The 109,721-nt window shown below is 62.0% G+C and carries 119 protein-coding genes, 5 tRNA genes and 2 pseudogenes (2 of these 126 only partly in view); 79 read left to right on the top strand and 47 right to left on the bottom strand.

Annotated features, from left to right (window positions below):
• The 5 genes from DV532_RS19115 to DV532_RS19095 form a co-directional block, all read right to left on the bottom strand.
• On the bottom strand, window positions 1-783 hold the 5' portion of the coding sequence (locus tag DV532_RS19115; RefSeq protein WP_056804454.1) for a virulence factor family protein. It extends 510 nt beyond the left edge of the window; 783 of the gene's 1,293 nt are visible here — the first part of the coding sequence; the start codon lies at window positions 781-783; the stop codon falls past the left edge of the window.
• The gene (gene mprF / locus DV532_RS19110; protein WP_056804457.1) at window positions 783-3,425 is read right to left on the bottom strand and encodes a bifunctional lysylphosphatidylglycerol flippase/synthetase MprF; all 2,643 of its coding nucleotides are present in this window, start codon (window positions 3,423-3,425) and stop codon (window positions 783-785) included. The genes DV532_RS19115 and mprF overlap by 1 nt, the downstream gene beginning before the upstream one ends.
• A 258-nt stretch (window positions 3,426-3,683) precedes the next feature.
• Window positions 3,684-3,760, bottom strand: a tRNA-Met gene (locus DV532_RS19105).
• 135 nt (window positions 3,761-3,895) lie between these two features.
• Window positions 3,896-3,972, bottom strand: a tRNA-Met gene (locus DV532_RS19100).
• A gap of 134 nt (window positions 3,973-4,106) precedes the next feature.
• Window positions 4,107-4,183 (bottom strand) — tRNA-Met (locus DV532_RS19095).
• A 221-nt stretch (window positions 4,184-4,404) separates the two neighbouring features.
• Here DV532_RS19095 and dinB point away from each other — a divergent pair.
• A complete protein-coding gene (dinB, locus tag DV532_RS19090; protein ID WP_162241142.1) occupies window positions 4,405-5,463 on the top strand; it encodes a DNA polymerase IV in 1,059 nt (352 codons plus the stop codon).
• Window positions 5,464-5,490: 27 nt separating this feature from the next.
• On the opposite strand, the gene DV532_RS19085 is transcribed toward dinB, so the two are convergent.
• The 3 genes from DV532_RS19085 to DV532_RS19075 all read right to left on the bottom strand — a co-directional run bounded on the left by DV532_RS19085 (window position 5,491) and on the right by DV532_RS19075 (window position 9,624).
• Window positions 5,491-6,444: a hypothetical protein gene (locus tag DV532_RS19085; protein ID WP_056804464.1), complete on the bottom strand. Its 954-nt coding sequence runs from the start codon at window positions 6,442-6,444 to the stop codon at window positions 5,491-5,493.
• Window positions 6,445-6,464: 20 nt separating this feature from the next.
• Window positions 6,465-8,180, bottom strand: a complete 1,716-nt coding sequence (locus tag DV532_RS19080; protein ID WP_056804467.1) for a proline--tRNA ligase — start codon at window positions 8,178-8,180, stop codon at window positions 6,465-6,467.
• Window positions 8,181-8,340: 160 nt separating this feature from the next.
• The gene (locus tag DV532_RS19075; RefSeq protein WP_056804470.1) at window positions 8,341-9,624 is read right to left on the bottom strand and encodes an OprD family porin; all 1,284 of its coding nucleotides are present in this window, start codon (window positions 9,622-9,624) and stop codon (window positions 8,341-8,343) included.
• Window positions 9,625-10,315: 691 nt separating this feature from the next.
• On the opposite strand from DV532_RS19075, the gene DV532_RS19070 reads away from it, so the two are divergent.
• A complete protein-coding gene (locus DV532_RS19070) occupies window positions 10,316-10,735 on the top strand; it encodes an HIT domain-containing protein (protein ID WP_056804472.1) in 420 nt (139 codons plus the stop codon).
• 1 nt (window position 10,736) lies between these two features.
• On the top strand, window positions 10,737-10,943 hold the full coding sequence (locus tag DV532_RS19065) for a SlyX family protein (RefSeq protein ID WP_056804475.1): 207 nt from the start codon (window positions 10,737-10,739) through the stop codon (window positions 10,941-10,943).
• Between the two features lie 86 nt (window positions 10,944-11,029).
• On the opposite strand, the gene DV532_RS31080 is transcribed toward DV532_RS19065, so the two are convergent.
• Window positions 11,030-11,623: a cold-shock protein gene (locus tag DV532_RS31080; RefSeq protein ID WP_056804478.1), complete on the bottom strand. Its 594-nt coding sequence runs from the start codon at window positions 11,621-11,623 to the stop codon at window positions 11,030-11,032.
• Window positions 11,624-11,983: 360 nt separating this feature from the next.
• On the opposite strand from DV532_RS31080, the gene DV532_RS19055 reads away from it, so the two are divergent.
• The 17 genes from DV532_RS19055 to DV532_RS18975 all read left to right on the top strand — a co-directional run bounded on the left by DV532_RS19055 (window position 11,984) and on the right by DV532_RS18975 (window position 24,927).
• The gene (locus tag DV532_RS19055) at window positions 11,984-12,313 is read left to right on the top strand and encodes a ribbon-helix-helix domain-containing protein (protein WP_056804481.1); all 330 of its coding nucleotides are present in this window, start codon (window positions 11,984-11,986) and stop codon (window positions 12,311-12,313) included.
• A gap of 92 nt (window positions 12,314-12,405) precedes the next feature.
• Window positions 12,406-12,627, top strand: coding sequence for an FmdB family zinc ribbon protein (locus tag DV532_RS19050; RefSeq protein ID WP_003254776.1), 222 nt, complete (start codon window positions 12,406-12,408; stop codon window positions 12,625-12,627).
• A 93-nt stretch (window positions 12,628-12,720) separates the two neighbouring features.
• Window positions 12,721-14,496 carry an aspartate--tRNA ligase gene (gene aspS / locus DV532_RS19045; RefSeq protein WP_056804486.1) on the top strand — a complete coding sequence of 592 codons (1,776 nt, stop codon included), beginning with the start codon at window positions 12,721-12,723 and terminating at the stop codon, window positions 14,494-14,496.
• Window positions 14,497-14,610: 114 nt separating this feature from the next.
• The gene (locus tag DV532_RS19040; protein WP_056804489.1) at window positions 14,611-15,357 is read left to right on the top strand and encodes a YebC/PmpR family DNA-binding transcriptional regulator; all 747 of its coding nucleotides are present in this window, start codon (window positions 14,611-14,613) and stop codon (window positions 15,355-15,357) included.
• Between the two features lie 126 nt (window positions 15,358-15,483).
• Window positions 15,484-16,008, top strand: a complete 525-nt coding sequence (gene ruvC, locus DV532_RS19035) for a crossover junction endodeoxyribonuclease RuvC (protein ID WP_012273769.1) — start codon at window positions 15,484-15,486, stop codon at window positions 16,006-16,008.
• A gap of 109 nt (window positions 16,009-16,117) precedes the next feature.
• The gene (ruvA, locus tag DV532_RS19030) at window positions 16,118-16,735 is read left to right on the top strand and encodes a Holliday junction branch migration protein RuvA (protein WP_056804492.1); all 618 of its coding nucleotides are present in this window, start codon (window positions 16,118-16,120) and stop codon (window positions 16,733-16,735) included.
• Window positions 16,732-17,778, top strand: coding sequence for a Holliday junction branch migration DNA helicase RuvB (gene ruvB / locus DV532_RS19025; protein ID WP_056804494.1), 1,047 nt, complete (start codon window positions 16,732-16,734; stop codon window positions 17,776-17,778). Before ruvA ends, ruvB begins: the two co-directional genes overlap by 4 nt.
• Before the next feature lie 125 nt (window positions 17,779-17,903).
• Entirely contained in the window at window positions 17,904-18,356 is a 453-nt protein-coding gene (gene ybgC / locus DV532_RS19020; protein ID WP_056804497.1) for a tol-pal system-associated acyl-CoA thioesterase, read from the top strand.
• 3 nt (window positions 18,357-18,359) lie between these two features.
• Window positions 18,360-19,055 carry a protein TolQ gene (tolQ, locus tag DV532_RS19015; protein WP_010952367.1) on the top strand — a complete coding sequence of 232 codons (696 nt, stop codon included), beginning with the start codon at window positions 18,360-18,362 and terminating at the stop codon, window positions 19,053-19,055.
• A 14-nt stretch (window positions 19,056-19,069) separates the two neighbouring features.
• Window positions 19,070-19,522 (top strand): protein TolR, encoded by a 453-nt coding sequence (gene tolR, locus DV532_RS19010; protein WP_003254760.1) that lies wholly within the window; start codon window positions 19,070-19,072, stop codon window positions 19,520-19,522.
• Window positions 19,522-20,631 carry a cell envelope integrity protein TolA gene (gene tolA, locus DV532_RS19005; RefSeq protein ID WP_056804501.1) on the top strand — a complete coding sequence of 370 codons (1,110 nt, stop codon included), beginning with the start codon at window positions 19,522-19,524 and terminating at the stop codon, window positions 20,629-20,631. Before tolR ends, tolA begins: the two co-directional genes overlap by 1 nt.
• A gap of 26 nt (window positions 20,632-20,657) precedes the next feature.
• Window positions 20,658-21,929: a Tol-Pal system beta propeller repeat protein TolB gene (gene tolB / locus DV532_RS19000; RefSeq protein WP_056804504.1), complete on the top strand. Its 1,272-nt coding sequence runs from the start codon at window positions 20,658-20,660 to the stop codon at window positions 21,927-21,929.
• A gap of 52 nt (window positions 21,930-21,981) precedes the next feature.
• Window positions 21,982-22,482 carry a peptidoglycan-associated lipoprotein Pal gene (gene pal / locus DV532_RS18995; RefSeq protein ID WP_012273762.1) on the top strand — a complete coding sequence of 167 codons (501 nt, stop codon included), beginning with the start codon at window positions 21,982-21,984 and terminating at the stop codon, window positions 22,480-22,482.
• Window positions 22,483-22,488: 6 nt separating this feature from the next.
• Window positions 22,489-23,292, top strand: coding sequence for a tol-pal system protein YbgF (gene ybgF / locus DV532_RS18990; RefSeq protein WP_056804507.1), 804 nt, complete (start codon window positions 22,489-22,491; stop codon window positions 23,290-23,292).
• A gap of 160 nt (window positions 23,293-23,452) precedes the next feature.
• Complete coding sequence (queE, locus tag DV532_RS18985; protein WP_056805388.1) at window positions 23,453-24,100, top strand: 7-carboxy-7-deazaguanine synthase QueE; 648 nt, start codon at window positions 23,453-23,455, stop codon at window positions 24,098-24,100.
• 17 nt (window positions 24,101-24,117) lie between these two features.
• Window positions 24,118-24,792, top strand: a complete 675-nt coding sequence (queC, locus tag DV532_RS18980) for a 7-cyano-7-deazaguanine synthase QueC (protein ID WP_056804509.1) — start codon at window positions 24,118-24,120, stop codon at window positions 24,790-24,792.
• A gap of 59 nt (window positions 24,793-24,851) precedes the next feature.
• Window positions 24,852-24,927, top strand: a tRNA-Lys gene (locus DV532_RS18975).
• 65 nt (window positions 24,928-24,992) lie between these two features.
• On the opposite strand, the gene DV532_RS18970 is transcribed toward DV532_RS18975, so the two are convergent.
• From DV532_RS18970 to DV532_RS18960, 4 genes and pseudogenes are all read right to left on the bottom strand, one after another.
• Window positions 24,993-25,952 carry a cation diffusion facilitator family transporter gene (locus DV532_RS18970; protein WP_056804512.1) on the bottom strand — a complete coding sequence of 320 codons (960 nt, stop codon included), beginning with the start codon at window positions 25,950-25,952 and terminating at the stop codon, window positions 24,993-24,995.
• An 89-nt stretch (window positions 25,953-26,041) separates the two neighbouring features.
• Window positions 26,042-26,797 carry a methyl-accepting chemotaxis protein gene (locus tag DV532_RS31245; RefSeq protein WP_372340004.1) on the bottom strand — a complete coding sequence of 252 codons (756 nt, stop codon included), beginning with the start codon at window positions 26,795-26,797 and terminating at the stop codon, window positions 26,042-26,044.
• 102 nt (window positions 26,798-26,899) lie between these two features.
• A pseudogene (locus tag DV532_RS31240) lies at window positions 26,900-27,886 on the bottom strand (HAMP domain-containing protein); the annotation flags it as partial.
• Between the two features lie 285 nt (window positions 27,887-28,171).
• The gene (locus DV532_RS18960) at window positions 28,172-29,524 is read right to left on the bottom strand and encodes an APC family permease (RefSeq protein WP_056804518.1); all 1,353 of its coding nucleotides are present in this window, start codon (window positions 29,522-29,524) and stop codon (window positions 28,172-28,174) included.
• Between the two features lie 443 nt (window positions 29,525-29,967).
• Between DV532_RS18960 and DV532_RS18955 the strand changes: the two genes are divergently transcribed.
• Both DV532_RS18955 and nadA read left to right on the top strand, forming a co-directional pair.
• Complete coding sequence (locus DV532_RS18955; RefSeq protein WP_056804522.1) at window positions 29,968-31,476, top strand: YdgA family protein; 1,509 nt, start codon at window positions 29,968-29,970, stop codon at window positions 31,474-31,476.
• 234 nt (window positions 31,477-31,710) lie between these two features.
• On the top strand, window positions 31,711-32,769 hold the full coding sequence (nadA, locus tag DV532_RS18950; protein WP_056804524.1) for a quinolinate synthase NadA: 1,059 nt from the start codon (window positions 31,711-31,713) through the stop codon (window positions 32,767-32,769).
• A 108-nt stretch (window positions 32,770-32,877) separates the two neighbouring features.
• On the opposite strand, the gene DV532_RS18945 is transcribed toward nadA, so the two are convergent.
• The gene (locus tag DV532_RS18945) at window positions 32,878-34,314 is read right to left on the bottom strand and encodes a M48 family metalloprotease (RefSeq protein WP_056804527.1); all 1,437 of its coding nucleotides are present in this window, start codon (window positions 34,312-34,314) and stop codon (window positions 32,878-32,880) included.
• Window positions 34,315-34,435: 121 nt separating this feature from the next.
• Between DV532_RS18945 and DV532_RS18940 the strand changes: the two genes are divergently transcribed.
• Window positions 34,436-34,675: a sulfurtransferase TusA family protein gene (locus DV532_RS18940; protein WP_056804530.1), complete on the top strand. Its 240-nt coding sequence runs from the start codon at window positions 34,436-34,438 to the stop codon at window positions 34,673-34,675.
• Between the two features lie 20 nt (window positions 34,676-34,695).
• On the top strand, window positions 34,696-35,766 hold the full coding sequence (locus tag DV532_RS18935) for an AI-2E family transporter (protein ID WP_056804533.1): 1,071 nt from the start codon (window positions 34,696-34,698) through the stop codon (window positions 35,764-35,766).
• Window positions 35,767-35,799: 33 nt separating this feature from the next.
• Here the strand turns inward: DV532_RS18935 and DV532_RS18930 are convergent, their stop codons facing one another.
• On the bottom strand, window positions 35,800-36,273 hold the full coding sequence (locus tag DV532_RS18930; RefSeq protein WP_056804535.1) for a peroxiredoxin: 474 nt from the start codon (window positions 36,271-36,273) through the stop codon (window positions 35,800-35,802).
• 11 nt (window positions 36,274-36,284) lie between these two features.
• The gene (locus DV532_RS18925) at window positions 36,285-36,845 is read right to left on the bottom strand and encodes a glycine cleavage system protein R (protein WP_023536329.1); all 561 of its coding nucleotides are present in this window, start codon (window positions 36,843-36,845) and stop codon (window positions 36,285-36,287) included.
• Window positions 36,846-37,104: 259 nt separating this feature from the next.
• On the opposite strand from DV532_RS18925, the gene dapA reads away from it, so the two are divergent.
• From dapA to DV532_RS18900, 5 genes are all read left to right on the top strand, one after another.
• The gene (gene dapA, locus DV532_RS18920) at window positions 37,105-37,992 is read left to right on the top strand and encodes a 4-hydroxy-tetrahydrodipicolinate synthase (protein WP_056804539.1); all 888 of its coding nucleotides are present in this window, start codon (window positions 37,105-37,107) and stop codon (window positions 37,990-37,992) included.
• 15 nt (window positions 37,993-38,007) lie between these two features.
• Complete coding sequence (bamC, locus tag DV532_RS18915) at window positions 38,008-39,129, top strand: outer membrane protein assembly factor BamC (protein WP_056804542.1); 1,122 nt, start codon at window positions 38,008-38,010, stop codon at window positions 39,127-39,129.
• Window positions 39,130-39,888: an MBL fold metallo-hydrolase gene (locus DV532_RS18910; RefSeq protein ID WP_056804545.1), complete on the top strand. Its 759-nt coding sequence runs from the start codon at window positions 39,130-39,132 to the stop codon at window positions 39,886-39,888.
• Between the two features lie 29 nt (window positions 39,889-39,917).
• Window positions 39,918-40,628 (top strand): phosphoribosylaminoimidazolesuccinocarboxamide synthase, encoded by a 711-nt coding sequence (gene purC, locus DV532_RS18905; protein WP_011535129.1) that lies wholly within the window; start codon window positions 39,918-39,920, stop codon window positions 40,626-40,628.
• A gap of 91 nt (window positions 40,629-40,719) precedes the next feature.
• Window positions 40,720-40,809: transfer RNA gene (locus DV532_RS18900), tRNA-Ser, on the top strand.
• A gap of 194 nt (window positions 40,810-41,003) precedes the next feature.
• On the opposite strand, the gene DV532_RS18895 is transcribed toward DV532_RS18900, so the two are convergent.
• The 8 genes from DV532_RS18895 to DV532_RS18850 all read right to left on the bottom strand — a co-directional run bounded on the left by DV532_RS18895 (window position 41,004) and on the right by DV532_RS18850 (window position 47,703).
• Window positions 41,004-42,419 carry a TIR domain-containing protein gene (locus DV532_RS18895; protein WP_056805391.1) on the bottom strand — a complete coding sequence of 472 codons (1,416 nt, stop codon included), beginning with the start codon at window positions 42,417-42,419 and terminating at the stop codon, window positions 41,004-41,006.
• 68 nt (window positions 42,420-42,487) lie between these two features.
• On the bottom strand, window positions 42,488-43,732 hold the full coding sequence (locus DV532_RS18890; RefSeq protein ID WP_056804548.1) for an Arm DNA-binding domain-containing protein: 1,245 nt from the start codon (window positions 43,730-43,732) through the stop codon (window positions 42,488-42,490).
• Window positions 43,729-43,980: a hypothetical protein gene (locus DV532_RS18885; RefSeq protein ID WP_056804551.1), complete on the bottom strand. Its 252-nt coding sequence runs from the start codon at window positions 43,978-43,980 to the stop codon at window positions 43,729-43,731. Before DV532_RS18885 ends, DV532_RS18890 begins: the two co-directional genes overlap by 4 nt.
• Before the next feature lie 220 nt (window positions 43,981-44,200).
• Complete coding sequence (locus DV532_RS18875; RefSeq protein ID WP_056804555.1) at window positions 44,201-44,710, bottom strand: hypothetical protein; 510 nt, start codon at window positions 44,708-44,710, stop codon at window positions 44,201-44,203.
• Window positions 44,711-45,084: 374 nt separating this feature from the next.
• Window positions 45,085-45,285: a hypothetical protein gene (locus DV532_RS18865; RefSeq protein ID WP_056804558.1), complete on the bottom strand. Its 201-nt coding sequence runs from the start codon at window positions 45,283-45,285 to the stop codon at window positions 45,085-45,087.
• Complete coding sequence (locus DV532_RS18860) at window positions 45,282-46,925, bottom strand: DNA cytosine methyltransferase (protein WP_056804561.1); 1,644 nt, start codon at window positions 46,923-46,925, stop codon at window positions 45,282-45,284. Before DV532_RS18860 ends, DV532_RS18865 begins: the two co-directional genes overlap by 4 nt.
• Window positions 46,926-46,957: 32 nt before the next feature.
• Window positions 46,958-47,212, bottom strand: coding sequence for an AAA family ATPase (locus tag DV532_RS18855; RefSeq protein WP_082477121.1), 255 nt, complete (start codon window positions 47,210-47,212; stop codon window positions 46,958-46,960).
• Window positions 47,209-47,703: a hypothetical protein gene (locus DV532_RS18850; RefSeq protein WP_056805394.1), complete on the bottom strand. Its 495-nt coding sequence runs from the start codon at window positions 47,701-47,703 to the stop codon at window positions 47,209-47,211. Before DV532_RS18850 ends, DV532_RS18855 begins: the two co-directional genes overlap by 4 nt.
• Here DV532_RS18850 and DV532_RS18845 point away from each other — a divergent pair.
• From DV532_RS18845 to DV532_RS18705, 29 genes and pseudogenes are all read left to right on the top strand, one after another.
• Window positions 47,683-47,934, top strand: a pseudogene (locus tag DV532_RS18845) (phage portal protein); the annotation flags it as partial. The gene DV532_RS18850 and the pseudogene DV532_RS18845 overlap by 21 nt on opposite strands.
• Window positions 47,931-49,088: a head maturation protease, ClpP-related gene (locus DV532_RS18840; protein ID WP_056804567.1), complete on the top strand. Its 1,158-nt coding sequence runs from the start codon at window positions 47,931-47,933 to the stop codon at window positions 49,086-49,088. The pseudogene DV532_RS18845 and the gene DV532_RS18840, both read left to right, overlap by 4 nt.
• A complete protein-coding gene (locus DV532_RS18835) occupies window positions 49,085-49,432 on the top strand; it encodes a head decoration protein (RefSeq protein ID WP_056804571.1) in 348 nt (115 codons plus the stop codon). The genes DV532_RS18840 and DV532_RS18835 overlap by 4 nt, the downstream gene beginning before the upstream one ends.
• Before the next feature lie 60 nt (window positions 49,433-49,492).
• Window positions 49,493-50,488 (top strand): major capsid protein, encoded by a 996-nt coding sequence (locus tag DV532_RS18830; RefSeq protein ID WP_056804575.1) that lies wholly within the window; start codon window positions 49,493-49,495, stop codon window positions 50,486-50,488.
• 2 nt (window positions 50,489-50,490) lie between these two features.
• The gene (locus DV532_RS18825) at window positions 50,491-50,805 is read left to right on the top strand and encodes a hypothetical protein (RefSeq protein ID WP_056804578.1); all 315 of its coding nucleotides are present in this window, start codon (window positions 50,491-50,493) and stop codon (window positions 50,803-50,805) included.
• Window positions 50,802-51,464, top strand: a complete 663-nt coding sequence (locus tag DV532_RS18820; protein ID WP_056804581.1) for a hypothetical protein — start codon at window positions 50,802-50,804, stop codon at window positions 51,462-51,464. Before DV532_RS18825 ends, DV532_RS18820 begins: the two co-directional genes overlap by 4 nt.
• Entirely contained in the window at window positions 51,457-51,987 is a 531-nt protein-coding gene (locus tag DV532_RS18815) for a hypothetical protein (protein ID WP_056804583.1), read from the top strand. Before DV532_RS18820 ends, DV532_RS18815 begins: the two co-directional genes overlap by 8 nt.
• Window positions 51,984-52,586: a phage baseplate assembly protein V gene (locus DV532_RS18810; protein ID WP_056804585.1), complete on the top strand. Its 603-nt coding sequence runs from the start codon at window positions 51,984-51,986 to the stop codon at window positions 52,584-52,586. Before DV532_RS18815 ends, DV532_RS18810 begins: the two co-directional genes overlap by 4 nt.
• A 7-nt stretch (window positions 52,587-52,593) precedes the next feature.
• Window positions 52,594-52,914, top strand: coding sequence for a hypothetical protein (locus DV532_RS18805; RefSeq protein ID WP_056804588.1), 321 nt, complete (start codon window positions 52,594-52,596; stop codon window positions 52,912-52,914).
• A 60-nt stretch (window positions 52,915-52,974) separates the two neighbouring features.
• Window positions 52,975-53,223 (top strand): hypothetical protein, encoded by a 249-nt coding sequence (locus DV532_RS18800; protein ID WP_056804590.1) that lies wholly within the window; start codon window positions 52,975-52,977, stop codon window positions 53,221-53,223.
• A 2-nt stretch (window positions 53,224-53,225) separates the two neighbouring features.
• Window positions 53,226-53,552: a GPW/gp25 family protein gene (locus DV532_RS18795; RefSeq protein WP_056804593.1), complete on the top strand. Its 327-nt coding sequence runs from the start codon at window positions 53,226-53,228 to the stop codon at window positions 53,550-53,552.
• Window positions 53,549-54,529: a baseplate J/gp47 family protein gene (locus tag DV532_RS18790; RefSeq protein ID WP_056804596.1), complete on the top strand. Its 981-nt coding sequence runs from the start codon at window positions 53,549-53,551 to the stop codon at window positions 54,527-54,529. Before DV532_RS18795 ends, DV532_RS18790 begins: the two co-directional genes overlap by 4 nt.
• Complete coding sequence (locus tag DV532_RS18785; protein WP_056804599.1) at window positions 54,526-55,248, top strand: phage tail protein I; 723 nt, start codon at window positions 54,526-54,528, stop codon at window positions 55,246-55,248. Before DV532_RS18790 ends, DV532_RS18785 begins: the two co-directional genes overlap by 4 nt.
• Window positions 55,245-56,111, top strand: a complete 867-nt coding sequence (locus DV532_RS18780) for a phage tail protein (RefSeq protein ID WP_056804601.1) — start codon at window positions 55,245-55,247, stop codon at window positions 56,109-56,111. Before DV532_RS18785 ends, DV532_RS18780 begins: the two co-directional genes overlap by 4 nt.
• Before the next feature lie 5 nt (window positions 56,112-56,116).
• Window positions 56,117-56,857: a hypothetical protein gene (locus DV532_RS18775; protein ID WP_056804603.1), complete on the top strand. Its 741-nt coding sequence runs from the start codon at window positions 56,117-56,119 to the stop codon at window positions 56,855-56,857.
• 9 nt (window positions 56,858-56,866) lie between these two features.
• Entirely contained in the window at window positions 56,867-57,331 is a 465-nt protein-coding gene (locus DV532_RS18770; protein WP_056804605.1) for a hypothetical protein, read from the top strand.
• 66 nt (window positions 57,332-57,397) lie between these two features.
• Window positions 57,398-57,721, top strand: a complete 324-nt coding sequence (locus tag DV532_RS18765) for a hypothetical protein (protein ID WP_056804608.1) — start codon at window positions 57,398-57,400, stop codon at window positions 57,719-57,721.
• 64 nt (window positions 57,722-57,785) lie between these two features.
• On the top strand, window positions 57,786-58,952 hold the full coding sequence (locus tag DV532_RS18760) for a phage tail sheath family protein (protein WP_056804611.1): 1,167 nt from the start codon (window positions 57,786-57,788) through the stop codon (window positions 58,950-58,952).
• Between the two features lie 12 nt (window positions 58,953-58,964).
• Complete coding sequence (locus tag DV532_RS18755) at window positions 58,965-59,474, top strand: phage major tail tube protein (protein ID WP_056804614.1); 510 nt, start codon at window positions 58,965-58,967, stop codon at window positions 59,472-59,474.
• A gap of 48 nt (window positions 59,475-59,522) precedes the next feature.
• Window positions 59,523-59,819: a phage tail assembly protein gene (locus tag DV532_RS18750; protein WP_056804617.1), complete on the top strand. Its 297-nt coding sequence runs from the start codon at window positions 59,523-59,525 to the stop codon at window positions 59,817-59,819.
• Window positions 59,820-59,950: 131 nt separating this feature from the next.
• Window positions 59,951-64,063 carry a phage tail tape measure protein gene (locus DV532_RS18745; RefSeq protein ID WP_120715364.1) on the top strand — a complete coding sequence of 1,371 codons (4,113 nt, stop codon included), beginning with the start codon at window positions 59,951-59,953 and terminating at the stop codon, window positions 64,061-64,063.
• 9 nt (window positions 64,064-64,072) lie between these two features.
• A complete protein-coding gene (locus DV532_RS18740; protein WP_056804630.1) occupies window positions 64,073-64,918 on the top strand; it encodes a phage tail protein in 846 nt (281 codons plus the stop codon).
• Window positions 64,893-65,099, top strand: a complete 207-nt coding sequence (locus tag DV532_RS18735; RefSeq protein WP_056804632.1) for a tail protein X — start codon at window positions 64,893-64,895, stop codon at window positions 65,097-65,099. The genes DV532_RS18740 and DV532_RS18735 overlap by 26 nt, the downstream gene beginning before the upstream one ends.
• 59 nt (window positions 65,100-65,158) lie before the next feature.
• On the top strand, window positions 65,159-66,202 hold the full coding sequence (locus DV532_RS18730) for a phage late control D family protein (RefSeq protein ID WP_056804635.1): 1,044 nt from the start codon (window positions 65,159-65,161) through the stop codon (window positions 66,200-66,202).
• Between the two features lie 37 nt (window positions 66,203-66,239).
• Entirely contained in the window at window positions 66,240-66,809 is a 570-nt protein-coding gene (locus DV532_RS18725; RefSeq protein WP_056804637.1) for a glycoside hydrolase family 19 protein, read from the top strand.
• On the top strand, window positions 66,809-67,363 hold the full coding sequence (locus DV532_RS18720) for a lysis system i-spanin subunit Rz (RefSeq protein WP_056804639.1): 555 nt from the start codon (window positions 66,809-66,811) through the stop codon (window positions 67,361-67,363). The genes DV532_RS18725 and DV532_RS18720 overlap by 1 nt, the downstream gene beginning before the upstream one ends.
• A gap of 151 nt (window positions 67,364-67,514) precedes the next feature.
• Complete coding sequence (locus DV532_RS18715; protein WP_056804643.1) at window positions 67,515-68,309, top strand: DNA adenine methylase; 795 nt, start codon at window positions 67,515-67,517, stop codon at window positions 68,307-68,309.
• Window positions 68,310-68,379: 70 nt separating this feature from the next.
• Window positions 68,380-68,970, top strand: coding sequence for a hypothetical protein (locus DV532_RS18710; RefSeq protein ID WP_056804646.1), 591 nt, complete (start codon window positions 68,380-68,382; stop codon window positions 68,968-68,970).
• Window positions 68,971-69,163: 193 nt separating this feature from the next.
• Complete coding sequence (locus DV532_RS18705; protein WP_156676000.1) at window positions 69,164-69,760, top strand: hypothetical protein; 597 nt, start codon at window positions 69,164-69,166, stop codon at window positions 69,758-69,760.
• A 144-nt stretch (window positions 69,761-69,904) separates the two neighbouring features.
• Here DV532_RS18705 and arsH read toward each other — a convergent pair whose 3' ends face one another.
• From arsH to DV532_RS18680, 5 genes are all read right to left on the bottom strand, one after another.
• Window positions 69,905-70,606: an arsenical resistance protein ArsH gene (gene arsH, locus DV532_RS18700; RefSeq protein WP_056804650.1), complete on the bottom strand. Its 702-nt coding sequence runs from the start codon at window positions 70,604-70,606 to the stop codon at window positions 69,905-69,907.
• Window positions 70,607-70,618: 12 nt separating this feature from the next.
• Window positions 70,619-71,089, bottom strand: coding sequence for an arsenate reductase ArsC (locus tag DV532_RS18695; RefSeq protein WP_056804654.1), 471 nt, complete (start codon window positions 71,087-71,089; stop codon window positions 70,619-70,621).
• 27 nt (window positions 71,090-71,116) lie between these two features.
• Complete coding sequence (locus DV532_RS18690) at window positions 71,117-72,400, bottom strand: arsenic transporter (protein WP_056804658.1); 1,284 nt, start codon at window positions 72,398-72,400, stop codon at window positions 71,117-71,119.
• A gap of 21 nt (window positions 72,401-72,421) precedes the next feature.
• The gene (locus tag DV532_RS18685; protein WP_056804660.1) at window positions 72,422-72,769 is read right to left on the bottom strand and encodes a metalloregulator ArsR/SmtB family transcription factor; all 348 of its coding nucleotides are present in this window, start codon (window positions 72,767-72,769) and stop codon (window positions 72,422-72,424) included.
• 309 nt (window positions 72,770-73,078) lie between these two features.
• Window positions 73,079-73,285, bottom strand: coding sequence for a hypothetical protein (locus DV532_RS18680; RefSeq protein WP_056804663.1), 207 nt, complete (start codon window positions 73,283-73,285; stop codon window positions 73,079-73,081).
• Between the two features lie 566 nt (window positions 73,286-73,851).
• Here DV532_RS18680 and DV532_RS18675 point away from each other — a divergent pair.
• The gene (locus tag DV532_RS18675; RefSeq protein ID WP_003254720.1) at window positions 73,852-74,043 is read left to right on the top strand and encodes a YhfL family protein; all 192 of its coding nucleotides are present in this window, start codon (window positions 73,852-73,854) and stop codon (window positions 74,041-74,043) included.
• Here DV532_RS18675 and DV532_RS30420 read toward each other — a convergent pair.
• The gene (locus DV532_RS30420; RefSeq protein WP_156676001.1) at window positions 74,031-74,315 is read right to left on the bottom strand and encodes a hypothetical protein; all 285 of its coding nucleotides are present in this window, start codon (window positions 74,313-74,315) and stop codon (window positions 74,031-74,033) included. The genes DV532_RS18675 and DV532_RS30420 overlap by 13 nt on opposite strands.
• 56 nt (window positions 74,316-74,371) lie before the next feature.
• Between DV532_RS30420 and mqo the strand changes: the two genes are divergently transcribed.
• From mqo to DV532_RS18660, 3 genes are all read left to right on the top strand, one after another.
• Window positions 74,372-76,009, top strand: coding sequence for a malate dehydrogenase (quinone) (gene mqo, locus DV532_RS18670; RefSeq protein ID WP_056804667.1), 1,638 nt, complete (start codon window positions 74,372-74,374; stop codon window positions 76,007-76,009).
• Window positions 76,010-76,185: 176 nt separating this feature from the next.
• Complete coding sequence (locus DV532_RS18665) at window positions 76,186-76,824, top strand: hypothetical protein (protein WP_056804671.1); 639 nt, start codon at window positions 76,186-76,188, stop codon at window positions 76,822-76,824.
• The gene (locus DV532_RS18660; protein WP_056804673.1) at window positions 76,824-77,441 is read left to right on the top strand and encodes a metalloregulator ArsR/SmtB family transcription factor; all 618 of its coding nucleotides are present in this window, start codon (window positions 76,824-76,826) and stop codon (window positions 77,439-77,441) included. The genes DV532_RS18665 and DV532_RS18660 overlap by 1 nt, the downstream gene beginning before the upstream one ends.
• A gap of 102 nt (window positions 77,442-77,543) precedes the next feature.
• Here the strand turns inward: DV532_RS18660 and DV532_RS18650 are convergent, their stop codons facing one another.
• Window positions 77,544-77,879 (bottom strand): helix-turn-helix transcriptional regulator, encoded by a 336-nt coding sequence (locus tag DV532_RS18650; RefSeq protein WP_056804675.1) that lies wholly within the window; start codon window positions 77,877-77,879, stop codon window positions 77,544-77,546.
• Between the two features lie 49 nt (window positions 77,880-77,928).
• Between DV532_RS18650 and xenA the strand changes: the two genes are divergently transcribed.
• Entirely contained in the window at window positions 77,929-79,020 is a 1,092-nt protein-coding gene (gene xenA / locus DV532_RS18645) for a xenobiotic reductase XenA (RefSeq protein WP_056804678.1), read from the top strand.
• 31 nt (window positions 79,021-79,051) lie between these two features.
• Here xenA and DV532_RS18640 read toward each other — a convergent pair whose 3' ends face one another.
• The 5 genes from DV532_RS18640 to DV532_RS18620 form a co-directional block, all read right to left on the bottom strand.
• Window positions 79,052-80,299: an FAD-binding oxidoreductase gene (locus DV532_RS18640; RefSeq protein WP_056804680.1), complete on the bottom strand. Its 1,248-nt coding sequence runs from the start codon at window positions 80,297-80,299 to the stop codon at window positions 79,052-79,054.
• A gap of 2 nt (window positions 80,300-80,301) precedes the next feature.
• Window positions 80,302-81,879: an aldehyde dehydrogenase (NADP(+)) gene (locus DV532_RS18635; RefSeq protein WP_056804683.1), complete on the bottom strand. Its 1,578-nt coding sequence runs from the start codon at window positions 81,877-81,879 to the stop codon at window positions 80,302-80,304.
• Between the two features lie 165 nt (window positions 81,880-82,044).
• On the bottom strand, window positions 82,045-82,992 hold the full coding sequence (locus DV532_RS18630) for a dihydrodipicolinate synthase family protein (protein ID WP_056804686.1): 948 nt from the start codon (window positions 82,990-82,992) through the stop codon (window positions 82,045-82,047).
• A 43-nt stretch (window positions 82,993-83,035) separates the two neighbouring features.
• Entirely contained in the window at window positions 83,036-83,962 is a 927-nt protein-coding gene (locus DV532_RS18625; protein WP_056804689.1) for a 4-hydroxyproline epimerase, read from the bottom strand.
• A 23-nt stretch (window positions 83,963-83,985) separates the two neighbouring features.
• On the bottom strand, window positions 83,986-85,599 hold the full coding sequence (locus DV532_RS18620; RefSeq protein WP_056804692.1) for an APC family permease: 1,614 nt from the start codon (window positions 85,597-85,599) through the stop codon (window positions 83,986-83,988).
• A 379-nt stretch (window positions 85,600-85,978) separates the two neighbouring features.
• On the opposite strand from DV532_RS18620, the gene DV532_RS18615 reads away from it, so the two are divergent.
• Window positions 85,979-86,761 (top strand): AraC family transcriptional regulator, encoded by a 783-nt coding sequence (locus tag DV532_RS18615; protein WP_056804694.1) that lies wholly within the window; start codon window positions 85,979-85,981, stop codon window positions 86,759-86,761.
• Here the strand turns inward: DV532_RS18615 and DV532_RS18610 are convergent.
• On the bottom strand, window positions 86,749-87,636 hold the full coding sequence (locus DV532_RS18610; RefSeq protein ID WP_056804696.1) for a LysR family transcriptional regulator: 888 nt from the start codon (window positions 87,634-87,636) through the stop codon (window positions 86,749-86,751). The two genes, DV532_RS18615 and DV532_RS18610, sit on opposite strands and share 13 nt — an antisense overlap.
• 140 nt (window positions 87,637-87,776) lie before the next feature.
• Between DV532_RS18610 and moaB the strand changes: the two genes are divergently transcribed.
• Window positions 87,777-88,316, top strand: a complete 540-nt coding sequence (moaB, locus tag DV532_RS18605) for a molybdenum cofactor biosynthesis protein B (RefSeq protein ID WP_056804699.1) — start codon at window positions 87,777-87,779, stop codon at window positions 88,314-88,316.
• A gap of 68 nt (window positions 88,317-88,384) precedes the next feature.
• Here the strand turns inward: moaB and DV532_RS18600 are convergent, their stop codons facing one another.
• Both DV532_RS18600 and moaA read right to left on the bottom strand, forming a co-directional pair.
• Window positions 88,385-89,284 (bottom strand): bestrophin family protein, encoded by a 900-nt coding sequence (locus tag DV532_RS18600; protein WP_056804702.1) that lies wholly within the window; start codon window positions 89,282-89,284, stop codon window positions 88,385-88,387.
• Window positions 89,285-89,304: 20 nt separating this feature from the next.
• The gene (gene moaA, locus DV532_RS18595) at window positions 89,305-90,309 is read right to left on the bottom strand and encodes a GTP 3',8-cyclase MoaA (RefSeq protein WP_082477123.1); all 1,005 of its coding nucleotides are present in this window, start codon (window positions 90,307-90,309) and stop codon (window positions 89,305-89,307) included.
• A 266-nt stretch (window positions 90,310-90,575) separates the two neighbouring features.
• Here moaA and DV532_RS18590 point away from each other — a divergent pair, with 266 nt between their 5' ends.
• A complete protein-coding gene (locus tag DV532_RS18590; protein WP_056804705.1) occupies window positions 90,576-92,906 on the top strand; it encodes an FdhF/YdeP family oxidoreductase in 2,331 nt (776 codons plus the stop codon).
• A 56-nt stretch (window positions 92,907-92,962) separates the two neighbouring features.
• On the opposite strand, the gene DV532_RS18585 is transcribed toward DV532_RS18590, so the two are convergent.
• Entirely contained in the window at window positions 92,963-93,424 is a 462-nt protein-coding gene (locus DV532_RS18585) for an Lrp/AsnC family transcriptional regulator (protein ID WP_056804707.1), read from the bottom strand.
• Between the two features lie 92 nt (window positions 93,425-93,516).
• Here DV532_RS18585 and DV532_RS18580 point away from each other — a divergent pair, with 92 nt between their 5' ends.
• Window positions 93,517-94,698: a PLP-dependent aspartate aminotransferase family protein gene (locus DV532_RS18580; RefSeq protein WP_056804709.1), complete on the top strand. Its 1,182-nt coding sequence runs from the start codon at window positions 93,517-93,519 to the stop codon at window positions 94,696-94,698.
• Between the two features lie 105 nt (window positions 94,699-94,803).
• Here the strand turns inward: DV532_RS18580 and DV532_RS18575 are convergent, their stop codons facing one another.
• The gene (locus DV532_RS18575; RefSeq protein ID WP_056804712.1) at window positions 94,804-95,040 is read right to left on the bottom strand and encodes a YdcH family protein; all 237 of its coding nucleotides are present in this window, start codon (window positions 95,038-95,040) and stop codon (window positions 94,804-94,806) included.
• 13 nt (window positions 95,041-95,053) lie between these two features.
• Entirely contained in the window at window positions 95,054-95,299 is a 246-nt protein-coding gene (locus DV532_RS30415; RefSeq protein WP_156676002.1) for a hypothetical protein, read from the bottom strand.
• Here DV532_RS30415 and DV532_RS18570 point away from each other — a divergent pair.
• From DV532_RS18570 to DV532_RS18545, 6 genes are all read left to right on the top strand, one after another.
• Window positions 95,292-96,929, top strand: coding sequence for a phosphoethanolamine transferase (locus DV532_RS18570; protein WP_056804715.1), 1,638 nt, complete (start codon window positions 95,292-95,294; stop codon window positions 96,927-96,929). The genes DV532_RS30415 and DV532_RS18570 overlap by 8 nt on opposite strands.
• 135 nt (window positions 96,930-97,064) lie before the next feature.
• The gene (rnd, locus tag DV532_RS18565) at window positions 97,065-98,198 is read left to right on the top strand and encodes a ribonuclease D (RefSeq protein ID WP_056804719.1); all 1,134 of its coding nucleotides are present in this window, start codon (window positions 97,065-97,067) and stop codon (window positions 98,196-98,198) included.
• Window positions 98,195-98,488 (top strand): YcgL domain-containing protein, encoded by a 294-nt coding sequence (locus DV532_RS18560; RefSeq protein WP_056804722.1) that lies wholly within the window; start codon window positions 98,195-98,197, stop codon window positions 98,486-98,488. Before rnd ends, DV532_RS18560 begins: the two co-directional genes overlap by 4 nt.
• 2 nt (window positions 98,489-98,490) lie before the next feature.
• A complete protein-coding gene (locus tag DV532_RS18555) occupies window positions 98,491-99,423 on the top strand; it encodes a D-2-hydroxyacid dehydrogenase (RefSeq protein WP_056804725.1) in 933 nt (310 codons plus the stop codon).
• Window positions 99,424-99,568: 145 nt separating this feature from the next.
• Window positions 99,569-100,018, top strand: a complete 450-nt coding sequence (locus DV532_RS18550) for a YcgN family cysteine cluster protein (protein ID WP_056804728.1) — start codon at window positions 99,569-99,571, stop codon at window positions 100,016-100,018.
• 40 nt (window positions 100,019-100,058) lie between these two features.
• Complete coding sequence (locus tag DV532_RS18545) at window positions 100,059-101,267, top strand: hypothetical protein (RefSeq protein WP_056804732.1); 1,209 nt, start codon at window positions 100,059-100,061, stop codon at window positions 101,265-101,267.
• 114 nt (window positions 101,268-101,381) lie between these two features.
• Here DV532_RS18545 and DV532_RS18540 read toward each other — a convergent pair whose 3' ends face one another.
• From DV532_RS18540 to DV532_RS18530, 3 genes are all read right to left on the bottom strand, one after another.
• Window positions 101,382-101,723: a DUF2892 domain-containing protein gene (locus tag DV532_RS18540; RefSeq protein WP_056804735.1), complete on the bottom strand. Its 342-nt coding sequence runs from the start codon at window positions 101,721-101,723 to the stop codon at window positions 101,382-101,384.
• Window positions 101,724-101,785: 62 nt separating this feature from the next.
• A complete protein-coding gene (locus DV532_RS18535; RefSeq protein WP_028693028.1) occupies window positions 101,786-102,256 on the bottom strand; it encodes an RNA methyltransferase in 471 nt (156 codons plus the stop codon).
• Between the two features lie 72 nt (window positions 102,257-102,328).
• On the bottom strand, window positions 102,329-102,700 hold the full coding sequence (locus tag DV532_RS18530) for a YajD family HNH nuclease (RefSeq protein WP_016488597.1): 372 nt from the start codon (window positions 102,698-102,700) through the stop codon (window positions 102,329-102,331).
• Window positions 102,701-102,832: 132 nt separating this feature from the next.
• Between DV532_RS18530 and DV532_RS18525 the strand changes: the two genes are divergently transcribed.
• Window positions 102,833-103,111 carry a hypothetical protein gene (locus tag DV532_RS18525; protein ID WP_056804737.1) on the top strand — a complete coding sequence of 93 codons (279 nt, stop codon included), beginning with the start codon at window positions 102,833-102,835 and terminating at the stop codon, window positions 103,109-103,111.
• A gap of 51 nt (window positions 103,112-103,162) precedes the next feature.
• Here the strand turns inward: DV532_RS18525 and DV532_RS18520 are convergent, their stop codons facing one another.
• Window positions 103,163-105,205 carry a S9 family peptidase gene (locus tag DV532_RS18520; RefSeq protein WP_056804740.1) on the bottom strand — a complete coding sequence of 681 codons (2,043 nt, stop codon included), beginning with the start codon at window positions 105,203-105,205 and terminating at the stop codon, window positions 103,163-103,165.
• 154 nt (window positions 105,206-105,359) lie between these two features.
• Here DV532_RS18520 and DV532_RS18515 point away from each other — a divergent pair, with 154 nt between their 5' ends.
• From DV532_RS18515 to DV532_RS18505, 3 genes are read left to right on the top strand one after another with little or no spacing between them, the layout of a single operon-like run.
• A complete protein-coding gene (locus DV532_RS18515) occupies window positions 105,360-105,854 on the top strand; it encodes a hypothetical protein (RefSeq protein WP_056804743.1) in 495 nt (164 codons plus the stop codon).
• 14 nt (window positions 105,855-105,868) lie between these two features.
• On the top strand, window positions 105,869-106,642 hold the full coding sequence (locus DV532_RS18510; RefSeq protein ID WP_056804746.1) for a class II glutamine amidotransferase: 774 nt from the start codon (window positions 105,869-105,871) through the stop codon (window positions 106,640-106,642).
• 9 nt (window positions 106,643-106,651) lie between these two features.
• Window positions 106,652-107,173, top strand: coding sequence for a DUF2937 family protein (locus DV532_RS18505; protein WP_056804749.1), 522 nt, complete (start codon window positions 106,652-106,654; stop codon window positions 107,171-107,173).
• Window positions 107,174-107,310: 137 nt separating this feature from the next.
• On the opposite strand, the gene DV532_RS18500 is transcribed toward DV532_RS18505, so the two are convergent.
• Window positions 107,311-108,222, bottom strand: a complete 912-nt coding sequence (locus DV532_RS18500; protein ID WP_056804752.1) for a LysR family transcriptional regulator — start codon at window positions 108,220-108,222, stop codon at window positions 107,311-107,313.
• 127 nt (window positions 108,223-108,349) lie between these two features.
• Here DV532_RS18500 and DV532_RS18495 point away from each other — a divergent pair, with 127 nt between their 5' ends.
• Together DV532_RS18495 and DV532_RS18490 are read left to right on the top strand one after the other, a co-directional pair.
• Window positions 108,350-109,636 carry an MFS transporter gene (locus tag DV532_RS18495; RefSeq protein ID WP_056805401.1) on the top strand — a complete coding sequence of 429 codons (1,287 nt, stop codon included), beginning with the start codon at window positions 108,350-108,352 and terminating at the stop codon, window positions 109,634-109,636.
• Between the two features lie 9 nt (window positions 109,637-109,645).
• Window positions 109,646-109,721, top strand: the start of a protein-coding gene (locus tag DV532_RS18490) for a 5-oxoprolinase subunit PxpA (RefSeq protein WP_056804755.1). It continues 704 nt past the right edge of the window; 76 of the gene's 780 nt are visible here — the first part of the coding sequence; it begins with the start codon at window positions 109,646-109,648; its stop codon lies beyond the right edge, outside the window.

Below are 109,721 nucleotides of genomic sequence, written 5' to 3'. Positions count from 1 at the left end.
CGGGTAGCCCAATTTGGCCATTTCGCCCGCCACGTCGCGGTCCAGGTCACGCCAGCCGCCATCGCCCGAAAGGAACAGGGTGACCGTGTCGGTCGTCTGCCCGGCTGGCACCTCGACCACCGGGATGGCCAGGGCGTTGCCGTCGTGGCCAACCAAGGCCTGGGTCAGCTGAGCCTTGAGCACTTGTGGCAGATGGATGTCGTAGTCGCTGATGCTGGTTTCGGCATTGGCCTGGTCGCGCACGAAGGCGGCGCTGGCGTCATCCGGGTTGTCGTTCCAAGCGACGCTCCAGTGGCCGTGGGCGGCCGACTTGGGCAGCGGTGCCTGGCAGCCCGGTTGCTCCACGCTGAAATCCACCGAAATCGCCCGCGCCTTGTCATCGTTTTGGCTAGCCAGCCAACGCCAGGCCTGGGCAGCGCCCGGGCCGATCCCGGCTACCAGGGTCGGCTTTTCCGGCAGTTCGGCCAGGGCTTGGTCCATGGCCTGTTGCTGCTTGCTGCAATCGTTCGGCGGCAAGATCACCTGCACCAGCTCGGCTGCGCCGGCCTGGGCCAGGTCCAACAACTGTTTGTCGGTCAATGCCTGGTCCTGGGGCACGCCGATGGCCACCCGGGCCGTGGGGTGCACGCCTGGGGTCACGCGGGTGATGCGGACATCTTCGAGGCTCAGTTGTTCCAGGTGTGCCTCGGGGGCGGGGCGCGTCCATAGCCAGAACGCCAGCGCGCCTCCCAAGGCGGCCAGCAGCAGGGGAACCAGCAGATACAGCCAATAGCGTCGGGTCATTAACGTTTCACCAATCCAGTCAGGCCGCCAGCGATCAGGGCGGCGGTGTCGGCCAGTGCCACCAGCGGGTCGAGCCCGGCCGGCACGGCCATGTAGCGGGGTTCCCAGTCCGGCTGGAACTTGTCCTTGAAGCGCCGCAAGCCCTGGAAGTTGTACAGCTGTTCGCCACGGCGGAACACCATCGAGCCCAGGCGTTGGGTCAACGGGGCGCCACGCCGCGGCTGCAGGCCGGAAAGCGGCACCATGCCCAAGCTGAAGCGCGCGTAGTCATGGCTTTTGTAATGCAGGATCAGGCCAATCATCATGAACTCCATGGTCAGCTTTGGCGCCTCGGGGTGCGCACGCATCAGGTCCAGGCTGGCCAGCTCGTTACCATGGGTCTCCAGCAGGTTGGCGAACGCCACCGGGCGACCCTGGAAGCGAATCAGGGCAATGCGGAAATGTTGCAGGTAGTCTGGGCTGAAGCGCCCCAACGAAAAGCCTTTCTCGCGCACGTTCTTGCCGCTGAGCCAGGCATCGGAAATTTCCTTCAGCTCTGCCAGCGGGGCGTGGCCGGGCTCATGAATTTCCAGGCTCAATCCGTCACGGCCGCCGCGGTTCCAGGTGTAGCGCAGGTCCTTCATCTCCTTGCCCTTGGCTTCGAGGTCGAAACGGCGCAAGTCGACCCGGGCTTCTTCGCCCAGCTTCAGCGCGGTTAGGCCGATGTCCATATAGAACGGCAGGTTTTCCGCGCGCACCTGGTAGAACACCGGCCGGGCGTGGTGCAGGTCGCACAGGTCGCGGAACTGCCAGATCATTTCGGCGCGCTCTTGGGCCGGGCCGATCGGGTCGTACAGGGCCACCAGGCTGCGGCCGCGACGGGCATACATGAGGAAGGCGTTGTCACGCGGGTGGAACAGCAGCGCCTTGTCACCGGTCAGGGCCAAGCCGCCATCGGGCTGGTCAGAGGCCAGCAGAATGCGGTTGGCACGTTGCAGTTCCTGTTCATCTGGTAGGTGGATCACTGGCGGTGCGGTGCGCAGCAGCCAGGTCAGAGCCACGGCCGCCAACAGCAAGGCGCTGCCCATGGCGGCACGCAGGCCACGCGGGGCGTCGGCATCGAGGGTGAACTGCCACCACAGCTGATGGCTGTAGGGCACGTCCTGATAGGCGAACAGCAACAGCCACACCGATGCCCCGACCGTGCAGGCGCTGGCCACCAGGAACACCGGCGAGAATGGCAGCTCCAGCAAGCGGCTGGGGCGATAGAAGGAGCGGCGGAACAGGGCGAGCAGGGCGGCGGTAAAGGTCAGCAGGCAGGCCTCTTCCCAGTCGAAGCCCTTGAGCAGCGACAACAGGGCGCCGACCAGCAACAGCACGGTGGTCAGCAGCCAGGCGGCCGATAGGCGTCGGCGCAGGCCCTGGGCCAGCAGCAGGCACAGCACGCCGATCAGGCTGGCGCCGAAGTGCGAGGCATCGATCAGGCGGTGCGGCACCAGAAACCCCATGTGCTCCAGGCGTGTGTCGATCTCCGGCGTGGCACCCGAGAACAACAGCACCACACCGGACAAGAACACCAGGATCGACAGGATCGGCGCCGCCAGCCCGGAAGCCGCCTTGATGGCCTGTTGCGCGAGCAGCAGGCGCTTAGCTTCATTAGCCAGCAGCAGCACGCAGGCCAGCAGCAGCGGCAGTACCACGTAGATCAGCCGGTACAGCAGCAGCGCTGCGGCCAGCGGTGCGGCACCGAGTTGGTTGGCAAAAGCCGCCAACAATATGGCCTCGAACACGCCCACGCCGCCCGGCACGTGGCTGAGCACGCCTGCGGCCAGGGCCAGCAGGTACACCAGGATAAAGGCGCCAAAAGGCGGCGCTTCGGGCAGCAGCAGGTACAACACGGTCGCAGCAGCGGCGACATCCAGTGCGGTAATAAGTAATTGCAGGGCGGCCAGGCGTGCGCCGGGCAGGCGCAGTGTGCGGCGGCCCAGTTGCACCAGCAGGTTGTCAGCCAATGGCTGTTCGGCCAAGCGCCTGCGATAAAGCCCAATCACCAGCAGGGTGGATAACACCAGCACGGCGCTGGCGATGCTTGCCAGCAGCGCCGTCGACAGCCCCAGCGCGGTCGACGCTGCTTGCAGGTCGCTCAGGGTTGCCAGGGCAGCCAGCGGGGGCAATGCACAGCCCAGCGACAGGCTGGCAAAAACAGTCATCCGGGCCACTTCGCCAGCACCTAGCCCCTGGCGTGCATACAGGCGATAGCGCACCGAGCCCCCCGAGAGCATCGACAGGCCGATCGCATTGCCGATAGCAAAGGCACTGAAACCGCCCAGCACCAGGCTGCGGGCAGGTAGCTTTACCCCCGCGAAGCGGCTGGCCGACCATTCGTAACCCAGCAGGATCACGAACCCGACCAGCGTTGCCAGCAAGGCCCCGAGCAGTGACTGCGTCGGCACGCTGAGCATGGCATCGTGCAAAGCGTAGATATCCAGCTCGCTCAGCAAATGACGGCAGGCGACCAAGGCCATGGCAAACAGCACCAAGGTCACGCCCAGGCCGATCGGTTGACGGTAGCGGCTCAAGCGTTCAAGCCAGGGCAGGTGTTTGGCGGCCACTGGTAGCGCGGGGGTTAGCGGCACTTGGGCTTCAGGTGGGTGGGAAGTCATGAATGGCCTCGGGCGTGTGGCGCGAGGCGGGGGGAAGGTGCGGCCAAGGTGAAGTCCCTTTGGAAAACGTATCCAGATATTACTCCTGGCGACGTGACTTGCAGTCGTCCAGCAGGGTTAAAGATAGTTCATCCAGAGTGGGACCCCTCAACGCTGCGGGTTGGCTGGGTGACCAAGGGGGGAGCTGAAGTTTTCAGGCGACGAAATGCAACAAACCCCGCGCTGCTGTTACACAGGCGGGGTTTGTTCTGACGAATATGGTTGCGGGAGCCGGATTTGAACCGACGACCTTCGGGTTATGAGCCCGACGAGCTACCAGGCTGCTCCATCCCGCGTCAGTGGGGCGCATTCTACAGGCTAACGAAGGTGTGTCAAGCGCCTAGTGTTTGATTTATCGACACTTTTTGCTTTTGGCTTTCTTTCGCGCAAAGAAAAAGGCCACTGTGTTAACAGTGGCCTTTTCTTGAATCTGGTTGCGGGAGCCGGATTTGAACCGACGACCTTCGGGTTATGAGCCCGACGAGCTACCAGGCTGCTCCATCCCGCGTCAGTGGGGCGCATTCTACAGGCTATCGAAGTTGTGTCAATGCCTAGCATTTGAATTATCGACACTTTTTGCTTTTGGCTTTCTTTCGCGCAAAGAAAAAGGCCACTGCGTTAACAGTGGCCTTTTCTCGAATCTGGTTGCGGGAGCCGGATTTGAACCGACGACCTTCGGGTTATGAGCCCGACGAGCTACCAGGCTGCTCCATCCCGCGCCTGTGAGATCGAATTCTACGGATTTCCTTCCCTGTGTCAAGCAATTTCCGTAAAAAATCCTTTTTTGTTCAAACCCTTAGCGTTTGAGATCAGGATGCAGCTCAGGCACGGCGGGGCTTTCGGGCAGATTGTCGGGTCATGGCCGGGGCAAGGTGTTTCACAATAGCCTGCATGCGATACTATCTGTATGAATTTACAGTGCTGACGGTCACCCATGTCCTTGCGCAAGATCATCCACGTCGACTGCGATTGCTTTTATGCCGCGATCGAGATGCGTGACGACCCGCGCCTGGCCGGGCGACCGATGGCTGTGGGCGGTTCGCCCGACCATCGTGGGGTCATCGCCACCTGCAACTATGAAGCACGTGCCTATGGCGTGCGCTCGGCGATGTCCGCCCGGCATGCGCTCAAGCTGTGCCCCGACCTGTTGATCGTCAAGCCGCGCTTCGAGGCTTACCGTGAGGCCTCGCGGGAGATCCACACCATCTTCCGCGACTACACCGAGCTAATCGAGCCCCTGTCGCTGGACGAAGCCTACCTGGATGTGAGCGACAGCCACTGGTATGCGGGCAGTGCCACGCGTATCGCCGAAGATATTCGCCGCCGTGTAGCCCGCACTCTGCATATCACCGTGTCGGCAGGTGTGGCGCCAAACAAGTTTCTGGCCAAGATCGCCAGCGACTGGCGCAAACCCAATGGGCTGTTCGTGATTACCCCCGGTGAAGTGGAAGCGTTCGTTGCGGCCTTGCCGGTAGCCAGGCTGCATGGGGTAGGCAAGGTCACCGCAGACAAGCTGACGCGGCTGGGGATCGAAACCTGCCTGGACCTGCGCGAATGGTCGCGCTTGGCCCTGGTGCGCGAGTTCGGCAGTTTTGGTGAGCGTTTGTGGGGGCTGGCGCGGGGTATCGATGAGCGTGCGGTGCATAACGACAGCCGTCGGCAGTCGGTCAGCGTCGAAAACACCTACGACACCGACCTGCCGGACTTGGCTAGTTGCCTGGCGCGGCTGCCCGAACTGCTTGAAAGCCTGAACGAGCGCATCGCCCGCATGGACAGCAGTTACCGGCCAGACAAACCCTTCGTCAAGGTCAAGTTTCATGACTTCAGCCAGACCACCATGGAGCAGGCGGGGGCGGGCAGGGACCTGGAGAGTTATCGACAGTTGCTGGGGCAGGCGTTCGCCCGCGGTAGCAAGCCGGTGCGCTTGCTGGGGGTAGGGGTGAGGTTGCGCGATTTGCGCGGCGCGCATGAGCAGCTGGAGCTGTTCCCGCCTAAATGAAAAGGGGCTGCAAGCAGCCCCAAGGTGTCATTGCACGCCCGGGTCAGCCACCAACCGGCCAGTGGCCTTGGTCAGCGACTGCAAAAACTCCTGTTGCAGCTCCGGATCGTTGCGGGTCAGCTCGATCAGGCTCTGCTCCATTTCGCTGGCTTCTTCTTCCAAACCTAGCTCGGACAAGCGCTTGACCCGATGCACCCACTGGCCAACATCATCATCTTCAAGGTCATCGAAGATCAGCTCGTGGGCTTCGAGCAACTTGTTGCGCAGGGTGGCGCTGACCAGCAGGCTGGCATCGCCGCGTACTGCATTGTCCTCGTCGAGTACCTGCAAGTGCAGGGTGCCGATGTGGTTGAGGTTTTGCTCGGAGAACGGGCTGTCGAGCAGGTTCAGGCGCAGCACGCCGTTTCTGTCGGTGGTCAGCTCGTGGGTCATCTTGCCGGCCTTGACCTCGACCAGGCGTTCGCTCCAGGGCACGCTGGTGGACTCCTCACGCTTGCCCTTCTGCACTTCGCTGATCCCGGCCAGGTTCTGCTGGGCACGGCCATTGGACGGCACGTTCATGAACGGGTTGAGCCCGTCCACGCCATAGCTGAGCCAGTCGTGGGTCATGCTTTCCGGCAGGTTGCCTAGGGCGAAGACATTCACTACGTTGGCACCGACGCCTGCCACCACGGCCACCGCGCCCAGCGGGATCTCGTAGATCTCCCGCCAGGGCTGGTAAGGCGTGTAACGGTCATAGCTGCGGGTGACTTCGAACTCGGTGACTTCGAAGTGCTTCAACTCATGCACGCGCACGCGCCGTTGCGGCAGCTCCATTACCTTGGGCTCGCCGACATCGATCTGCAGGGTGTGCTCGAGCAGTTTGCGCTCGACGCGCTCCTCATGGTCGCTGCGCTGGGACATCTGGTTGGCGCAGCCGCTGACGAGCACGGCGCCGCACAGTGCGGCGCCCCCCAGGGTAAAGGTACTTCGCTTGAACATGATCACTCGTGCATTGGTTATCAGCGGCGAACGCGGGCCTGCAGGAAGCTCAGCACTTCGTTGAGCGGCAACGCCTGGGCGTCCTGCTCGGTGCGGTGCTTGTACTCCAGGTTGCCTTCGGCCAGGCCGCGATCGCTGACGACGATGCGGTGTGGGATGCCGATCAGCTCCATGTCGGCAAACTTGATGCCTGGGCTGGTCTTCTTGTCGCGGTCGTCCAGCAACACTTCGAAACCGGCGGCAGTCAGTTCTGCGTACAGCTTGTCGGTTGCCTCGCGGACCACCTCGGTTTCGTAGCGCAGCGGTACCAGGGCGATCTGGAACGGGGCCAGGGCGTCGTTCCAGATAATGCCCTTGTCGTCATAGCTCTGCTCGATAGCAGCTGCGACCACACGGGATACACCAATGCCGTAGCAGCCCATCGACAACACGACTGGCTTACCGTTCTCGCCCAGTACCTGGCACTTGAGTGCCTCGCTGTACTTGGTGCCGAGCTGGAAGATATGGCCCACTTCGATGCCGCGCTTGATCACCAGGGTGCCCTGGCCGTCTGGGCTCGGGTCGCCTTCCACCACGTTGCGCAGGTCGGCGACCTGGGGAACTGGCAGGTCGCGTTCCCAGTTAACGCCGAAGTAGTGCTTGTCGTCGATGTTGGCGCCAATGCCGAAGTCGCTCATCAGGGCAACCGAGCGGTCGATGATGCATTCCAGCGGCAGGTTCAGCGGGCCGAGCGAGCCAGCACCGGCGCCGATAGCGTCGCGCAGCTCGGCTTCGGTGGCCATCACCAGCGGGTCGGCTACCTGTTCCAGCTTGGTGGCTTTGATTTCGTTCAGTTCGTGGTCGCCACGGACGATCAGGGCGACCAGCTTGCCTTCTTCGGCGCCGCGCACGATCAGGGTCTTGACGGTTTTTTCAATCGGCAGGCCGAAGTTTTCCACCAGTTGGGCGATGGTCTTGGCGTTTGGCGTGTCGACCAGGCGCAGCTCCTCGGTAGGGGCGGGGCGCACGGTTTCACGTGGGATGGCCTCGGCCTTCTCGATGTTGGCGGCGTAATCGGAGCTGTCGCTGAAGATCACGTCGTCCTCGCCGGACTCGGCCAGTACGTGGAACTCGTGCGAGTAGCTGCCACCGATGGAGCCGGTGTCTGCCTGCACAGGGCGGAAGTCCAGGCCCAGGCGGGTGAATACGTTGCTGTACGCCTGGTGCATGCGGTCGTAGGTTTCCTGCAGGGAAGCCTGGTCGGCATGGAACGAGTAGGCATCTTTCATGATGAACTCGCGGCCACGCATCAGGCCGAAGCGCGGGCGGATCTCATCACGGAATTTGGTCTGGATCTGGTACATGTTGAGTGGCAGCTGTTTATAGCTGGACAGCTCGTTGCGGGCCAGGTCGGTAATCACCTCTTCGTGGGTCGGGCCCACGCAGAAGTCACGTTGGTGGCGGTCTTTCAGGCGCAGCAGCTCGGGGCCGTATTGCTCCCAGCGGCCGGACTCCTGCCACAGTTCGGCGGGCTGGATGCTGGGCATCAGGACTTCGAGGGCGCCGGCGGCGTTCATTTCCTCGCGCACCACGGCTTCGACCTTGCGCATCACTCGCAAGCCCATCGGCAGCCAGGTGTACAGGCCGGAGGCCAGTTTGCGGATCATGCCGGCGCGCAACATGAGCTGATGGCTGATGACCACTGCGTCGGCAGGGGTTTCTTTCTGGGTGGCGAGCAAATATTGACTGGTGCGCATGGTGGGCCGTGTCGATTGCCTAAGACATTGAAATGACCCCGCATTGTACGGGGGCGAAACGAAAGCGTACAGAATGCCCCAGGGCGTGACGCTTGTCAGCCAAGAAAAAGCCCGGCGTGATCGCCGGGCTTTTTCAGGTGCGGGGCACTGCAAGCCAGGCTTACAGGATGCTCAGCGGGTACTCCACGATCAGACGCAGTTCGTCGATCGATGGGGAACCGTAGTAGACGCCATCGCCCGAACGGTAGGTGGCCTGGCGTACGCGGAAGCTGAGGTCCTTGGCTGGGCCTTGCTGCAGCACGTACTTGACGTCGATGTCGCGTTCCCATTCCTTGCCGTCGTCGGTGGTGCGGGTAGACGCGCCGGAGCCGCGAACGTAACGGGTCATGAAGGTCAGGCCTGGTACGCCGTATTCGGCGAAGTTCAGGTCGTAACGCGCCTGCCAGGACTTCTCGTCTTCGGCGTTGAAGTCGGAACGAGCCACCGAGTTAGCCAGGAACACCGAGCCGCCACCGTCGACGCCGTAGGCGTAGTCACCGTCGCCGGTAACCTGCTGGTAAGCCAGGGTGAAGGTGTGGGCGCCAATGTTGTAGGCGCCCGACAGGCTGGCGGCGATGTTGTCGAGTTCGTTGCTGCCGTCAGCCTTGCTGACGAATGCACCGGTCAGGTTGTCGCCGATGGACTTGGTGTCATAGATGTTGAAGTCGAACACCAGGCCTTGTTTGTCGCTGATCGGCAGCGCCCAGTTGATGTTGCCGTACCATTTGCGGAAGTGGTCTTCGACGTGCGAGTAGTAGACGCTGGTGCTAAGGTTATCGGTAAGGGCGTAGGTGCCACCGAAAACGTCGGCCTTGGTCAGGTTCAGGCTGTCGTGGTAAGTCTGGGCTTGCGCGTTCAGTGCAGTGAAATGACCGGCATGCAGAGTCAGGCCGTCGATTTCGTTGCTGGTGATCAAGCCGCCTTCGGCAACTTCCGGCAGCAGTCGGCTGTCGTCGGTCGCGAGTACTGGCAGGGCGGTGAACTGGTCACCCCACTTCAGCACGGTGTTGGAGACGCGCATTTTCACTGCGCCGCCAGCTTCGGAGTAGTCATCCTGCGAACGACCGTCGGAGCCTTCCGGGAACAGGCCGGTGCCAGCGCGGCCTTTGCCGCTGTCCAGTTTCAGGCCGAGCATGCCGATGGCATCGACGCCGAAGCCTACAGCGCCTTGGGTGAAGCCCGACTCGAAGGTGCCGAGGAAGCCAAGGCCGGTTTCTTCAACGCGGCTCTGGGTGCCGGACGGGTTGTTGCGGAAGTCACGGCTGAAGTACAGCATGCGGGTTTTGACGTTCAGCTTGCTGTCTTCAACGAAACCTTTGGACTCGTCTTGTGCCGAGGCCATTGCCAACTGCGAGGTCCCTGCCGCAACGGCCAGGGCGATCATGCTCCACTTCATCACGCGCATCGTGATTTGCTCCTTTGGTTTTTAGGAAGAGTACCGCTGCGTCCAAGTGTTTTAGTTATATGGGGCAGCTCTTTCTTGTTATGTCGGCGAAAATGTATAGCACGCTGACTGTTGTTGGCGATATGGCTATAAGCACTCTTTGCGGAACTTTTTCGCCATGTCGCTTTTAAGTATTTCCGTGTCGCAAATCACGCCCCGGTTTAAGGGCCGTACAACCCCAGCGTTGTTCCTGCCACCGTCACGAACCTGTAACTATCGATTCCGGTAAGGGGAAACTCCCTGGTAACCAATTCCGCTGTTGTTATTTGTCGCGTACATCCGCCATTGCAGATGCCGTGCCGACTTGGCGTGAAAGGAATGCAACAAGCGTGCTCAAAATTCGCAACACTTCATGAAATTTTCACAAAACCTGCTACCGGAGGTCGGAATGTGCCGTAAACACGGGGCCAAACCTTGTTGGGTGGGTGATGGAGTCGAGAATCATTAAAGTTTAGAAAGCTGTCATGAAAGTCAATGTGTTACCGCAACTTGTTAATGCGGCGTCACCTGTGGGGTGGTCGGGGTGTCGTTGCGAGGCGCACGGCCTCATTTTGGTGCGAAAAGTAGCGCTGTGTTACCGGGAGCGTGCAAGGTATCCTTACCAGCCAGTGTTCCGCGTCAGCGGGTTGGTTCTGCCTGAAGGAGATTTGCCGTGTTCGTCCTGGATTCGCGTTTGCAGCAGGATTCCCTGGTGCTGGGGGAGTTTGCGCTGTGTCAGTTGCTGCTGAGCAAGGATGCCAACTACCCATGGTTCATCCTGGTGCCCAAGTGCGCCGGGGTCAGTGAGGTGTTCGACCTCAATGCCACGCAGCAACAGCAGTTGTGGCAAGAAACCACCCTGTTGGCCGAAGCGTTGAAGGCCAGCTACGGCGCGGACAAGATGAACGTGGCTACCTTGGGTAATGTGGTCAGCCAGCTGCACATGCATGTGATCGTGCGCCAGCGTGACGACGCCGCCTGGCCCGCACCGGTCTGGGGCAAGTGCCCGGCATTGGCCTACACCGACGAGCAGGTCGAAGCCATTCGCCAGCGCCTGCGTGAACTGAAACTCACTGGCTACACAGAGGCCTGACATGGCGTTGGAAATGCGTATGGTCGAGCTGGAAACCCGTCAGGCGTTCCAGGATGACACCCTCCAGGCGCTGAATGATGTGGTGGTCGAGCAGGGGCGAGTGATCGAGCGCCTGCAATTGCAGGTGGCCGAGCTGATCAAGCGTTACGAAGAAATGGTCGGCCAGTACGGCAGCGAAGGGGAGGAGGCGCCACCGCCTCATTATTGATCCCAGGCGTCGTTATAGCTGTAGGCTGATTGAACACACCTCTGTGGGGCATGCTGCCCCACAGAGGTGGTCGATTGCCTGCAAAATCAGCGGCGGGTTACTGCTACCACATCTTCGGCCTGCAGGCCCTTGTCACGGTGCATTACCGAAAACTCCACGCGCTGGCCTTCGACCAGAATGCGGTGGCCTTCGCCGCGAATGGCGCGAAAGTGCACGAAGATATCGTCACCCGAATCGCGGGAGATGAAGCCAAAGCCTTTGGACGTGTTGAACCATTTCACGGTACCGGTATCACGGTTGCCGGCATCCTGTACCGTGTGCTGGCTGGCGCGGGCCTTGCGCGGGCTGCGGGCAAAGCCCGCGGCCAGGTGCACAGCCACCGCTAGCGCTGCGCAGACCAGTGCTGCCAGGTTACCCATTTCTGGGCGGGCCAGCAGCGTCAGGGTCTGCAGCACCACCGCCACCACCAGCAGGGCGCAGGCCAGGTGCTGCAGCTGTTGTCGCGCGCCGCGGTAGTACAGTGGCACCACCGGGGCCAGGGTCAGGTTGAGCAGGCCGAGCAGGGCCAGGTAGACCGCGTCGGGTTGTTGCAGGAAGGGTGTCGCATCAGCTTTCAGGCTGGGTATGAGCGATAGCAGCAAGGCTGCCACGCCCGTCACCAGGTGGACGATCTTGAACATGGGGTTGGCTCACAGTTAATAAGGCCGATCACAGGAAGAGCTGGCAGCACGGTGCGCATGAGGTGTAAAGCGCGAACACGTGACGGGCCAGCCTATGCACCCGGCAATAACAGTCTGCACGGGTGGCACGGTGCCTATTTAACAGTAAAGCCGCAGGCTACTCAAACCGCAGGCCGCAGGGCGCGGTGTTGCCCCAGTGTTGCGCACCCGCTTCTCAAACCTTATGGGGAGGGCGCTTTATGGCAATCGATATGGGGGTGCATGCTTTTTAAATTTTGTGCAGGAAGATTTTGCCGCTGCTTTAAGCTCGCTCGTCAGCGCTTCATAGGCCACCTGTTACCTGGGACGAGGAAGTGGGTGATGATGCAAGCAAGCAAGCGTGTGGTTGGCCTGGGGCGTTGGCCGGGAAAACACTGCATCGATCCGTTCAAGGCGGATTTCGACATGCTGCAGGCTCAACCGGTGTCGCGCTCGGTGCGGCTCAACGGCTTTTCCACCTGCCTGCGCCTGGAGGCCGTCTACTGGGGCATTCTCGAGCGCATCGCCGCGGCTAACCGCTGTTCGGTCAGCGCAGTATTGTCCTACGTGGACCGCGAAGTACACCTACGCCAGGGCGGGGTACGCAACTTCAGCGGGCTGGTTCGGGTAATCTGCGTCGCCTGGCTGCAAGACCCACCAAGTGTGCGCTGATCGCCTGGCGGGCTGCGCAGTGCTTGTTAACCATATATAATCCCGCTTTTTGCTGCCCTGGCAGCCAGCGTTGTGGTTGACGAGAGACACCCATGCCCCTTTATGACTATCAATGTGCATCCTGCGAGCACCGCATGGAAGTGCTGCAGAAGATCAGCGCCGCGCCGCTGACCGATTGCCCGGCCTGTCAGGCGCCGGCACTGAAAAAGTTGCTGTCGGTGCCAGGCTTTCGCCTGAGCGGTAACGGTTGGTACGAAACCGACTTCAAGACCGGGGCGAAAAAGAATCTGGCAGGCGGCGACAAGGCCGACTGAGTTGAATGCTGTGACTGGGTCTTGCAGTATTAGCCCTCTGGGCGGCCAAGGCCTCCACCGAATACACGAATCACGAGAAGCGAAACCACCATCATGATGCGCAGCCATTATTGCGGCCAACTGAACGAGAGCCTGGACGGCCAGGAAGTCACCCTTTGCGGCTGGGTCCATCGTCGCCGCGACCACGGCGGGGTGATCTTCCTCGACATCCGTGACCGCGAAGGCATGGCCCAGGTCGTGTTCGACCCGGATCGCGCCGAAACCTTCGCTGCCGCCGACCGCGTGCGCAGCGAGTACGTCGTGCAGATCACCGGCAAGGTCCGCAAGCGCCCTGAAGGTGCAGTGAATGCCAACATGGCTTCCGGTGCCATCGAGATCCTCGGCTACCAGCTGAACGTACTCAACGAAGCGGAAACCCCGCCGTTCCCGTTGAATGAATACTCCGACGTCGGCGAGGAAACCCGCCTGCGTTACCGCTTCATCGACCTGCGTCGCCCAGAAATGGCCGACAAGCTGCGCTTGCGTTCGCGCATCACCAGCAGCATCCGCCGCTTCCTCGACGAAAACGGCTTCCTCGACGTCGAAACGCCGATCCTCACCCGTGCCACCCCGGAAGGCGCGCGTGACTACCTGGTACCTAGCCGTACCCACGCCGGTAGCTTCTTCGCCCTGCCGCAGTCGCCTCAGCTGTTCAAGCAGCTGCTGATGGTCGCCGGCTTCGACCGTTACTACCAGATCGCCAAGTGCTTCCGTGACGAAGACCTGCGGGCCGACCGCCAGCCGGAATTCACCCAGATCGACATCGAGACCAGCTTCCTCGATGAAAGCGAGATCATGGGCCTGACCGAAAGCATGATCCGCAAGCTGTTCAAGGAAGTGCTGGACCTGGAGTTCGGTGATTTCCCACACATGACCTTCGAAGAGGCCATGCGTCGCTACGGTTCCGACAAGCCGGACCTGCGTATTCCGCTGGAGCTGGTCGACGTTGCCGACCAGCTGAAGGATGTGGACTTCAAGGTATTCGCCGGCCCGGCCAACGATCCTAAGTGCCGGGTTACCGCCCTGCGCCTGCCAGGCGGTGCCAGCATGCCGCGCAGCAAGATCGATGAGTACACCAAGTTCGTCGGCATCTACGGTGCCAAGGGCCTGGCCTACATCAAGGTCAACGAGCGCGCCAAAGGCGTCGAAGGCCTGCAGTCGCCGATCGTCAAGAACATCCCTGAGGCCAACCTCAACAACATCCTCGACCGCGTTGGCGCCGTAGATGGCGACATCGTGTTCTTCGGTGCTGACAAGTTCAAGGTAGTCAGCGAGGCGCTGGGCGCGCTGCGTATCCGCCTGGGCCACGACTTCGAGCTGCTGACTTGCGAGTGGGCACCGATGTGGGTCGTCGACTTCCCGATGTTCGAAGAAAACGAAGACGGCAGCTTCACCGCACTGCACCACCCGTTCACTGCGCCGAAGTGCACCCCGGAAGAGCTCGAGGCCAACCCGGCCACCGCGCTGTCGCGTGCCTACGACATGGTTCTGAACGGCACTGAGCTGGGTGGCGGTTCGATCCGTATCCACCGTAAGGAAATGCAACAGGCGGTATTCCGCCTGTTGGGTATTCAGGCCGAAGAGCAGGAAGAGAAATTCGGCTTCCTGCTCGACGCGCTGAAGTTTGGTGCACCGCCTCACGGTGGCCTGGCCTTCGGCCTGGACCGCCTGGTCATGCTGATGACCGGCGCCCAGTCGATCCGTGAAGTGATCGCCTTCCCGAAAACCCAGAGCGCTGCGTGCGTCATGACCCAGGCCCCTGGCCTGGTCGACGCCAAGGCGCTGCGCGAGCTGCACATCCGACTGCGCGAACAGACCAAGGTCGAGTAAGCAGTCCTCGGGCGCATCCACATGGATGCGCCTTTGCGTTTCGGCGCAGGCATTTTCCCGTCCCGCCCCGTCAAGGGGCGGGGCTGTTTGTGATTCAAAGGATTCGGAGTCGATATGGCTGGTCATTCCAAGTGGGCGAACATCAAGCACCGCAAAGAGCGCCAGGATGCCAAGAGAGGCAAGGTCTTCACCAAGTGGATCCGCGAGCTGACGGTCGCTGCCAAGCAGGGCGGCCCTGACCCGGCATCCAACCCGCGTCTGCGCCTGGCGCTGGACAAGGCCTTGGGCGCCAACATGAGTCGCGACATCATTGATCGTGCGGTGGCGCGTGGTGCTGGCACCAACGAAAGCGACAACGTCGAAGAACTCAGCTACGAGGGTTACGGCCCGGGTGGCGTGGCGATCATGGTCGAGGCCATGACCGATAACCGCAATCGCACTGCCGCCGCCGTGCGTCATGCTTTCACCAAGTGTGGCGGCAACCTCGGTACCGACGGTTCGGTGGCCTACCTGTTCGAGCGCAAGGGGCAGATCAGCTTTGCCCCGGGTGTGGACGAAGACGCGTTGATGGAAGCGGCGATGGAAGCCGATGCCGACGACGTGGTGGCTAACGAGGACGGCTCGTTCGACGTGTTCACCTCGTTCAACAGCTTCTACGCTGTGCGCAACGCCTTGGAAGAGGCGGGCTTCAAGGCTGATGACGCGGAAATCGTCATGCAGCCGACCACCAGTGCCGAGCTCGATCAAGACGGTGCCGAGAAGGTACTCAAACTGATCGACATGCTCGAAGACCTGGATGACGTACAGAACGTCTACTCCAACGCCCAGATTTCCGACGAGATCATGGAAAACCTCGGCTAAGGTCGTTGCGTTGGCCTTGAAGGCCTATTCGCGGGCAAGCCCGCTCCTACAGGGATCGCGAGGTCTTTGTAGGAGCGGGCTTGCCCGCGAATAGGCCAGTGAAAATTGTAAAGCTCTGCAGGTGTTATGACTCTGATTCTTGGTATCGACCCCGGCTCACGCATCACCGGTTACGGCGTGGTGCGCCAGACCGCCCGTGGTTGCGAGTACGTGGCGTCGGGCTGTATCCGCACCGGCAGTGGCGAGCTGCACGAGCGGCTGCAGATCGTTTTCCGTGGCGTCAGTGAAATCATCGCCCAGCACGGCCCGGTGACCATGGGCATCGAGCGGGTATTCATGGCCCGCAATGCCGACTCGGCGCTCAAGCTTGGCCAGGCCCGTGGCGCGGCCATCGTCGCCGCCGCCGAAGCCGGCCTGGAAATCGCCGAATACAGCGCCACCCAGGTCAAGCAAGCTGTAGCCGGTACCGGCGGAGCCAACAAGGAGCAGGTAATGATGATGGTCATGCACCTGCTGAAACTGACGCAAAAGCCGCAGATAGACGCCTCGGACGCCCTGGCGATCGCCCTGTGCCACGCCCACACCCGTTCTAGCCTGGTACCGCATGGCCTGGCCACGGCACGCCGTCGTGGTGGGCGCTTGCGTCTTTGAGCGCTTCATGCGCAGATACAAAATTTGTCCGGGTGAAGCAGTTACCCGTTGCATTTGCTGATAGGGTTGAGCGGTCTTTGACCGGCTCCCCGAGAGGAAGGATTGGAACGTGATTGGACGTTTGCGCGGCACCCTGGCGGAAAAACAGCCGCCGCACCTGATTATCGACGTCAACGGCGTGGGCTACGAACTGGAAGTTCCTATGACCACGCTGTACCGTCTGCCCAAATTGGGCGAAACCGTCACCGTGCACACCCACCTGGTGGTGCGCGAAGACGCCCACCTGCTCTATGGCTTTGCCGAAAAGCGCGAACGCGAGCTGTTCCGCGAGTTGATTCGCCTCAATGGCGTGGGGCCAAAGCTGGCCCTGGCGCTGATGTCCGGGCTGGAAGTGGACGAGCTGGTGCGCTGCGTGCAGGCCCAGGATACGTCGGCCTTGGTGCGCGTGCCCGGTGTCGGCAAGAAAACCGCCGAGCGCCTGCTGGTCGAGCTCAAGGACCGCTTCAAGGCCTGGGAAACGTCCCCGGCCATGTTCACCCTGGTCTCCGATGGCCCGCTGCCGGTGGCCAGCGAGTCCACAGCCGAAGCCGACGCTGTCAGCGCCCTGGTCTCGCTGGGCTACAAGCCGCAGGAAGCCAGCAAGGCAATCGCCGCGATCAAGGACAAGGCAGGCCTGAGCAGTGAAGAGCTGATCCGCCGCAGCTTGAAAGGGATGATTACCAAGTGATCGAAGCCGACCGTCTGATCGCCGCCAGTGGCCGCGACCGTGAAGAAGTCCAGGACCGTGCGATCCGCCCGCTGCGGCTGGACGAGTACATCGGCCAGCCGGTGGTGCGCGAACAGATGGCGCTGTTCATCCAGGCCGCCCGTGGCCGCAGTGAATCGCTCGATCACACCTTGATCTTCGGCCCGCCGGGCCTGGGCAAGACCACGTTGGCCAACATCATTGCCCACGAAATGGGCGTGTCGGTAAAGAGTACCTCGGGGCCGATTCTCGAGCGCCCCGGCGACCTGGCGGCCATGCTGACCAACCTCGAGCCCCACGACGTGCTGTTCATCGATGAGATTCACCGGCTGTCACCGGTCGTCGAAGAGGTGCTGTACCCGGCGATGGAGGACTTCCAGCTCGATATCATGATCGGTGAAGGGCCGGCGGCCCGTTCCATCAAGCTCGACTTGCCACCGTTCACCCTGGTGGGTGCCACCACCCGCGCCGGCATGCTCACCAACCCGCTGCGTGACCGCTTTGGTATCGTCCAGCGCCTGGAGTTCTACAGTGACAAGGACCTGGCCACCATCGTCAGCCGCTCGGCCAACATCCTTGGCCTGGTCATCGAAGACCAGGGCGCCTACGAGATCGCCCGCCGTGCACGTGGCACACCGCGTATCGCCAACCGCCTGCTGCGCCGCGTGCGTGACTACGCCGAGGTGCGCGGCAAGGGGCAGATTACCAAGGCCGTGGCCGACATGGCGCTGAACCTGTTGGATGTCGACGAGCGCGGCTTCGACCATTCCGACCGCCGGCTGCTGCTGACCATGATCGAGAAGTTCGACGGCGGCCCGGTGGGGGTGGACAACCTGGCCGCGGCCATCAGTGAAGAACGCCACACCATCGAGGACGTGCTTGAGCCGTACCTCATCCAGCAAGGCTACATCATGCGTACGCCGCGCGGCCGAGTGGTCACCCGGCACGCCTACCTGCACTTTGGCCTGAATATTCCCGGGCGCTTGGGGGCGGCCGGTGATTTTTCCGAACCAGGCGATGAATGACAGATCGAAAGCGACTTTCCGTGGTCCTACCGCTGGCATGCCAAGGGTGCGCTGGCAATAAGACATTAATGAACGAAAAACAGTTGCCATAGCGGATTGGCAAGCTGAGGAGTAAGCACTAGAGTATGCGCGCGCAAAATCAGCTCGAACCGTTCGCACACCGTTGTCGCGTCTATTACGAAGACACCGATGCGGGCGGCGTGGTGTATTACGTCAACTACCTGAAATTCATGGAGCGCGCGCGCACCGAACGCCTACGGCACCTGGGCTTTTCCCAGTCGCAGCTGGCCGAAGACAACCTGCTGTTCGTGGTCCACTCCAGCGAAGCGCGCTATCACGCGCCGGCGCGGCTGGATGACGAACTGCGGGTCACCGCGCAAGTACTTGAACTCAATCGTGCCAGCCTGCGCTTCGTGCAACAGGTTTGGCGTGAGAAGGATGAAACGCTGCTTTGCGAAGGGCAGTTCCTGGTGGCCGCCGTGCGCGCCGACACTTTCAAACCCCGAGCCATACCCCCGGAGCTGCGCAACGCCTTTGCGGCGGACGGCTCGGGTAATCAATCGAACGCAGGAGAATAAAGCGTGGAAGCTAACGTCGTCGACCATACCTCCATGTGGAGTCTGGTCAGCAATGCCAGCGTGGTGGTACAGCTGGTAATGCTGACCTTGGTGGCCGCCTCGGTCACCTCATGGATCATGATCTTCCAGCGCAGCACCATGCTGCGTGCCGGTCGTCGTGCGCTGGATGCCTTTGAGGAGCGCTTCTGGTCGGGCATCGACCTGTCCAAGCTGTACCGCCAGGCAGGCAGCAACCCAGACCCGGATTCCGGTGTCGAGCAGGTGTTCCGTGCCGGCTTCAAGGAGTTTTCACGCCTGCGTCAGCAGCCGGGTGTTGACCCGGACGCGGTCATGGAAGGCGTTGGCCGTGCCATGCGCGTGGCGATCTCGCGCGAGGAAGAAAAACTCGAGCAAAGCCTGCCGTTCCTGGCCACTGTCGGTTCGACCAGCCCGTACATCGGCCTGTTCGGTACCGTATGGGGCATCATGAACTCCTTCCGCGGCCTGGCCAGCGCCCAGCAGGCCACCTTGGCCACGGTCGCCCCGGGTATCGCCGAAGCGCTGATCGCCACCGCCATCGGCCTGTTCGCGGCAATCCCTGCGGTTATCGCCTACAACCGCTTCGCGGCCCGCAGCGAAGTGCTGATTGGCCGTTACTACACCTTCGCCGACGAGTTCCAGGCGATCCTGCACCGCAAAGTGCACACCAGCGAAGAGTAATCAGGTAGAAGCCCATGGCCCGAGTTCGCCACAAACGCAAGCCCGTCGCCGAGATGAACGTGGTGCCCTACATCGACGTGATGCTGGTGCTGCTGGTCATCTTCATGGTGACGGCGCCCATGCTCAACCAGGGCGTGAAGGTCGACCTGCCCAAGGTTTCCAGCGAAGCCTTGCCGCAGGACAACAACGTCCAGATCCTCACCATCTCCATCAAGGCCGACAAGACCTACTATTGGAACCTCGGCAGCGAAGTCGATACCGATAAGCAGATGGACAAGGCCATGACCTTGCCTGCCATGACCGACGCGGTGACCAAGATCATTGCCGCTGGCCGTGACCAGGGCAAACAGACCCAGGTATTCATTCGTGGCGACAAGGCTGTCGACTATGGCGCGGTCATGGGTGCCATGGGCGGGTTGCAGAAGGCCGGTGTCGGTAACGTTGGCCTGATTACCGAGGCGCCCTGATGCAACAGCGAGAGCCATCCGCCTCGGAAAGCTACTTCTGGCCCAGCGTCTGGGCCATCGGCCTGCATGTGCTGGTGTTCGCCCTGCTGTTCGTCAGTTTTGCCATGACGCCCGAGCTGCCACCTGCCAAGCCGATCGTCCAGGCTACCCTGTACCAGCTCAAGTCCAAGAGCCAGGCAACCACCCAGACCAATCAGAAGATTGCCGGGGAGGCGAAGAAAACCGCTTCGCGCCAGACCGAGGTCGAGCAGCTGGAACAGAAGAAGGTCGAGCAAGAGGCCGTGAAGGCTGCGGAACAAAAGAAAGCCGACGCCGCTCAAAAGGCCGAAGAGGCCCGCGAAGCCGCCGAAGCGAAAAAAGCCGAGGCCGCTGCCGAAGCCGCCAAGGCTGCCGAAGCCAAGAAAGCCACCGAAGCCAAGAAGGCCGAAGAGGCGAAGAAAGCTGCCGAGAAACAGCAGGCTGACATCGCCAAGAAGAAGGCCGAGGAAGAAGCCAAGAAAAAAGCCGAAGAAGAGGCCAAGAAAGAGGCCGCTGAAGAGGCGAAGAAGCAAGCCGCCGAGGACGCCAAGAAAAAGGCAGCCGAAGAGGCCAAGAAAAAAGCCGCCGAGGACGCCAAGAAAAAAGCGGTGGCCGAGGAAGCGAAAAAGAAGGCAGCTGAAGAGGCCAAGAAAAAGGCCGCTGCAGACGCCCAGAAGAAAAAGGCACAGGAAGCGGCCCGCAAGGCGGCAGAAGACAAGAAAGCCCAGGCCCTGGCCGAGCTGTTGTCCGACACCACCGAGCGGCAGCAGGCGCTGGCCGACGAGCAGGGGGACCAGGTGGCCGGCGACTTCGACGACCTGATCCGCATGCGCGCGGCCGAGGGCTGGGCGCGTCCGCCTTCCGCGCGCAAGGGCATGACGGTGGTCCTGCAGATCAACATGTTGCCGGACGGCACCATCACCAGCGTTAGCGTGGCCCGTTCCAGTGGTGACGGCCCGTATGACAGTTCGGCGGTGGCTGCGGTGAAGAACATTGGTCGTTTGACCGAGATGCAGGGTATGAAGCCGAGCGATTTCAACCAATATCGTTCGTTCAAGATGACATTTACACCTGAGGATCTAGCGTTGTGATTAAACGTCTTAGAGGACTGCTGGTCATGCTGTGCTGTGTGGCAGGCATGGTCGTGGCAGATGAAAAGAACATCCTGGTCACCAGCGGTAGCGATCGGGCCACGCCCATCGCGGTAGTGCCGTTCGGCTTGCAGGGCGGCAGCGTGCTGCCGGAAGACATGGCCGATATCATCGGCAATGACCTGCGCAATTCCGGGTACTACTCGCCGATTCCGCGGCAAAACATGATCAGCCAGCCGTCGCAGGCCAGCGAAGTAATCTTCCGTGACTGGAAAGCGCTGGGTGCACAGTACGTGATGGTCGGCAGCATTGTGCCGTCGGGCGGTCGCCTGCAGGTGCAGTACGCGCTGTTCAACGTCGCCACCGAGCAGCAAGTGCTGACCGGTAGCGTGGCTGGCAGCGTCGACCAACTGCGCGACATGGCGCACTACATTGCCGACCAGTCGTTCGAGAAGCTCACCGGCATCAAGGGTGCGTTCTCTACCCGTATGCTGTATGTAACGGCCGAGCGCTTCTCCACCAACAACACCCGCTACACCCTGCAGCGTTCTGACTACGACGGTGCGCGTGCGGTTACCCTGCTGCAATCGCGTGAGCCGATCCTGTCGCCACGCTTTGCGCCGGATGGCAAGCGTATTGCCTATGTCTCGTTCGAGCAGAAGCGCCCGCGCATCTTTGTTCAGCACATCGATACCGGTCGCCGCGAGCAGGTCACCAACTTTGAAGGCCTGAACGGCGCGCCAGCCTGGTCGCCGGACGGCTCGCGCCTGGCGTTCGTGCTGTCGAAGGACGGCAACCCGGACATCTACGTGATGAACGTGGCTTCGCGCCAGATCAGCCGCGTTACCGCTGGCCCGGGCATCAACACCGAGCCGTTCTGGGGCAAGGATGGCAACACCCTGTACTTCACCTCTGACCGTGGCGGCAAGCCGCAGATCTACAAGCAGTCGGTCAGTGGTGGTGGTGCCGAGCGTGTAACGTTCGTGGGTAACTACAACGCCAACCCGAAACTGTCGGCTGACGAAAAGACCTTGGTGATGATTCATCGCCAGCAGGGCTTTACCAACTTCAAAGTTGCGGCCCAGGATTTGCAACGCGGAAGTGTAAAGATTCTCTCGGAAACAAGTCTTGATGAGTCTCCCACTGTCGCGCCAAACGGCACCATGCTAATCTACGCCACCCGCCAGCAGGGCCGGGGAGTCTTGATGCTCGTGTCGCTTAATGGCCGCGTGAGGCTCCCACTTCCTACCGCTCAAGGCGAAGTCAGAGAACCGTCCTGGTCCCCCTACCTGAACTGATTGCGGCGTAATACTTTGCTTAACACACTGGGGTTTCATTAGGAGTTTCACGATGGAAATGCTGAAGTTTGGTAAATTTGCTGCGCTGGCTCTGGCCATGGCCGTAGCTGTAGGTTGCTCCTCGAAGGGCGGCGACAACGCTGGTGAAGGCGCTGCTGTCGATCCGAACGCTGGCTACGGTGCAAACACCGGCGCCGTTGACGGTTCCCTGAGCGAAGAAGCTGCCCTGCGCGCAATCACCACCTTCTACTTCGAATACGACAGCTCGGACCTGAAGCCAGAAGCCATGCGCGCTCTGGACGTTCACGCCAAGGACCTGAAGTCCAACGGCAACCGCGTTGTCCTGGAAGGCAACACCGACGAGCGCGGCACCCGCGAGTACAACATGGCTCTGGGTGAGCGTCGTGCCAAGGCCGTTCAGCGTTACCTGGTTCTGCAGGGCGTTTCCCCTGCTCAGCTGGAACTGGTCTCCTACGGTGAAGAGCGTCCAGTTGCCACTGGCAACGACGAGCAATCCTGGGCTCAGAACCGTCGCGTAGAACTGCGTAAGTAAGTTCTTATGCGTATGTGCCGCCGTGTAGTAACCGTCCTCGCACTCAGCCTGCCGCTCGCGGCCTGGGCTGAGGTCCCTGTAGTAGATGACAACGCAGGCAGTTATCCGCCTTCGGGTTATGGCACGAGCGGCGCCTATGCCGGGGCAGGGGCTTCGACCCCTGCCTCAGCACAGGGCCAGCTGTTCATGCAGCTGCAACAGATGCAGGACCAGCTTTCCCGCCAGCAAGGCATCATCGAAGAGCTGCAGAACGATGTGTCGCGCATGAAGCAGGAAAACCTGGAGCGATACCAGGACCTGGACCGTCGCATCAATAGTGGCTCCGCGCCTGCCGCGACCCCTGATAATTCCTCCGGTGGTGCATCCAATGCCGCCCCCGGTGCAGCAGCAGGTGCTGCTGCGCAACAACCGGCCGCCAGTAGCGAGCCCGGTGATCCAGCGAAAGAAAAGCTCTACTACGACGCCGCTTTCGATCTGATCAAGCAGAAGGACTTCGACAAGGCCAGCCAGGCGTTCAACGCCTTCCTGCGCAAGTACCCGAACAGCCAGTACGCGGGCAACGCCCAGTACTGGTTGGGTGAAGTGAACCTGGCCAAGGGTGACCTGCCAGGTGCCAGCCAAGCGTTTGCCCAGGTTGGTCAGAAGTACCCGAAGCACAGCAAGGTGCCAGATTCGCTGTACAAGCTGGCCGATGTCGAACGTCGCATGGGCCATACCGACAAGGTCAAGGGCATCCTGCAGCAGGTCATCACCCAGTACCCCGGCACCTCTGCCGCGCAACTGGCCCAGCGTGATCTGCAAAAGCTCTAAGCATCACCGTTCAAAAGAAACCCGCGCCAGTCGCGGGTTTTTTCGTTAGAATCACTGCCCTTTTTTCGTAAACACGCTGCTGCGGATAACGCTATGTCGAGTCCGCGACAGTGCCTGACGGAGGCGGGCAGCCTGTTTAGCTGTCACGCCCGTGGCGAGCATGCAAGACACATTACGTATCACCGAAGTTTTTTACTCTCTGCAGGGTGAAACGCGAACGGCCGGGCTGCCCACCGTATTCGTGCGCCTTACCGGTTGCCCGCTGCGCTGCCAGTACTGCGACAGTGCCTATGCCTTCAGTGGCGGCACCCTTCGCACCCTCGATTCGCTCCTTGAGCAGGTCGCCAGCTTCAAGCCGCGCTACGTTTGCGTCACCGGTGGCGAGCCATTGGCCCAACCCAACGCCTTGCCGTTGCTGCAGCGCTTGTGTGACGCCGGTTACGAGGTGTCGCTGGAGACCAGCGGCGCGCTGGATATTGCCGGTACCGACACCCGCGTCAGCCGCGTTGTCGACCTGAAGACCCCGGGGTCGGAAGAGTCGCACCGTAACCTCTACTCGAATATCGAACAGCTCACCCGCAACGACCAGGTCAAGTTCGTCATCTGTTCCCGTGAGGACTACGACTGGGCGGTTTCCAAGCTGATCCAGTACAACCTGGCCGAGCGTGCGGGTGAGGTGTTGTTCTCGCCCAGCCACCACCAGGTGAAGGCCAGCGACCTGGCCGACTGGATCGTTGCCGACAACCTGCCCGTGCGCTTCCAGCTGCAGTTGCACAAGCTGCTGTGGAACGACGAACCCGGGCGTTGATTGAGGAGCAAGCACACATGACAGAAAAACGCGCAGTAATCCTGCTGTCCGGCGGCCTGGACTCGGCCACCGTGGTTGCCATGGCCAAGGCCGAAGGCTACAGCTGCTACACCATGAGCTTCGACTACGGTCAGCGCCACCGCGCCGAGCTGAACGCCGCCGCTCGCGTGGCCCGCGACCTGGGCGTCGTAGAGCACAAGGTAATTGGCCTGAGCCTCGATGGCATTGGCGGGTCGGCGTTGACCGACAGCAGCATCGACGTGCCGGAAGCCCCGGGCGAAGGCATCCCGGTCACCTATGTACCCGCGCGCAACACCGTGTTCCTGTCGCTGGCCCTGGGTTGGGCAGAAGTACTGGAAGCGCGGGATATCTTCATCGGCGTCAATGCCGTGGATTATTCCGGCTACCCGGATTGCCGCCCCGAGTTTGTCGAAGCCTTCGAGCGCATGGCCAACCTAGCGACCAAGGCCGGTGTAGAGGGGCAGGGCTTCCGCATCCAGGCACCCCTGCAGAACATGAGCAAAGCGCAGATCGTGCAGGCCGGCATGGCCCGTGGTGTGGATTACAGCCTGACCGTGTCCTGCTATCAGGCCGATGACGAGGGGCGTGCTTGTGGCAAATGCGACAGCTGCCGCTTGCGCGCCGACGGCTTCAAGGCCGCCGGTGTTGAAGACCCGACGCGATACGCTTGAAAAAAACTGATGGGGTGTTGATTTCCCGTTAGAAATCAGTATTATACGCGCCATCAATCGGGTCGTTAGCTCAGTTGGTAGAGCAGTTGGCTTTTAACCAATTGGTCGTAGGTTCGAATCCTACACGACCCACCATACGCAGTACGTCAAAGCCCGCGTCCAGAAATGGCCGCGGGCTTTTTCGTTTTCGCGTCTCTTGCTTACTCAGCCCATTCGGGGTCGCCAGTGAACACCACCGTCAGCCAACGGTCCGGCCCTTCACCGCCCACCGCATCACCAATCTCGTTGCGCCACGCATCCCATTCCTCGATGGTCTTCGCGGCCATTGCCTTCGGCACGATGAAGTACAGTTCGATCTCCCGCGAGCGCCCAACCTTGGCCACATAGGCGCGGTACGACTGCAATCCATGGCGTGCAACGAAGGCCTTGGCCACTTCATCCACATGCAGCTTGAGGTCGCCCGGCGTTACCAAGAAAATCTCCGAAAGCGCCTGACGCACCACCGACATCGGCAACGGCACGATCACCAGGCACACCAGCGCCAGCACCGCCGGGTCAATGTATGGCGACACCCACTCCAGCGATGTGCCCTGCACGGCATAGCCAAAGCAGAAGGCGATCAGCAGTGCAGCGGTGATGCTGGCTGACATTACCCAGCCCTTGACGTCCATGCGCACGAAGTCCGACTTCAGCTTGTGGTTGGCGCGGGCTTCGACCATGGCGATGGTCACGCAGGCGATCACCGTCACCAGCGCGTAGACCATGGCAATACCGAACTCCAGGTGGCGGCCGCCTTGCAGCAGGCTGCTGACAGCGTTGATTAGCGCATAGATGGCCACGCCGCTGAGCAGAATGCCATTGAGTGCCAGCACCATCGGTTCCAGGTGCCAAAAGCCCATGGTGAAGCGCTCGCGCAGCTTGCGCGACATTTGCACGCTGGTGGTGTGCGAAGTGATTAGCTTGACCACCACCAGCGACAGCCCGCTCATGCTGGCATCGACCAGCGAGTACACACCGTCGAACACGATGGAGAACGAGCCAGAGGCAAGGCCGAAGGCAATACCGATGATGGCGATGAACAGGGTGACGGCGATCGAGGTGCGTAGCAGGCCCTGTTCGCTGGTGATGTCGAAGAAGGTGGATCTGTTTGGGTTTTGCATAAATTGTGCTCAGAAATAACAATGATGCGGTGCCTGTGAGGGCTTCTTCGCGTGTTTGCCCGCGAAGAAGGCGCATTGGCCTTCACAGGCTAGACGCGAAACTGCGCCATCAGCGCCTGCTGCTGGTTGGCCAGCCGGTTCAAGGCCTGGCTGATCCGCGCCGATTCATCTGCCTGGCCCGCCAGCGATTCGGTCACGTCGCGAATGCCTGCCACGTTGCGGTTCACTTCCTCGGCCACAGCGCTCTGCTCTTCGGCTGCCGAGGCAATTTGCAGGTTCATGTCGCTAATCACTGCCACCGCCTCGCCGATGCGCTGCAGCGCCGGTAGCGCCTGCTCCATGCGCGCGGCGCTGTCCTCGGCCTGGCGCTGGCCTTCGTGCATGGCGCCCACTACATCTTGGGTGCCTTGCTGCAAGCCTTCGATGACCTGGCGGATTTCCTCCACTGATAGCTGGGTGCGCTGGGCCAGGCCGCGCACTTCATCGGCCACCACGGCAAAACCACGCCCAGCTTCGCCCGCGCGGGCGGCCTCGATGGCGGCATTCAGCGCCAGCAGGTTGGTTTGCTCGGCAATCGTGCGGATCACCTCCAGCACCGAGCCGATCTGCCCGCTGCGGCCCTCCAGTGCGCGCGCTTCGTCCATGGCGGTGTTCATGCCGGCAGCCAGGCGGTCGATGCCCTGGCGGGTGCTGTCGATCAGCTGTAGGCCTTCGCGGCTGGCCTGGTCGGCAGCACGTGCGGCCTGCGCTGCCTGTGAGGCGTTGTGGGCGACATCCAGCGCCGTGGCGCTCATTTCGTTGGCTGCCGTGGCCACCTGCTCGATTTCACGGTGTTGCTGCTGCATGCCATTGCTGGTCTGGCTGGCGATGGCAGCCGACTGGTCGGCGGTGCCGCGGGCCTCTTGCAGCGAGCCTTTGACCTGAGCGATGACCGGCTGCAGTTTGTCGAGGAAGCGGTTGAACCAGCCGGTGAGCTGGCCCAGTTCGTCCTGGCGGGCGTAGTCCAGGCGACGGGTCAGGTCGCCTTCGCCGCTGGCAATGTCTTCCAGGCGCGCGGCCACGGCCAGTATTGGCCGGGTAACGCCGCGTGCGGTCAGCCATACCAGCAGCAAGCCGACCACCGCAGCGCCCAGGCCGATCAGCAGGCTGCTGAGGTTAGCGCTTTGGTTGTGTGCGTCCAGGCGCTGATTGAGGGCCACGGCAGGTGCTTGCAGCACGCGTTCCGGCAGTTCCAGCAACACCTGCCATGGGGCGGCGTCAGGGATTGGCGTGAAAGGGTGAGCCACGCGCAGCAGGCCGTCCGCTATCGCGTTGTCCATGGGTTGGCCGAGCGTGCTGGCGTCGCGGCTGTTGCCGGCCAGCAGGCCAGCGGCGCTGGCGATACTCACCTGGCCCTGGCCTTCGAACAGCTCTCGGCGGCCGTCCAGGCTCAGTTGCTGCAGGTTGGCCAGGCCGATGTCCAGGCCGACCACGCCGACCACCTTGCCGTGCTCTAGCAACGGCAGGGCGATGCTGGTCATCAGCACTTGGCGGCCATTCACCTCGTCGAGGTAGGGCTCGAGCATGCAGGTTTTGCCGGTGTCCTGCGGGCAGGTCAGCCAGCGGTTCTTGGCCGCGCCGTTGCTGCCGGGGCTGGCATCGCTCAGCATTGCTTCCGGCATGGCTTCAAACTCAAGTGTGCCGGGGCGGGGTTGGGACCAGTACAGCGAGAAACGCCCGCTTTCATTGCTGCCCGCGGCATCCTGGCCGAGGTACTGGCTGTCCTGGCCCAGGGCGTTGGGCTGGAACACCAGGTACAGGCCGATAACATCCGGGTTGCCGGCCAGGCTGGCACGCGCCTGGCGGGTCAGCTCGGCGCGCAGGTCGCTGCCGCCACGGGCCTTTAGCACCTGTACCAGGCGGGCAAAGCCGTTGCCGTACTGGTAGGCATCCATGAAGTAACGCTGGATGCGCAGGGCCTGGGTTTCGGCGTGGGCCTGCAGGCGCTGGCGGGCGCTGCTGTCGAGCATGGCGGTGTTGGCTTGGTTGACCAGGGCAGCGCTGCGCTGCGCTTGGGTCAGCGAGGTAACCACCAACAGGGCGACGATGGCCAGCAGGCACAAGCCGGTGAGCAGGGTGATCTTCCACTGGATGGAGAGGCGACGCAGCGGCATGAGGGCTTTCCTTTTCGATCAAATACAACGCCCGCGATCAGGCGCGGGCGTTGTTGGCAGCGTAGGTCATTCAGCAACGTAGTTGGGCGGTGCCGCCCGGAATGCTTTGGTCAGCCAGCCCAGGTAAACCAGCCCGAGCGCAGCCCAGATGCCACCAAACATCAGCGAATGTGCGTTCAGGTCCAGCCACAGTGAGACGATGATGCAGAAACCGATGGTAGGCAGCACCAGGTACTTCAGCTGGTTAGCCAGGCCTTTGCGGTTGCCTTCACGCAGGTAGCAGTGGTTGATCACCGCCAGGTTGACGAAGCTGAACGCGACCAGCGCGCCGAAGTTGATGATTGAGGTAGCGGTAACCAGGTCGAAGAAGATCGCCGACAGTGAAATAACGCCCACCACGGCAATGTTCAGCACGGGTGTCTTGTAGCGCGAATGCAGGCGGGCGAAGACGCTGGCCGGGATCACGTTGTCGCGGCCCATCACATACAGCAGGCGCGACACGCTGGTTTGCGAGGCCAGGCCCGAGGCGATGGTGTTGATCACTGTGCAGGCGATGAAAATCGACTGGAACAGCTTGCCACCGACATACAGGGCGATTTCCGGCAGGGCCGCTTCCTGGTCGTGGAAGCGTGCCATGGTCGGGAAGTACGCCTGGATGAAGTACGACACGGTGATGAACACCACGCCGCCGATCAGTGCGGTGAGGAAGATCGCCCGGGGGATGGTTTTAGCCGGGTCGCGGGTTTCCTCGGACAAGCAAGTGACCGCATCGAAGCCCAGGAATGAGAAGCACAAGATGGTCGCACCGGCGGCCAGGGCGCTGAATTGGGTCTGGCTGTCGGCGAACGGCAACAGGCTCCAGGCGGTGCCCAGCCCTTCACCGTGGTCCAGGCCGCGCACGCACAGGTAAATGAACACGGCGATGATCGCCACCTGCACGGCCACGAACAGCAAGTTGAAGTGCGCCACCAGGTTTACGCTGCGCATGTTGATCAGGCTGATCAACGTGACGAAGCCAGCCACCCACATCCACTCCGGAACTTCCGGGAACATCGCCGACAGGTAAAGCTTGGCTAGCAGCGCATTGACCATTGGCAGTAGCAGGTAGTCCAGCAGTGACGACCAGCCGACCAGAAAGCCCACATGCGGGTTGATCGCGCGTTGGGTGTAGGTGTAGGCCGAGCCCGACTGCGGGAAGCGTTTGACCAGCGTGCCGTAGCTCACGGCGGTGAACAGGATGCCGGTCAGCGCCAGGAGGTAGGCGCTAGGTACGTGGCCGGCGGTAATCCCAGACACAATACCGAAGGTGTCGAACACGGTCATTGGCGTCAGGTAGGCCAAGCCGATGATGATCACATGCCAGAGGCGCAGAGTTTTGCGCAGTTGGCCGTTGCCAGAAACGCTGTGGTCATGCTGCATGCTGGCATGGCTCCTGCGGTTGGGCGTAAATGGCGGGCACGGTGTATGGCGCATGCGGCAAGCGCGAGCGGGAAGGCTCCATGTTATTCACCTTTTATGTTGGAGCGGCGGGGGCGCGAGGGCGCGCAAAGTGATGAAAATAAAAAACGATAGGTAGGTGGGTGTCAAGTTAAACATGACAAGATGTTACTAAATTGAAATATTTATCGATTTAAGTGGGGTTTTGTTCGGTTTGCGCTCGGTTTTTTGCGGTTTTGATCAATTTAAGTGTTCGTAAAAATTAACGAATAACCGTTGTTTTGTGACGCGCTGTCAGGCGCTTCCGAAAAACCGGTTTTCTCGACCTGGGCCGGCACCAGCCTTCGGTGGCGGTGGTACTCTTGGCGCTCTGCGTGGCCTTTGGCCGCCTTCGAAGCCCTTACGGACAGCAATCGGTTCTATTCATGAAGAAATCAGTTGGCATCCTTTCCGGCCTGGCTGTCGCCATCGCCGTCGCAACCACCGCTGGTGCCTGGTACACCGGCCAGCAGCTGCCGGCGCAGCTGGACAACGCCCTGGCCCGCAGCAACGCCGAACTCAACAAGGCCTTGCTGAGCACAGGTGGCAGCATGAGTATCGAGCGGGTGTCGCTGGAGCAGCATTTCTTCAGCAGTACTGCCCAGTACCGGCTCAAGGCCCGCGACATCAACCTGGGCGAAGGCGAGGTGGTGAATTTCGACGTGGGTGTGACCGACCATATCGAGCATGGCCCGTTCCCGTGGTCGCGGGTAAAGGCTCTGAAGCTGATGCCAGTGATGGCGGTTAGCAACAGCGCCTTGCAGAAGGACGACTTTACGGCGGCGTGGTTCGCCGCTGCGGGCGACCAGGCCCCGGTCAGCGCCCAGACCAGCCTGGGTTACGACGGCAACGTGCTCAGCCAGATCCAGTTGGCACCGGTCAAGCTTGACGAAGCGGATGGCAACAGCCTCGACTTCTCGGGCATGCAGTTGCACGTCAGCGCTGACCAGGACGGCAAAGCGTCGAAATTCGAAGGCCAGGCCGAGCGTTTCCTGATGAGGCTGGTGCGCGACGACCAACCGCCTGCCACCTTTGAGCTCAAAGGCCTGAAGGTCGGCGGCCAGCTGGCGGCCACCGCACACCAGGCCATCTATGTGGGCAAAGTCGACCTGGCGCTGGCAGAAACCAAGGTTACCTTGGGGCCCAAGCAGCAGGTGCTGCTGGTCAAGGGCCTTGAGCAGAACGCCATGCAAACCCTCGAAGGCCCAGATACCGTTGGCGGCCGCGTTGCGTACAAGGTTGGCGATATCAGCTGGGATGGTCGCGCGGTGGGCAAGGCTCAGATGGCCGTGAGCATCACCTCGGTCAACGCGCCGGCGCTACAGGCGCTGTCGACGTGGTACCAGGCGCACCTGCCGGAATTCGAGGCCGCAGCTGCCGCCGGCCAGCCGGTGCCGGAAATCCAGATGGACGATGCGCAGAAGGCCAGGTTCCAGGGCGACTTGCAAAAACTGCTGGCGGCCAAGCCCACGGTGGCGGTGGAAAACCTGTCGTTCAAAACCGCCAATGGTGAAAGCCGCTTCGACCTGTCGATGCACTTCGCCGCCCCGACCAGCTTCGACCTGCCGCCAGACCAGCTGAGCAAGCAACTGATCACCGAGGTGAAGAGCAAGCTGTCACTGTCGAAGCCGATGATCGGTGACTTGGCAACCTTGCAGGCGCTACTGGATGGCCAGACCGACGCCCAGGCCATTGCCATGCAGTCGAGCCAGGCAGGGGAAATGGTGGGCATGATGGCGCTGCAAAGCGGTATGGCCACTGTGCAGGGCAGCGATGTGGTGAGCAGCCTGCACTATGCCGACGGCATGGTCGACTTCAATGGCAGGAAGATGACCGTGGAAGAGTTCGCCATGCTCATGGCCGCACACCTGGCGGCGCTGTCGCCGCAGGGTTGATCGCTTCTCCTGTGCTGGCCTTTTCGCGGGCGCGCCCGCGAAAAGGCCAGCACAGGCAACGCAAAAACCACTTTAGTAATCGCTGGATTGTCTGTAGCCTTCGGCCTCCGATAATAATCCGCGCCCGCAGAGGGCTGTGGCGGTCTGCGAGCCGTCCGGCACCCTTAGCCGATCTGTCAGGGCCGGGTGATACACTCGATTTGACGCGCCCACGCGCCTGCAGGTCCAGCGATCATGACCCAAATTTCCGAACGCCTGTTGGTTCAGGCCCACCTCGACGCCAAGCAGCCCAACCCGCTGACAGCCGAGCAGGAGGCCGAATACCGTGCGGCCATTGCTGCCGAGCTCAAGGCCCAGAACGCCGTGCTGGTTGCCCACTATTACTGCGACCCGGTCATTCAGGCGCTCGCCGAAGAAACCGGCGGGTGCGTGTCCGACTCGCTGGAAATGGCCCGCTTCGGCAAGAACCACCCAGCCGAAACCGTGATCGTTGCCGGTGTGCGCTTCATGGGCGAGACAGCAAAAATCCTCACCCCAGAAAAGCGCGTGTTGATGCCGACGCTGGAGGCCACGTGCTCGCTCGACCTGGGCTGCCCGGTTGAAGAGTTCTCGGCCTTCTGCGACCAGCACCCCGAGCGTACCGTGGTGGTTTATGCCAACACCTCCGCTGCCGTTAAGGCCCGGGCCGACTGGGTGGTGACTTCCAGCTGCGCGCTGGAAATCGTCGAAAGCCTGATGGATAACGGCGAAACCATCATCTGGGGCCCGGACCAGCACCTGGGCCGCTACATCCAGAAGCAAACCGGTGCCGATATGCTGCTGTGGGACGGTGCCTGCATCGTTCACGAAGAGTTCAAGTCGCGCCAGTTGGCCGACATGAAGGCGCTGTACCCGGATGCTGCGATTTTGGTGCATCCCGAGTCGCCGGAAGCGGTGATCGAGCTGGCCGACGCGGTGGGCTCTACCAGCCAGCTGATCAAGGCTGCGCAGACCCTGCCGAACAAGACCTTCATCGTCGCCACTGACCGCGGCATCTTCTACAAGATGCAGCAGCTGTGCCCGGACAAGGTGTTCGTCGAAGCCCCCACCGCCGGTAACGGCGCGGCGTGCCGCAGTTGCGCGCACTGCCCGTGGATGGCGATGAATACCCTTGAGCGGGTGTTGCATTGCCTGCGTAATGGCGGCGATGAAATCTTCGTGGACCCGGCGCTGGTGCCCAAGGCAATCAAGCCGTTGAACCGAATGTTGGACTTTACCCAGGCGGCGCGCCTGAAGCTGTCCGGTAACGCCTGACGCCATACCGCGTCGCGTTCTTCGCGGGCACGCCCGCTGCCACAGGTATCGCACCGCTTGCAACAGCGGTGGGGAACCTGTGGCAGCGGGCGTGCCCGCGAATGGCCCTCAACGCCCCATCATTTCCCTAACCATGCGCTGCTGCTCCATGATCTCTCGTTGGCGCTGGTCAATCTGCGCCGCCAGCGGGAAGTTGCCACCCGCCCGACGCTTGGCGTAATCCAGCTGTTGGATCGCCTGGTCAAAATCGCCCACCAGTGTGAAGAATTCTGCTCGTGCCCGGTGCAAGCCAATGGTATTGCCCGACAAACCGCGGACTTCGGCCATGTCGTACCACACGTCCGGGTCATCCGGCCGGCTTTTCACCAGCTCGTTCAACACCTTCTCCGCCTCGGCGGGCTTGTTCTGCTTCACCAGCAAATCGGCACGCACCTGCTTCAGCGGGTAATTACCTGGGTACAGCCCCTGCATGCGCTCGGCCCGCTGTTGCGCGTCAGCCAGGCGGTTGTTGGTGATGTCCAGGTCGATCTGCGCCAGGTTGTAGGTGATGTCGTTGGGTGCTTTGGCCAGCAGCGGCTTGAGCAACTCGCGCGCCTCGTTGAGCTGGCCACCCTTGATTTGCGCCAGGGCCAGGCCGTAGCGGGCGGCGTCCAGCTTGGGGTCTTCGTCGAGCTGGGCGCGGAAGCGCTTGGCTGCCAGCCCTGGGGTGCCTTCATAAGTCAGTGCCACTCGGGCGCGGATCAGCTGGTAGCGCATGCTGTCTTCGACGCCACCCTTGGGCGCCTGGTCAGCGCGGTTGCGGGTGTCGGCGATACGTGATTCGGTTACCGGGTGGGTCAGCAGGAATTCCGGCGGCTTGGCGTCATAACGATACTGCCGCGCCAAGCGCTCGAACATGGTCGGCATGTTGCGCGGGTCGTAGCCGGCCTTTTCCAGGTTCTGGATACCGATGCGGTCGGCTTCCTGTTCGTTCTGCCGCGAAAAGCGCCGTTGTTCCTGGATTGCCGCCGCCTGGGTGCCGGCGATCAAGCCAATCCCCGCATCGCCGCCACCCCCGGCTGCCAGCACGATACCGGCCAGCAGCGCCGCCATCATCGGCAACTGCATGCGCTGTTGAGCCTCGACGCCACGGGCGAAGTGGCGTTGCGACAAGTGCGCCAGTTCGTGGGCCAGTACCGAGGCGTATTCGCCTTCGGTCTGCGCGTTGAGGAACAGCCCGCCGTTGACCCCGACGATGCCGCCTGGGGCGGCAAAGGCGTTGAGCTCGCGGCTGTCGATCAGGATGAATTCCAGGCGACGGTCCTGCAGCTGGCTGGTCTCAGCCAGGCGGTACACGCTGGTTTCGACGTAGTCCTTCAGCTGCGGGTCGTTAAGCTGGTTGACCTGGCCGCGCAGCAGGCTCAGCCAGGCGCGCCCGAGCTGGTGCTCCTGTTGCGGCGAAACGATCGCGGAACTGGCGTCACCCAGTGAGGGCAGGTCGTCAGCATGGCCGGGAAGGGCCAACAGGCAGGCCAGCGTCAGCAGGGTAGGGCGCAGTAGATTCATGCATGAAGCTCGCGTCGGTCAAAGATACCTACTGTAGCGGGCTCACACGTTGGCGACCAGTGGCGCTATCCTAGCCGACCCCATCAAGACGCAGCCCGGCAATGCCTTTGGAGAGCCCGTAATGAGTGACACCCTGACCTGTGACGCCGAACTGGACACCAGCGGGCTGAATTGCCCTTTGCCGCTGCTCAAGGCGAAGATGGAACTCAACCGCCTGGCCAGCGGCGCAGTGCTCAAGGTAATTGCCACTGATGCAGGTTCGCAGCGCGATTTCCGCACTTTCGCCCAGTTATCCGGTCATACCCTGCTGCAAGAAACGGCTGAGGCCGGCACCTACACTTACTGGCTGCGCAAGGCCTGAGTATTTTCCAAGGATCGTCAATGTTCAAAGTGCTTCGCGACTGGATGCAGCGCTACTTCTCGGATGAGGAAGCGGTGGTGCTGGCGGTCCTGTTGTTCCTGGCTTTTACTGCGGTGCTCACCCTGGGTGGCATGCTCGCGCCGGTGCTGGCGGGCATGGTGCTGGCGTTTTTGATGCAGGGGCTGGTCAACGCCCTGGAGCGCGTGCGGGTACCAACCCGGTTGGCGGTAATGCTGGTGTTCGCCTTGTTCATCGGCGCGCTGGCGGTGTTCATGCTGGTGTTGGTACCGCTGCTGTGGCATCAGTTGATCACCCTGTTCAATGAGCTGCCGGGGATGCTCGGCAAGTGGCAATCGCTGTTGTTGCTGTTGCCCGAGCGCTACCCGCACCTGGTGTCGGATGAGCAAGTGCTGCACGCCATCGAATCGGTACGTGGCGAAATCGGCAAGTTCGGCCAGTGGGCACTGACCTTCTCGCTATCGAGCCTGCCGCTGCTGGTCAACGCCATGATCTACCTGGTGCTGGTGCCGATCCTGGTGTTCTTCTTCCTCAAGGACCGCGAACTGATCGGCCGTTGGGTCAGCGGCTACCTACCGCGCCAGCGCACCCTGCTGAACCGGGTGGGCAGCGAGATGAACCGGCAGATCGCCAACTACATTCGTGGCAAGGGTATCGAGATTCTGATCTGCGGCATTGCCACCTACATCGCGTTCATCAGCCTGGGGCTCAACTACGCCGCGTTGCTGGCGCTGCTGGTGGGGCTGTCGGTGGTGGTGCCGTACGTGGGGGCGGTGGTGGTGACCGTGCCGGTGACGTTGATCGCATTGTTCCAGTGGGGCTGGGGTGACCAGTTCATCTACCTGATGACGGTGTACGCGATCATCCAGGCGCTGGACGGCAACGTGCTGGTGCCGCTGTTGTTCTCCGAGGCGGTGAGCCTGCACCCGGTGGCGATCATCTGCGCGGTATTGCTGTTTGGCGGGCTGTGGGGGTTCTGGGGGATCTTCTTCGCCATCCCGCTGGCGACCTTGATCAAGGCTGTGCTGGATGCCTGGCCCAGGCAGGAGCCTAGCGTTTCGCCACTGCTTTGAAGTAACTGGGGCTGCAAAGCAGCCCCAGCGATCTCAAGCCTTGTTCAGGGCCTGAGCGGCCGCCAATACGGCATCCACATGCCCCGGCACCTTCACCCCGCGCCATTCCTGGCGCAGCACACCGTCCCTGTCGATCAGGAAGGTGCTGCGGTCGACGCCCAGGTATTCCTTGCCATACAGCTTCTTCAGCTTGATCACGTCGAACAGCTGGCACAACGCCTCGTCCTTGTCGCTGATCAGCTCGAACGGAAAACCTTGCTTGGCCTTGAAGTTCTCGTGCGACTTGATGCCATCGCGCGACACACCGAACACCACGGTATTGGCTGCGGCAAAGGCATCGTGCTGGTCACGGAAACCCTGGCCTTCGGTGGTGCAGCCCGGGGTGCTGTCCTTCGGGTAGAAGTACACCACCACTTGCTGGCCCTTGAGGCCGGCCAGGCTGACGGTTTGCCCGCTGGTGGCCTGGGCCTGGAAGTCGGCAACCGGTTGGTCGAGTGCTACAGCCATGGTTGGTATCCTTACACTGGGTTCTGTGGGCGCCATGGCTCGATCAGCGCGTCAAGGTTGAGGGCATCGGCAAAGTCCAGGAACTGGTCACGTAGCCAGCTGATCTGGGTGCCGGCCGGCAGGATCACGGTGAACTGCGCATTGAGCATGCTGCTGCCGGTTTGCGGCGCCAGGTAGGTGTCGCAGGTCATGGCTTCGAGCTCGACGCGGTGGTCGAGGAAGAACTGGCACAGTTCGTTGATGATATCCGGGCGGTAGGCGGCGCTGACGTAGGCCACGTAGGGCAGGGCCTGCGGGCGCACTTCCTGATCGGCGCTGCGCACCACGTCCAGGGTCAGGCCGTGCTTCTTGCCCAGGCCCGGCAGCATGGCTTCGAGGCGTGCCAGGGCATCCCAGCTGCCGCCCACCTGCAATACCAGGGCGCTGGTCTCGCCGTGACGGCTCAGGCGCGAGGTGACCACCGCGCAGCGGTTTTCGAAGGCGGCGCGGCTGAGTACGTTGGCCAGCTCCATGGGGTTAGGGCCCAAGGCACTGATGACAAGGAATTGTTCGCGGACTGTGGGGGTGGACATGCAGCATTCCTAAAGCGATGAGCGGTCGGTACAGGACGGGCGAAAGCCTCCAGTCGGCAGGGCCCGGGGCTCGCATGCGAGGTCGTGGACGCTGGCGGGGAGCAAGGTCGACGGCCCGGCGGGCCGCGCTGCACCGATCAAAGCATCAAGGGTAGCGAAATTGGGCGCGAAGGGGAATGCTCCGCCCGCCTGCTTCGCTTGTGCAAGGCCGATGCCCCCAGTACCATTACCGCTCTCTTTTTCCGGCAGGAGCAGTTACATGATTGCGGGCAGTATGGTGGCATTGGTCACTCCCATGGATGCACAAGGGCGTCTGGACTGGGACAGCCTCGACAAACTTGTAGACTTCCACCTGGAAAACGGCACCCATGCGATCGTCGCTGTCGGCACCACTGGTGAGTCGGCGACGTTGGATGTCGAAGAACATATCCTGGTCATCAAGCACGTGGTCGAGCGCGTCAAGCGCAGCAACCGCCACGTCCCGGTCATCGCCGGCACCGGTGCCAACTCCACTGCCGAAGCGGTGCACCTGACGCAGAACGCCAAGAGCGCTGGTGCCGACGCCTGCTTGCTGGTGGTGCCGTACTACAACAAGCCGACGCAAGAAGGCCTGTACCAGCACTTCAAGCACATTGCCGAAGCCGTCGATATCCCGCAGATCCTCTACAACGTACCGGGCCGCACCTCCTGCGATATGCAGGCCGATACCGTGATCCGCCTGTCGAAGGTCAAGAACATCATCGGTATCAAGGAAGCCACCGGCGATCTGGTACGCGCCAAGGCCATCATCGATGGCGTCGACAGCGACTTCATCGTCCTGTCCGGCGACGACCCGACTGCCGTCGAGCTGATTCTGATGGGTGGCAAGGGCAATATTTCCGTCACCGCCAACGTCGCCCCGCGCGAAATGGCCGACCTTTGCGAGGCTGCCCTCGAGGGCAACGCCGAGAAGGCCCGCGCAATCAACGAAAAACTCATGCCGCTGCACAAAGACCTGTTCTGCGAGTCCAACCCGATCCCGGTGAAATGGGCACTCGTCGAAATGGGCCTGATGCACAAAGGCATTCGCCTGCCGCTGACCTGGCTTAGCGAAGGCTGCCACGAAAAAGTCCGTACTGCCTTGCGCCAGTCCGGCGTACTGGTTTAAGAGGAAGTACACCGCATGAAGCGACTGGCTGGTCTTTCCGCCCTTGCCCTGATCATCTCCAGCACCAGTGGGTGTGGCTGGCTGTGGGGCGAGGATGGCTATTTCCGCGACCGCGGCAGCGACTACCTGCAGGCGCACCCGACCGCGCCAATGCAGCTGCCGACGGACGCCAGCAATGTCAAGCGCCTGGACCCGCTATTGCCGATCCCGCGTAACGTCGCCGACGACAACGCCACTGGCGAGTTCGAGGTGCCGCGGCCGCAACCGTTGACCGGTGGCGCCGCGCAGGTTACCGACTACAGCCTGCAGCGCAGCGGCAGCAGCCGCTGGGTACTGGCCCAGCACTCGCCTGCCGAAGTGTGGCCGGTGGCTCGCCAGTTCTTCGAGGACAACGGCTTCCGTATCGCCGAAGAGCGCCCGCAGACCGGTGAGTTCAACACCACCTGGCAGCGTTTCGACGAGCTGTCGGCGTCCCTTGGCCAGCGCCTGGCCAGCACCGCCAGCAGCGCGGACAGCGAAGTGCGGGTGCGGGTGCGCATGGAGCCTGGCGTGCAGCGCAACACCTCCGAGGTGTACGTGGTCAGCGTCGAGCGCCCGGCCGGCAGCACCGCCGAGCCCGATTTCCCGTCCACCTCCAGCAACACCGGCGCCGATGCGCTGCTGGTCGACGAAATGCTGGCCAGCATGAACCGCAGCGCCGAGAAGGGCGGTTCGGTGTCGCTGCTGGCCGCGCGCGATTTCGACGCACCAAGCCGCGTCAGCCTGAGCGAAGACGGCAGCGGTAACCCGGTGCTGTACCTGGGTGCCGACCTGGACCGTGCCTGGTCTAGCGTAGGCCGCGCCCTGGAACAGGGTGGCGAGTGGCGCGTCGAGGACATCAACCGCAGCCTGGGCCTGTACTACATCAACCTGTCGGAAAAGCCTGAAGACAAGCAGAACGAGCCTGGCTTCTTTGGCCGTATGTTCGGTAGCGAGCCGACCAAGGAAGAACGTGAAGCCCGTGCCGAGCGTTATCAGGTACGCCTGAGCAAGGTGGGTGAGAGCGTGCAGGTCACGGTCGAGAAAAACATCAACACCGTGGCCCCGGCCGATGTCGCCCGCCGCGTGCTGAGCGCCATTCAGGACCACCTGGGCTAAGTGCGCTTCGCGGTACTTGGAAGCGGCAGCCAGGGAAACGGCACGCTAATCGCCAGTGGTGACACGTTCATCCTGGTCGATTGCGGGTTTTCCCTGCGCGAGACCGAGCGGCGCCTGGCGCTGCTCGGTGTGTCGGCGGCCCAGCTCAGTGCGGTATTGGTCACCCACGAACATGCCGACCACGTGCATGGGGTGGGCTTGCTGTCACGGCGCTACAATGTACCGGTCTACCTCAGCCAAGGGACCTTGCGCGGCATGCGCAAGCCGGTGGAGGTGGCCGGTTTTCTTGCCTGTGGCGAAAGCCTGGCTATCGGCAACCTGCAAGTGACCGCGGCGCGGGTCGAGCACGACGCCTACGAACCGCTGCAATACGTGGTCAGCGACGGCCAGCGGCGCTTCGGCATGCTCACCGACCTAGGCTCGTACGACACGCTGCTGCTGCAACGTTACCAGGGCCTGGATGCATTGCTGATCGAGGCCAACCACTGCCGCGACCTGCTGGCACGCGGTCACTACCCGGCTTTTTTGAAGCGGCGGGTAGGTGGCATGCAGGGGCATTTGAACAATCACCAGGCCGCGCGCCTGGTGCACGAGTTGGGCTGGAGCAACCTGCAACACCTGGTGCTGGCCCACCTCAGTAGCAAGAACAACCTGCCACACTTGGCCCGCCAGTGCTTCGTCGACACCCTTGGGTGCGACCCGGACTGGCTCCAGGTGGCGAATCAAGAACACGGGCTCGACTGGCGCGAAATCGCCTAGCCCAACACCTCAGCAAGCGGAGCCCAATCATGGAAAAACGCGACGAACTCTACCGCGGCAAGGCCAAATCGGTTTACAAGACCGATGACGCTGACCGCTTGATCCTGCTGTTCCGTAACGACACTTCGGCGTTCGACGGCAAGCGCATCGAACAGCTCGACCGTAAAGGCATGGTGAACAACAAGTTCAACGCCTTCATCATGCAGAAACTGGAAGAAGCCGGCGTGCCGACCCAGTTCGACAAGCTGCTGGGCGACAACGAGTGCCTGGTGAAGAAGCTGGACATGATCCCGGTCGAGTGCGTGGTCCGTAACTACGCCGCCGGCAGCCTGGTCAAACGCCTGGGCGTGGAGGAAGGCATCAAGCTGGAGCCATCCACCTTCGAGCTGTTCCTGAAGAACGACGAAAAGGGCGACCCCTTCATCAACGAATCCCACGTTGTTGCGTTCGGCTGGGGCACCGCCGAGCAACTGGTGGAAATGAAAAAGCTGTCGCTGAAAGTCAACGAAGTGCTGAGCAAGCTGTTCGATGACGCCGGCCTGCTGTTGGTCGACTTCAAACTGGAGTTCGGTGTATTCCACGGCCAGATCGTGCTGGGCGACGAGTTCAGCCCGGACGGCTGCCGCCTGTGGGACAAAGAAACCCGCAAGAAGATGGACAAGGACCGCTTCCGCCAGGGCCTGGGCGACGTGATCGAAGCCTACGAAGAAGTTGCCAAGCGCCTGGGCGTGCCGCTGTAAGCGGCGCGTTCACGCAAGCGCCTGATACCACGCGATTTTTTTGAAAAAAAGATTTGCGTTTTAAAAGAACGCTGGTATGATGCGCGGCATTGGAGAGATGCCGGAGTGGTCGAACGGGACGGATTCGAAATCCGTTGTACTGGCAACAGTACCTAGGGTTCAAATCCCTATCTCTCCGCCATACGCGAAGTAGCCGAAGCCCCCGAAAACGTTGATGTTTTCGGGGGCTTCGTCGTTTAAGTGGTATGAGTTAGGGAATTTTTAGGGCAGAATTTCCAGTCAGCAGCCCGCTCTAGGCCGCACGAGTCCATCAGTGATAGCTTGCTCGGCTCCTATGCCTCCCGCTTGAGGAGAGGCATATTCTCGGCAGATGCCCTACGGAAGGGTTTCCAGTTCGTCTAGGTTCATCAAGCGTTTCCAGTCCATGCCAAACCCGCTAAAACCGTAATACCGATTTCCATTTTGATTGGCCGTTGCGGCGAACGCCTCTAGCTCAGCTTTTCCTTTGATATTGAGAATTGCTTTTAACCTCACAAAATATGCTGAAGAGGCAGAGCGGGCAAACATTTCAAATGGCCCTGGGTAATGCCCCAAATAAACGAGCGTTTTGGGCCACCAGAATCCTGCATGTATCTGGCTTCTGAGAAATAGAAGAAAATCTGTCTGCATCAAGCTAGAGAAGTCTAAGCCACTAGTGTTATTCATCTCCTTAGTGATATCTGCACTAAGTGACGATCTCCTCATCTCTTTTCGTTTATTTAGATTCTCGATAATTCCAGAGTTGTCATAAAAACAGTCGTAACCTGCTAAGTATGATGATCTCGACTGTATGTAGTAGTGCTTGTCCAGTAAGATCGATGCAGCTAGATATTTATTGTTTTTTATGCATAATCCAATCGTGTATATAAATATCTCTTGGATGATGAATCTATAGTTGTCAGAATCTGACTGCTGCCTGTTTCTTCCGTCTTCTGGTGGTTCGTGATACTTGAGCAAGGACTCAAGAAATTGATGCAGTTGGTCGGCGCACTGCTCCTCGTCGAAATAGCGGATGGCATGCGTTATGACTTGTAAGAGTTCATTGCGTGAGGTCGCAAACTCTTTTATGTTATTTACTACCTGCTCGTCGAACGGTATGTCCGGCTTTCGCTCTATTCTGATTCTCTCTAAATTTTCACTGTATAGTGATAAGTATTCGTTAAAAGTAGCAGTCGCATTGCCCTTTCCTTCACGAATTGAGGTTGTTGCTCTCTTTGCTAAACTTGACGTTCCGAGACTTATAATAACTTCGTTCGTCAGGAATTCCGGTTTCTTGCCTAGCTTCGGCTTGGTGTGTTGTGGCTGGTTGTAGATGCATCGAATTAGTTCGTCGAATCCGTTGCTATATGCTTCCGGATCGCTGAGGTCGATATATAGGCGTGAGTGGTAAAATGTCGGAGTGTAAGCGCGCCCTTCATCATCTTTTTCTGCAATTACAGCGATAAATCTTTCTTGGTTGACCTGTTCGTAAACTTTCTTTGAGATAATTTGTGTTTCTGTGCCCACTCCACCTTGGCGACCATCAGCTTTTTCTGAATATACCTTGTCGCAGATCAGTAGAACTTTATCGATAGTTGAGTCGGTTACCATGGATTCCATAAAGGCAACAGCGTCCTGTCCCGGCCTTAGGTCCCACTTGTCCAGTATGACTTCTATTCCCGATTCCATTAGGCTTTCGCCTAAATCAAGCACCCACCGTTCGTGTGTGGGGCTGGACCAGCTATACGAAATGAATATTTTTGGTGTTTTCAACCACTGTTCCCTCAAATGATGTGCTGATCGTGTTGGCGGTTCCAGCTTAGATAACAGACTTGTTCCGTTCAAGAGGGTAGGCAGTCGAAACCCATCATTGTGGAAACCATCTCAGCCATGCTTTTGGCGTCAGTCGCTATCCAGCGACCGTAGTGTTTACGTACCATGGTCGTGTCACTGTGGCCGAGTTGGCGAGCAACCCACTCTATCGGGACATAGCTCGAAAGTGCCTGGCTCGCGAAGGTATGGCGCGCCTGGTTGGCGCCTCGGTGGCGGATACCTGCTCGTTCTAAGTGACTGGTAAACCAGTTGCTCAGGGTTTTGCCGCTCCACAGAAGACCGCTGGTTGAGCTGCGAAATAGGAAGCGAACTCGCTCGTGTTTCTTAGTGATGTTGTCGCGTTGCACGACAGTGATTTGCATCGGCTCTGCATCTGAGGTGTCTGCCATGATTTGATTCATTAATGCTAAGGCCGGGGTAATCAGCTCAACGGTGCGGATACGTGACCGTTCCTTTGGAACCTTGAACTCGCCTGAAACCAGTGCTCGTCGCACTGTGACAGTGCCGGCGACTAGGTCCACATCTTCTCGTGCTACAGCGATTAACTCTGAGAGTGAAAGCCCAGTCCAGCAGTTGAATACGATCATCCGGGTGTCAGCTTCGCGGTCGGCATCGGCTTTAGCGATGCGATCGATTTCGCTCCGAGTAAAGGGGTCGGCAAACTCGCTATTTGAATCGCTTTGAATATTTTCAATGCGCTCCAATGGGTTTGTCTTGATTATTTCGTCGCTGAACGCATCACCCCAAACACCACGGACGACAGTGAAAATGTCATTTACTGTTTTGGGTTTTAGCCCAGATCTAAGCAACTCAGCTTGGAATAGTTCAAGCTCACTTTTTGGAATGGTGGCGATAATTCTGTCACCAAATTTTCTCTTGACATGTGCAGACTTGCTTTTGTAATTGATGAAGGTGCTAAGTGCTTTTTTTACTTTCATAACTTCCAGCCAGCGCACGATTCCTTCATTCACTGTACGTTGGTTGGGCTCGTTCTGCTTTTGCTGTCGTGCTCGTAACCAGGCCGACTCAGGAAAATGCGCCGCATAGTCGAAGCGATTTTCCTTAATTTCGGCAAGTATCGTCCTGCGTTTGTTGTCCGCATAGGCGATGGCGGCTTTATTGATCTTGGCGACGTTTCGCAGTGGCTCCCGGCGGCGTTCGCCTTCAAACATGAAGGCGATCCGCAGAAGGTTGCCATTGATGTCGACACCTTTCGGCAAGGCATCGACACCTAGTGGAAGCTTCGCACTCATGGACGGCCGGCCATCCAGTTTTCGATTTCAACGCGGTTGTAAACAATGACGTTGGCTGGATCAGTCCGCCATTGTTTCTCCTCCAGCCAGATCCCACGATCACGATACTTGCGAACGGCTTCGGTGCTCAGTCCGAAAATGGGGAAGAGAAGTTCTTTTCGTATCCAAGTGGACGGTGTTATCAGAAGTTGTACCGCTTCGCTTTTGTTAGCAGCTTCATGGATCGGTTTAATCTGCGGCTTGGCCATAAATGTATTCTCCAACTTACCGAATAGGGCGCAGGCGCTTGACCTGCTGGAGTTTTTTTGCGGCCACATTGGCCATATACGATTCCCACTCCACGCTTTTCTGCTGTTGCCGGATTTGGCTGCAGCGGGCATGGTTTCGGGTTGAGCGTGCTTTGCCGCAGATGTCGCACATCGCCGGAAGGTCGAGGCTATGGGAGGCAATCGCGGCCGCGTTCTCGCATCAGTCATGGCGCTGCTCCAGCTCGGCCAACCTCACCTGCAGTTTCTTAATCGCTGCGATCGATTCGACAGCCCCGCCTTGTTGCTCACCAGGTGTGATCCCCAGGGCTTCTGCGATGGCAGATAGGTCGAGGGCCATTGCGATCTGGATGCGGTTGCCTCGCTGAATGTCTTCACGCAAGGCAGCAACGCCTTGGTGGGGAGAGTTGATGAGGTCGGGCCTGCAGCCCTCCGCTTTGTCGAGGCTGCGGCAGGGCATTGCTCCGGCGCAGTGCGTGTCGGAGGGATGGGTGCTGCTCTCGGGCTTGCAGCCCTCGGCGTTTATCGGGCGGTGGCGCTGGCTCTCGCGTTCTTCGCCGTCCACCGAGCCTGCTTTGTAGCCGGCCAGGAACACCAGGTAATCGCCATGCGTGCGCATGTCGGCGAAGCCGGTGCTGTCCTTCTCTAGGTCGCGCTCGTCCAGACCGAGTGGATTGAGGCTGACGAATAGGTCTCGTGGATCGATACTCATGATTTGCGACCTCGCATGATGGTGAATCCCGCTGCCTGACGGATCTTGGAGCACTGGTCGTGATCGCCCTTTACGCGAGCTTTGCCGCATATATCGCAGATGAACGACATGGCTGGGCGAAACATCGGTTGCATGCCCTTGCGGGCGCGAGTGGTCGGGGTGTAGGTCGATGTGTCGATCACAGCGAATACCTCTCATGTGGTCGGCGAGCGTTCGGGCTAAAAGTCAGCTGCTCAGGGTTTGTGGCGCTGTTCGCAGTTGTTAGCGTGCCTTTCGCGGGGTGGATGGCAGTGCTGCGGCGATCCCGTTCCGCCAGTGCGGCGATTAGCGCCACGGCGAGCGCGAGGCTGATCAGTTGCCAGGTGCGTGTTGATTTACCCACGTTGGCATCCCTCGTTGAGCTGGCTGAGAACCTGTTTGCTGGCCAGCTCGAACAGTTCGGCGGCGGAAACCGGTGTGACGGACTGCTCGCAGTTGCGCACTGCGTCAAACCGAGTGCGGTACAGCCCGGCCTGGCCGAGCCAAGCGGCGGCGTGCTGCTCAACGTCAGATTTGTTTCGGTCGTGTGCGCTCATGCGGCCTCCCGTTGAGCCACGCTCAGGCCGACGGCAACCGGGCGTACCCAAATTGGCATGCTGCTCAGCACAAAGGTTTCGCCCTGGGCAACCAGCAGAAGGGTCGTGCCCATGACGTCGGCAACTGCCTCTGCCGCAGCTGGTGGGACGGCGTTACCGATGCGCTCGCGCCACGCTTGGTCGCTCAGGCCGTCCAACTCAAGCTGCTCCTCCGGTTCGACCAGGCTCTGTATGGCCGCCAGCTCGAAGGTGGTGAAGGGGCGATGCCATGTTCCGTCCAACGATTCGATCACGCATGCCAGGCGGTCATTGGCGTCGGGCAGGCGCGGGTCGGCCACGCTCCAGCGGCCGTTGTCGTGCATGGCACTGGCGGACACTGCGCCGGCCGGCCCGTCCCACGGCACAACGCCGTAGTGCCCGCCGGTGAGGTAAGCGTCACCTTTGGTGCGGCGCATGCCGGGGCGTGGGTCTTGCACCGCAAAGGCGCCCTGGCCGGTAGTGCTGCCGGCGATGACGGTTCCAGCTGGGCTGTTGTACGGCGTAACCTGGTACTTGCCGAATCCGGCGCCCGCTCGACGTGGATCGGCAACGCTGAACGTTCCCTGCCCGGGGCTCTTAACGCCGATGACGGCTCCACTGGAATCTCCCCAGCGGCGTACGCCGTACTGCTGATACTGCAGAGCCCCGGCCTTGGCGCGCGGATCTGCTACCGAGAACTTGCCATTGGTGGGGCCGCTGCGCGCAGCGACTGTGCCAGCTGCTTCTTGCCAGTCATGCACGCCCAGGAACCCGTCGCGGAACTGCGGAACGATGATTAGGTCGCGCAGATAGCCTTCCTCGATCGCCAAATCGTTCAGGCTGCGCCAGTCCTTACCGGCCTCGACAAGGGCAAGGCGTACCCACGTTTTCCACTGCAGCGATGGAACCCGGTGCATCGGGCCAGCTGCTTCGATGTCGCCGGCCAGTGGCATGCGGCCGAGAATGTCGCCAACCGCGCGAAGTGACTTCTGCTCAGGCTCGTACAGGAACGGCGGTACTTTTTCGACATGCCGCCCAACCAGCAGGAAGCGTTTTCGGCTCTGCGCAAGATTGCCGATGCGCCCGCAGTCGTGGGTGGTTTCGGCAACGGCGTAGCCAAAGCTGGAGAGCAGGCTGTTGATCTGGTCAAGCAAGTGTCGCCCACGGCTGGCGAGGCGAGGAACGTTCTCGAACACCAGCAGCGGAACCGGGTCGTCAGCCCATGCCTCACAGAACAGCCAGATGCAGCGTAGGGTCAGCTCGTTGAGAGCCTGGTAGCGCGGGGTTTGGCTCATTGTTTCCGACAGCAGCCCGCTCGCACCTTTGCACGGAGAGCTGATGAACACGGCGTCCGGTCGCTGGCCGCCAGCCGCCTTGCGAATGTCCTCCGGCGTGGCCTCGCGCCACCCAGGCGGCGGCTCTTTGCCGTGAAAGCGGATGTACTGGTCACGGGTGAACAGATCAATCAGCGTGCCTTTGACGCCTGAGAGGCGCTCGAAGTCGGCCAGTCCGGCGGGATCGACGTCGACCCCGCCAATGCACTGCCAGTCTGCCTGGAGGTTGCCCACGATAGGCTTGGAGCGATTGAAGCCCTTCGCGCCGCCGCCCAGGCCGCAGCACATGTGGAAGTGCTTAAGTACGTGTTTACGTAGGCTCACAGTCCGGCCTCCTGTCGTCCAACCAGCTGCATCGCCTGGTTGAAGGTCATTGCTCGGCCTTTGAAGTGCCAGGTCGGGTCGCACTCACTGCTCAGGACCAATGTATTGAGCAGCGGGGCGGGCTTACCTGGTGTCCAGTTATCAAGTACATCGCGCAGGCCGAGTGCTTTGGCGATGGCCTTGGCGTAAGTTGTTTTTCCGCAACCAGATGGGCCGTGAACAAGGCAGCTGCGTGGGCATTGGTTCGTCATGCCGCCACCTCCGCGCTTGCTGCACTGGCTGGGGTTTCGCGCAGTTGGGTGTGAATGCGTTTAGCCAGATCTCCCAGTCCCGCGGCATTCCGCGCTGCGCGTGATGCCTGCTGCGTCGCCTTCATTGCGGCAAGCGTCCGCTCGGTCAGGCTCAGGGTTTCGATGGCGTTGATCAGCAACTCGTAATCTGCCCTGGTAACCGCTAACCCGGTGTAGGACATGATCCGGGCCTCCAGCTCGCGGATGCTGTCTTTGAGGTGTGCGATAGCCGTGTGGTGCTTACGCTGGTCTGCTTCGGCTTGAACACGGGCTTCATTTAAGTCGTCCTGAAGGCCTTTGATCCGCAGTTTCAGATCAGCCTTCAGGCTCTGTTTGCCTGCGTCCAAGCCTTTGCTGAAGGCGCGCTGGCGGGCTTTCGCAAATAGGAAAGGCAGGATGGCCAGGGTGATCAGCCAGATAATGCCAACCAGCGTACCCGTTGGGTACCTCAGGGCTGGGCCTACATCCACCCGGTGCAGGATGTCCAGTCGCGCAGCATGGAGATCGCCGCGGGCTTCGCCTCGCGAAGCGAGGTGTGCCTGCGAAACGGTACGGACGCGGAGGTGGTCGACGAAGAGAACGCCGCCGATATCGCCCGGGCAAAGGCTCTGGGCCTCAACTACAGCAGCTTGCCGGCCATCGAGGACGACCCTGATGAGTCCGGCGACAAGGGGAAGAAATGAAAAAGCTGATGCCGTTTCGCATCTTTAACAAGGCGCCCTCGGTGCAGCAGGTTGAAGACCAGCACTGGTACAAGATCAGCGCGGCAAGTGAGGGGCAGGGCGATGCCAAGGTCGATGCCGCTCCCATCGAGATCTACATCTACGGTGAGATCGGGGGCTGGGGCATCACCGCGAACGAGTTCATTCAGGACCTGAAAGCGATCGATGACGGTGTTTCCCCGGTGGTGGTGGCGTTCAACACCATCGGCGGCGATCTGTTCGACGGCCTGGCCATTCACAACGCGCTGAATCGGCTGGGTGAGCGCTGTACCGCCCGTGTTGATGCTCTGGCGGCCAGCGCAGGGAGCGTCGCAGCGTGCGGCGCCCACCGCCTGGTGATGGCTTCCAATGCGATGCTGATGGTGCACAACCCGTGGACCTGGACCAGCGGTGATGCCGAGGACCTGCGCCGGGTGGCTGACGTCCTTGACCAGACCTTCGAGGCAATCATCGCGGCTTACAAAGCCAAGGCACCGGACATCGACGATGCCGAGCTGCGCCGTATGGTCAATGATGAAACCTGGTTGACTGCCCAGGAAGCCCTCGCGCTGGGCCTGGCTGACGACGTGGGTAACGGCGTCGAGGTCAAGGCGTGCCTTGGCCAGGGCGCGGCGATGCAGCGCTACCGTCAGACACCCAAGGCGCTGCTGGATCAGTTGGCCGACCAGCCGGAGGCAACGGGTGGTCAGCCGGCAACACCGCCGGAGCTGCCAGCCGCTGACCCAGGCGACTCTACTGCGCTGGCTTTGATGATCGCCCAGGACTGCGCCAAGGCGGGAATCAGTAATCTGGTCGAGCCGTTGATTGCCTCCACCAAACTGGCCGACAAGGCCACTGTGCAGGCTGCCTTGACGCGTGCGAAGGGTGTCCGTGATCTCTGCGTAGCCGCTCGGCTGCCAGAGCTAACCGTTGAATTTGTGCAGGCCGGCCTGGAGCCTGATGCGGTGCGGGCGCGGCTGTTCGAGAAGCTGGTCAGCTCCGGCAAGGGTTTTGAGATCGACAACAGCCTGCCGCCGGCCGATGACGAGCCAGAGAAGGTCAAGGCGCAGTTACCCAATCCATCCAGCATCTGGGCTGCCCGCCGGCAGGCCGCCAATAAAGGAGCACGACCATGAGTAACATCCGCCAGGAGCCGGTGCACGCCGGTGAGTTCCTGCTTTCCGAGGGAGCAGGAAAGATCTCCCGCGAAGCCATCAACGTCGCTGCTGGTCCTGGTCTGGTCGCTGGCCAAGTGCTTGGTCTGGTAACGGCCAGTGGCGAATTCACTGCCTACGACCCCGCTGCAGAAGACGGCAGCGAAAAAGCCGTGTGCATTCTCTATGCCTCCCTCGGCGAGTCCGAAACCGTTCGGCGTGGCCGCGCGGTGGTGCGGCTGGCCGAGGTCAGTGAGGCCCTGCTGACCGGCATCGACGCTGATGCGGAACAGGCATTAGCAGCGCATTTCATCATCCTGCGCTGACCCGACTCTCTTTCACCCCAACCCCGCCCTGAGCGGGGTTCTTACTTTCTGGAGTACCTCATGGCTGAGATTGCCATTTTCCAAGACGACGCTTTCGGCGTTGCAGCCTTGACCGCTGCTATCAACGAGCAGGAGTACGTACCAGGGCGCCTTGCGGCTCTTGGCCTGTTCCAGGAGGAGGGTGTCGCCACCCTTACCGTGCAGATCGAGAAAGACGGTGACACGCTCGCTCTGGTGCCGGCGGGGGAGCGCGGCACCTCTGGCCTGGTGGTGGGTGGTAGCAAGCGCACGCTGATCCCGTTCAATACCGTTCACCTGCCGCAGCGCTTTGCGATCAAGGCGGACGAGATCCAGGGTATTCGCGCGTTCGGCACGCTGACGGAGCTGCAGGCCGTACAGGATGTGGTCAACAAGCGTCTGGCCAAGGCGAAACGCCAACTGGATGCCACTCACGAGTTTCATCGGATGGGGGCCATCAACGGCAAGGTGCTCGACGCAGACGGCTCTTCAGTGCTGCTGGACATCTACAAGGTTTTCGGGGTGTCGCAGCAGAAGCAGTCGATGGGACTGAATGACCCGAACGCCAACATTCAGGTGCAGTGCATGGACGCCTTGGACATGCAAGAAGATGCTCTCGGCAACGTGACCACCACCGGCGCCCGCGCTTTCTGCGGCAAGACCTTCTGGAAGAAACTCATCGCCCACTCATCGGTTGTCGATACCTACAAGGGTAGCCAGCAGGCCGCAGCGCTTCGTGGCGACGGGCGTGAAACGTTCGAGTTTGGTGGTATTAGCTGGGAGCGTTACCGGGGCAAGGTCGCGGGTGTTCCATTCGTCCCTGACGATGAAGCGCGCTTGGTGCCTGAGGGGGTTTCTGAACTGTTCCTGTCGGTTTACGCGCCGGCAGACTACATGGAAACCGTCAACACCGAAGGTCTGCCGTATTACAGCAAGCTGGAGGAAATGCCCTTCGGTAAGGGTGTTGCGGGTGAAGCTCAGTCCAACCCGTTGCACATCTGCACGCGTCCCCGTGCAGTCATCCGCCTGACCGCCTGATCATGGCCTTCCGCGACCTGATCGATGATCTGGACGAGGTGGTGTTCGATGTCCTCGGCGATCTTGCGCATATCAAAGGTCGCGAGGTTCTCGGGATGTTCTCGGCGCCGTGGCTGCAGCCCAAGCTCGGCCAGATCAATACCGGCCTGCGTGAGCCGCACCTGGTCATCCGCGTTGGTGACAACGCAGGGGTCGATACGCGGCAGAGTGTGGTGGTCGATCTGCCGCCAGAGGATGGTGGTGGCAATTACATCATCACGCGCGTAGAGCCAGGCGGCGATGGCCTGGTAACGCTCGTTCTGAGGAGAACACCATGAGTGTCGGCAGCTATCACAAGGTGTCAGCCAGTGCGGGGTTGTTAACCCTGCAGATGAGCCCGCAAGACGTCAAAGGCTTCGAGGACTTTGCCAAGCTGGTACCCAAGGCCATGGCTGCAGCTCAGCGGCGAGCGATTAACAAGACACTTCGTTGGCTTCGCGGGCAGGTTGCGCGTGAGGTGGGGCGGCAAGAGCAAATCGCCATCGCTGCGGTGAGGCAGCGGCTCAAGGCCTTCCCGATGGGCAGCAACGGGCAAGGCAAGCTGTGGTTCGGTATCCGTCCAATCGAAGCCAGTCGCGCTGGTCGTCCTCGGCAAACCCGAACCGGTGTTTCGGTGGCTGGGCGCCGGTACCAGGGGGCGTTCTATCGGCAGGTATACGGCGGCAAGCCGGATATCTGGATTCGCACTGCTAGCAAGCAATTCGATGCTGCCGACTACCCGGATAGTGAAGTCTCTGGCGGTGGTGGTCGCCGGTCCGGCTGGGTTTCAGAGAACGACAGTCGCTTCCCACTGGCGAAGGCAAAAATCTCGCTCGATGACGTTCGACCTCACTTCGAAGCCTGGACTAAACGGGCTCACGATCGGTTGAAGGTGGTCCTGGAGCAAGAGCTGAACTTTGAACTGCAGAAGTATTTGCGGAGAACAGGTAATGGTTGATGACCCAATACCTCTCGCTGGGATCTACGCGGCGATTGAACAACACATCAGTGCTGCCATCCCCGGGCTCGCCTATGTCGGCACCATGCCGGACGGGATCAAGGTCGTGCCGATGCCAGCGGTAGTGCTGGAGTTGGCTGGCCTTGAGAGTGCGGACAAGGATCCTGGTACAGGTGAAACTGCCGTCGATGCTCGCTTCGAGGCGCGTGTGATTGTTGGCGTAGAGGTGCCCAACTGCCTGCATGTGGCCGCTTTCGCTGCGGCACAGCTGGCGGTACTGCTACGGATACAGTCCTGGGGCTTAGCCGTTGAGTTTGCCCAGTTCGTAAGGGCAGAGCGGGACTGGAGCCGGCCCGAGCTGGATAGTTACGCTGTCTGGGTGGTTGAGTGGACCCAGGTGATCTATCTGGGAGAGGAAGAGTGGCCGTGGCCCCGTGAGCCCGGGCCGCTAGTGGTCGCCTTCGATCCTGACAGTGGCCCAGGCAACGAGCATCACTACCAATCACCGGAGGCCCTGGGGTGAGTTACGTGAGCGCCGAGCACGACCGGATGCTGGCCGGTGTCGTGATCAAGGGTTATGTCGTGGCGGTCGACTTGGATGCTGGCAAGCTGCGTATGTCGGACGGTACCGGCTGGAGCAGCGCCTGGGTGCGTTGGCATTCGCTGGCTGCCGGTAAGGCGCGACACTGGCGAGCACCAAGCCTGGGGGAGCAGGGCGCGCTGATCAGTCCTAGCGGCGACCCCGCTCAGGGCACTTTCATTCCCGGCCTTTACGGCAACGCCGGCGAGCGCCCGGACAACCGCGACCATGTCGAGGTGTGGCGTTTCGATGATGGCGGCTCCCTGATCTACGACTGGGCGGACAATAGCTACACCATCAAGCTGCCTACCGGCACGATCAATATCGAGGTCGGCAGTAGCAAGGCGGTATTGACCGACGACGCGATCAACGCTAAGTCCACCGCGATCAGTGCCGAAGCCGAGAGCATCACGGCCAAGGCGACCTTGATCACCCTGCAGGGCACCGTGCAGATCGATGGGCCGTTACGCGTATCGGGCGACATTCTCGGCCTCGGGAAAATCATCGACACCACCGGCAACACGCCGAACCACAAGCACTGAGGTTGATATGGCTGAACAGGACCCGCAGGCCCCGATTAATGGGACCGACCGTCACATGGTCGAAAAAATGGTTGGCTACGGCATCACCGGCTTTGCGGATCACTTCCGCATGCTGAGCTACTGGCGTCGGCTGCTGGCGGGTGAGAACGACCCGGAAGAAATCGCTCAAGGCCTGGCCATGGCGCTTATGTCTGGGCGCTACATCCCTACGCCGCGCCCGACCCGAGCCCCGGCCATCACCATCAACGTGTCGGGAAACCTCGATCCGGAGGCGCTGGCAAGTGCAATCAAATCGGCGGTTGAGCAGGCCTTTGCCGGCCATCGCTGATCCTGAAACTCAATCCATAGAGGCCCGCTTTTGCGGGTTTTGTCTTTTCTGGAGAGCCTTATGGCAGTCAAGAGAACAGCTGCGGATGACGCAGCTACGGACGCGGCCGCCTCCGCTGTTGAACCCGTCGCGTCGGCCGGCGTGGCCTTCGCCGACGGCGCCTACACCTCACGCTCGCTGTTCTTGCAGGCAGGCGACGACCTGCGCGAGTTCAAGGTGCAGGCCGGCCGCGTGACCGTCCCGGCCGACGACGCCGAGGCGCTGGCGTTCCTGGGCGGCCATGCCGACCTGCAGCGCTTGGACGGCTGACCATGATCGGCCTGGACCGGCGAACCGGCCAGCCGCTTACCGGCCTCAATCACCTGAAACAGTCGATTGAGGACATTCTGACCACCCCATTGGGCTCCCGGCGCATGCGGCCGGACTACGGCAGTAACCTGCGCCGCTTTGTCGACCTGCCGGTTAATGAAGGCTGGAAAAGCGCCGTGCAGGCCGAGGTGGCCCGCGCCTTGGGCCGCTGGGAGCCGCGCGTGCAGCTGGAGCGCGTCAAGGTGGTTTCCGTGCTCGATGGTCAGATAGGTCTGGAGCTGACAGGCCGGTACCTGGGCAATTCGACCGTCGTGGAGGTGAGTGCATGATTGACCTGTCTTTGCTGCCCCCGCCCGATGTAGTGGAAACCCTGGACTTTGAAACGCTGTATCAGGAGGTGCTAGGCATCTTTCGCAACCACATGGGCGACCAGTGGACGGCGCTGTTGGAGTCCGACCCGGTCGTCAAGCTGATGGAGGTCATGGCCTACCGCGAGCTGCTGATGCGCGCACGGGTTAATGCGGCGGCCAAGGCCAGCTTGCTGGCTTATGCCACTGGCGCGGATCTAGTTAATCGTGCGGCTGACTACGGCGTTGAGCCGCTGGTAATCAGGCCGGCCGATCCTGACGCGGTGCCGCCAGTGGATGCCATCATGGAAGACGACGAGGCGCTGCGCTACCGCACACGGCTCTCGCTTGAGGCGCTGTCCGTCGCTGGCAGCCGTGGCGCGTATGAGTATCACGCCCTAAGCGCGTCGGCCGAACTGGTCAACGTGTCGGTCGATTCGCCCCGGTTTTCCGGGGTGGCGCTCGACGCCGCGGTTAAAGCGCTGCTGCCGGCCGGGGCCATTGTGGTGATCTGTGACTATGACGCCGGCCTGGTCAACCCGCTACCCGGCGACGTGTCGCTGGCTGTCCTGCCGAGGCAGGCCAGCAGCACCCTGCCGGCGCAGCTGGTTTCCACCGTGCAGGCGGCACTGTCGGCCGAGAGCGTGCGGCCGGTCACTGACCGCCCGCGCGTGCAGGTGGGGACCCCGAGCGACTTCGAGGTGCAGGCGGTCCTGCACGTTGAGGCTGGGCCAGATCCGGCGGTCGTCAAGACGACAGCCCGGAAAGGCCTGGATGCGGCCATTGCCGAGGCGCGGCGCCTGGAGGGGCAGCTGCCGCTGTCAGCGATCTACGCGGCGTTACACGTAACGGGCATTAGCCAGGTCGACTTGGTGCACCCGGCTGCAGGCATCGTGTGTGACAAGCGGCATTACCCCAACTGCACGTCAATCGCGCTGACCACGAAGGTGGCGACGTGAGCCTGTTGCCGCATAACGCCACCCTCCTGGAGCGCTCGCTGGAGGCGGCCAGCGAGCAGGGCATTGACCCGGAAATCATCCGGGGTATTGCCGACTCGACGCGCTGCCCGCCCGACTTCCTGCCGTGGCTCGGTTGGGCCTGGAAGGTTGAGGGCTGGGAGGCGGCCAACACCAACGCCCAGCGCCGTGAGCTGGTCCGCGAGGCGATTCCTGTTCACAAGACCAAGGGCACCGTCGGCGCGATCCGGCGGGTACTCAAGGCGGTGCGGGTCAATGCGGACTTCAAGGAATGGCACCAGATCCCCAACGCGGCCCCGTACACGTTCCAGGTCACGGCCTGGGCGAACGAGAACCGCGAGGGGGAGGGCTCGATTATCTCGCCGCAGCTGGGCGCGCGTTTGCGCGCCTTGGTCGACGCGGCAAAGAACGAGCGCAGCCACTACGAATTTCGCCTGGGAGCGCGCTTTGACGGTGGTCTGTTGTTTGCCAACGCTGCCCGAGGGCGCGGCCTGCAGCGCCTGAGCATGAATGCCCAGGCGGTGCAGATCGACGTGGCGGTGCAGGGGCTGCAGTTCGCCAATGCCACCCGGTCGCTCGGCGTGTCTCGGCTGACTGTCGAGGCCTTGGGCGTTCCGATCAACGCTGAATCGGGCTTTGTGGTCGCCAGTGCGACCCGTGCCCTAGTCGTCGTGCGCTGCACGATGGAGGCTGTTCTATGAGTACCCCGTTACAACCCGTGATCACCAAGGCGGGGCTGGCGGCGATCCTGCGGGCCGATAACACCGGCATCGCGGCACAGATCACCCACATCGCCCTGGGCACCTCGGGCTACACGCCGTCCGCCGACCAGAAAAGCCTGGTTGCGCAAACGGCCAAGTACCCGATTGCCGGCGGCGAGCGCCTGAGCAGCACCTTGCTACACCTGACCGCCCTGGCCGATGGCGACCGCGCTTTTTGGGTGCGGGAAATCGGCTTTCTGCTGAGCGACGGCACCCTGTTGGCGGTGTGGTCCGATTCATCCACGCCGCTGGCCTACAAGTCGGCGGACACCGACTTGCTGCTGGCCTACGACCTGTCGCTGGCAGCCCTGCCGGCGGACAGCGTGACGATCATCAGCAACGAGGCCGGGCTGAGTCTGAGCTTGGCCGGTCCGCTGGCTGCGCAGGCACAAGCATTGATTGCCGAGCAGATGCGCGGCCTGCTGCAGCAGGATCAGCTGGACCAACAAGACCAGTGGCAGCGCGTGGCAGGGGAGCAGATTGCCCGCTTGCTGCTGCGCATGTCGGAGGTCGAGGCGCGCCAGGAAGCTGACCGCAATGGCCTCGCCAGTGCGGCTGTCGGTAATGCCTCGGCAATCATTGCCGAGCAGCTGTGCGGCCTGCAGCGGCAGGATCAACTCGACGAACTGGCGGGCAGTTCACGCAGAGCCGGCGCGGTGCTCGACAACCATTCGCAGCGCCTGCTGGCTGCCGAGCGGCGCCAAGTCGCTGACCGCGAGGACCTGCTGGTTGCTGCAGTCTGTAATGCGGCGGCGATCATCGCCCTGCAAACCCTAGTAATTCAAAACACCTTTGGAGCATAAGACGTATGAGTCTCGAATCTGATGTAGCCAACCTGGTCACGCAAACCACCAAGCTGATCGACTATTTCAACGGTAAGAAGGCCGGCATTGATTCGTCGGTCGCGGCTGCGATTGCAGCCATTCCCGAAGGCCGGAAAATCTTTTACGTCAACCAGCTGACCGGCGATGACACCGCTGACGGGCAGGCTGCGCGGCCTTTGAAGACCATCGACAAGGCGCTATCCAACACCCCGGTTGGTGGCCTTTGCATCGTTCGACTGCAAGGCGATTACCGGATGGGGGTCAACATCACCGTTGACTCTCGTGTGCTTTCGATCTTCAGCGACACCACGGGGGTGAAGCGAAAGATTTCCCCGGCGTATTACATGATCACTGACGGCTCGGCGCACTACTTGTCCGGCATCGTTCTGGCGAACGGCGCCCAGGTGCTGCTCAGCGATGTCACGGTCGATCTGCCGAGCCCGGCCGGCCTCGTGCCGGCGCCGACCGGTTTCGTGAATGCCTTCTTCAAGAGTACTTCTAACGGGGGCTCGGTGCTCCTGGCGGTGAAAGTGTCGTCGTGTGAGTTCACGTCTGCCCCAGATGGGACGGCGTTCATTGTCGGCGCACCGAACAGCGCCGTTGTCTTCGAGGTGCTCGGGACCTCGTTCCCTGCGTCGTTCGGCGGACGTTACATCAACGGGATTCCCGCCGGCACTTCGCCAAAAGATATCTCCAACATCATGACCAACCAGACCGTTCTCTAAGGGGCGCATATGCAAACTCAAAACCTGAACATCGAATTTGGCGGTCGCACTTACGCCGGTTTCAGCTTCGACAGCCTGCCCCTGGACGCCGCGCTGCTGGCGGCGGCCCTGCAGGTCGATCAGGCGGCCGATCAGGCGCGTAGCTCGGTCCTGGGTGATCCGCTGCGGGCTGTGGAGTATCGGATGACGGCGGATGAGGCCGAGAGCTTCGCGGCGGCAGGCTATGCCGGCGAGGTGCCGGGAACTGTACAGGCCTGGATGGATGCGGCGGGCCTCGACGCGCAGGCGGCGACCGAGAGCATTCTGCATGAGTCCCGCGCCTGGGAATCTGCGATTTACGCCATCCGCGCGGCGCGCCTGAAAGGCAAGCAGGACGTGCTCAAGGCCACCAGTCACGAGCAGGCCGAGGCCCTGGCAGACGTGGCGATTGCCGCCATCAAGGCGCGTATTCAGGGCGTCGGCAACGCCGCCTAACCCGATCTGTCACCCCGTAAACCCCAAGGGCCGCTAAGCGGCTTTTTTTGTGCCTGGAGGGCATGCATGAATCGAACCCACCTCGAGCACGTGCTGGCGGCGCTGCTGATCATGGGCGCCCTGTGGGGCGTCCTGGCCTGGCTTGGCATACCCGCTAGCCATTGGGCCGGCGCCGCTGCCGGCATCTTCTTTTTCGCCGGCCGCGAGTACACGCAGGGCGAGCGCAACCTGGCGCACGTCGAGTCGGTGCACCTGGCCAACCTGCGCTGGTACGACGGTCTGCGCATCTGGCGATGGACCGTAGACGGTCGTCTCGACTTCTTCTGTCCGCTGGTGGCCTGCCTGGTCGTGGCGCTGCTGGTCCAAGTGCTGCAGATCCTGCAGCCCTGACCGTTTTCCTTTTCCCACCCCTCGGGCCGCGCATGACGCGGCCCTGTGCTTTCTGGAGTCTCAAATGGCTGGATTCTTCCACGGCGTTACCGTAACGAACGTCGACACCGGCGCGCGCAATGTCTCGCTGCCGTCCTCCTCGATTATCGGCCTGGTCGACACCTTCACCGAGGGCGCTGGCGCCACGGCCAAAGCTGGCGACCTGGTGCTGCTCACCAACGAGCGAGAGGCCGTCGCGGCATTCGGTGCCACTGCCGCCATCACCAAGGCTTCCCAGGCCATCTTTGCACGCTCCAAGGCGGTGATCGTCGCCACCGGCGTTGCCAAGGTCGTTGACCCGGCGGCGCAGACTTCCGGGATCATTGGCGGTGTGCTGGCCAGCGGCAAGCGTACCGGCCTGCAGGCGCTGCTGGACGGTAAGAGCCGTTTCAACGCGCAGCCGCGCTTGATCGTCGCGCCGAAGCACAGTGCGACCCAGGCGGTAGCCACCGCCATGCAGTCGATTGCGGAAAAACTGCGCGCGGTCGCCATCATCGACGGCCCCGGCACCACTGACGAGGCGGCCACCACCTACGCCAAGTCGTTCGGCTCCAAGCGCCTGTACATGGTCGACCCCGGCGTACAGCTGTGGGACACCACCAGCAACGGGACCGTCGACGCGCCGGCCTCGGCCTGGGCTGCAGGCGTGTTTGCCTACACCGACAGCGAATACGGCTTCTGGTCGTCGCCATCGAACAAGGAGTTTGTCGGCATCACCGGCACCACCCGCGCTATCGAGTACCTGGATGGCGACGAAACGTGCCGGGCCAACCTGCTCAACAACGCCAATATCGCGACCATCATCCGCGACGACGGTTTCCGCTTGTGGGGCAACCGCACGCTGTCGAGCGATCCGAAATGGGCCTTTGTCACCCGCGTGCGGACCATGGACATGGTCATGGACGCGATCCTGTACGGCCACAAGTGGGCGGTCGACCGTGGCATTACCTCGACCTACATCCGCGACGTAACCGAGGGCCTGCAGGCCTTCATGCGCGACCTGAAAGCCCAGGGCGCAATTATCAACTTCGAGGTCTACGCCGACCCGGTGCTGAACACGGCCAGCCAGCTGGAGCAGGGCAAGGTGTATTGGAACATCCGCTTCACCGACGTTCCGCCGGCAGAAAACCCGAATTTCCGCATCGAAGTCACCAATCAGTGGCTGACCGAAGTCCTCGATCAAGTCGCGTAAGGAGCGCATCACATGGCAATGATTCCCGAAACCCTGGCCAACCTGAACCTGTTCGTGGACGGCGTCAGCTTCCAGGGCGATGTACCCAGCCTGACCCTGCCCAAGCTCACCCTCAAAACCGAGGAACACCGCGCCGGCGGCATGGACATGGCAATCGAGCTGGACATGGGTATGGAGAAGATGGAGTCCAACTTCACCACCACCGGCGTGCGCAAAGAGTCGCTGAAGTTCTTCGGCCTGGCCGACGGTAACGCCTTTAACGGCACGTTCCGGGGCTCCTACAAGGGCCAGAAGGGCGAAACCAAGGCGGTGATCGTCACCCTGCGCGGCACCCTGAAAGAGATCGACATGGGCGACTGGAAGGCCGGCGACAAGGCTGAGCTTAAGCACAGCGTTGCCACGACTTACTACAAGCTGGAAGTCGGCGGCGAAACCATCTACGAGATTGATCCGATCGGCATGAAGCGCGTCATCAATGGCGTCGACCAATTGGCCAGTCAGCGCCGCGACCTCGGCCTGTAACCCCTTCCAATCCTTTCATCTCCCTTTTCGATTCAAGGAAACCCGACCATGGCCAAGCCACTGCCGAAGTTCATCAAGCTCGATGCTGACCGCGTCACCGTAACGCTGACCAGCCCGGCCGAGCTCAACGGGGTCCAGCAGGACACCATCACCCTGCGCGCGCCGACAGTGCGCGATATCCGCAACTCCACCAAGACCTCCGACGGCGACGACGAACAGCGCGAGCTGAACCTGTTCGCCTCCCTGGCCGAGGTTCACGTCAAAGACCTCGAGGGTCTCAAGTACAAGGATTACAACCGCCTGGCCACTGGGTACAACTTTTTGGTGCGAGACGACGAGCTTTAATCCGGCCACGCAGAAGCAGGCTGCCAAGCGACTTGCGGCCGAGTTGAATTTCTCCGCCGCAGAGATCCTGACCATGTCCTACGCGGACATGGTTTGGTGGCTTACGGATTGAGCTTGCATAGGGGGCACCGATGGCAAGCAGGCTAGCGTTATCGCTGGTGATCGGGGGTGCCGTCGCCTCATCGGTAGGCGCTGCATTCAAGACGGTCGAGAACGGCATCCAGAAGCTGGAAGCCAAAGGCAACAAGGCCAAGGTGCTGAAAAGCACCATTGGCGAAACCATCAAGCTACGCGATGAGTGGAAGCGTGCACATGACAGCGGTGCTGCCGGTGCCGACAAACTCCAACGTAAGCTGGACAGCAATCTGGATACATTGCGCAAGCAAGGTGTCGAGGTTGGCCGCCTCAGTCGTGAGTATCAGCGCCTGGGGCGTGAGGCCAAAGCCGCCGACCTGCAGCTAAAGGGTCACCAACAGCTGCAGGCGGGCAAGTCTTCGCTGAAGTCGAACATTGGCCAGGCTGTGGTCGCTACAGGCGCCGCCGCCGTGCCGACGATGATCAGCGCGAACTATCAGGCGATCATCCGTGACATTGCGATCAAGGCCGATATCGTCAACAAGCCGCAAGAGCAGCAGCTGACCCGGACGGTGATCGACACGGCCGCCGACACCGGGATGGCGCGCAATGACGTGGCCGACCTGGTCAACCAGCTGGTCGGCGCCGGCATGGAGCTGGACAAGGCGCTGTCGTATGCGCCGGTCGCGGCCAAGTTCGCCATTGGTCAAGGCGCCTCGGGCGTCGACACGGCGTCGATGATCCAGGCGCTGCAGCAAAACGCCAAGATCAGCGACCCGAAGGTCATGCAGCAGGCTCTGGAGGCGATCGCCTACCAGGGCCAGGCGGGTAGCTTCGAGGCCAGTGACATGGCCAAGTGGTTCCCGCAGCTGCTGGCCGGCATGGAGAAAAACGGGATCACCGGGCTCGACGCGGTGACCTCGTTGGGCTCCATGTTGCAAGTGCAGATGAAGACTGCCGGCAGTTCGGACGAAGCGGCGAACAACTTCAAGAACTGGATGGAGAAGATCGGTTCCAGCGACGTGGTCAAGGCCTACAAGGACGCTGGCATTGATTATCAGGGCTCGCTCAACACCGGCCTGCAGAAGGGCATGAACGTCATTGAGGCGTCCATGGCCCTGGCCATGAAGTACGTCGAGGCGACCGATCCGGCGAAGGCCAAGCAGATCGAGGCGGCCAAGGCCAATATCGACAAGGAGGCCGACCCGGAGAAGGCCAGGGCGGCGCTGGAGGCCCTGGAGAAGACACTGCGCACCGGCGATATCTTCGCCGACATGCAGGTCAAGGCGGCGCTCACTGCCTATGGGCAGAACAGGGGCTTGTATGAGGAACTCAAGGCCGACTCGCAGAAGGCTTCGGGCATCCTCGACAAAAACCTGGCCGAGCGCCGTGAAACCTCGGCGCAGCAGTGGGCCGAGACGGTCCAGGCGGCTGACGACGCAATGCGCAGCATTGGCGACGCTATCCGTCCGGCAACTGATATGGCGGCGAAAGGCCTGACAGCGGTCGCCCGTGGCATTACCTCGCTGTCTGACAGCTTCCCGGCTGTCGTCGCGGGCATTACTGGCACCGTGGCGGCCATCCTTGCACTCAAGACTGCGTCCAGCGCGTTCAAGATCGGGCGTGGTGTGGTGAACCTCGCGCGAGGTCGAGGCCTGGAGAGCATGGCGGGCCGGGCGGGGCGTGGCGATCGTACGCCCATTGAGCTGCCTAAGACGGGCAGCAAAGTGGTCGATACCGGCCTTGACCTGCTGGGTAAGGTGTTTGGTGCAACGCCGGCGGATGCGGCGCCTGCGAACGACCCGCTAGCAGGCAGGGATGACACGCAGCGAGTGTTCGTGGTCAATACCGATGCATTCAGCGGGATCGGCAGTAGCGTCACAAACAGCGCGCCCGCAGCACCTGCCCGGGGGAGTCGTAGAAGCCGGCGTCGGGCTCGCAGACGAGAGGCAAGGCAAGCGCCCCCAGCCCGGCCCGGGGTGAAAGTTGAGGCACCCAAGCCGCCACCGGTGAAGCCAGCTGTTCCTGCTGCTGCGCCGAAGATGGTGACCGGGGTTGAAGAGTTGGGCAGGGTGGCTCGCTCAGTGCGTGGCGTTACGCGTCTTGCCAAGCGACTGCCTGGTGGGAATGTGGTGGACGCCGGTGCCGCTGCGATCGATGTCGCGATGAATGCCAGTTCTCAAGATGAGAAGGCAGAGGGGTACGGAGGTGCAGCTGGCAGCCTTGCGGGAACACTCGCAGGCGCGGCTGCTGGAGCGGCCATTGGATCGGTGGTACCGGTCATAGGTACTGCAGTAGGCGGCGCCGTCGGTGCTGTACTGGGTGGCATGGGTGGCGAGTCGCTCGGCGGGTGGCTGGGCAAGCGCTGGTTTGGTGATGAACAACCCGAGCCCGAGGCCATGGCGAAGTCGGAAAGTCCGCCAGCGCCGGGGGAGGCGGTACGTGTAACCCTGACGCCGGCACAGAAGGACAAGCCAACTCCCAAAGTTGATACCTCGGCCCCGTTACCAGCAGCGGCAAAGGCTGCTGTCGTAGCGCCGATAGTGATCGACAACCGTGAGCCTGCCACCCAGTCAGTGCCGGCGGCGCCGGTACCGGCACTAGGTAACACGGTGCGCAATGTGCCAGCCTCGGTGCCAGCCGAGCCTGAGGTGTCCTATGACCCGCTCGACCCGGCGTCTACAGATCCGTACCTGGTGCCCGCGCTGACGGCCAACAAGGTCCGTTTCCCAGGTGCGCCGCTGGTGCGGCCACCGGTGCAGCCCGAACCTCAACCTGAGGCCGAGCCGATCGAGCAGGAACCGCCGGCGAAGTTGGGTAATACGTTGCGGGCCGTGACCGTTTCGGCTCCAGCACAACCTGCGCCAGTTACCGAGCTCGAACCGACGCCGGCGCTGCAGGAGCTGCCGAGGTTTGGCGACACGGTGCGAGCCGTAGCCACCCCGACCCCGGCTGAGCCTGAAGTGTCGTATGACCCGCTCGACCCAGCGTCCAAAGATCCGTACCTGGTGCCCGCGCTGACGGCCAGCAAGGTGCGTTTCCCTGGTGCGCCGCTTGTACGGCCGCCGACGCAACCGGCGCCTCAAACCGAAGCCGTACCGATCGTGCAGGAGCCGCCAGCGAAACTGGGTAAGACGGTGCGAGCCGTGGCCGTTTCGGCTCCGGTGCAGCCTGAGCCAGCAGTCGAACCTGAACCGGCACCGGCGCAGCAGGAACTGCCGAGGTTGGGCGACACGGTAAAAACCGTGGCCACTCCGACCCCGGCTGAGCCTGAAGTGTCGTATGACCCGCTCGACCCGGCGTCCAAGGACCCGTACCTGGTACCGGCATTGACGGCAAACAAGGTGCGCTTCCCAGGTGCGCCGCTGGTGCGGCCGCCGGCGCAACCTGACCCTGTGCCTGAACCTGTGCTGCAGGAAGCACCGAAGTTGGGGAGCGCAGTGCGAGCCGTGGCTACACCGGCGCCGACCGAGCCTGCGGTGTCGTATGACCCGCGCGACCCCGAGTCCAAGGATCCGTACCTGTTGCCGGCGTTGACGGCCAACAAGGTGCGCTTCCCTGGTGCGCCGCTGGTGCTGCCGGCGGCGCCACCTGACCCTGTGCCTGAACCTGTGCTGCAGGAAGCACCGAAGCTGGGGAGTGCAGTGCGAGCCGTGGCTACACCGGCGCCGACCGAGCCTGCGGTGTCGTATGACCCGCGCGATCCGGAGTCCAAGGACCCGTACCTGTTGCCGGCTTTGACAGCCAACAAGGTGCGATTCCCGGGTGCAGGCCTGGCGCCGGTGCCTGTGGTGATCGACAGCCGCGAGCGTAGGCCTGTCGCAGAAGGTGTTTCACCGCCAGCTGTCCCCCAGTTGGCAGCCTTGCCGGCCGGTTTCGGTGAAGTGGTGCGTGACATGGTGGCCCAGTTGGCACCGGTGCCACCTCGGATGCCCGAACTGGCTCAGCCAGCTAAAGCGGCTGCGCCTGTGAGGGTATCGGCGCCGAAGGTGGATCAGGCGTTTTCGTTCTCACCCAACATCAGGATCGATGTGCACGGCGATGTGAAAGACCCGTCGCAGGTCGTCCGTGAAATCGAGTCACCGCTGCGTCGGCTGTTTGAGGCATGGCAGCGCGAAGCATCGGCGCGTATGGCTTCGGCTCAACTGTTCGACCAACCGCATGTTTAAGGAGGGCCTATGGCCTACATGGAGCAACTGGAGTCTTCCCTGTCCGGGCTAGTTTCTGCGGGGGAGGCCGGGCGCAAGGGAGTGGACGGCATGCTGTCCCCACTCAATAGCGCGGTCGGCAGCATCACGGGGGCTGCGGCGGAGCTGGAAAGCATTCCGTTCGTGGGGCCTGAGGCCGGCGCGAAGCTTGGCCGGATCGTGCGCAGTATCAACGTGGCTCAGTCTCAGGTGGGGCAGGTGGCGTCGATGTATAGCCGAGCAGTGACCGGCGCCACTCAGGTGCAGGAGCGGCTCGGCACGTTCAAGCAGATGGCAGCGAAGGTCACTGCTCAGGCCGGCCGGGTGGCGGGGTTGGTTAGCCCGTCGCTGTCCAACGTGCTGCCTACCGGCGGCCTGTTGGGGTCGGCCACTCCGCTACCTGAGGCGGTCGCGCCTTACCCGCACCTGCTGATCATCCAGCCACACGATCCGAAAAAGCAGCCGTATTACTTCAACCTGGGCACGGCCGCCTTTGACGAGCTGCGTCGTCAGACGTCGTTCCGTTGGGCTGGTCAAGAGCGTCTGCGTCGAAGCGTGGCCCAGCAGGCAGTGGGGTTGGGTGAGGAAAAGATCACGCTCAAGGGTGCGATCTTCCCGCCCCACAAGGGCGGCATCAAGCAACTGAGCGTGCTGCGTAGCATCGGTCGCAACCTGCAGGCATTGAAGCTTGTTACGGGTTACGGCGAGGTGCTGGGCGATTGGTGCCTGGTCAGTATCGAAGAGGAGCAAAGCCACCTGCTGGCAGGTGGCATCCCCCGTAAACAGGGCTTCAACCTGGAGTTTGTGAGCTATGGCAACGACCTGCAGAACGTCTGACGGGGATCTGCTCGATGTGATCTGTCAGCACCATTACGGAAATCTCAATGGCACGGTCGAGGCAGTACTCGATGCCAACCCGGATCTAGCCAGGGAGGCACAGCCGTACCGCGCCGGCCTGCTGATATTGCTGCCCGACCTGTCGGCGCCGGCGGTCGAGCTGCTGCAGCTGTTCGACTGACCCGGTGTTACTCAAACGAAGCCCCGCCCAGTGCGGGGTTTCTTGTATCTGGAGTCTGCATGAAACCAACGTATCGAATCATCGCGGACCGCAAGGACATTACCGCGCTGATCAATGACCGCCTTCTGCTGCTGCGGATCTCGGACAAGCCTGCCATGGAGTCGGACGAATTTGAGCTGCGCATTGACGACCGCGACCAGGTAGTGGCGCTGCCAGCGCGGGGAGGGGTGGTGGAGGTCCTGCTGGGTTACGATGGCCAGCCACTTAAACGCATGGGCGCCTACACCGTGGACGAGGTGCAGTTATCCGGTCCGCCTGATGAGCTGACCATTCGCGGCAAGGCCAGCGACATGCGCGGCAGCGGTAAGACCATCCGAAGCGGCAGTTGGGAGGGTGTGCCGCTGGCCGAGATCGTCACTGAAATTGCCAAGCGCAACGGCTGGGAGGTGGTTTGCCCGGTCACGACGAAGGTCGAGCGGATCGATCAGCGCAACGAGTCGGACTTCAACTTCGTCACGCGCCTGGCGCGGCAGTACGACAGCACGGCCAAGGTTGCCCAGGGCAAGCTGCTGGTGATGCCCCGGCAGGGTGGGAAGAGCACTTCGGGCAAGTCACTGCAGGTCATCACTGTCAACAAGACGGACGTGTCCCGCTATCAGTTCCGGCTGAGCGACCGCAGCACGCAGAAGGCAGTGAAAACGCAGCACCAGGATCAGAAGACCGGCGCTTTGAAGGTGGTCCATCTCGACAACGAAGAATCGCCAGACGGCCTGCCCCCAGTTCACACCGACCGCCATATCTACCCCAACGAGACTGCAGCCAGACAGGCCGCCAAGGCGCGGCTGGCTGCTTTTAACCGCAGCACCGCCGGCGTGCGCCTAGAGATGGCGGGCCGGCACGACCTGTTCGCCGAGTGCTCGGTGAATGCCCAGGGCTTCAAGGTCGGGCTCGATGGCGAGTACCTGGTGGAAAGCGTGGAGCAAGTGTTCACGGCCAGCGGCTGGACCACGACCGTGGAGTGCAACGGCGGCAAGAAGGGTAAGGCCAAGGCCTCTGGCAAGAAAAAGAAAGACGACAAGCCGCTTAAGGTTGAGCAGCTCTAACCCCAATGGCCATATATGGCCGTCACTGGAGAGACCAATGGCTATCTCAGTTCAACAGCTGCAACAGATCCTCCCCAACGCCGGCCGCAAAGCCGGCGTTTTTGTTCCCGGCCTCAACGCAACAATGGGCAAGTTCTCGATCATCACTCCTCGGCGTATGGCTGCGTTCCTTGCACAAGTTGGCCATGAGTCTGGGCAGCTGCTGTATGTGCGCGAGCTCGGTAACGATGCCTACCTGGCCAAGTACGACACCGGGCGACTGGCGGAGCGCCTCGGCAACACTCCGGCGGCTGACGGGGATGGTCAGCGGTACCGTGGCCGTGGGCTCATTCAGATCACCGGCCGCGACAACTATGAGGCCTGCAGCGAGGCGCTGTTCGGTGACAGTCGCTTGCTCAACACCCCCGACCTTCTCGAGCAGCCGGTCTACGCCTCGCTGTCGGCCGGCTGGTACTGGCAGCGGGCGGGGCTCAATAGCCTCGCGGACAAGGTGCTGCAGGCCGATGACTCGGTGTTTGAGCTGATCACCCGCCGTATCAATGGTGGCCTGAATGGTTTGAAGGATCGCCAGGCGCTCTACAAGCGTGCGCTCGAGGTGCTGGAGTAATGCCGATGAATTGGCGTATCGCACTTCTGGCCGTGGCGGTCGGGCTCTATGCCGGCGGGCGTGGAGCCTGGGTGTGGCAGGCCAGCGAGTACGGAAAGCAGCTGGCTGAGCAGGCTACAGGTTATGTCCAGCAGCTTGCAGACAAGGACCGGATCTATGGTCGCGAACGCGAGGAGGCTGCAGCTGCGGCCCTGAAGCAGTTGGCAGAGCAGAAAAGTCAGCGACAAGCCCTGGAAGATCGCCTGGAGGAGCAGGGCAAAACACATTGGAAGGAAATGAACGATGCACAACAGACTCAAGATCGCCTGCGTGACAGGCTGGCTACTGCTGACTTGCGGCTGTCAGTCCTTGTCGACGCCGGAACCTTTGCCGCCCCGGGTTGTGCCGGTGGGGTGCGAGAAGCCGCCGGCACCGGAGGCGTGGTTCATGGAGCCGTTCGCGCCCGACTTGACCCAGCGCATGCTCAAAGAATTATCGGCATCACCGACACCGGTGATCGAGGGATGATCGCACTGCAGGCCTGCCAGGCCTACGTCCGCGAAGTCACCAAATGAAAAGAGGCGAGCCGGGTAGATGCGCCAACATCCAGCCCGGCCCGCCGAACCCGCAGACCCTTCCTGCAAGTCCAGCCGCAGCCTCTGCCTTGTGCACAAAGCGCGGCGAGCCTAACACCTGTTTATCCATACAGTAAAGACTTGCATACCTATGACCTCACCAATTATTCCCTGGATGGGTGGCAAACGCCGCCTGGCCGACCGCTTGATCCCTCTCTTTCCCCCTCATGAGTGCTATGTCGAAGTCTTCGCTGGCGGTGCCGCGTTGTTCTTCATGCGTCCCCAGCCCGCCCCGGTGGAGGTGCTGAACGATCTAAACGGTGACCTGGTCATCCTCTACCGCGTTGTCCAGAACCACCTTGAGGAGTTCGTGCGCCAGTTCAAATGGGCGCTGAGCTCCCGGCAGATTTTCGAGTGGCAGAAGATGACGCGCCCCGAGACACTCACAGACATCCAGCGCGCCGCCCGGTTCTTCTACCTGCAACAGCATGCCTTCGGAGGCAAGGTCACTGGGCAGACGTTCGGTACCGCGACCACCGGGCCGGCCATCAACCTGTTGCGCATCGAAGAGAATCTGTCCGCCGCGTGGCAGCGTCTCGCGGGTACCTACGTCGAGCACCTGTCATGGCTCGACTGTGCCGAGCGCTACGATCGGGCGCATACGTTCTTCTACATGGACCCGCCATACTGGCAGACTGCCGGTTATGGGGTGGATTTCCCGTTCCAGCAATACGAGCGCATGGCTGATTTCATGCGGCGCTGTAAGGGCAGGGTGATGGTCAGCATCAACGACCACCCAGACATTCGCCGAGCGTTCGATGGTTTCCACTTTGAGTGCCTGGATATCCGCTATAGCAACACGAACCAGCGCCAAGGTAAGGCGGATGTGACCGGCGAACTTGTGATAATGAATTGGGAACCAGAATCGCTGGGCGGCTTATTCTGAATTATTATGACCTGTGATCGAGTCAATTTTCGATCGCAGGCTTTTTTCCAAGGGCGGGTGGAGAAAATAAATGCACTTTGATTGGCGGGAGTTCTTGTGTTCGGTTTGGGATGTCATTTCCAGTAACGGAATGCCGGCGTGGGTGCAGGCGATAGGATCGCTCGTAGCGTTAGTCGTCGCCTTTCGAGTGTCGCGGCTTTCTGTTGAGCATGCTGGATTGCTCAAGCAGAAGACCACTTTTTCTATTGCGGAGGCCGCACGCGAGTACGCGAACAAAATTCGCGCAGCTATCGAGGATATTGATGATGACCCCGGAAGCAATGTCAGTCTCTATGGTGTGTACCACAGGGACGTCACATCTGGTCTAGTCAGGGCCCTTCAAGGCGTCCCCATGCATGAGCTCGCTTCGGGGAAGCAGGTGGAGGCAATATTGGGGCTGGCCAATCAGCTTGTTTTTATGGGGAATGCGACTGACAAACTCCTTGGCCCCCCGTTAATGCAGCCTGAGGTTTTAAAGGCGCTTGAGAGTGTGGGTGATGATCATGAGCAGCGGCGGAGGATCTCACATATTGCATTAAATGTTCTGAAGGCAAATGCTCTGAATCATTTGGATAAAATCGACGAGTACTATTTTTCGCTAAAAAGCACTTTTGATAATTGAACTGTTTTTCAGTTTTTCAGACGCTTTAGATCAAAGTTAAGCCGTTGGAGGTAAGCCCGGACGCTGAACTGAGATCGGTGATCTTTCAGTCCAACAGCTAGGGGAATGTTGCGCGATCGAATATTGCTCAATCGACTAGTGAGTTCAATGCAAACTGCGAATTCCAGGTGAAGTGCGCATGTGGAAAATGAAGATGTCCGACAGTATGAGGGTAGCAACGGCGTGGGCGCTGTGGGGATTCTTGGCCATTGGTGTCCTTGGCTGGACGTTGTCTATAGTGATGGAGTATGTAGGTTTCCCTGGGGATCCAAAGGCGGACACAGCTCCATGGGTCGCTATTCTTATATCTCTTTTTGCACTAACTGCTACCTTCTGGCAGGCCCACCTATCACGTGTTCACAATAAGCTGAGTGTGCGACCACATCTGGCGGGTCATAGCTCATACACCGATGAAGGGATTTACAAATTTGAGTTGCGCAACGTTGGGCTTGGTCCAGCGATAATTACTGGGGCCAGGGTATATCGCAGCGGTATTTTTGTAGAGGGGGAAGGACCCCCTCTAATTATTAAGGTGTTTCAAGGAATTCCAGATTGTGAGTTGTTGGGGCACGAGTTCTTCTACCTTGACTACGTACTCCCAGCCGGAGACTCAGTGGAGATTTGCTGTGTAAAATACAATAAAGATATCTCAGATTTCGACACCTTTTTGGCTGGTCACGTCACGCTTGAGCTAGATTACAAGTCGGCGTATGAAGAGCTATTTCCGATGTTCTCGACACGCAAGGCGTAGTGGTATGCGCAATCCATTAGTACTGTAGAGTGGCGCTCAAATCCCCGATGTTTTTATGGGTGAGCGCCTTCTTTATGTCTGCTACCAGTAGGGATTGGAGGAGATGTCCGCTTCAGACCCAAAGCGGATATCCCCTGCGTTGGCTTAGATCGAGCGCTGGTTCATACGGTTTGTTAACTGCTCAGCGCTTTCCTTGCGCTCCGAATAGCGGTCTACCAGAAATTCCTGACGGTCGCGCAGCAGGACGGTGAACTTCACCAGTTCCTCCATTACATCCACCAAACGATCGTAGTACGGCGAGAGTTTCATCCGGCCAGTGTCGTCGAACTCTAGGTAGGCCTTGGGCACCGAAGATTGATTCGGGATGGTGAACATCCGCATCCAGCGGCCGAGCACGCGGAGTTGGTTGACCACGTTGAACGACTGCGAACCGCCGCACACCTGCATGACCGCAAGGGTCTTGCCTTGGGTGGGGCGAACCGCTCCCAGTGCCAGGGGGATCCAGTCGATCTGAGCCTTGAAAACTGCAGACATCGCACCGTGGCGCTCTGGCGAGCACCAGACCTGGCCTTCTGACCACTGCACCAGATCACGCAGTTCCTGCACCTTAGGGTGCTCGACAGGTACATCGTCAGGCAGCGGCAGGCCTGACGGATTGAACACCCGCGTCTCGGCACCAAAGTGCTCCAGCAGGCGGGCGCCTTCTTCCACCAGCAAGCGACTGAATGAGCGTTCGCGATTCGATCCATACAGCAGCAGGATGCGCGGTTTGTGCGTGCTGGAGCGGGCTGCCGGTGGCGGTACATCGAACAGCGCGAGGTCGAGATTGGGCAGATGTTCGGACATGTTTCCTCCGGCTCAAATCGTACCGATACGATCTAGCTCATGCTTGAGCTGCTCACGGTCGAGGTTGTTGAAGGGCAGTGCGAAGAAGGCTTTGCAGCGAGACTCGATGCGAGCTAGCGTGGCGCGGAACGCAGCGTCGACCGACGACTCGTCCCCCACGACATCGGACGGATCCTCCAGCCCCCAATGCGACTTCAGTGCTGGGCCGAAATATACCGGGCAAGCTTCGCCAGCAGCGTTGTCGCAAACGGTAATGACGATGTCAGGAGGACAATCCTCGAACGCGTCATTCCCCTTGCTGCTCAGCCCATGAATTGAGATCCCGGCATGTTGCAAGGTGGTCAGACTGCGAGGCAACACTTGGCCTTTCGGAAAACTGCCGGAACTGACTGCTTTAAATCCGTGAGGCGCCAAGTGATTAAACATGGCTTCGGAAAGGATGCTGCGGCAGCTGTTAGCCGTGCACATGAACAGGACTCGCATGGGGGCTCCTTCGCTTCGTGGCGGATATCAAAGGCTCAGGCGCAATGCCAGAGCCGAAAGGGTGATCAAAAGAACCGGGAGCGTCAGCAGGATGCCGACCTTGAAGTAGTAACCCCAGGTGATGCGCATACCTTTGCGCTCCAGCACATGCAGCCAGAGCAGCGTGGCGAGGCTACCGATGGGGGTGATTTTCGGGCCGAGGTCGCAACCGATGACGTTGGCGTAGATCATCGCCTCGCGCACAACCCCCTGCGCCTCGCTGGCCTGGATCGACAAGGCGCCGACCAGCACGCTGGGCATGTTGTTCATTACTGAGGACAGCAGTGCAGCGATCAAACCGGTGCCGATGGTGGTGCTCCACAGCCCCTGCTGCGCAAGGCGTTCAAGCAGGTGGGTGAGCATATCGGTGAGGCCGGCGTTCTTCAGTCCGTAGACCACCAAGTACATGCCGAGAGAGAAGATCACCACCTGCCAAGGCGCCTCGCGCAGCACACGGCGGGTCGAGATGCGGTGCCCGCGAGCGGCGACGGCAAAGAGGATCGCCGCACAAGTTGCAGCGACCACACTGATCGGAATGCCCAGTGGCTCCAGGGCGAACAGGCCGATCAGCAACACCAGCAGCACCCAGCTGCCGACATTGAAGGTAGCGCGGTCATGAATCGCCTCGCTTGGCGGCTTTAGGGCCGCGACTGTGTACTGTCTCGGGATATCACGGCGGAAGAACAGGAACAGTACCAGTAGGGTTGCGGCCACGCTGGCGAAATTCACCGGCACCATCACCGAGGCGTATTCGCTGAAACCCAGCCCGAAATAGTCGGCCGAGACGATGTTGACCAGGTTGGAGACGACCAGCGGCAGGCTCGCCGTGTCGGCGATGAAGCCGGCGGCCATGACGAAGGCCAGGGTCGCGGCGGGCGAGAAACGTAGAGCGATTAGCATCGACATGACGATGGGTGTGAGGATCAGCGCCGCACCATCGTTGGCGAACAGCGCCGACACGGCAGCCCCGAGCAGTACGCAGAAGGCGAACAGGCGGTAGCCGCTACCGTTTGCCCAGCGTGCCACATGTAGCGCGGCCCACTCAAAGAAACCGGCCTCGTCCAGCAGCAGGCTGATGATGATGACGGCGATGAAGGTGGCGGTGGCATTCCAGACAATGGCCCATACGGTCGGGATGTCGTGCAGCGAAACGGCACCCGCCGCCAGGGCGATGAGGGCGCCGAGCGCGGCACTCCAGCCAACGCCAAGACCCTTCGGTTGCCAGATGACCAGGATGAGAGTGAAAACAAAGACTGCAATGGCGACTAGCATGAAGATCTCGCTCGATGTTGATCAGCAGCAGGCAGCGTCACGGACGGGGCGGCCGTCCATGTTCTTCAGCCGAAGCGAATTGTCTGCCAACCACTGTGAGTTTGCCCGCAGGGTCACCTGCAACATTTCATGCACCCAAGCGGGCAGTTTGGGGTTGAGGCGGTAATACACCCATTGACCCTGACGGCGATCCAACAGCATCCCATTGCTGCGCAGCTGCGCGAGGTGGCGACTGATCTTCGGTTGGCTGTCGTTCAAAGCGCACATCAGTTCACAGACGCAGAGTTCTCCAAGGCTGGCGATCAGCAGGGTGGCGCGAACTCGGGTTTCGTCGGATAGGCTCTTGAACACATCGGGCGGGGTAATCATGGCTGCACCAATACATATGGAAAGTCGAATATACGTATTTCCATATGTACTTTGCAAGCGTGCTTTATGGGAAGTCGCTGCTCGGAGCTGGTGCGCCTTCGCCTGTTTCAGCGCTAAAAGTCTGAAAGGTGATAAAAAGCTGGCTGTCGATTGGTATGAGAATGGCATTGGAGCAGTGAGCCTGCGCCACAGGTCTATGATGCGTGCCCTAGAAAAAGATCGTGCCCAATCCATCATCGGTGGTGGTGCCGGGCAGCAGGGTCTGGCTCGGCCGGTGAAGCATAGGAGGCGGCGGCCAGCTTTGTTGGTTTAAGACCGTAGGCGCTCGAGCCCGATCGAGATTGCTTCAGCGTGGGTGTCCAGCGTCATCAGGGCTGCCATGACGTTGTCGTGGATGTGGATCGAGCCACGTTGACTAACCCAGAGGGACAACTCCTCCAACGCTGCTCTGATGGCAGTTTGATTGAGTAGCAGCAGCTCCAGGGTGTCTGCTGCGATTGCGGCTTTTTCGTCCATGACGGTCTCCTAGTACCGTAGATAATTTAGGGCAAATTTAGGGCAGATTCTGGGACGCTTGAGGCCCGATTGGGCCATTTGCGCGGTCGAGGATAGCCGTTTTTACTGGCCTATTGTGGCCTGTTGAGCTTGTCGGGCGGGTTCAAATCCCTATCTCTCCGCCATACAAGATCAAGCCCCTGGAAACGAAAGTTTCCAGGGGCTTTTTCGTTGTGCCTAACGGTGGTGATCAGGCCGCGTACGTAGCCTCGCCTTGGTAGAAGCAGGTCTTGCCGACTGTGGTGTTGGCATGGGTGGGCTCCCTTGGATCTTGAGTGACTGTACTGGCCTCTTCGCGGCTAAACCCGCTCCTACAGTGGGTCGCGCAAGCTTTCAGAATTTGATCAGACAGTTGCTCCTACAAGGCGCAGCGTAATTCAGACTAGGCATATTCTTACAAAGGCACCGTGTCGTTGCACACGCGCAACTGGCCAGTGCGCTTTGCGACTTGGATCCAAAGGCCAGGTTCTGTATCATCCGGCCGCCATCAGACGATGGCCGAAGATGTTTCATTTAAAGGACTTAGTATGAAAAAGCTGTTCAAGGCCACTGTAGCCGTTGCTGTTGTTTCGGGTGTTGCCCTGCTGTCGGGTTGCACAGGCCAAGTTTACAACCAGCCAAAAAATTGCACCTACGACTACCTGTTCCACCCTTCGGTTTCCATCTCCAAGATCATCGGTGGCTGCGGCCCAATCGATAAACTGCCTCAGCAGCAGTAATCTTGACGGTACTCTGATCGCGACGCTTGCGGCGTGATCCAAGGCCCCCGGTCATGTACATGGCCGGGGGTTTTTGTTTTCGGCGTGACAATCTGCCACTGGGGCAACCCGTCGCCTTGACGCGCCGGCCGGCAATTTGTTTGTGCTGGCAATTCAGTTACAATCCAGAAAAACGATTCAGCGCTGTCGGTCAATTCGACAAAAGCCCGGGTCGTTTTCTGGTTCTCTGGCTGCTGAACAATGATCAACAACAAGCCTGCGCTGAAGAACACGCGTTACCTGGGCCAGCCACAGGCCCGCCCTCCGTTCTCCTGACTGGAATTGATCAATGTTCAAGAAAGCTGGCAAGACCTTGCTGGGTCTGGCTGTCGCTGCAAGCTTCATGCAAGCGCACGCCGCAGAAACCAAGAAAGTAGACGTGCTGCTGGTCGGCGGCGGCATCATGAGCTCCACCCTGGCCGTGTGGCTGCACGAGCTGGAGCCAAGCTGGTCGATGGAAATGGTCGAGCGCCTGGACGGCGTGGCCGAAGAAAGCTCCAACGGCTGGAACAACGCCGGTACCGGTCACTCCGCGCTGGCCGAGCTGAATTACACGCCGGAAGACAAAGACGGCAACATCAGCATCGCCAAGGCCATCGAAATCAACGAAGCCTTCCAGATTTCCCGCCAGTTCTGGTCGTGGCAAGTGCGCCAGGGCGTGCTGAAGAACCCGCATTCGTTCATCAACACCACCCCGCACATGAGCTTCGTATGGGGCGATGACAACATCAAGTTCCTGAAAAAGCGTTACGACGCGCTGCAAGCCAGCCCGCTGTTCCGCCCGATGCAGTATTCCGAGGACCACGCGCAGATCGCCAAGTGGGTCCCGCTGATGATGGAAGGCCGCGACCCGAACCAGAAGCTGGCCGTGACCTGGACGCCGATCGGCACCGACGTCAACTTTGGCGAAATCACCCGCCAGTTCGTCGGCCACCTGAAAACTCAGGAAAACTTCGACCTCAAGCTGTCCAGCGAAGTGCAGGACATCACCCGCAACAAGGACGGTTCCTGGCACGTCGAGTACAAGAACCTGAAGGACGGTACCGAATCGGCCACCGACGCCAAGTTCCTGTTCATCGGTGCTGGCGGCGGTGCGCTGAAGCTGCTGCAGAAGTCGGGTATTCCTGAAGCCAAGGAATACGCAGGCTTCCCGGTGGGCGGTTCGTTCCTGGTGACCGAGAACCCGACCGTGGCCATGCAGCACATGGCCAAAGCCTACGGCATCGCCTCGACCGGTGCGCCACCCATGTCGGTACCGCACCTGGACACCCGCGTGCTGGACGGCAAGCGCGTCATCCTGTTTGGCCCATTCGCCACCTTCTCGACCAAGTTCCTGAAGAACGGCTCATACCTGGACCTGCTGAGCAGCACTACCCCGCACAACGTGTGGCCGATGACCAAGGTTGGTATCGAGCAGTATCCGTTGGTCGAGTACCTCGCTGGCCAGCTGATGCTGTCTGACGACGACCGCTTCGAAGCCCTGCGTACCTACTTCCCGAACGCCAAGAAGGAAGACTGGAAACTGTGGCAGGCAGGCCAGCGTGTGCAGATCATCAAGCGTGACGAAGAGAAGGGCGGCGTGCTGAAGTTGGGTACCGAAGTGGTGGCTTCCCAGGACCGCACCATCGCCGGCCTGCTGGGTGCATCGCCAGGTGCGTCGACTGCTGCACCGATCATGCTGAACGTGCTGGAAACCGTGTTCAAGGAGAAGGTCGCTACCCCGGAGTGGCAGGCCAAGATCAAGCAAATCGTGCCAAGCTACGGCACCAAGCTGAACGACTCGGCGGCGGCCACCCAGAACGAGTGGAACTACACCGCTGAAGTGCTGCAACTGGAGAAACCACCGGTAATCGACGCCAGCGTCGGCACCACGGTTGCACCGACCCATCCGGTTGAAAGCAAGCCGGCGAACGACATGGCGCTGTAATTTGCCGCCTTGTTGTGATTGAAAGCCACGGGGGTAACCTCGTGGCTTTTTTGTTGCCTGTGCGGGCCTCTTCGCGGGTAAACCACTAATCGGAAAATCCCTTCGGGAGCAATAAAAACATATTTTGATGCTTAAATTAATCTTGTCAGTCGATCCCCCTCCAGGAGGGTGCCGTCATGAACATCAAGATTGCCGCCTTACTGCTGCTCGCCCTCTGCGCCCAGCCAGCATGGAGCCAAAGCTACCCCAGCCCAACCCCCGTCGCCAAACCCGCTGAAGCCGCTGCTATCACCACGCGCATGGCCCTGCGCGACCTGTGGGTCGAGCATATTTTCTGGGTGCGCAGCTACGCTGTCGCCAACCAGGCGGGCAACGCCAAACAGGCTGAAGTCGCGGCCAAGGAAGTGGTCGCCGATGCCACCAAGATCGCCAACAGCATTGCCCCGCTGTACGGCCAGCCCGCCGCTGACCAGTTGCTGAAACTGCTGGCCGGCCACTGGGGCGCCATCAAGCATTACAGCGATGCCACCGTGGGCAAGGACAAAAAAGGCCAGCAAGCCGCCGTCGACGAGTTGACCGGCAATGCCAAGGCCATCGCCGCCTTCCTGGCCAAGGCCAACCCGAACTTGCCCGAGCCCACCCTGCTGACGCTGCTCAGCGCCCACGGCGGCCACCATGTGGCGCAGATCGACCAGCTTGCAGCTGCTGACTACGCCGGTGAAGCGCGCACCTGGGCGATGATGCGCGAGCATATCCTGACCCTGTCCGACGCCCTGGCCGCGGCGTTGGTCAAACAGTTCCCGGATAAGTTCTGATGCTCGAAGGCCTCGGTCGTACCCAACAGGACCTACTCCATGCGTTGTTGCACCAGCCCGCAGGCATGAGCATCGACGACCTGGCGCAGGCCCTGGCCATTACCCGCACGGCGGTGCGTCAGCACTTGGCGGCGCTGGAGCGCGATGGCCTGGTCAAGCGTGGCGCTACGCGGCCCACCGGGCGGCGCCCGGAGCAGCTGCACGAGCTGACGGACCAGGCCCGCGAACAGTTCCCGCGCCAATACCCGCTGCTGGCCAACCTGCTGATTGGTGAAGTGGCCGGCTTGCTAGGGCAGCAGGCATTGCTGGCGCTGATGCGCCAGTTGGGGCGCAAGCTGGCGGCGGACCTGGAGCATGAGCGGGTGGATGCGGCGCGCATCGTCGAGCACATGAACAATGCCGGGTACGAGGCGCAGGTGTTCTTTCGCTCGGGGGGCGAGCCGCAGATCGTCGCGCACAATTGCGTGTTCCATCACCTGGCCAAGGCGCACCCGGTGGTGTGCGAGCTGGACTTGGCGCTGATCGGGGCTTTGGGGGGCGCCGAGGTCAGCCATGAGGAGTGCATGCTCAGGGGCGGGCAGGTGTGCCGGTTTGCCCTGAGCAAAAAGGAAGATTGATATTACCTGTGCTGGCCTCTTCGCGGGTAAACCCGCTCCTACAGGGTCACCACTGCGCGTGTAGGAGCGGGTTTACCCGCGAAGAGGCCAGCACAGGAACAATCAGTTCTGCCGCAGAATGCAGTCCAACAACCCAGGAAACCGCTCACCGAGCATCTCGCTGCGCAACGAATTCATATGGGTAGTGCCGACATTGCGGGTATGCACCAACCCCGCGTCACGCAACACGCGAAAGTGGTGGGACATGCTCGACTTCGGCCGGCCGCCGTCCAGCTCGCCGCAGCTGGCTTCGGCCACGCCCGCCAGGTGCCGTACGATACCCAGGCGCACCGGGTCGCTCAGGGCGTAGAGCAGGCGTTCCAGGGTCAGGTCTTCAGAATTGGGATGTGAATAGGCTCGCATGGCGGTCATGATAGCGGGGCTATCATTAATTGCCATAGTTCGATTATGATCGAACTATAGTAATCAAATGGTCGGGAGCTTACCCATGTCTGCTTTGTTCGAACCGTACACCCTCAAGGACGTCACCCTGCGCAACCGCATCGCCATTCCGCCAATGTGCCAGTACCTGGCCGAGGACGGCATGATCAACGATTGGCACCACGTGCACCTGGCCGGCCTGGCCCGTGGCGGTGCCGGCCTGCTGGTGGTCGAGGCCACTGCCGTGGCGCCGGAAGGGCGCATTACCCCCGGTTGCGCCGGTATCTGGAGCGATGCCCATGCCCAGGCCTTCGTGCCGGTGGTGCAGGCGATCAAGGCCGCCGGTGCCGTGCCAGGTATCCAGATTGCCCACGCCGGGCGCAAGGCCAGCGCCAACCGCCCGTGGGAAGGTGACGACCACATTGCCGCCGACGACGCCCGCGGTTGGCAAACCATCGCCCCGTCCGCCATCGCCTTCGGCGCGCACCTGCCGAAAGTGCCGCGCGCGATGACCCTGGACGATATCGCCCGGGTCAAGCAGGACTTCGTCGATGCCGCACGCCGTGCGCGGGACGCCGGCTTCGAGTGGATCGAACTGCACTTTGCCCATGGATACCTCGGCCAGAGCTTTTTCTCCGAACACTCCAACAAGCGTACCGATGCCTACGGTGGCAGCTTCGACAACCGCAGCCGCTTCCTGCTGGAAACCCTGGCAGCGGTGCGTGAGGTATGGCCAGAAAACCTGCCACTGACCGCGCGCTTCGGTGTGTTGGAATACGATGGCCGCGATGAGCAGACCCTGGAAGAGTCGATAGAGCTGGCGCGCCGCTTCAAGGCCGGTGGCCTCGACCTGCTCAGCGTGAGTGTTGGCTTCACCATCCCGGACACCAACATCCCGTGGGGCCCGGCGTTCATGGGGCCGATTGCCGAGCGTGTGCGGCGAGAGGCGAAGCTGCCGGTGACCTCGGCGTGGGGCTTTGGTACGCCGCAACTGGCGGAAGCGGCGCTGCAGGCTAACCAGCTGGACTTGGTGTCGGTAGGGCGGGCGCACCTGGCCGACCCGCACTGGGCTTACTTTGCAGCCAAGGAGCTGGGGGTGGAGAAAGCCTCCTGGACCTTGCCGGCGCCTTATGCGCATTGGCTTGAGCGGTATCGCTGAGGTGTAGAGGGGCCGCACAGCGGCCCCGAATCTAAAACCGATCCAACCGGTAAGCCCCCATCTCCGGCCCGGCGGCCCGCTCAGCCAACTGCCCCACCCACTCCGCCGTCACCGCCGCTTGGGTCAGCCCCAGGTGCTGATGCCCAAACGCCAACAGCACCCGCCCATCGCACACCCGGTCGATCACCGGCAACGAGTCCGGCAACGAAGGCCGAAAGCCCATCCACGGTGTCGCCCCGTCAACACTCAAGTCCTGGCGGAACAAGCCCTTGCTCAAGCGGTGCAGTTGCCACGCCCGCTGCATGCTCGGCGGTGCATCCAGCCCGGCGAACTCCACCGTGCCGGCCAGGCGCAAGCCTTCGGCCATGGGCGTCATGATGAACTTGCGTTCCAGCGAGGTAACCGCAAACGGCAAGCGCTGGTGCTCGCCAGGCAGCATCAGGTGGTAACCGCGCTCGGTGTCCAGAGGTACCTGCTTGCCCGTCAGTGCGTCGGTAAGCCGCGCTGAATGCGCCCCGCAGCTGACCAGCACCTGGCGGGCATCGAGCGTGCCCTGGTCGCAGGCCAGGCGCACCCCGCCGCTGTGCAACTGGCCGCCCTCAACCTGCGCCTGGATAAACCGCACGCCACTGCCCTTGGCGGCTTCGAACAGCTCGCAGACCACCCGGTACGGGTCGATGAAGTGCCCAGTCCTCGGGAAAAACAGCCCGCCCAGCAATGACGGGCTCAGCTGTGGCGCCGCTTCGCGCACAGCATCCGCTGACCAAAAATCCACTGGCACCGCCTGCTGTTGCATACGCGCCCGCAGGGCCTCCAGCGCCTGCCGTGATTCGGGCCGTTCGAACACCAGCAACGAGCCGTCCTCCTGGAACAACTCACGGCGCCCGATCGAGCCCAGCAGCCGTTGCCAGGCACCCAGGCTTCCTTCGTTCAGCGTGCGGATACCCGCCACGCTGCGCTGGAACGGCGCCGGGCGCAGGTTGAGCAGCAGCCGGGTGAACCATGGCATGGCCTTGGGCAGGTACTTCCAGTCCAAGCGTAGCGGGCCCATCGGGTCGAGCAGCATGCGTGGCAGGCGCTTGAGGATCGACAGGTCGGCAATCGGGAACACTTGCTCGGTGGCCAGGTGCCCGGCATTGCCATAGGACGCGCCATGGCCGGGCGCCTGTCGGTCGACCAGCGTGACCCGGTGGCCCTGGCGGGCCAGTTGCAGGGCGCAGGCGACGCCGACAATGCCGGCGCCGACCACGGCGATATCGGTTTCAGCGCTTTCGAGCATGCTCAACCTTCCCGTTTACCGTCTAGCAGGCGCCGCAGCTGCAGCGGGTTGCCGTGCCGCAACGCCTGCGGTAGCAGGGCATCGGGGAAGTCCTGGTAGCACACCGGGCGCAGGAAGCGCAGGATCGCCGCCGTGCCCACCGAGGTGCTGCGGGCATCCGAGGTGGCCGGGAACGGCCCACCGTGGACCATCGCATCGCACACTTCGACACCGGTCGGCCAGCCATTGACCAAAATGCGCCCAGCTTTGCGTTCAAGGGTGGGCAGCAGGGCGCGGGCGCTGTCGAGGTCGGCCTCGTCCAGGTGCAAGGTGGCGGTCAGCTGGCCTTCCAGGTGTTCGGCTACCAGGCGCACTTGCTCATCGCTGGTACAGGCTACGACCAGCGAGGCAGCGCCGAATACTTCGGCTTGCAGCGCCGGGTCGGCGAGGAAAGCTTCGGCCTGGGTGACAAACAGCTGCGCCTGGCACTGATTGGGGCCTTGCCCGCGCAGGCCGCTGGCGGCGGCCTGGGCATTGGCGTTTTCCGCCAGGGCACCGACCCCGGCCTGGTAGGCACTGAAAATGCCGGGGGTGAGCATGGTCTGCGCGGCGGCTTGTTGCACATGCGCGCTGGCCGCCGTGATGAAACGCTGCAACGCCGGCCCCTGGCGGGCGATAACCAGGCCAGGGTTGGTGCAGAACTGGCCGGCGCCCTGGGTCAGCGAAGCGACGAAGCCTTGTGCCAGTGACTCGGCGCGGGCCTGCAGGGCAGCGTCGAACAGGAATACCGGGTTGATCGAACTCATCTCGGCATACACCGGAATCGGCTCTGGGCGCGCCTGGGCGGCCTGGCACAACGCAACGCCACCGCTGCGCGAGCCGGTAAAGCCAACCGCCTTGATGCGTGGGTCGCTGACCAGTGCTATGCCCACTTCACGGCCGGAGCCGTACAGCAGCGAGAACACGCCGTCTGGCAAACCGCACAGTTTCACCGCTTGCACCACCGCGTGGCCGACCAGTTCGCTGGTGCCTGGGTGGGCGCTGTGGGCCTTGACCACCACCGGGCAACCGGCCGCCAGTGCCGCAGCGGTGTCACCGCCGGCCACCGAAAAGGCCAAGGGGAAATTGCTGGCGCCGAACACCGCTACCGGCCCCAGGGCGACCTGGCGCTGGCGCAGGTCGGCGCGTGGCAGCGGCTGGCGCTGGGGCAGGGCGTTGTCGACGCGCACGTCTAGCCATTCGCCGGCGCGTACCACCCTGGCGAAAGTGCGCAGCTGGGTACAGGTGCGGCCACGTTCGCCCTGGATGCGAGCGTGGGGCAGGCCGGTTTCGGCCACGGCGCGGTCGATCAGGGCAGCGCCGAGGGCTTCGATCTGCGTGGCGATAGCTTCAAGAAATTGTGCCCGTTGTTCGAGCGAGGTTTCGCGGTAGGCATCGAACGCCGCCCCGGCCAGGGCGCAGGCCTGGGCCACGTGTTCGCCGCTGCCGCCGAGGTAGGCCGGTTGCAGCGCCTGGCCGGTGGCCGGGTCGATGGCACGGATGGCCTCGCGGCTGCCGGTTACCGGCGTCTGGCCGATCAGCAGGTTGCCTGTCAGGGTCATGGAGCCTCCTTGGGAATCATATTCGAGTATCAAAGGAGACCGCGGCCCCTGTAGCAGCGGGTTTACCCGCGAATCAGGCGACTCGGTGCCTGGCACCGGCTGCGCCGGTGTTCGCGGGTGAGCCCGCGCCTACAAGGGGCTGCGGTGCGGCCTTGAATGAGCTGCTTAGGCCAGGTTTTGCTCAGCCGACCAGCTGGCGTACCAGCTGCGGAACAGCGCGTACTGCTGCTCGGCATAGTTGCGCTGGGCATCGGTGAGGGCGTCGGTCGCGTTGAAGTGCAGGCTGTACTCGGTATCACCGTTCAGCACCATCAGGTGCTTGTAGTACAGCACCAGGTCGCAGCCTTCATCGAACGACGACAGCACCGCCAGCGCCGCTTCCAGCTCGCGTGCCAGGCGGCGGGCGCGGGCGTCGCCCTTGGCCGCCTGTTTGCTCAGGCTCACCAGTTGCAGCACCTCCCGTGGCAGGGCGTTGCCGATGCCGGTGATGGCGCCAGTGGCGTTGCAGTTGACGAAGCCATGCACCACCTGGGTGTCGACGCCAACCATCAGGGTCACGTCGTCATCTTTGCTGGTGATGTGTTCGGCGGCGTAGCGCAGGTCGGCGCCACCGCCGAACTCCTTGAAGCCAATCAGGTTGGGGAACTCGTTGCGCAGTTCGAAGAACAGGTCGGCGCGGGTGGCAAAGCCGTAGTAAGGGCTGTTGTAGATCACCGCTGGTAGCTTTGGCGCGGCGGCGAGGATGGCCGAGAAGTGGTGCTTCTGGGCGATCAGCGAGGCGCCGCGGCTGAGCACGCGGGGGATGACCATCAGGCCGGCGGCACCGACCTTGGCGGCGTGGGCGGCGTGCGAAACCGCCTCACGGGTATTCACCGCGCCAGTGCCGACGATGGTGGGGATGCCGGCGGCCACCAGGCGCGCCACGCCTTCCTGGCGCTCGGCCTCGGTCAGCAGCGGCCAGTCGCCCATCGAGCCGCAGTACACCACGGCGCTCATGCCGGCTTCGATCAGCTCGCGGCCCTTGCGCACCAAAGCGTCGAAGTCTGGCTTGCGCTCAGCGGTGCACGGGGTCATCAGGGCGGGCATGGTGCCGGTGAAGATGTTGTTGGTCATTGTTATTGCTCCTGGCGGTATTCAATTTGGGAAAAAGCTGAGGTCAGATGCCCCAAGCGAACGGGTCTTGTTCGTCGATCAGCAGGGTGCTGTCGGCGGTCATGTAGGCGCGGCCGGTGATGAACGGGCGAATATGCTCGCCGTCGCGCTCGTAGCGGCCCTGGAACTGGCTGCCGGTAATGCTGGCTTGTACCCAGGTCTGGCCTTCGCCGAGCTTGCCGTCGGCGGCCAGGCAGGCCAGCTTGGCGCTGGTGCCGGTGCCGCACGGCGAGCGGTCGTAGGCCTTGCCGGGGCACATCACGAAGTTGCGGCTGTCGGCATTGACGTCATCGGCAAACAGCTCGACGTGGTCGATGGCGGCGCCGTTCTCGCCAGTGATGCCCTGGGCCTCGAGGGCCTTGAGCATGGCCCAGGTGTACTCGGTCAATGCCTCGCGGTTATCCAGTTCAATACGCTGGCCGTGTTCGGATACCAGGAAGAACCAGTTACCGCCCCAGGCGATATCGCCGTGCACCACGCCGTGGCCGGGCACATCCACCGCCACCTGCTGGCGGTAGCGGTAGGACGGCACGTTGCCGACGGTGACGGCGCCGTCTTCATGCAAAGTGGCGCTGACCTGGCCCACTGGGGTGTCGATCTTGTGTACACCTGGCGCAATTAGGCCCAGGTGCTGCAGCGAGGCGACCAGGCCGATGGTGCCGTGGCCGCACATGTTCAGGTAGCCGGCGTTGTTGAAGAAAATCACCCCGCAGGTGGCGTCGGCCGACACCGCTGGGCAGTACAGCGCGCCCACCAGCACATCGTTGCCACGGGGCTCCAGCAGGCAGGCGCGGCGCCATGGGTCGTGCAGCTCGCGCAGTTCGTCGCGCTGCTCGGCCATGCTGCCGCCGTGCAATTGGGGGAAGCCTTTCATCACCAGGCGGGTGGGTTCGCCGCCCGTGTGGGAGTCGATGACGTGAATCTGTTTCATGGGCTTGTCCGTTGCTAAAAGGTTCAGGAGGCGACGGCGGCGGGGCGGCCGGTAAAGTGCTCAGCGCTGGCTTCGCTTTCGTCTTCACCTTCCAGGCGTACCAGGTGGGCAGGCACGCCAGTGGCCGCGCCCCAGTAGTAGATGCCCAGTGCGCAAGCGGCCACGGCCACGGTGTCGAACGGGTGGCCGAGGACCCCGAGGCCGCCAAAGCTGCCCAGCCACGACAGCAGGATGGTTACCGCGTAGAAGCCAATCAGCCACGCCGACGAGCGCACTTGCTGGGCCAGCGACAGGTGTTGGGTCGGCACGAAGCGGGCGCACAGCAGGTACAGCACGAACATCACGATCTGCAGGGCCAGCAGCCACGACACGGTGTTCCAGCCCGACCAATACACGATCAGCGCGGCGATGATGAACGACAGCGGGCCGAGCACGCCCATGCCCATGACCCGGAACGGGCGCGGCATGTCGGGGGCGTTGCGGCGCAGGGCGGCAACGGTGACCGGGGCCACGGCGTAGCTCAGTACCAGGGCCGCGGACACCACGTTGATCAGCGCTTCCCATGACGGGAACGGCAGGGTCCAGAACACCGACAGGGCAAAGGTCAGCCACAGCGCCGGGCGCGGAATACCAGACTCGGCGTCGATGCGAGTGAAGTACTTGAAGAAGGTGCCGGTCTGCGCCCAGCCGTAAATCACCCGTGGGGTGGCGTTCATGTAGATGTTGCCGCAACCGCTGGGCGAGATCACCGCATCGGCCACCACCAGGTAGGCCAGCCAACCCACCCCCAGGGCCAGGGCGATGTCACGGTAGGGCAGGGCCAGTTCCTTGGTCACGCTGGCCCAGCCGTTGGTCAGCATTTCGGTCGGCACGCTGCCCAGGAAGGCCAGTTGCAGCAGGGCGTAGATAGCAGTGGACAGCAGCACCGAGAGGATCAGCGCGATGGGGATGGTGCGCTGCGGGTTCTTCACCTCGCTGGCCACCGAAATGATCGGCGTCAGGCCCAGGTAGGCGAAGATGATGCCACCGGCCGACACCGCCATTTCAACGCCAGACAGGCCGAACGGCGCAAAGCCATGGACTTCGAAGTTTTCTGGCTTGAAGAAGGTGAACAGCACGCCGATGACCAGCAGCGGCACGATGAACTTGAACACGCTGACCAGGTTGTTGGCCTTGGCGAAGGTTTTCACGCTGCGGTAGTTGAGGAAGAAAAACAGCCCCAGCAGGGCGAACTGCACCAGCCAGCCGAGCGCGCTCGGGTCGCTGGAGCCGGCCTTGGTCAGCCCGGGGAACCAGGCGGCGGCGTATTGGCGTGAGGCGACGACTTCGATGGCGATCAGGCTGGAAAAGGCGATCAGGGTGATGAAGCCCATCAGGTAGCCCAGCAGCGGGCCGTGGGAATACACCGGGTAGCGCACCACGCCCCCAGCGCGCGGCAGGGCGGCGCCCAGCTCGCAGTAAACGATGCCCAGCAAGAGCACGGCGAAGCCGCCCAGAAACCAGGACAGGATGCCAGCCGGGCCGGCGATGGCCGAGACGTGGCTGGCGGCGAACAGCCAGCCGGAGCCGAAGATGGCGCCTAGGCCGATGAAGGTGAGGTCCAGCAATGACAACTGTTTTTTGAATTTGCCTGACATGGGTTCGCCTTTTTGTTGGTTATTGGATAGGCAGGTTTGATGTCACCAGATACGGCTTTTTGGGCCGCGCTCGTGTAGGACTTGGGGCGGCTTGCGTGGGGCATAGAGTGGACCGATCGGGGCGGCGGTTCTTGATGGTTTTCTGCAGGGCGGATGACGAAATCGGCACAGTTGCAAAAAAGCAGTGGCGAGTGTAAGTGACCAGATATAGGCTGAAAGCCATACCGGACAAGGGCTTGAGAGATACACTGCTAATGCCGGCCTCTTCGCGGGTAAACCCGCTCCTACAAAGACCTCACTGCCCTCAGGGCCTGCGTGTTCCTCTGTAGGAGCGGGCTTGCCCGCGAACGGGCCGGCACAGCCAGCAGAGAACCGACAGATGACCGACACCCCCCTGGCAACCCTGTACCAGTCCCTCGACCAGCACCGCCCCGCCACCCTCGAGGCGCTGCTGGCCGGCGTAGCGCTGCTGCTGCCGATCCTCGACGCCATCCCCAACGCTGCGATTTTCATCAAGGACCCAGGCGCCCGCTATGTGCTGGCTAACAACACCCTGGTCCAGCGCTGCGGCCTCAAGCGCCTGCAACCGCTGCTGGGCAAGACCAGCGCCGAAGTGTTCCCAGCCCAGCTGGGCCCCGGCTACACCGAGCAGGACCGACGCGTACTCAAGGACGGCCTGGTGCTGGAAGACCAGCTGGAACTGCACCTGTACGGCAGCCGCGAGCCTGGCTGGTGCCTGACCCACAAGCGCCCGCTGTATAACCTGAGAGGAGAGATCATCGGCCTGGTGGGTATTTCGGTCGACCTGCAGTCCGCCGCCGACAGCCACCCGGCTTACCAGCGCCTGGCCGCAGTAGACGAGCACATTCGCCGGCACTTCCACCAGCCGATCACGATGGGCGAGCTAACCCGCATCGCTGGCATTTCCGTGGCCCAGCTGGAGCGCTACTGCAAGCGGGTGTTCCACCTAACGCCACGGCAGATGATTCACAAGGCGCGCTTGGAACATGCCCATCGCCTGCTGCACTCGGAACTGCCAATCATCGAAGTGGCGATGCGCTGCGGCTATACCGACCACAGCGCCTTCAGCCGCCAGTTCAAGCAACTGACCGGCTTTACCCCGCGCCAGTATCGCCAGGCAACCAGCGATCAACTGGCCTGAAACAGCGCCCGCGCTTCATCGAAGCACTGCTCGGCTATTGCCGAGCGCGGTTCGCTGCGGCGTAGCAGCAGGCCGACCGGGCTGTGGATGGCGGCGTCGGCCACCGGCAGGATGCGCAAGTGCTCGCTGAGGTCTTCCAGGCCACAATCCAATGGCATGATCGCGCAGCACATACCGGTGTTGATGGCCTGGATCAGCTGGAAGCTGGAGTCGCTTTCCAGCACCGCATTCGGCGCCAGGCCGCGGCTGCGGAAACTCAGGTCCAGCGACTGGCGGTAGTGCATGCCTTTGCTCAACAGGCCCAGCGGTATGTCGCCCAGTTCGTCCCAGCGCAGGGTTGGCGTGGCAAAGGTGAAGTGCCGGGTGTCATGCAGCAGGCCCATGGTGGTGGTGCCCAGCTCGATGACTTCGAAGAAGCGCGTGTTGACCTGGTCCAGGTAGCAGATACCCAGGTCGAGCTGGTTGCGGCTGAGCCCGTCGATGATCTGTTCCGAGCTCAGCGCGCTGAGCTGGAAATGCAGTTCGGGGTATTTGGCACGCAACGGCAGCAGCAGGTGCATGGGGTTGAAGCTGGCCAGCGGCACCGTGCCCAGGCGCAGGCTGCCGACCACTTGGCCACGGCAGCTGGCGGCTTCGGCCTGCAGGCCGTCGTGGGCGGCGAGCAGGGTGCGCGCCCAGGCCAGGATGCGCTCGCCGGCCTCGGTGAAGCCTTCGAAGCGCTGGCCACGCTTGACCAGCACCAGGTCCAGTTCGTCCTCCAGGTTGCGCAGGCGCATGGACAGCGTCGGTTGGGTGATATGGCACAGCGCCGCCGCCTGGCCGAAGTGGCGGGTTTGGTCGAGGGCGATGAGGAATTTGAGCTGCTTGATGTCCATGGAAGTGCCTGGTCTCGGGTTGTGCAGACCTTACCCCACGTCTGCGATAGATGCCATTGATCGGCCGGTACGCCATATCGATTGGACGCCCCTGGGGCATGCCTCTAGCGTGGCGGCAATGCCACTCAAGGAGCCTCACCGTGCGCGTTCAAGCCGACGCGGTCTTTGTACCGCTCAACATCGCCGTGCTGACTGTCAGCGACACCCGTACTTACGACACCGACACTTCCGGCGAGCTGCTGGCCGCCCGTTCTGTGGAGATCGGCCACCGCCTGGTAGCGCGGGCGTTGCTCAAGGACGACCTGTACAAAATCCGCGCCCAGGTCGCTACCTGGATTGCCGACGAGCAGGTGCAGGTGGTGCTGATCACCGGTGGCACCGGTTTTACCGGGCGCGATAGCACACCGGAAGCGGTGGAATGCTTGCTGGACAAGCGCATCGACGGGTTTGGCGAGTTGTTCCGGGCCTTGTCGATACTCGATATCGGCACCTCGACCGTGCAAAGCCGGGCATTGGCCGGGCTGTCCAACCAGACGTTGGTGTGCTGCCTGCCGGGGTCTACCGGGGCCTGCCGTACGGCCTGGGAGGGCATCCTGGCGGAGCAGCTGGATGCCCGGCACCGGCCGTGCAATTTCGTCAAACACCTGAAGCCGATCGAGGCCTGCGCCAGCCGGGGTTGAGTGCTCTTCTGTACCGGCCTTTTCGCGGGCAAGCCCGCGAAAAGGCCGGTACAAACAACATCAAACCGTCAGCTCAACACATACCCCACCGGCAACAACGCTGGCGGCAGCTGTTTTTCGCCCAACCCCGCCAGCACATCGCGCTCCACGGCGCGCACCATGGCATCGGTCGGCAAATCGTTCTCATCCCGCCCAAACGGGTCTTCCAGCTCGTTGCCAATCGCATCCAGCCCGAAGAACGTGTACCCGACGATGGTGGTGAACAGCGGTGCCAGCCAACCCAGCGGCTCGGCCAGGGCAAACGGCAGCAGCAGGCAGAAGATGTAGATGGTGCGGTGCAGCAACAGCGTGTAGGGGAACGGCAGTGGCGTACCTTTGATCCGCTCGCAGGTGGCCTGCACCTCGGTCAGGCCCACCAGTCGCTGCTCCAGCATGCTGTAACGCCACTCGCTGATCTGCTGCTGTTCGGCGAGCCGCGAGCAGTGCCCGCCGATTTCGCGCAGGATGGCGTCGCAGACATTGTGCGGGCTGATCGCCTCGGGCCGGGCCAGCCAGGGCCGGGCGGCGGCCAGGTCGTCCTCGTTGCGCAGCCGTGCATTCAGCGCATGGGCAAAGCCGCACAGGCTGCGCAACAGTTCGCTACGCAGGGCCGCGTCGCTAATCACCACGCTTTCACGCACGAACGAACGGGTTTCGATGATCAGCCTGCCCCAGGCCTTGCGGCCCTCCCACCAGCGGTCATAGCAGGCATTGTTGCGAAAGCTCATGAAAATCGACAGCGACAGGCCCAGCAAGGTGAACGGCGTGGCGCTTACCGGGTAGAAAAACGCTGGGAAATGCCGCTCCACCAGCACGATCAGCGCAGCCAGCAGGGTTACCGTCAGGCAGCGCAGGGCAATGCGCTTGATGATCGATCCCTTGAGGGTGAACAGCACGCGCAGCACATCGGGGGTAGGGTGGACGATCATGCAAATCCAGAGGCGGCTGCCTAGCCGCCGGTCATGTTCATGAAACGCAAAATCTGCACGTCCCCACCCACTTCGAAGTGATGGCGATAGGGCTTGAGGTGCAATGAATCGCGAATGGCCTTTTCCAGGCGTTCGGGGTTGCCGGGGTGGGCGCGCAACACCTGCTTCAGGTCCACCGAGTGTTCATTGCCCAGGCACAGCAGCAGGCGGCCTTCTACGGTGAGGCGCACGCGGTTGCAGGTGGCGCAAAAGTTGTGGCTGTGTGGCGAGATGAAGCCGACCCGGGTGTTGACGCTATCGGCCAGGCGCCAGTAGCGGGCCGGGCCTTGGGACGACTCGGTCGACTCGACCAAGGTGAACTGCTCGGCCAGCAGCGCGCGCACTTCGTCGCTGGAGCAGAACGACTCGCCACGTTCGTGCTCGCTGATCACCCCCAGGGGCATTTCTTCGATGAAGGTGATGTCCAGCTCGCGGTCGATGGCAAAGCGCACCAGGTCGACCAGTTCGTGGTCGTTGCGGCCCTTGAGCACCACGCAGTTGAGCTTGGTGCGCTTGAAGCCGGCCTGGCGGGCGGCGTCGATGCCCGCGATCACCTGGCGCAGGTCGCCGGTGCGGGTCAGTTGTTTGAAACGCTCGGCATCCAGGCTGTCGAGGCTGATGTTCAGGCGCGTCACGCCAGCGTCGAACAAGGGCTGGGCCAGGCGCCCGAGTTGCGAGCCGTTGCTGGTCAGGCACAACTCGCGCAGGCCGGGCAGGGCGGCGATACGCCCGCAGAGGTCGACGATGCCCTGACGCACCAGCGGTTCGCCGCCGGTCAGGCGGATTTTGCGGGTGCCGAGGGCGACAAAACGCTCGGCCACCGCGAACAGTTCTTCGAGGCTGAGAATTTGCTGGCGCGGCAGGAACTGCATGTCTTCGGCCATGCAGTACACGCAACGGAAGTCGCAGCGGTCGGTGACCGACATCCGCAGGTAGTCGATTTTCCGGTTGAAGCCGTCGATCAGGGCCCGGCTGTTCTGTTCCACGTTCGCGCTCGAATGGGTTGGGATACAGCTCCAAGCTATAACCTGGTCGCTGGGGCGTCAAATTGCTTTGTCTGACTGGTTAATCGATGGGCTCTATCACTTGGCACACTCTCTTCAGCGTCTGTGGCAAGCACCAGGCCCTCAACATATCCCAGAAAATACCCGTGATCGAAACCGCCTATCACCCCGTAAGATCTTTCGATTGGACGGCTCTACCCCACGCTCCATAGGCTGAAAAAAAGCATCGAAGCGTGGGGATTCACCGAATGAGCCAGGACCAACACATCAGGGATTACAAAGGCGCCGCCGCCGGTTGGGGGGCGCTCAAGAGCGTGACCAAGAGCTGGCTGGGCAGCGAAAATGCCTTCAAGAACCTGCGGGCCATGCTCAAGACCAACCAGAATGGCGGCTTCGACTGCCCCGGCTGCGCCTGGGGCGAGTCGCCAGAAAGCGACATGGTCAAGTTCTGCGAAAACGGCGCCAAGGCGGTTAACTGGGAGGCCACTGGCCGCTCGGTGGACCCGGCGTTCTTTGCCAGGTACAGCGTCAGCGCCCTGGCCGAACAGACCGACTACTGGCTGGAGTACCAAGGCCGGCTCACCCACCCGATGCGCTACGACGCAGCTACCGACCACTATGTCGAAACCAGTTGGGAAGAGGCCTTTGCCCTGGTCGCCCAGCACCTGCGATCGCTCGACTCCCCCGACCAAGCCGAATTCTATACCTCAGGCCGGGCCAGCAACGAGGCGGCGTTCCTCTACCAGCTGTTCGTCCGCGCCTACGGCACCAACAACTTCCCCGACTGCTCGAACATGTGCCATGAGGCCAGTGGCGTGGGCATGTCGGAAGCCCTCGGCGTGGGCAAGGGCACCGTGGTGTTCCATGACCTGGAGCTGGCCGACGCCATCTTCGTCATCGGCCAGAACCCCGGTACCAACCACCCGCGCATGCTCGAACCGCTGCGCGAGGCGGTGAAGCGTGGTGCCCAGGTGGTGTGCTTCAACCCGCTGAAAGAGCGCGGCCTGGAGCGTTTTCAGCACCCGCAGCACCCATTCGAAATGCTCAGCAACGGCTCCGAACCGACCAACACCGCCTACTTTCGCCCGGCCCTGGGCGGCGACATGGCTGCCATGCGCGGCATTGCCAAGTACCTGTTGCAATGGGAGCGTGATGCCCAGGCCAATGGTGAACCGGCGGTGTTCGATCATGCCTTTATCGCTGAGCAAACCAGTGGCATCGACGCCTATCTGGAAACCGTGGATGCCACGCCCTGGCCTCATATTGTCGAGCAATCGGGCCTGACCCAGGCCGAGATCGAACTGGCCGCGCGCATGTACCGCAAGGCCGAGCGGGTCATCATGTGCTGGGCCATGGGCGTCACCCAGCACCGCCATTCGGTGGCCACCGTGCAAGAAATCGTCAACCTGCAACTGCTGCGCGGCAACGTCGGCAAGCCCGGTGCCGGCCTGTCACCGGTGCGTGGCCACAGCAACGTACAGGGCGACCGCACCATGGGCATTGACGAAAAACCCAACGCGGCGCTGCTTGATGCCATTGAAAAGCGCTTTCAGTTCCGCGTGCCGCGGGCGCACGGGCACAATGCCGTGCTGGCGATCAAAGCCATGGAGGAGGGGCGTGCCAAGGTGTTTGTCGCCTTGGGTGGTAACTTCGCGCAAGCCACGCCGGACACACCGCGTACCCACGCGGCCATGCGCAACTGCGCGCTGACCGTGCAAATTTCTACCAAGCTCAACCGTTCGCACCTGGTTACCGGCCGCGATGCCTTGATCCTGCCGTGCCTGGGCCGTACCGAGATCGACCTGCAGGCCAATGGCCCGCAGGGCGTCACCGTGGAAGATACCTTCAGCATGGTGCACATTTCCCACGGCCAATTACGCCCGCGCTCGCCGCACCTGCGCTCGGAACCGTGGATCATCGCCGGCATGGCCCAGGCGACCCTCGGTAAACAGCCAATCGACTGGGAGTACGCGGTTGCCGACTACGGCCGTATCCGCAGCATGATCGCCGATGTGATCCCTGGTTTTACCGATTTCAACCAGCGCCTGCAGCACCCAGGCGGCTTCCACCTGGGCAACGCCGCCGCCGCCCGCACTTGGCGCACGGCGACCGGCAAGGCGCGCTTCAGCCCGCACCCGCTGCCTGAGCAACTGGTGAATGCCAAGGTGCTGGCGCGCGGCGACAAGCCCGACCTGATCCTGCAAACCCTGCGTTCGCACGACCAGTACAACACCACCCTGTATGGCCTGGACGACCGTTACCGCGGGGTGTTCGGCCTGCGTGAAGTGGTGTTCGTCAACCCAGCCGACATTCGCCGCATGGGCTTTGAGCCGGGCGAACAGGTGGACCTGGTGTCGCTGTGGGAGGATGGCCTGGAGCGGCGGGTGTCGGGCTTTCGCCTGGTGGCGTATGACGTGCCAGAGGGGCAGGCGGCGGCGTATTACCCGGAGACCAACCCGCTGGTGCCGCTGGAAAGTTTTGGCGACGGCACTTATACCCCGACCTCGAAGTTCGTGGCGATCAAGGTCGAGAAAGCCAAGGCCGGGAACCGGATTGCGGCGGTGTTGGCCGCGGATTGAGCGGTAGCCTGTGCTGGCCTCTTCGCGGGCAAGCCCGCCAAGAGGCCAGCACCGATTCAGGAACGGTGCACCGGGTAGGCGGTGGTGTACTTCATCTGCTCCATGGCAAAGCTGGAGGTGATGTTCGACAGCCCATCGGTACGGGTAATCAGCTTTTTGTAAAACCGGTCATACGCCGCAATATCCCCCACCACCACCCGCAGCATGTAGTCCCAGTCGCCAGACATGCGGTAGCACTCCATCACTTCCTCGAACTCGGTCACGATCGCGGCAAACTGCTCCAGCCAGGCACTGTCGTGGCGCTGGGTCTTGAGCTGGACGAACACCGTCAGCCCCAGCCCAAGCCGTTCGGGGTCGAGCAGGGCGACGCGACCGACAATGTAGCCGTCTTCCTCCAAGCGTTTGACCCGCTTCCAGCACGGCGTGGTAGACAGGTTGACGGCCTCGGCCAGGTCCTTGAGCGAGAGCGAGGCGTCGCGCTGAAGCAGGGTGAGAATGTGCTGGTCGAAGCTGTCCATATCGCGCGTGGGCCGTGGAGAAAAATATTTCACAGATTACCCCAAGGCTAGAAGATTTGGGTTGTGCGATAGTGGCAGCTTTCACTCTGCCAATGGGCCTGACCATGTCCGACAAGCCGCGCAATTTCGCCACCCGTACCATCCACGCCGGCGAGCAGTTCAGCGTCGCCGATAACGCTATTTTCCCGGCGATCGTCACCGCCAGCTCGTTCACCAAGCGCAGCCTGGACGACAAGCCGGAATACTCCTACAGCCGCGTCGGCAACCCCACCCGGCATGCCTACGAAACCTGCGTCGCCGCCTTGGAAGAAGGTGTTGGCGCGGTGGCCTGTGCCTCGGGGGTGAACGCCACCGCGACGGTGCTGGAGCTGCTGCCCAAGGATGCCCATGTGGTAGTGATGAACGGCGTGTACGGCGGCACCTTCCGCATCCTGGAAGACTACCGCAGCCGCACCTCGGGCCTGACCACCACCTACGTCGACCTTAACGACCTCGAGGCTGTGGCCGCCGCCATCAAGCCGCAAACCCAGCTGATCTGGATCGAGTCGCCGACCAACCCGTTGCTGCACCTGGTCGACATCAAGGCGGTGTGCGACCTGGCCAAGGCGCGGGGCATCCTCACCTGCATCGACAACACCTTCTGCTCGCCGTGGAACCAGCGCCCGATCACCCTGGGCGTGGATCTGGTGATGCACTCGGCCAGCAAGTACATCGGCGGCCACTCCGACCTGACGGGTGGCGTGGTGGTTGCCGCCAATGATGCGCTGCTGGCACGCCTGCGCCGCATCAGCATGGCGATTGGCGCGGTGCAGGGGCCGTTCGACTGCTACCTGGCCCTGCGCGGGTTGAAGACGCTGGATGTGCGTATGGAGCGCCAGTGTGGCAACGCCCTGCAAGTAGCGCGCTTCCTCGAAAGCCACGCGCAGATCGAGCAGGTGTATTACCCAGGGCTGGAGAGCCACCCGCAGCATGAACTGTGCAAGCGGCAGATGCGCAGTGGCGGGGCGGTGGTGGCGATGAAGGTAAAAGGCGACCGGGCTGCACTCAACCGCCTGGTGGAGGCACTGCAGATCTTCGTGCTGGCTGATTCGCTGGGCGGGGTGGAGAGCATGATCAACCACTCGTGGAGCATGTCGCACTGCTCGCTTAGCCCGGAGCAGAAAGGTGTGATGGGGATCAGCGAGAACCTGCTGCGCTTGTCGATAGGCATCGAGGATTACCGCGACCTGATCGAAGACTTGGATGGCGCGTTGAGGGCTTCGGCTGCTGTGTAAGGGCTGCCGGCCTCTTCGCGGGTAAACCCGCTCCTACAGGTGTTGAATTCATGATGTAGGAGCGAGCTTGCCCGCGAAGAGGCCAGTAGCTTCAATAAATTCCTGTCAGGATTTGGGCGGATGAATGATCCGTTCGATCTTGTCCTTGATCAGCAACCGTTCCTTGCGCAGGCGGTTGACGGCCTCGTCGATGGTACCGTTGCCTTCAGCGGCGACTACCTCCTTGTCCTTGGCGTTGTATTCCTTTTGCAGTGAGTGCAGCGTCGGGTCCTTGTCTATGAGCGCCTGGAATGCATCAGCGGTAACGTGCAGGTCAGCGAGCAGATCATGCGGAACTGGCATTTCTTCACCTCTGTCAGGGTTGTCGGTAAGGTCCTGACCACTGAGGATAGCCGCCTTTGCGCAGGCGGGTGATGGCTTCCCGGCTGAATGGCAGCTGAACAAGGGGCGGCTGCTCGATGAAAATACCTGCCTTCACGAAATTGTTACCAACTTTTTCACGAAAAATTGATGGCACGCTTTCTAGAGTTCGCCCACTTTCCCTCGGTGGCGATTGCCCGGGGGCTGATAACCACTCTTGATTGCGAACGCTGATGCTCAACTTCAAATCCCTGCGGACTGAATGGGTCACGCTGCTGGCCAGCCTTTACCTGCTGATTGGCCTCAACATGTTCCTTTGGGGGCACCTGCAAGAAATTGTGCCCGCCGGCCTGTCGGGGTTGTGGCTGAGCCTGGCGTTCGCGGTGCTGATGCTGTTCGCCTTCAATTTGATCCTCACCCTGTTTGCCTTTCGTTTTGTACTAAAACCGCTATTGATAATCTTGTTCATGAGTGGCGCGGGCGTGGCTTACTTCATGAATCAATACGGTGTACTTATTGATGCCGGCATGTTTCGCAACATGGCAGAAACCAATGCGGCGGAAGTGCGCGACCTGATGTCGTTCAAGTTTGCCGCTTATATCCTGTTGCTCGGTGCCTTGCCGTCGTTCCTGCTGTGGAAGGCCAACATCGCCTACCGCCCCTGGCACCGCGAACTGCTTGGCAAACTGGTGGTCAGCGGCGCCTGCGTGGTGGCCCTGGGCTCGGTGGCGCTGGTCAACTACCAGGGCTTGTCGTCGCTGTTTCGCAACCACCACGAACTACGCCTGATGCTCACCCCCAGCAATATCGTCGGTGCCTCCATCGGTTATGTCAGCGAGCGCGTCGGCACCGCATCGCGGCCCTTCCAGCTTTATGGCGAAGATGCCAAGCGTGATGCCGCCTGGCAAAAACACGAGCGCAAGTCGCTGACCGTGCTGGTGGTGGGGGAAAGCGCGCGGGCTGACCACTTTGGCGTGCTCGGCTACAACCGCGATACCACGCCCAATCTTGCCAAGGAGCAGGGCCTGTTGGCGTTTTCCGATGTGCACTCCTGCGGCACCGAAACCGCGGTCTCGGTGCCGTGCATGTTCTCTGGCATGAAGCGCAAGGACTACGATGCTCGCGTGGCGAAGAACCGCGAAGGCTTGCTGGACATCCTCCAGCGTGCCGGCCTGGCGGTGCAGTGGCGTGATAACCAGTCGGGTTGCAAGGGCACTTGCGACCGCGTGCAGTTCATCGATGTCAGCAACCTCCAGGACCCACAGCTGTGCGCCAGTGGTGAATGCCACGACCAAATCCTGCTGCAGGGCCTGGGCGAGCTGATCGACAACCTCGACAAGGACACCGTGCTGGTGTTGCACCAGATGGGCAGCCACGGGCCGGAATACTTCAAGCGCTACCCCGACGCCGATCAACGCTTTGCCCCGGTGTGCCAGAGCAACGCGCTGGACCAGTGCAGCGAGCAGGAAATCATCAACGGCTATGACAACACCCTGGCCTATACCGACAAGGTGCTGGCCTCGTTGATCGACACCCTGCGCAGCAAACAGGACAAGGTCGACACGGCGATGATCTACCTGTCCGACCATGGCGAGTCGCTGGGTGAGTACAACCTGTTTTTGCATGGCACGCCTTACGCCATCGCCCCTGAGCAACAGAAGCACGTACCGCTGCTGACCTGGTTCTCCGACAGCTACAAGGACGACTTCGGCATCGATACCGACTGCCTGGCCAAGCTCAGCGATGCGCCGCTGTCGCAGGACAACCTGTTCCACTCCATGCTTGGCCTGTTGCAGGTGCATACCGAGGTCTACCAGCAGTCGCTGGACATGTTCGCCAGCTGCCGGCCTTGGCTGGCGGCCAAACGCTGATCGAGCTGTTGCGGGCGCGCGCGAGCTTCCTGCGTTTGCACAACAGCACCATTGATCGATATCAAGGAAGGCCCGGGTTTCACCAGCAGTGCCCGCGCCGTATATACTGCGCGCCAATGTTAGTGGGAGAGCCTTGTGGCCATCGAAATACACTGGATCCGTGACGACCAGAGCCTGGCCGAACACTGTCGCGACTGGCAACAACTGCCGTTCGTCGCCGTAGACACCGAATTCATGCGGGTCGACACCTTCTACCCGAAAGCCGGGCTGATCCAGGTTGGCGACGGCCAGCGTGCCTTCCTGATCGACCCGCTGCTGATCGGCAATTGGCAACCTTTGGCCGATCTGCTGGAAGACAGCGGCGTGGTCAAGGTGCTGCATGCCTGCAGCGAAGACCTCGAAGTGCTGCTGCGCCTGACCGGCAAGCTGCCACAGCCACTGTTCGACACGCAGCTGGCCGCCGGCTACCTGAACCTGGGCTTCTCCATGGGCTATTCGCGCCTGGTGCAGGAAGTGCTGGGTATCGAACTGCCCAAGGGCGAAACCCGCTCCGACTGGCTACAGCGCCCGCTTTCCGACACCCAGGTCAGCTATGCCGCCGAAGATGCCGTGCACCTGGCCGAGCTGTTCACCGCGCTGCGCCCGCGGCTGAGTGACGACAAGTACGCCTGGGTGCTGGAGGACGGCGCTGAGCTGGTGGCAGCCTTGCGCCGCGAAGTCGAGCCCGAGACCTTGTACCGCGACGTCAAGCTGGCCTGGAAGCTGGCCCCGCAGCAACTGGCGGTGCTGCGCGAACTGTGCGCCTGGCGCGAGCGTGAAGCGCGCAGCCGTGATGTGCCGCGCAACCGCATTCTCAAAGAGCACTCGCTGTGGCCCATGGCCAAGAGCCAGCCAAACAACCTGTCGGCGCTGGCCAAGATCGACGAGATGCACCCGCGCACCATTCGCCAGGACGGTGAATTCCTCATCCAGCTGATCAAGCAGGCCGCCAGCCTGCCGGCCGAGCAGTGGCCGCCGGCCTTGCCCGAGCCGCTGCCGATCGAGGCCTCCGCTATCCTCAAGCAGCTGCGCGCCATCGGCCAGGCCGAAGGTGAGCGCTTAGGCATTGCCCCCGAGCTGATGCTGCGCAAAAAAGCCCTGGAAGCGCTGCTCAAGAGCGGCTACCCAAAAGGCCCTTATCAACTGCCCGATTCGCTGCGCGGCTGGCGCCGTGAGCGCATGGGCCAGGCCCTGCTGGATAACCTGGCAGGCGCCGGAGAAACCCGATGAAACGCATTTGCTCGATCTACAAGAGCCCCCGCAAAAACGAAATGTACCTGTACGTGCTCAAGGCGGATGGCCTGGAGCGCGTGCCCGAAGGCCTGCTGCCGTTCTTCGGCACCCCCATGCACGCCTTTGACCTGGTGCTCAGCCCCGAGCGCAAACTGGCCCGTGAGGACATCACCAAGGTGCTGGAAAACCTCGACAACCAGGGCTACCACCTGCAGATGCCGCCGCTGGAAGACGACTACATCGAGCACCTGCCCGAAGAGTTGCTGCGCCGTAACGACCCGGTCTGATCATGCGCGTAATGATTGCTGAGCATGATCATGCTCAATATGCCGAGCTGTTGCGCGCCGCCGCGCCGGAACTGCAAGTGCTAACCAGCGGCGACTCCGCCGAACTGGCCCGTCATGCGCCGCAGTGCCCGGTATGGCTGGGCCAGCCGGACTTGCTGGCCAGCCTGCTGCGGCAAGGCCACAAGCCGCAGTGGATCCAGTCGACCTGGGCCGGTATCACGCCGCTGCTGGCCGATGGCCTGCCGCGTGACTATCGCCTGACCCGTGCGGTGGGCATCTTCGGCCAGGTAATGGCCGAGTACATGCTCACCTACATGCTGGTCCATGAGCGCGAGGTGCTGTCGCGCCTGGTCAGCCAGGTTGAACGGCGCTGGGACAACCGCCCAGGGCGTACCCTGGAAGGGCGCAAGGTGCTGATTGTTGGCACTGGCGACATCGGCCAGCGTGTCGCCGAGTTCCTGCAGCCATTTGGCGTGGAGCTGTACGGCATCGCCAGCAGTGCTCGCGAACAGGTACCGTTCGTCGAGGTGGCCGCGCTGGCCGACCTGCCACGCAAGGTTGGCCAGGTGGACTACGTGCTCAACTTGCTGCCGGATACCCCAGCCACCCACGGCTTGTATGACGCCGCACTGTTCAAGAGCTTCCAGCCCACGGCGCTGTTCATCAATGCTGGGCGTGGGGTGGCGGTGGTCGATGCTGACCTGGTCGCAGCGTTGAAAGAAGGGCACCTGGCGGGGGCGGTGATCGATGTGTGCCGGCAGGAGCCATTGCCCAAGCAGCACCCGTTCTGGACCGCCTGGGGCTTGCTGCTGACCGGCCACAGCTCGGCGCCTACCTCACCGGCAGCGATGGTGCGGCTGTTTGTCGAGAATATGCAGGCGTATACGGCGGGGCAGGGCTTGCGTGGGGAAGTGGACTTCGCTCGGGGCTACTGATGAGTCATACCTGTGCCGGCCTCTGCGCGGTTAAACCCGCTATCACAGGTACCCCTGACCAGCGGTCTGGCTTTGCCGAAGGCCAGGCTCTAGACTGGCGCCGCCGCGCGCTGCGGCCCCCAAGTGACTGCAGGAATCCCGTGTAATGAACGCTGAAAACGCGCCGTTCTGGCGGCGCAAGACCCTCGATCAACTCAGCCCGCAAGAGTGGGAGTCGCTGTGCGACGGCTGCGGCTTGTGCTGCCTGCAAAAGCTCGAGGACGAGGACGACAACAGCGTTTATTACACGCGCATCGCCTGTAAGCTGCTGGACCTCGACAGCTGCCAGTGCAGCGACTATCCCAACCGCTTTGCCCAGGTGCCCGATTGCATCCAGCTAACCCCGGGCAAGGCCGACCAGTTCACCTGGCTACCCAGCACCTGTGGCTACCGCTTGGTCAGTGAGGGCAAAGACCTGCCCACCTGGCATCATCTGGTCTGTGGCGATCGCCAGCAGGTCCATGAACAGCGGGTTTCCCAGTCAGGGCGTATGCTCAGGGAACAGGATGTCGACGAAGACGACTGGGAAGACCACCTGATTTTTCGCGCCAGCTGACCGGCGCAACCCGCTGACACGGGAAACAAGGAGTTTCTGTATGCGTTGCCAGCTGTTGCTAGTGTTGGGCCTGATGGCCTGTTCGCCGGCCTGGGCGAAAAAGGTCGACCTCGACTACCAGGTGCGCCTGTTGCCTGCCAGTGGTCAGGCTGAAGTTCGCCTTACCTTGGCCGAAGGCAGTGCCGTGCGCAGCTTGGACTTCGACCTGGGCAAGGCCGGGGCCTACAGCGGCTTTCAGGCGGACGGCCAATGGCAGTTGCATGGTCAGCGCGGCGTGTGGCAGCCAGCGGCTGGCAAGACCAGCCTCAGCTACCGGGTACAGCTGAACCAGCAGGTGCACAGCGGCGCCTATTCGTCGCGTATCACGCCGCATTGGGCCCTGTTCCTCGGCGACCAACTGGTCCCACCAGCACGTCTCGACCAGCAGGACGGCACCGAGCTGGTCGCCTGCCTGGCATTTGACCTGCCTGATGGCTGGAAGAGCATCGAGACGTCCTGGCCACGCATTGGCAAGGACAAGTTCCGTGTCGACAACGTTTCGCGCCTGTTCGACCGCCCCACCGGCTGGATGCTGGCGGGCGACCTGGGCAGCCGCCGCGCACGCCTGGGCGACACCGACGTCACCGTGGCCGCGCCGGTGGGGCAAGGCATGCGACGCATGGACAGCCTGACCTTGCTGACCTTCGTTTGGCCGCAACTGCAGGCGTTATTCCCGCGCAACCCGCCAAAGCTATTGCTGGTGGGTGCCCGTGACGGCATGTGGCGCGGGGCGATGGCGGCGCAGGGTTCTTTGTACCTGCACAGCGGTCGGCCGATGGTCAGCGAGAACGGCAGCAGCCCGTTGCTGCGCGAAGTGGTGCAGCTGTTTGCGCAGATTCGTGGGCGTGACGGCAGTGACTGGCTGGTAGAAAGCCTGACAGACTTTTACGCCAGTGAGTTGCTGCGCCGCTCGGGCGGGGTAAGTGATGACCGTTACCAGGCCTGGCAAGCGCGCCTGAGCAAGCAGGGCGCCAACGTCACCCGGCTTAAAGGCGAGCACGCCACCCCAGCCCAGGTGGCGCGTGGGGTGATGTTGCTGCAGGCATTGGACAAGGAAATCCGCATCCACACCCAAGCCAAACGCTCGCTGGACGATGTGGCGCGGGGGCTGATGCGCCTGCCCAGTGTCAGCACCGCAGACTTCATACAGATCAGCGAAAACGTGCTGGGCCGGCGTTCCGAGGTACTGCAGAGCAAGGCGTTGCGCTAAACCTCTTTGTAGCTGTACCGGCCTCTTCGCGGGTAAACCCGCGCCTACAGTTCATCACCAAGGCTTCGGACGCTTCACCGTACCCGCGAAGAGGCCGGCACAGGCAAACGAGCCTCAAGGGCCGGTCAACGGGTCCTTCCCGGTCACTGTCACCCCGCGCGTCGCTGCTTCGGCACTGGCCTTCAACGCTTGCAGCTCGGAGGCACTGCGCTCGATGTCGGAACGCAGGCGCTGATACTCCTGCCGGTGCTGCTGCCACCAGGCCTTGGTTGCACAGTGCCCGCTGAAGCCCCGAGCCAATGCCAAGCCGCCCACTGCAATCTGCAACAACCCGACCAAGCCGCCGTGGCGCAGCCCTTTACTGACCATCAATGCACCGCCAGCCAACGAGCTGGCGCGCTCAAGGCCATGAACGTTCTTGTCCTGCGCTGTCGCGGCCGAATGAATATCTAGCATGGCGAGGTCTCCGTCTGACGTGTAAGCAGCTGACCAGCCGGCTGCCGCCATCGTTCAGTCGGTTATTTGAACTTGGGCCCCGAGCGGGTATTGAGCCCCTTGGCCATGCGGTCATACAGCACCACATTCACCGTCGCCGCCAGGTTCATGCAGCCTTCGGTCGGAATGTAGATGGTCTCTTCGCACCAGCCACGCACATCCTCGCTCAACGAGCCATCCTCCGGCCCGAAGATATAAATGGCCCGATCCGGGTGGGTGTATTCTGGCAACGGCCGCGCACCTTCCACCAGCTCCACCGCCACTGGCGTGCAGCCCAGCGGAATGATGCGTTGCAGGTCATCGATGCCGATCAGCGGGATGTCGTAGTGCACGCGCTTGGTGTCGGTGACGAAGTCACGCGCGCGTTCGTATCGTTTGCCGGTGTAGAACACCGAATTGACGCCATAGCAACCCGCGGCGCGCATCACCGAACCGACATTTTCTGCCGACTTGGGGTTGAACAGGCCGATGCAGCTGTATCGTTTGTTTGCCACGTACCGGGGCCCTTCGCGAAAAAAACCGCGATTATACGGGCTGCCCGGTAACAGCGGGGGGCGAATCGATGGTCAGTCTTTCTTCAGCATGCCGGCCAGCGCAGCAAACGGGTTGTGGGTGGCCTTGGCGATGCTCGGGGTGCTGGTGGAGCCTTCACTGAAGTACTGCTGGTCGGTGTAGCGCGAGTGCTCGTTGTCGTGGCAGTACAGGCACAGCAGCTCCCAGTTGGAGCCGTCCTGCGGGTTGTTGTCGTGGTTGTGGTCACGGTGGTGCACGGTCAGCTCGCTCAGGCGCTTGCCGGCGAATTCGCGGGCGCAGCGGCCGCACACGTGCGGGTACATTCTCAGGGCCTTGTCGCGGTAGCCCATTTCCTTGTCACGCTTGGCATCGGCCAGAATGCGGTCCAGGCGCGCGGTGGCGGCGGCGGAAGAGGTGGAGCTCATGGTGTTTCCTTCGTTCTGATCAGGCGAATGACGGTTATGCCCTTGAGTCTAGCGCGCTTGCAGGGCAAGCGGACAGGCGAAAACCTGAATATCGGCGTAGCCTGTAGGAAGGTTCCCGACAGGAGGTTGCTGATGTTTCGCGCGATCCTCACTGCGCTGTTGTTGGCTGGCCTGCCCATGGCCGAAGCCGCCAGCACGCCACCCCGGCTCACCACGCCGGTGCCAGGTGCACCGGGTACGCCCACGCCCACGCCGTACCCGCAGATAACCCCGAGTACGCCGCCCAAGGCCTATGACAGCCAGCCGGGGGCGCCATTGTTGCCGCCCATGCCGGTGCCCGGGCCGCCGAAGGACCAGCCCCTGCCGGGGTTGCGGCAGGAGCCGCCAAAGGCGCCGGTGCAGGATGATTGAACACATTCGGCCCGCTCCCACAGGGATCGCGCGGGGGCTCAAATCCGGGCTTTACGCGATACCTAACTCGCCGAGCACGAACGCATACTCCAAGGCCACATCCTTGAGCCCTTGGTACCGCCCACTCATCCCGCCATGCCCAGCCCCCATCTCGGTCTTGAGCAGCAGCAGGTTGCTGTCGGTCTTGCACGTACGCAACTTCGCCACCCACTTGGCCGCTTCCCAATACTGCACGCGGCTGTCGTTGTAGCCCGCCACTACCAGCATCGCCGGGTAGGCCTGCGCCTTCACGTTCTCGTACGGCGCATACGCCTTGATCCGCTCGTACACCTCAGGCTCTTCAGGGTTGCCCCATTCGTCGTACTCGGTCACGGTCAGCGGCAGCTCGGGATCGAGCATCGTGTTGAGCACGTCGACGAACGGCACTTCGGCGATGGCGCAGCGGAACAGCTCCGGGCGCAGGTTAAGCACCGCGCCGATCAACAGGCCGCCGGCGCTGCCGCCACTGATGGCCAGGCGATCGGCAGCGGTCACGCCCTCGGTGATCAGGTGCTCGGCACAGGCGATGAAGTCACTGAAGGTGTTGTGCTTGTGTTCCTGCTTGCCCGCGCGGTACCAAGCTTCGCCCAGTTCACCGCCGCCGCGCACGTGGGCGATGGCAAAGGCCACGCCGCGCTCCAGCAGGCTCAGGCGCGCATGCGAGAACCACGGGTCGAGGCTTTCGCCATAGGCACCGTAGCCGTACAGGTACAGCGGCACGCTCTGGCCCAGGTCCTGGCGGCGGCGCACCAGGCTGATCGGTACTTGCGTGCCGTCTGGCGCGCTGGCCCACAGGCGCTGGCTGACATAGTCATCGGCATCGAACGGCCCCAGCACCGGGGTTTGCTTGAGCACGGCCTGGGCACCGCTGGCGAGCTCCAGCTGGCGCACCTGGGCCGGGCGGTTGAGGGCTTCGTAACGCAGGCGCAGGCGTGGGCTGGCGAACTCCAGGCTGTCCTGCACGTACAGGCTGTAGGCCGCATCGGGCAGCTCGACGCGGTAGGCCGCCAGGCCTTGCGGGCGTACTTCGATGATCGGCAGGCCACCTTCGCGCAGGCTCAGGGTCAGTGCACCGGCATTCAGGCTAAGGCCTTCGAGCATGATCGTGTCGCGGTGCGGCACCAGCACTTGCCACTGATCACGGCTAGGCACTGGTGCCACCGGGGCGTGGTACAGGGCGAAGTTGATGCCGTCCTGGTTGGTGCGGATGAACCAGCGCCACTGGCCGTCGAGCTGGCCATGGTCGGGGAAGTACTCGTGGCCTTCGACACGCGGCGCCAGGCAGGTGAACGGTGCTTGCGGGGTGTCGGCGTCCAGCACCCAGGCCTCGCTGGTGGTCTTGCTGTTCAGCAACAGCACCAGCTGGCGCTCGGAGCTGGTGCGGTAGCAGTGCAGGAAGAAGCGCCCGTCGGGTTCTTCGAACACAGTCTGCACGGCGGCGCTGCCCAGGGTATGGCGACGCAGGCGCCACGGCCGGTGGGTGTCGTCCAGCTCGGCGAAGAACAGCGTCTGGCTGTCGTTGGCCCAGGTCAGGCTGCCGTCGCAGTCGTCGAAGGGCAGGGTGGTGACGCTGCCACTGGCCAGGTCCTTGACGTACAGGGTGAAGATTTCGTCGCCGCTGGTGTCGAGGCTGTAGGCCAGCAGGCGGTGGTCGGGGCTGACGTTGAAGGCGCCCAGCGACAGGAAGCCGCCGTTGGCCAAGGCGTTGGGGTCGAGCAGCAGTTGTTCCTGGCTTTCATCGACGGTATTGGAATCGTCCGCCGGGCGCGGGCAGCGGTAGTGGCGCGGGTACTCGTCGCCAGCGGTGGTACGGGTGTAGTACAGGTAGGGGCCCCAGGGCGCTGGCAGCGACAGGTCGGTTTCCAGGATGCGCCCTTTGATTTCTTCGAACAGGTGTTCGCGCAGTGGCGCCTGGTCGGCCAGGCAGGCTTCCTGGTAGGCATTTTCGGCCTGCAGGTAGGCGAGTACCTCGGGGGTGTCGCGCTGTTGCAGCCAGGCGTACGGGTCGGCGGCCTGGGCCTGATGGGCAATTGGGGGGTGGGGCTTGGTTGGCATTGAGGATCTCTTGATTAGGGGGCCTGTGCCGGCCCATTCGCGGGCAAGCCCGCTCCTACAGGTTTCGCGCGAAGAGGCCGGTTCAGGCAAACACTGTCTGCGCCCGGAAAAGTGTTTATCATAGGCATCTCTTCGCCTGGCTTGCACGAACACCATGACCGAGAACGACTACACCCTCGCCTGGGGCCTTTACGCCGTTGCCGCCCTCGGCTGCCTGCTGGTGGCCTTCAAGCTCACCGGCTGGATGTGGCGCTGGCTGCGCGAACCGCTGCGGGTGGTGCTGGCAGTGCTGCTACTAACCCCGACCATCGTCGACCCGGTCAAGGAAAGCTTCGCCCCGGCCATTGCCATCACCGCCCTGGACGTCGCCTTCAAGGTTGGCAACAACGCCTGGCGCGCGGTGTCCGACTTCGCCATGTACGGCATGATCGCCTTCGGCCTGTATTTCCTCTTCGTGCTGCTGCGCTGGCCGCTGGAAAAGCGCGCCCGCGAGCGCCGCGCACAGGCCGAGGCCGCTGCCCAGCGCCAGGCTGCTGAAGATGAGCAGTTCGGTAGCCAAACCCCGCTGGCCGCCGAGCGCCACGACCGCTACCGTGACGCCCCACCGCCTGCCCCCCGTGGCGGTGGCCGGGTCGAGCCCCGTCTGTAACTGGAGCCACGCCTATGTGCGAACTGCTGGGCATGAGTGCCAACGTCCCCACCGACATCGTCTTCAGCTTCACCGGCCTGATGCAGCGCGGCGGCCGCACCGGCCCGCACCGTGACGGCTGGGGCATCGGCTTCTACGAAGGCCGTGGCCTGCGTCTGTTCCAAGACCCGGCCGCCAGCAGTGAGTCGGAAGTCGCCAGCCTGGTGCAGCGTTACCCGATCAAGAGCGAAGTGGTCATCGGCCACATCCGCCAAGCCAACGTCGGCAAGGTGTGCCTGTCCAATACCCACCCGTTCGTGCGGGAAATGTGGGGCCGCAACTGGTGCTTCGCGCACAACGGCCAGCTGGGCGATTTCAAGGGCCTGGCCAGCTTCTACCGGCCGGTGGGCGACACCGACAGCGAGGCGGCCTTCTGCGACTTGCTCAACCGCATTCGCAGCGCCTTCCCCGAGCCAGTGCCGGTGGAACAGCTGCTGCCAGTGCTGGTCGAAGCCTGTGCCGGCTACCGTGGTCAGGGTGTGTTCAACTGCATGCTCAGCGACGGCGACTGGCTGTTCTGCTTCTGCTCGACCAAGCTGGTGCACATCACCCGCCGAGCACCGTTTGGTGCGGCACGGTTGAAGGATGTCGACCTGATCGTCGATTTTCATACCGAAACCACCCCCAATGACGTGGTCACGGTGATCGCCACCGAGGCCCTGACCGAGAACGAGACCTGGCAGCGCTACGAGCCGGGACAATGGGCCCTGTGGCGGCACGGCGAGTGCGTGGCGCACGGCCAGAGCTAAGGACGCTGCATGTTCAGAAGTTACCTGCGGTTGCTGCTGTTTACCTTCGGCCTGCTGGCCGGTATCCAGGTCCCCGGGCTGGTCAAGGACTACAGCCAGCGGGTCGAGGCGCATTTGTACGAATCGCGCGAGGCGCTCGATGGCTTCCGGCAAACCGCCGAACGCTTCTTCGATGGTGACTTGCAGGCGCTGTTGCGGCACTACCGCAGCAGTGACGACCCGGTGTTCCTGAGTGACGCGAACAGCATCGAAAGCCTGATGATCCGCAACCAACTGCTGGAAACCGAATGGCAGGCGCTGCAAGGGCCTTGGGCCGAGCGTACCTGGCATGTGCTGGTGCAGGCAGACCCGCAGTTGCGCGAAGAGACGCTTAACGGCTACAGCTACCAAATTTTGCTGGTGCCCGAGGCAATTGGCTGGGGCGTTGGCGCAGGGTTTGTGCTGGCCTTTGTGGTCGAGAGCCTGTTGCTGGGGATTGGCTGGGTGATCCTTGGCGGGCGGCGTGGCGCGGTGAAAGAAAGCTGGCGCTGATTTCTGCTGTGCCTGTACCGGCCTTTTCGCGGGCTTGCCCGCTCCCACAGGATTTGCACGGCATTCGAGGTTGATGCAGTACCTGTGGGAGCGGGTTTACCCGCGAAGAGGCCGGCACAGGCAGCACAGTAGTTGCGTCAGACCAACACTATTCTCTGCCCCCCCACATCCCGTGCATACCCCTCCAGCACCTGCCGGCACACCCCGACCACTTCATCCACCAGCGCCACCCCGGTCTGCCAGGCAACCACCAGTTCCAGGCTCGGTGGTGGCTGCAGCCCCTGCAGTAACACCAGCTCACCCCGGCTAAGCTCGGCATCCACCAGCGCTGGCGGCAACGCGCCAATGCCAAAGCCATCGCGCAACAGCCGGGTAATCGCCGCCACCGAGTTCACGCAGTTCAAGCGCGGGGTCTCGGCCCCGGCGCCTTGCAGCAGGCTCAACACCTCCTGGTGCGGCCGCGAGTTCTTCGAAAAGGTGATGATGCGCTCACGGCCCAGTTCGGCCAGCGAGGCGTAGTCGCGGTGCTGGTGCGAGCCGGCGGCCACCACCCAGCCCATCGGGTAGCGCGCCAGGTCCAGGCTGCGAATCGACTGCTCGCGCAGCAGGTCGGTTTGCAAGATCACGTCGAGAAAACCCTTCTGCAATTGCTCACGCAAGTTCAGTGCAGTGTCCGCTACCAGCTCGATTTCCACTTGCGGGTAGCGCTCGGTCAGCTCCGCCACCAGCGCGCTCATCCAGGTATGGATCACCGTGTCCATCACCCCGATGCGGATCCGCCCGACCTTGGCCCGGTCGCTGTCCAGCGACTGCTTCATGGCCTTGGCGGTTTCCAGCATACGCTCGGCATATTCCAGCACTTTGCCGCCTTCCGGGGTCAGGCTGACACCCCGTGAATCGCGCAGCAGCAGCTTCACGCCCAGGTCCGCCTCCAGCGCAGCAATGCGGCTGGACACCGAAGCCTGGGTGGTGAACAGCTTTTCTGCCGTCAGGCGGAAGCTCTTGAGCCGGGCGACCCAGACGAAGGTTTCGAGGAAGCGAAGGTTCATGATCAGTTTTTCTTGTTCCAGACCGGCGGTTTTTCTCGTTGGACGCAGGCGGCGCGGCCTCTGAACAATGGTGCCAGGCCGCGACCTTGCGTCGCCCATAAAACAATACCAACAAGCCGAGGCAAGCATGAACCCCACCGGCGTGCAACAGCAGGTCAGTACCCCCCCTTCGTCCGGGCCCTTCGCCTGGTATCGCGATATCGACTCACAGCAACGTCGCACCTTCTGGAGCTGCAAGATCGGCTATGGCCTCGACGGCATGGACACCCAGATGCTCAGCTTCGTCATCCCTACACTGATCATGCTGTGGGGCATCACCACTACCGAAGCCGGGCTCATTCACACCAGTACGCTGATCGCCTCGGCCGTGGGTGGCTGGGTTGCCGGTATCCTCTCCGACCGTATCGGCCGAGTCCGCACCCTGCAACTGACGGTGCTGTGGTTCGCTTTCTTCACCTTCCTTTGCGGCTTTGCCCAGAACTACGAACAGCTACTTATCGCCCGCACCCTGATGGGCTTTGGCTTCGGTGGCGAGTGGACCGCTGGTGCAGTACTGATCGGCGAGGTGATCCGCGCCCAGGACCGTGGCAAGGCGGTGGGCATGGTGCAGTCCGGCTGGGCGCTTGGCTGGGGCCTCACCGCCATCTTGTATGCACTGCTGTTCTCCTGGCTGCCGGCAGAGCAAGCCTGGCGCGCGTTGTTCCTGCTGGGCCTGGTGCCGGCGGTGTTTGTGATCTTCGTCCGCCGCCTGGTCAAAGACCCTGAGGTGTACCGCCAAGCCAAGGCAACGGAAAACGCCGAGGCGCCCTCGCACTTCTACGAAATCTTCGCCCCGGGCATGCTCTGGACCACCGTGCGTGCGTCGCTGCTGACCACCGGCGCGTTGGGCGGCTACTACGCCATCACCTCGTGGCTGCCGACCTTTCTCAAAAATGAGCGCGGCCTGAGCGTGCTGGGCACCGGGGGCTACCTGGCCATGGTGATCGTCGGCTCCTACATCGGCTATGTAGTCAGCGCGTACCTGTCCGACCTGCTGGGGCGCAAGAAGAACTTCATCCTGTTCGCCGTGGGCTCGTTCGTCATCGTGCTGCTGTACACCCAGGTGCCGGTCAGCGATGGCGTGATGCTGTGGCTGGGCTTCCCGCTGGGCTTCTTCGCCTCGGGCATTTTCAGCGGCATGGGCGCGTTCCTCACCGAACTGTTCCCCACGCGTATCCGCGGTTCGGGGCAGGGCTTCTGCTACAACATCGGCAAGGTCATCGCGGCGCTGTTCCCCCTGCTGATCGGTGTGCTCAGCCAGAAAGTGCCGCTGGGCCTGGGCATTGGTGTGTTCTCCGCCGTGTCCTACGGGGTGGTGATCGTGGCCGCGCTGAGCCTGCCGGAAACCCGCGGTAAACAGCTGCAGGCGCGGTAAGGTAGGCATATGGACAACAACAACGGAGGCTGCGCAGTGGAACGCCTGCTACTCAATTGCGACATGGGCGAGAGTTTTGGCAGCT

It is taken from the genome of Pseudomonas sp. Leaf58, from assembly GCF_003627215.1.
GTDB lineage: Bacteria > Pseudomonadota > Gammaproteobacteria > Pseudomonadales > Pseudomonadaceae > Aquipseudomonas.
Note: the sequence above shows the minus strand (reverse complement) of the source record. Positions and strands in the feature narration are given on the sequence as shown.

Excerpts from the sequence above, each read along its gene's own strand:
- mprF (WP_056804457.1), bottom strand. The coding sequence starts at position 3,425 with ATGACTTCCCACCCACCTGAAGCCCAAGTGCCGCTAACCCCCGCGCTA.
- DV532_RS19085 (WP_056804464.1), bottom strand. The coding sequence starts at position 6,444 with ATGTTCAAGCGAAGTACCTTTACCCTGGGGGGCGCCGCACTGTGCGGC.
- DV532_RS19080 (WP_056804467.1), bottom strand. The coding sequence starts at position 8,180 with ATGCGCACCAGTCAATATTTGCTCGCCACCCAGAAAGAAACCCCTGCC.
- DV532_RS19075 (WP_056804470.1), bottom strand. The coding sequence starts at position 9,624 with ATGCGCGTGATGAAGTGGAGCATGATCGCCCTGGCCGTTGCGGCAGGG.
- DV532_RS19065 (WP_056804475.1), top strand. The coding sequence starts at position 10,737 with ATGGCGTTGGAAATGCGTATGGTCGAGCTGGAAACCCGTCAGGCGTTC.
- DV532_RS31080 (WP_056804478.1), bottom strand. The coding sequence starts at position 11,623 with ATGTTCAAGATCGTCCACCTGGTGACGGGCGTGGCAGCCTTGCTGCTA.
- DV532_RS19055 (WP_056804481.1), top strand. The coding sequence starts at position 11,984 with ATGATGCAAGCAAGCAAGCGTGTGGTTGGCCTGGGGCGTTGGCCGGGA.
- DV532_RS19050 (WP_003254776.1), top strand. The coding sequence starts at position 12,406 with ATGCCCCTTTATGACTATCAATGTGCATCCTGCGAGCACCGCATGGAA.
- aspS (WP_056804486.1), top strand. The coding sequence starts at position 12,721 with ATGATGCGCAGCCATTATTGCGGCCAACTGAACGAGAGCCTGGACGGC.
- DV532_RS19040 (WP_056804489.1), top strand. The coding sequence starts at position 14,611 with ATGGCTGGTCATTCCAAGTGGGCGAACATCAAGCACCGCAAAGAGCGC.
- ruvC (WP_012273769.1), top strand. The coding sequence starts at position 15,484 with ATGACTCTGATTCTTGGTATCGACCCCGGCTCACGCATCACCGGTTAC.
- ybgC (WP_056804497.1), top strand. The coding sequence starts at position 17,904 with ATGCGCGCGCAAAATCAGCTCGAACCGTTCGCACACCGTTGTCGCGTC.
- tolR (WP_003254760.1), top strand. The coding sequence starts at position 19,070 with ATGGCCCGAGTTCGCCACAAACGCAAGCCCGTCGCCGAGATGAACGTG.
- tolA (WP_056804501.1), top strand. The coding sequence starts at position 19,522 with ATGCAACAGCGAGAGCCATCCGCCTCGGAAAGCTACTTCTGGCCCAGC.
- tolB (WP_056804504.1), top strand. The coding sequence starts at position 20,658 with ATGCTGTGCTGTGTGGCAGGCATGGTCGTGGCAGATGAAAAGAACATC.
- pal (WP_012273762.1), top strand. The coding sequence starts at position 21,982 with ATGGAAATGCTGAAGTTTGGTAAATTTGCTGCGCTGGCTCTGGCCATG.
- ybgF (WP_056804507.1), top strand. The coding sequence starts at position 22,489 with ATGCGTATGTGCCGCCGTGTAGTAACCGTCCTCGCACTCAGCCTGCCG.
- queE (WP_056805388.1), top strand. The coding sequence starts at position 23,453 with ATGCAAGACACATTACGTATCACCGAAGTTTTTTACTCTCTGCAGGGT.
- queC (WP_056804509.1), top strand. The coding sequence starts at position 24,118 with ATGACAGAAAAACGCGCAGTAATCCTGCTGTCCGGCGGCCTGGACTCG.
- DV532_RS18970 (WP_056804512.1), bottom strand. The coding sequence starts at position 25,952 with ATGCAAAACCCAAACAGATCCACCTTCTTCGACATCACCAGCGAACAG.
- DV532_RS31245 (WP_372340004.1), bottom strand. The coding sequence starts at position 26,797 with ATGCAGCAGCAACACCGTGAAATCGAGCAGGTGGCCACGGCAGCCAAC.
- DV532_RS18960 (WP_056804518.1), bottom strand. The coding sequence starts at position 29,524 with ATGCAGCATGACCACAGCGTTTCTGGCAACGGCCAACTGCGCAAAACT.
- DV532_RS18955 (WP_056804522.1), top strand. The coding sequence starts at position 29,968 with ATGAAGAAATCAGTTGGCATCCTTTCCGGCCTGGCTGTCGCCATCGCC.
- nadA (WP_056804524.1), top strand. The coding sequence starts at position 31,711 with ATGACCCAAATTTCCGAACGCCTGTTGGTTCAGGCCCACCTCGACGCC.
- DV532_RS18945 (WP_056804527.1), bottom strand. The coding sequence starts at position 34,314 with ATGAATCTACTGCGCCCTACCCTGCTGACGCTGGCCTGCCTGTTGGCC.
- DV532_RS18940 (WP_056804530.1), top strand. The coding sequence starts at position 34,436 with ATGAGTGACACCCTGACCTGTGACGCCGAACTGGACACCAGCGGGCTG.
- DV532_RS18935 (WP_056804533.1), top strand. The coding sequence starts at position 34,696 with ATGTTCAAAGTGCTTCGCGACTGGATGCAGCGCTACTTCTCGGATGAG.
- DV532_RS18930 (WP_056804535.1), bottom strand. The coding sequence starts at position 36,273 with ATGGCTGTAGCACTCGACCAACCGGTTGCCGACTTCCAGGCCCAGGCC.
- DV532_RS18925 (WP_023536329.1), bottom strand. The coding sequence starts at position 36,845 with ATGTCCACCCCCACAGTCCGCGAACAATTCCTTGTCATCAGTGCCTTG.
- dapA (WP_056804539.1), top strand. The coding sequence starts at position 37,105 with ATGATTGCGGGCAGTATGGTGGCATTGGTCACTCCCATGGATGCACAA.
- bamC (WP_056804542.1), top strand. The coding sequence starts at position 38,008 with ATGAAGCGACTGGCTGGTCTTTCCGCCCTTGCCCTGATCATCTCCAGC.
- purC (WP_011535129.1), top strand. The coding sequence starts at position 39,918 with ATGGAAAAACGCGACGAACTCTACCGCGGCAAGGCCAAATCGGTTTAC.
- DV532_RS18890 (WP_056804548.1), bottom strand. The coding sequence starts at position 43,732 with ATGAGTGCGAAGCTTCCACTAGGTGTCGATGCCTTGCCGAAAGGTGTC.
- DV532_RS18885 (WP_056804551.1), bottom strand. The coding sequence starts at position 43,980 with ATGGCCAAGCCGCAGATTAAACCGATCCATGAAGCTGCTAACAAAAGC.
- DV532_RS18875 (WP_056804555.1), bottom strand. The coding sequence starts at position 44,710 with ATGAGTATCGATCCACGAGACCTATTCGTCAGCCTCAATCCACTCGGT.
- DV532_RS18865 (WP_056804558.1), bottom strand. The coding sequence starts at position 45,285 with ATGAGCGCACACGACCGAAACAAATCTGACGTTGAGCAGCACGCCGCC.
- DV532_RS18860 (WP_056804561.1), bottom strand. The coding sequence starts at position 46,925 with ATGTGCTGCGGCCTGGGCGGCGGCGCGAAGGGCTTCAATCGCTCCAAG.
- DV532_RS18855 (WP_082477121.1), bottom strand. The coding sequence starts at position 47,212 with ATGACGAACCAATGCCCACGCAGCTGCCTTGTTCACGGCCCATCTGGT.
- DV532_RS18840 (WP_056804567.1), top strand. The coding sequence starts at position 47,931 with ATGAAAAAGCTGATGCCGTTTCGCATCTTTAACAAGGCGCCCTCGGTG.
- DV532_RS18835 (WP_056804571.1), top strand. The coding sequence starts at position 49,085 with ATGAGTAACATCCGCCAGGAGCCGGTGCACGCCGGTGAGTTCCTGCTT.
- DV532_RS18830 (WP_056804575.1), top strand. The coding sequence starts at position 49,493 with ATGGCTGAGATTGCCATTTTCCAAGACGACGCTTTCGGCGTTGCAGCC.
- DV532_RS18825 (WP_056804578.1), top strand. The coding sequence starts at position 50,491 with ATGGCCTTCCGCGACCTGATCGATGATCTGGACGAGGTGGTGTTCGAT.
- DV532_RS18820 (WP_056804581.1), top strand. The coding sequence starts at position 50,802 with ATGAGTGTCGGCAGCTATCACAAGGTGTCAGCCAGTGCGGGGTTGTTA.
- DV532_RS18815 (WP_056804583.1), top strand. The coding sequence starts at position 51,457 with ATGGTTGATGACCCAATACCTCTCGCTGGGATCTACGCGGCGATTGAA.
- DV532_RS18805 (WP_056804588.1), top strand. The coding sequence starts at position 52,594 with ATGGCTGAACAGGACCCGCAGGCCCCGATTAATGGGACCGACCGTCAC.
- DV532_RS18800 (WP_056804590.1), top strand. The coding sequence starts at position 52,975 with ATGGCAGTCAAGAGAACAGCTGCGGATGACGCAGCTACGGACGCGGCC.
- DV532_RS18795 (WP_056804593.1), top strand. The coding sequence starts at position 53,226 with ATGATCGGCCTGGACCGGCGAACCGGCCAGCCGCTTACCGGCCTCAAT.
- DV532_RS18790 (WP_056804596.1), top strand. The coding sequence starts at position 53,549 with ATGATTGACCTGTCTTTGCTGCCCCCGCCCGATGTAGTGGAAACCCTG.
- DV532_RS18780 (WP_056804601.1), top strand. The coding sequence starts at position 55,245 with ATGAGTACCCCGTTACAACCCGTGATCACCAAGGCGGGGCTGGCGGCG.
- DV532_RS18775 (WP_056804603.1), top strand. The coding sequence starts at position 56,117 with ATGAGTCTCGAATCTGATGTAGCCAACCTGGTCACGCAAACCACCAAG.
- DV532_RS18770 (WP_056804605.1), top strand. The coding sequence starts at position 56,867 with ATGCAAACTCAAAACCTGAACATCGAATTTGGCGGTCGCACTTACGCC.
- DV532_RS18765 (WP_056804608.1), top strand. The coding sequence starts at position 57,398 with ATGAATCGAACCCACCTCGAGCACGTGCTGGCGGCGCTGCTGATCATG.
- DV532_RS18760 (WP_056804611.1), top strand. The coding sequence starts at position 57,786 with ATGGCTGGATTCTTCCACGGCGTTACCGTAACGAACGTCGACACCGGC.
- DV532_RS18755 (WP_056804614.1), top strand. The coding sequence starts at position 58,965 with ATGGCAATGATTCCCGAAACCCTGGCCAACCTGAACCTGTTCGTGGAC.
- DV532_RS18750 (WP_056804617.1), top strand. The coding sequence starts at position 59,523 with ATGGCCAAGCCACTGCCGAAGTTCATCAAGCTCGATGCTGACCGCGTC.
- DV532_RS18745 (WP_120715364.1), top strand. The coding sequence starts at position 59,951 with ATGGCAAGCAGGCTAGCGTTATCGCTGGTGATCGGGGGTGCCGTCGCC.
- DV532_RS18740 (WP_056804630.1), top strand. The coding sequence starts at position 64,073 with ATGGCCTACATGGAGCAACTGGAGTCTTCCCTGTCCGGGCTAGTTTCT.
- DV532_RS18735 (WP_056804632.1), top strand. The coding sequence starts at position 64,893 with ATGGCAACGACCTGCAGAACGTCTGACGGGGATCTGCTCGATGTGATC.
- DV532_RS18730 (WP_056804635.1), top strand. The coding sequence starts at position 65,159 with ATGAAACCAACGTATCGAATCATCGCGGACCGCAAGGACATTACCGCG.
- DV532_RS18725 (WP_056804637.1), top strand. The coding sequence starts at position 66,240 with ATGGCTATCTCAGTTCAACAGCTGCAACAGATCCTCCCCAACGCCGGC.
- DV532_RS18720 (WP_056804639.1), top strand. The coding sequence starts at position 66,809 with ATGCCGATGAATTGGCGTATCGCACTTCTGGCCGTGGCGGTCGGGCTC.
- DV532_RS18715 (WP_056804643.1), top strand. The coding sequence starts at position 67,515 with ATGACCTCACCAATTATTCCCTGGATGGGTGGCAAACGCCGCCTGGCC.
- DV532_RS18710 (WP_056804646.1), top strand. The coding sequence starts at position 68,380 with ATGCACTTTGATTGGCGGGAGTTCTTGTGTTCGGTTTGGGATGTCATT.
- DV532_RS18705 (WP_156676000.1), top strand. The coding sequence starts at position 69,164 with ATGTCCGACAGTATGAGGGTAGCAACGGCGTGGGCGCTGTGGGGATTC.
- arsH (WP_056804650.1), bottom strand. The coding sequence starts at position 70,606 with ATGTCCGAACATCTGCCCAATCTCGACCTCGCGCTGTTCGATGTACCG.
- DV532_RS18695 (WP_056804654.1), bottom strand. The coding sequence starts at position 71,089 with ATGCGAGTCCTGTTCATGTGCACGGCTAACAGCTGCCGCAGCATCCTT.
- DV532_RS18690 (WP_056804658.1), bottom strand. The coding sequence starts at position 72,400 with ATGCTAGTCGCCATTGCAGTCTTTGTTTTCACTCTCATCCTGGTCATC.
- DV532_RS18685 (WP_056804660.1), bottom strand. The coding sequence starts at position 72,769 with ATGATTACCCCGCCCGATGTGTTCAAGAGCCTATCCGACGAAACCCGA.
- DV532_RS18680 (WP_056804663.1), bottom strand. The coding sequence starts at position 73,285 with ATGGACGAAAAAGCCGCAATCGCAGCAGACACCCTGGAGCTGCTGCTA.
- DV532_RS18675 (WP_003254720.1), top strand. The coding sequence starts at position 73,852 with ATGAAAAAGCTGTTCAAGGCCACTGTAGCCGTTGCTGTTGTTTCGGGT.
- mqo (WP_056804667.1), top strand. The coding sequence starts at position 74,372 with ATGTTCAAGAAAGCTGGCAAGACCTTGCTGGGTCTGGCTGTCGCTGCA.
- DV532_RS18665 (WP_056804671.1), top strand. The coding sequence starts at position 76,186 with ATGAACATCAAGATTGCCGCCTTACTGCTGCTCGCCCTCTGCGCCCAG.
- DV532_RS18660 (WP_056804673.1), top strand. The coding sequence starts at position 76,824 with ATGCTCGAAGGCCTCGGTCGTACCCAACAGGACCTACTCCATGCGTTG.
- DV532_RS18650 (WP_056804675.1), bottom strand. The coding sequence starts at position 77,879 with ATGGCAATTAATGATAGCCCCGCTATCATGACCGCCATGCGAGCCTAT.
- xenA (WP_056804678.1), top strand. The coding sequence starts at position 77,929 with ATGTCTGCTTTGTTCGAACCGTACACCCTCAAGGACGTCACCCTGCGC.
- DV532_RS18640 (WP_056804680.1), bottom strand. The coding sequence starts at position 80,299 with ATGCTCGAAAGCGCTGAAACCGATATCGCCGTGGTCGGCGCCGGCATT.
- DV532_RS18635 (WP_056804683.1), bottom strand. The coding sequence starts at position 81,879 with ATGACCCTGACAGGCAACCTGCTGATCGGCCAGACGCCGGTAACCGGC.
- DV532_RS18630 (WP_056804686.1), bottom strand. The coding sequence starts at position 82,992 with ATGACCAACAACATCTTCACCGGCACCATGCCCGCCCTGATGACCCCG.
- DV532_RS18625 (WP_056804689.1), bottom strand. The coding sequence starts at position 83,962 with ATGAAACAGATTCACGTCATCGACTCCCACACGGGCGGCGAACCCACC.
- DV532_RS18620 (WP_056804692.1), bottom strand. The coding sequence starts at position 85,599 with ATGTCAGGCAAATTCAAAAAACAGTTGTCATTGCTGGACCTCACCTTC.
- DV532_RS18615 (WP_056804694.1), top strand. The coding sequence starts at position 85,979 with ATGACCGACACCCCCCTGGCAACCCTGTACCAGTCCCTCGACCAGCAC.
- DV532_RS18610 (WP_056804696.1), bottom strand. The coding sequence starts at position 87,636 with ATGGACATCAAGCAGCTCAAATTCCTCATCGCCCTCGACCAAACCCGC.
- DV532_RS18600 (WP_056804702.1), bottom strand. The coding sequence starts at position 89,284 with ATGATCGTCCACCCTACCCCCGATGTGCTGCGCGTGCTGTTCACCCTC.
- DV532_RS18590 (WP_056804705.1), top strand. The coding sequence starts at position 90,576 with ATGAGCCAGGACCAACACATCAGGGATTACAAAGGCGCCGCCGCCGGT.
- DV532_RS18585 (WP_056804707.1), bottom strand. The coding sequence starts at position 93,424 with ATGGACAGCTTCGACCAGCACATTCTCACCCTGCTTCAGCGCGACGCC.
- DV532_RS18580 (WP_056804709.1), top strand. The coding sequence starts at position 93,517 with ATGGGCCTGACCATGTCCGACAAGCCGCGCAATTTCGCCACCCGTACC.
- DV532_RS18575 (WP_056804712.1), bottom strand. The coding sequence starts at position 95,040 with ATGCCAGTTCCGCATGATCTGCTCGCTGACCTGCACGTTACCGCTGAT.
- DV532_RS18570 (WP_056804715.1), top strand. The coding sequence starts at position 95,292 with ATGCTCAACTTCAAATCCCTGCGGACTGAATGGGTCACGCTGCTGGCC.
- DV532_RS18560 (WP_056804722.1), top strand. The coding sequence starts at position 98,195 with ATGAAACGCATTTGCTCGATCTACAAGAGCCCCCGCAAAAACGAAATG.
- DV532_RS18555 (WP_056804725.1), top strand. The coding sequence starts at position 98,491 with ATGCGCGTAATGATTGCTGAGCATGATCATGCTCAATATGCCGAGCTG.
- DV532_RS18550 (WP_056804728.1), top strand. The coding sequence starts at position 99,569 with ATGAACGCTGAAAACGCGCCGTTCTGGCGGCGCAAGACCCTCGATCAA.
- DV532_RS18545 (WP_056804732.1), top strand. The coding sequence starts at position 100,059 with ATGCGTTGCCAGCTGTTGCTAGTGTTGGGCCTGATGGCCTGTTCGCCG.
- DV532_RS18540 (WP_056804735.1), bottom strand. The coding sequence starts at position 101,723 with ATGCTAGATATTCATTCGGCCGCGACAGCGCAGGACAAGAACGTTCAT.
- DV532_RS18530 (WP_016488597.1), bottom strand. The coding sequence starts at position 102,700 with ATGAGCTCCACCTCTTCCGCCGCCGCCACCGCGCGCCTGGACCGCATT.
- DV532_RS18525 (WP_056804737.1), top strand. The coding sequence starts at position 102,833 with ATGTTTCGCGCGATCCTCACTGCGCTGTTGTTGGCTGGCCTGCCCATG.
- DV532_RS18520 (WP_056804740.1), bottom strand. The coding sequence starts at position 105,205 with ATGCCAACCAAGCCCCACCCCCCAATTGCCCATCAGGCCCAGGCCGCC.
- DV532_RS18515 (WP_056804743.1), top strand. The coding sequence starts at position 105,360 with ATGACCGAGAACGACTACACCCTCGCCTGGGGCCTTTACGCCGTTGCC.
- DV532_RS18510 (WP_056804746.1), top strand. The coding sequence starts at position 105,869 with ATGTGCGAACTGCTGGGCATGAGTGCCAACGTCCCCACCGACATCGTC.
- DV532_RS18505 (WP_056804749.1), top strand. The coding sequence starts at position 106,652 with ATGTTCAGAAGTTACCTGCGGTTGCTGCTGTTTACCTTCGGCCTGCTG.
- DV532_RS18500 (WP_056804752.1), bottom strand. The coding sequence starts at position 108,222 with ATGAACCTTCGCTTCCTCGAAACCTTCGTCTGGGTCGCCCGGCTCAAG.
- DV532_RS18495 (WP_056805401.1), top strand. The coding sequence starts at position 108,350 with ATGAACCCCACCGGCGTGCAACAGCAGGTCAGTACCCCCCCTTCGTCC.